At 69.6% G+C, this 112564-nt stretch carries 106 protein-coding genes and 1 pseudogene (2 of these 107 only partly in view); 62 read left to right on the forward strand and 45 right to left on the reverse strand.

Annotated elements, in window-relative coordinates; translation table 11 throughout:
- From OH802_RS15345 to OH802_RS15355, 3 genes are all read right to left on the reverse strand, one after another.
- Positions 1 to 1378, reverse strand: the 5' portion of a protein-coding gene (locus OH802_RS15345) for a GH92 family glycosyl hydrolase (RefSeq protein WP_406019794.1). It extends 1040 nt beyond the left edge of the window; 1378 of the gene's 2418 nt are visible here — the first part of the coding sequence; it begins with the start codon at positions 1376 to 1378; the stop codon falls past the left edge of the window.
- Positions 1379 to 1441: 63 nt separating this feature from the next.
- Positions 1442 to 2533 carry an N-ethylmaleimide reductase gene (gene nemA, locus OH802_RS15350; protein ID WP_406019796.1) on the reverse strand — a complete coding sequence of 364 codons (1092 nt, stop codon included), beginning with the start codon at positions 2531 to 2533 and terminating at the stop codon, positions 1442 to 1444.
- Positions 2534 to 2556: 23 nt separating this feature from the next.
- A complete protein-coding gene (locus OH802_RS15355) occupies positions 2557 to 3729 on the reverse strand; it encodes an ROK family transcriptional regulator (RefSeq protein ID WP_406019798.1) in 1173 nt (390 codons plus the stop codon).
- Between the two features lie 169 nt (positions 3730 to 3898).
- On the opposite strand from OH802_RS15355, the gene OH802_RS15360 reads away from it, so the two are divergent.
- The 4 genes from OH802_RS15360 (at position 3899) to OH802_RS15375 (ending at position 8256) form a co-directional block, all read left to right on the forward strand.
- Positions 3899 to 5170, forward strand: coding sequence for an ABC transporter substrate-binding protein (locus tag OH802_RS15360; protein WP_406019800.1), 1272 nt, complete (start codon positions 3899 to 3901; stop codon positions 5168 to 5170).
- 100 nt (positions 5171 to 5270) lie between these two features.
- Positions 5271 to 6209 (forward strand): carbohydrate ABC transporter permease, encoded by a 939-nt coding sequence (locus tag OH802_RS15365; protein WP_406019802.1) that lies wholly within the window; start codon positions 5271 to 5273, stop codon positions 6207 to 6209.
- Complete coding sequence (locus tag OH802_RS15370) at positions 6206 to 7075, forward strand: carbohydrate ABC transporter permease (RefSeq protein ID WP_406019804.1); 870 nt, start codon at positions 6206 to 6208, stop codon at positions 7073 to 7075. The genes OH802_RS15365 and OH802_RS15370 overlap by 4 nt, the downstream gene beginning before the upstream one ends.
- A complete protein-coding gene (locus OH802_RS15375) occupies positions 7072 to 8256 on the forward strand; it encodes an AGE family epimerase/isomerase (protein WP_406019806.1) in 1185 nt (394 codons plus the stop codon). Before OH802_RS15370 ends, OH802_RS15375 begins: the two co-directional genes overlap by 4 nt.
- 16 nt (positions 8257 to 8272) lie before the next feature.
- Here OH802_RS15375 and OH802_RS15380 read toward each other — a convergent pair whose 3' ends face one another.
- Positions 8273 to 9184, reverse strand: coding sequence for a dioxygenase (locus tag OH802_RS15380; protein ID WP_406019808.1), 912 nt, complete (start codon positions 9182 to 9184; stop codon positions 8273 to 8275).
- Positions 9185 to 9281: 97 nt separating this feature from the next.
- On the opposite strand from OH802_RS15380, the gene OH802_RS15385 reads away from it, so the two are divergent.
- From OH802_RS15385 to OH802_RS15395, 3 genes are all read left to right on the forward strand, one after another.
- The gene (locus OH802_RS15385; RefSeq protein ID WP_355225136.1) at positions 9282 to 9773 is read left to right on the forward strand and encodes a MarR family transcriptional regulator; all 492 of its coding nucleotides are present in this window, start codon (positions 9282 to 9284) and stop codon (positions 9771 to 9773) included.
- Between the two features lie 3 nt (positions 9774 to 9776).
- Positions 9777 to 10529 carry an AAA family ATPase gene (locus OH802_RS15390; protein ID WP_406019810.1) on the forward strand — a complete coding sequence of 251 codons (753 nt, stop codon included), beginning with the start codon at positions 9777 to 9779 and terminating at the stop codon, positions 10527 to 10529.
- A gap of 525 nt (positions 10530 to 11054) precedes the next feature.
- Positions 11055 to 12200 carry a DUF222 domain-containing protein gene (locus OH802_RS15395; RefSeq protein ID WP_406019812.1) on the forward strand — a complete coding sequence of 382 codons (1146 nt, stop codon included), beginning with the start codon at positions 11055 to 11057 and terminating at the stop codon, positions 12198 to 12200.
- Positions 12201 to 12297: 97 nt separating this feature from the next.
- Here the strand turns inward: OH802_RS15395 and OH802_RS15400 are convergent, their stop codons facing one another.
- Both OH802_RS15400 and OH802_RS15405 read right to left on the reverse strand, forming a co-directional pair.
- Entirely contained in the window at positions 12298 to 13563 is a 1266-nt protein-coding gene (locus tag OH802_RS15400) for an alpha-L-fucosidase (RefSeq protein WP_406019814.1), read from the reverse strand.
- 5 nt (positions 13564 to 13568) lie between these two features.
- Complete coding sequence (locus OH802_RS15405; protein ID WP_406019816.1) at positions 13569 to 14165, reverse strand: TetR/AcrR family transcriptional regulator; 597 nt, start codon at positions 14163 to 14165, stop codon at positions 13569 to 13571.
- Positions 14166 to 14310: 145 nt separating this feature from the next.
- Here OH802_RS15405 and OH802_RS15410 point away from each other — a divergent pair, with 145 nt between their 5' ends.
- The 4 genes from OH802_RS15410 to OH802_RS15425 all read left to right on the forward strand — a co-directional run bounded on the left by OH802_RS15410 (position 14311) and on the right by OH802_RS15425 (position 18883).
- Positions 14311 to 15699, forward strand: a complete 1389-nt coding sequence (locus OH802_RS15410; protein ID WP_406019818.1) for an APC family permease — start codon at positions 14311 to 14313, stop codon at positions 15697 to 15699.
- A gap of 45 nt (positions 15700 to 15744) precedes the next feature.
- A complete protein-coding gene (gene speB, locus OH802_RS15415) occupies positions 15745 to 16797 on the forward strand; it encodes an agmatinase (RefSeq protein ID WP_406019820.1) in 1053 nt (350 codons plus the stop codon).
- A gap of 1 nt (position 16798) precedes the next feature.
- Entirely contained in the window at positions 16799 to 18151 is a 1353-nt protein-coding gene (locus OH802_RS15420; protein ID WP_406019822.1) for a flavin monoamine oxidase family protein, read from the forward strand.
- 135 nt (positions 18152 to 18286) lie between these two features.
- Positions 18287 to 18883 (forward strand): adenylate kinase, encoded by a 597-nt coding sequence (locus OH802_RS15425; protein WP_406019824.1) that lies wholly within the window; start codon positions 18287 to 18289, stop codon positions 18881 to 18883.
- Here OH802_RS15425 and OH802_RS15430 read toward each other — a convergent pair.
- Positions 18856 to 19746 carry a LysR family transcriptional regulator gene (locus tag OH802_RS15430; RefSeq protein WP_406029305.1) on the reverse strand — a complete coding sequence of 297 codons (891 nt, stop codon included), beginning with the start codon at positions 19744 to 19746 and terminating at the stop codon, positions 18856 to 18858. The genes OH802_RS15425 and OH802_RS15430 overlap by 28 nt on opposite strands.
- A gap of 71 nt (positions 19747 to 19817) precedes the next feature.
- On the opposite strand from OH802_RS15430, the gene gabT reads away from it, so the two are divergent.
- The 3 genes from gabT to OH802_RS15445 all read left to right on the forward strand — a co-directional run bounded on the left by gabT (position 19818) and on the right by OH802_RS15445 (position 26244).
- Positions 19818 to 21155, forward strand: a complete 1338-nt coding sequence (gabT, locus tag OH802_RS15435) for a 4-aminobutyrate--2-oxoglutarate transaminase (RefSeq protein ID WP_406019826.1) — start codon at positions 19818 to 19820, stop codon at positions 21153 to 21155.
- Positions 21152 to 22627 carry an NAD-dependent succinate-semialdehyde dehydrogenase gene (locus tag OH802_RS15440; RefSeq protein ID WP_406019828.1) on the forward strand — a complete coding sequence of 492 codons (1476 nt, stop codon included), beginning with the start codon at positions 21152 to 21154 and terminating at the stop codon, positions 22625 to 22627. Before gabT ends, OH802_RS15440 begins: the two co-directional genes overlap by 4 nt.
- Positions 22628 to 22791: 164 nt before the next feature.
- Positions 22792 to 26244, forward strand: coding sequence for an indolepyruvate ferredoxin oxidoreductase family protein (locus OH802_RS15445; RefSeq protein ID WP_406019830.1), 3453 nt, complete (start codon positions 22792 to 22794; stop codon positions 26242 to 26244).
- Here OH802_RS15445 and OH802_RS15450 read toward each other — a convergent pair.
- The 3 genes from OH802_RS15450 to OH802_RS15460 all read right to left on the reverse strand — a co-directional run bounded on the left by OH802_RS15450 (position 26241) and on the right by OH802_RS15460 (position 30250).
- Positions 26241 to 26762, reverse strand: a complete 522-nt coding sequence (locus tag OH802_RS15450) for a hypothetical protein (RefSeq protein ID WP_406019831.1) — start codon at positions 26760 to 26762, stop codon at positions 26241 to 26243. The genes OH802_RS15445 and OH802_RS15450 overlap by 4 nt on opposite strands.
- Before the next feature lie 112 nt (positions 26763 to 26874).
- Positions 26875 to 28998: an acetate--CoA ligase family protein gene (locus OH802_RS15455; RefSeq protein WP_406019833.1), complete on the reverse strand. Its 2124-nt coding sequence runs from the start codon at positions 28996 to 28998 to the stop codon at positions 26875 to 26877.
- 79 nt (positions 28999 to 29077) lie between these two features.
- Positions 29078 to 30250 (reverse strand): acyl-CoA dehydrogenase family protein, encoded by a 1173-nt coding sequence (locus tag OH802_RS15460; protein ID WP_355225165.1) that lies wholly within the window; start codon positions 30248 to 30250, stop codon positions 29078 to 29080.
- 141 nt (positions 30251 to 30391) lie between these two features.
- On the opposite strand from OH802_RS15460, the gene OH802_RS15465 reads away from it, so the two are divergent.
- Positions 30392 to 31036, forward strand: a complete 645-nt coding sequence (locus OH802_RS15465; RefSeq protein WP_406019835.1) for a TetR/AcrR family transcriptional regulator — start codon at positions 30392 to 30394, stop codon at positions 31034 to 31036.
- 21 nt (positions 31037 to 31057) lie between these two features.
- On the opposite strand, the gene OH802_RS15470 is transcribed toward OH802_RS15465, so the two are convergent.
- Genes OH802_RS15470 through OH802_RS15515 form a run of 10 tightly spaced genes read right to left on the reverse strand, consistent with a single transcriptional unit; the run spans position 31058 to position 40786 of the window.
- A complete protein-coding gene (locus OH802_RS15470; protein WP_406019837.1) occupies positions 31058 to 31918 on the reverse strand; it encodes a MaoC/PaaZ C-terminal domain-containing protein in 861 nt (286 codons plus the stop codon).
- On the reverse strand, positions 31915 to 32829 hold the full coding sequence (locus tag OH802_RS15475) for an SDR family oxidoreductase (RefSeq protein ID WP_406019839.1): 915 nt from the start codon (positions 32827 to 32829) through the stop codon (positions 31915 to 31917). The genes OH802_RS15470 and OH802_RS15475 overlap by 4 nt, the downstream gene beginning before the upstream one ends.
- Positions 32830 to 32854: 25 nt before the next feature.
- Positions 32855 to 33997: a thiolase C-terminal domain-containing protein gene (locus OH802_RS15480; protein ID WP_406019841.1), complete on the reverse strand. Its 1143-nt coding sequence runs from the start codon at positions 33995 to 33997 to the stop codon at positions 32855 to 32857.
- Entirely contained in the window at positions 33994 to 34419 is a 426-nt protein-coding gene (locus tag OH802_RS15485) for a Zn-ribbon domain-containing OB-fold protein (protein WP_406019843.1), read from the reverse strand. Before OH802_RS15485 ends, OH802_RS15480 begins: the two co-directional genes overlap by 4 nt.
- A 2-nt stretch (positions 34420 to 34421) precedes the next feature.
- Positions 34422 to 35303 (reverse strand): MBL fold metallo-hydrolase, encoded by an 882-nt coding sequence (locus OH802_RS15490; RefSeq protein WP_406019845.1) that lies wholly within the window; start codon positions 35301 to 35303, stop codon positions 34422 to 34424.
- The gene (locus tag OH802_RS15495) at positions 35300 to 36946 is read right to left on the reverse strand and encodes an ABC transporter substrate-binding protein (protein WP_406019847.1); all 1647 of its coding nucleotides are present in this window, start codon (positions 36944 to 36946) and stop codon (positions 35300 to 35302) included. Before OH802_RS15495 ends, OH802_RS15490 begins: the two co-directional genes overlap by 4 nt.
- Positions 36947 to 36971: 25 nt before the next feature.
- Complete coding sequence (locus OH802_RS15500; protein WP_406019848.1) at positions 36972 to 37859, reverse strand: ABC transporter permease; 888 nt, start codon at positions 37857 to 37859, stop codon at positions 36972 to 36974.
- Complete coding sequence (locus OH802_RS15505) at positions 37856 to 38818, reverse strand: ABC transporter permease (protein ID WP_406019850.1); 963 nt, start codon at positions 38816 to 38818, stop codon at positions 37856 to 37858. Before OH802_RS15505 ends, OH802_RS15500 begins: the two co-directional genes overlap by 4 nt.
- 4 nt (positions 38819 to 38822) lie before the next feature.
- Positions 38823 to 39824, reverse strand: coding sequence for an ABC transporter ATP-binding protein (locus tag OH802_RS15510; RefSeq protein ID WP_406019852.1), 1002 nt, complete (start codon positions 39822 to 39824; stop codon positions 38823 to 38825).
- A complete protein-coding gene (locus tag OH802_RS15515; RefSeq protein ID WP_406019855.1) occupies positions 39821 to 40786 on the reverse strand; it encodes an ABC transporter ATP-binding protein in 966 nt (321 codons plus the stop codon). The genes OH802_RS15510 and OH802_RS15515 overlap by 4 nt, the downstream gene beginning before the upstream one ends.
- Positions 40787 to 41146: 360 nt before the next feature.
- Between OH802_RS15515 and OH802_RS15520 the strand changes: the two are divergent.
- A pseudogene (locus OH802_RS15520) lies at positions 41147 to 42235 on the forward strand (MFS transporter); the annotation flags it as partial.
- 267 nt (positions 42236 to 42502) lie between these two features.
- Here the strand turns inward: OH802_RS15520 and OH802_RS15525 are convergent.
- From OH802_RS15525 to OH802_RS15535, 3 genes are all read right to left on the reverse strand, one after another.
- Positions 42503 to 43336 carry a bile acid:sodium symporter family protein gene (locus OH802_RS15525; RefSeq protein ID WP_406029307.1) on the reverse strand — a complete coding sequence of 278 codons (834 nt, stop codon included), beginning with the start codon at positions 43334 to 43336 and terminating at the stop codon, positions 42503 to 42505.
- A gap of 239 nt (positions 43337 to 43575) precedes the next feature.
- Positions 43576 to 43911, reverse strand: coding sequence for a DUF1048 domain-containing protein (locus OH802_RS15530; RefSeq protein ID WP_406019857.1), 336 nt, complete (start codon positions 43909 to 43911; stop codon positions 43576 to 43578).
- A gap of 114 nt (positions 43912 to 44025) precedes the next feature.
- Complete coding sequence (locus tag OH802_RS15535) at positions 44026 to 45318, reverse strand: DUF222 domain-containing protein (protein ID WP_406019859.1); 1293 nt, start codon at positions 45316 to 45318, stop codon at positions 44026 to 44028.
- 460 nt (positions 45319 to 45778) lie between these two features.
- On the opposite strand from OH802_RS15535, the gene OH802_RS15540 reads away from it, so the two are divergent.
- Both OH802_RS15540 and OH802_RS15545 read left to right on the forward strand, forming a co-directional pair.
- Entirely contained in the window at positions 45779 to 46675 is an 897-nt protein-coding gene (locus tag OH802_RS15540; protein WP_406019861.1) for a sulfite exporter TauE/SafE family protein, read from the forward strand.
- A gap of 132 nt (positions 46676 to 46807) precedes the next feature.
- Complete coding sequence (locus OH802_RS15545; RefSeq protein WP_406019863.1) at positions 46808 to 47167, forward strand: YciI family protein; 360 nt, start codon at positions 46808 to 46810, stop codon at positions 47165 to 47167.
- Positions 47168 to 47178: 11 nt separating this feature from the next.
- Here OH802_RS15545 and OH802_RS15550 read toward each other — a convergent pair whose 3' ends face one another.
- Positions 47179 to 47847 (reverse strand): alpha/beta fold hydrolase, encoded by a 669-nt coding sequence (locus tag OH802_RS15550; RefSeq protein ID WP_406019865.1) that lies wholly within the window; start codon positions 47845 to 47847, stop codon positions 47179 to 47181.
- A gap of 123 nt (positions 47848 to 47970) precedes the next feature.
- On the opposite strand from OH802_RS15550, the gene OH802_RS15555 reads away from it, so the two are divergent.
- Complete coding sequence (locus tag OH802_RS15555; protein ID WP_406019867.1) at positions 47971 to 48726, forward strand: AraC family transcriptional regulator; 756 nt, start codon at positions 47971 to 47973, stop codon at positions 48724 to 48726.
- Between the two features lie 23 nt (positions 48727 to 48749).
- Here the strand turns inward: OH802_RS15555 and OH802_RS15560 are convergent, their stop codons facing one another.
- A complete protein-coding gene (locus OH802_RS15560) occupies positions 48750 to 49697 on the reverse strand; it encodes an Lrp/AsnC family transcriptional regulator (protein WP_406019869.1) in 948 nt (315 codons plus the stop codon).
- Between the two features lie 193 nt (positions 49698 to 49890).
- Here OH802_RS15560 and OH802_RS15565 point away from each other — a divergent pair, with 193 nt between their 5' ends.
- The 6 genes from OH802_RS15565 to OH802_RS15590 are packed head-to-tail and all read left to right on the forward strand — an operon-like array spanning position 49891 to position 56009.
- On the forward strand, positions 49891 to 50319 hold the full coding sequence (locus OH802_RS15565) for a nuclear transport factor 2 family protein (RefSeq protein WP_406019871.1): 429 nt from the start codon (positions 49891 to 49893) through the stop codon (positions 50317 to 50319).
- Positions 50316 to 51881: a purine-cytosine permease family protein gene (locus tag OH802_RS15570; protein ID WP_406019872.1), complete on the forward strand. Its 1566-nt coding sequence runs from the start codon at positions 50316 to 50318 to the stop codon at positions 51879 to 51881. The genes OH802_RS15565 and OH802_RS15570 overlap by 4 nt, the downstream gene beginning before the upstream one ends.
- A gap of 51 nt (positions 51882 to 51932) precedes the next feature.
- Positions 51933 to 52880 (forward strand): agmatinase, encoded by a 948-nt coding sequence (gene speB, locus OH802_RS15575; RefSeq protein ID WP_406019874.1) that lies wholly within the window; start codon positions 51933 to 51935, stop codon positions 52878 to 52880.
- Positions 52877 to 54502 (forward strand): thiamine pyrophosphate-binding protein, encoded by a 1626-nt coding sequence (locus OH802_RS15580; RefSeq protein ID WP_406019876.1) that lies wholly within the window; start codon positions 52877 to 52879, stop codon positions 54500 to 54502. The genes speB (OH802_RS15575) and OH802_RS15580 overlap by 4 nt, the downstream gene beginning before the upstream one ends.
- Before the next feature lie 11 nt (positions 54503 to 54513).
- A complete protein-coding gene (locus OH802_RS15585) occupies positions 54514 to 54969 on the forward strand; it encodes a sodium:solute symporter family transporter (RefSeq protein WP_406019878.1) in 456 nt (151 codons plus the stop codon).
- A gap of 17 nt (positions 54970 to 54986) precedes the next feature.
- Positions 54987 to 56009: a sodium:solute symporter family transporter gene (locus OH802_RS15590; RefSeq protein WP_406029309.1), complete on the forward strand. Its 1023-nt coding sequence runs from the start codon at positions 54987 to 54989 to the stop codon at positions 56007 to 56009.
- 49 nt (positions 56010 to 56058) lie between these two features.
- On the opposite strand, the gene OH802_RS15595 is transcribed toward OH802_RS15590, so the two are convergent.
- Together OH802_RS15595 and OH802_RS15600 are read right to left on the reverse strand one after the other, a co-directional pair.
- Positions 56059 to 56841, reverse strand: coding sequence for an NAD(P)H-binding protein (locus tag OH802_RS15595; RefSeq protein ID WP_406019880.1), 783 nt, complete (start codon positions 56839 to 56841; stop codon positions 56059 to 56061).
- Between the two features lie 26 nt (positions 56842 to 56867).
- Positions 56868 to 57590, reverse strand: a complete 723-nt coding sequence (locus OH802_RS15600) for a succinate dehydrogenase cytochrome b subunit (RefSeq protein ID WP_406019882.1) — start codon at positions 57588 to 57590, stop codon at positions 56868 to 56870.
- Positions 57591 to 57695: 105 nt separating this feature from the next.
- Between OH802_RS15600 and OH802_RS15605 the strand changes: the two genes are divergently transcribed.
- The 5 genes from OH802_RS15605 (at position 57696) to OH802_RS15625 (ending at position 60288) form a co-directional block, all read left to right on the forward strand.
- On the forward strand, positions 57696 to 58550 hold the full coding sequence (locus OH802_RS15605) for an esterase/lipase family protein (protein WP_406019884.1): 855 nt from the start codon (positions 57696 to 57698) through the stop codon (positions 58548 to 58550).
- The gene (locus OH802_RS15610) at positions 58550 to 59185 is read left to right on the forward strand and encodes a TetR/AcrR family transcriptional regulator (protein WP_406019886.1); all 636 of its coding nucleotides are present in this window, start codon (positions 58550 to 58552) and stop codon (positions 59183 to 59185) included. The genes OH802_RS15605 and OH802_RS15610 overlap by 1 nt, the downstream gene beginning before the upstream one ends.
- 64 nt (positions 59186 to 59249) lie before the next feature.
- Complete coding sequence (locus OH802_RS15615) at positions 59250 to 59576, forward strand: hypothetical protein (protein WP_406019888.1); 327 nt, start codon at positions 59250 to 59252, stop codon at positions 59574 to 59576.
- Entirely contained in the window at positions 59573 to 59998 is a 426-nt protein-coding gene (locus tag OH802_RS15620) for a phage holin family protein (protein WP_406019890.1), read from the forward strand. The genes OH802_RS15615 and OH802_RS15620 overlap by 4 nt, the downstream gene beginning before the upstream one ends.
- Entirely contained in the window at positions 59995 to 60288 is a 294-nt protein-coding gene (locus tag OH802_RS15625) for a DUF3618 domain-containing protein (protein ID WP_406019892.1), read from the forward strand. Before OH802_RS15620 ends, OH802_RS15625 begins: the two co-directional genes overlap by 4 nt.
- Here OH802_RS15625 and OH802_RS15630 read toward each other — a convergent pair.
- Genes OH802_RS15630 through OH802_RS15640 form a run of 3 tightly spaced genes read right to left on the reverse strand, consistent with a single transcriptional unit; the run spans position 60272 to position 64082 of the window.
- Positions 60272 to 61705, reverse strand: coding sequence for a pyridoxal phosphate-dependent decarboxylase family protein (locus tag OH802_RS15630; RefSeq protein ID WP_406019894.1), 1434 nt, complete (start codon positions 61703 to 61705; stop codon positions 60272 to 60274). The two genes, OH802_RS15625 and OH802_RS15630, sit on opposite strands and share 17 nt — an antisense overlap.
- Complete coding sequence (locus tag OH802_RS15635) at positions 61702 to 63033, reverse strand: MFS transporter (protein WP_406019896.1); 1332 nt, start codon at positions 63031 to 63033, stop codon at positions 61702 to 61704. The genes OH802_RS15630 and OH802_RS15635 overlap by 4 nt, the downstream gene beginning before the upstream one ends.
- Before the next feature lie 53 nt (positions 63034 to 63086).
- A complete protein-coding gene (locus tag OH802_RS15640; RefSeq protein WP_406019898.1) occupies positions 63087 to 64082 on the reverse strand; it encodes a PGN_0703 family putative restriction endonuclease in 996 nt (331 codons plus the stop codon).
- A gap of 172 nt (positions 64083 to 64254) precedes the next feature.
- Here OH802_RS15640 and OH802_RS15645 point away from each other — a divergent pair, with 172 nt between their 5' ends.
- Together OH802_RS15645 and OH802_RS15650 are read left to right on the forward strand one after the other, a co-directional pair.
- A complete protein-coding gene (locus tag OH802_RS15645; RefSeq protein WP_355019840.1) occupies positions 64255 to 64722 on the forward strand; it encodes a peroxiredoxin in 468 nt (155 codons plus the stop codon).
- Positions 64719 to 65555 (forward strand): SDR family oxidoreductase, encoded by an 837-nt coding sequence (locus OH802_RS15650; protein ID WP_406019900.1) that lies wholly within the window; start codon positions 64719 to 64721, stop codon positions 65553 to 65555. The genes OH802_RS15645 and OH802_RS15650 overlap by 4 nt, the downstream gene beginning before the upstream one ends.
- 9 nt (positions 65556 to 65564) lie before the next feature.
- On the opposite strand, the gene OH802_RS15655 is transcribed toward OH802_RS15650, so the two are convergent.
- The gene (locus tag OH802_RS15655; protein ID WP_406019902.1) at positions 65565 to 66095 is read right to left on the reverse strand and encodes an AAA family ATPase; all 531 of its coding nucleotides are present in this window, start codon (positions 66093 to 66095) and stop codon (positions 65565 to 65567) included.
- 92 nt (positions 66096 to 66187) lie between these two features.
- Between OH802_RS15655 and OH802_RS15660 the strand changes: the two genes are divergently transcribed.
- The 3 genes from OH802_RS15660 to OH802_RS15670 are packed head-to-tail and all read left to right on the forward strand — an operon-like array spanning position 66188 to position 69176.
- Positions 66188 to 66520, forward strand: coding sequence for a CU044_2847 family protein (locus OH802_RS15660; RefSeq protein ID WP_406019904.1), 333 nt, complete (start codon positions 66188 to 66190; stop codon positions 66518 to 66520).
- Positions 66520 to 68142 (forward strand): STING domain-containing protein, encoded by a 1623-nt coding sequence (locus tag OH802_RS15665; protein ID WP_406019906.1) that lies wholly within the window; start codon positions 66520 to 66522, stop codon positions 68140 to 68142. The genes OH802_RS15660 and OH802_RS15665 overlap by 1 nt, the downstream gene beginning before the upstream one ends.
- 41 nt (positions 68143 to 68183) lie before the next feature.
- Complete coding sequence (locus OH802_RS15670) at positions 68184 to 69176, forward strand: TIGR03557 family F420-dependent LLM class oxidoreductase (RefSeq protein ID WP_406019908.1); 993 nt, start codon at positions 68184 to 68186, stop codon at positions 69174 to 69176.
- A 34-nt stretch (positions 69177 to 69210) separates the two neighbouring features.
- Here the strand turns inward: OH802_RS15670 and OH802_RS15675 are convergent, their stop codons facing one another.
- Genes OH802_RS15675 through OH802_RS15690 form a run of 4 tightly spaced genes read right to left on the reverse strand, consistent with a single transcriptional unit; the run spans position 69211 to position 74616 of the window.
- Positions 69211 to 70575 (reverse strand): flavin monoamine oxidase family protein, encoded by a 1365-nt coding sequence (locus tag OH802_RS15675; protein WP_406019910.1) that lies wholly within the window; start codon positions 70573 to 70575, stop codon positions 69211 to 69213.
- A gap of 4 nt (positions 70576 to 70579) precedes the next feature.
- On the reverse strand, positions 70580 to 71641 hold the full coding sequence (locus OH802_RS15680; protein ID WP_406019912.1) for an alpha/beta hydrolase: 1062 nt from the start codon (positions 71639 to 71641) through the stop codon (positions 70580 to 70582).
- Positions 71638 to 73158 (reverse strand): flavin-containing monooxygenase, encoded by a 1521-nt coding sequence (locus OH802_RS15685; RefSeq protein WP_406019914.1) that lies wholly within the window; start codon positions 73156 to 73158, stop codon positions 71638 to 71640. The genes OH802_RS15680 and OH802_RS15685 overlap by 4 nt, the downstream gene beginning before the upstream one ends.
- A gap of 15 nt (positions 73159 to 73173) precedes the next feature.
- Positions 73174 to 74616: an APC family permease gene (locus tag OH802_RS15690; protein ID WP_406019916.1), complete on the reverse strand. Its 1443-nt coding sequence runs from the start codon at positions 74614 to 74616 to the stop codon at positions 73174 to 73176.
- 226 nt (positions 74617 to 74842) lie between these two features.
- Between OH802_RS15690 and OH802_RS15695 the strand changes: the two genes are divergently transcribed.
- The 7 genes from OH802_RS15695 to OH802_RS15725 are packed head-to-tail and all read left to right on the forward strand — an operon-like array spanning position 74843 to position 82610.
- Positions 74843 to 75502, forward strand: coding sequence for a hypothetical protein (locus OH802_RS15695; protein ID WP_406019918.1), 660 nt, complete (start codon positions 74843 to 74845; stop codon positions 75500 to 75502).
- Positions 75495 to 76838 carry a glutamine synthetase family protein gene (locus OH802_RS15700; RefSeq protein WP_406019920.1) on the forward strand — a complete coding sequence of 448 codons (1344 nt, stop codon included), beginning with the start codon at positions 75495 to 75497 and terminating at the stop codon, positions 76836 to 76838. Before OH802_RS15695 ends, OH802_RS15700 begins: the two co-directional genes overlap by 8 nt.
- The gene (locus OH802_RS15705; RefSeq protein ID WP_406019922.1) at positions 76835 to 77647 is read left to right on the forward strand and encodes a gamma-glutamyl-gamma-aminobutyrate hydrolase family protein; all 813 of its coding nucleotides are present in this window, start codon (positions 76835 to 76837) and stop codon (positions 77645 to 77647) included. Before OH802_RS15700 ends, OH802_RS15705 begins: the two co-directional genes overlap by 4 nt.
- Positions 77644 to 79251: a class I adenylate-forming enzyme family protein gene (locus OH802_RS15710; RefSeq protein ID WP_406019924.1), complete on the forward strand. Its 1608-nt coding sequence runs from the start codon at positions 77644 to 77646 to the stop codon at positions 79249 to 79251. Before OH802_RS15705 ends, OH802_RS15710 begins: the two co-directional genes overlap by 4 nt.
- A gap of 2 nt (positions 79252 to 79253) precedes the next feature.
- Positions 79254 to 80027: an enoyl-CoA hydratase/isomerase family protein gene (locus tag OH802_RS15715; RefSeq protein WP_406019925.1), complete on the forward strand. Its 774-nt coding sequence runs from the start codon at positions 79254 to 79256 to the stop codon at positions 80025 to 80027.
- Complete coding sequence (locus OH802_RS15720; protein WP_406019927.1) at positions 80024 to 81136, forward strand: Zn-dependent alcohol dehydrogenase; 1113 nt, start codon at positions 80024 to 80026, stop codon at positions 81134 to 81136. Before OH802_RS15715 ends, OH802_RS15720 begins: the two co-directional genes overlap by 4 nt.
- A gap of 10 nt (positions 81137 to 81146) precedes the next feature.
- Positions 81147 to 82610 carry an aldehyde dehydrogenase family protein gene (locus tag OH802_RS15725; protein ID WP_406019929.1) on the forward strand — a complete coding sequence of 488 codons (1464 nt, stop codon included), beginning with the start codon at positions 81147 to 81149 and terminating at the stop codon, positions 82608 to 82610.
- A 21-nt stretch (positions 82611 to 82631) separates the two neighbouring features.
- Here the strand turns inward: OH802_RS15725 and OH802_RS15730 are convergent, their stop codons facing one another.
- Positions 82632 to 83240, reverse strand: a complete 609-nt coding sequence (locus OH802_RS15730) for a TetR/AcrR family transcriptional regulator (RefSeq protein ID WP_406019931.1) — start codon at positions 83238 to 83240, stop codon at positions 82632 to 82634.
- Between the two features lie 195 nt (positions 83241 to 83435).
- On the opposite strand from OH802_RS15730, the gene OH802_RS15735 reads away from it, so the two are divergent.
- From OH802_RS15735 to OH802_RS15745, 3 genes are read left to right on the forward strand one after another with little or no spacing between them, the layout of a single operon-like run.
- The gene (locus OH802_RS15735) at positions 83436 to 84905 is read left to right on the forward strand and encodes an MFS transporter (RefSeq protein WP_406019933.1); all 1470 of its coding nucleotides are present in this window, start codon (positions 83436 to 83438) and stop codon (positions 84903 to 84905) included.
- 33 nt (positions 84906 to 84938) lie between these two features.
- Entirely contained in the window at positions 84939 to 85631 is a 693-nt protein-coding gene (locus OH802_RS15740) for a hypothetical protein (protein WP_406019935.1), read from the forward strand.
- Entirely contained in the window at positions 85628 to 86962 is a 1335-nt protein-coding gene (locus OH802_RS15745; RefSeq protein ID WP_406019937.1) for an NAD(P)/FAD-dependent oxidoreductase, read from the forward strand. The genes OH802_RS15740 and OH802_RS15745 overlap by 4 nt, the downstream gene beginning before the upstream one ends.
- Here the strand turns inward: OH802_RS15745 and OH802_RS15750 are convergent.
- Positions 86952 to 88130: an alcohol dehydrogenase catalytic domain-containing protein gene (locus OH802_RS15750; protein WP_406019939.1), complete on the reverse strand. Its 1179-nt coding sequence runs from the start codon at positions 88128 to 88130 to the stop codon at positions 86952 to 86954. The genes OH802_RS15745 and OH802_RS15750 overlap by 11 nt on opposite strands.
- Positions 88131 to 88229: 99 nt before the next feature.
- Here OH802_RS15750 and OH802_RS15755 point away from each other — a divergent pair, with 99 nt between their 5' ends.
- Genes OH802_RS15755 through OH802_RS15765 form a run of 3 tightly spaced genes read left to right on the forward strand, consistent with a single transcriptional unit; the run spans position 88230 to position 90111 of the window.
- Positions 88230 to 89276: an NAD-dependent epimerase/dehydratase family protein gene (locus tag OH802_RS15755; protein ID WP_406019942.1), complete on the forward strand. Its 1047-nt coding sequence runs from the start codon at positions 88230 to 88232 to the stop codon at positions 89274 to 89276.
- A 20-nt stretch (positions 89277 to 89296) separates the two neighbouring features.
- Positions 89297 to 89779, forward strand: coding sequence for a hypothetical protein (locus tag OH802_RS15760; protein ID WP_406019944.1), 483 nt, complete (start codon positions 89297 to 89299; stop codon positions 89777 to 89779).
- Positions 89776 to 90111 carry a hypothetical protein gene (locus OH802_RS15765; RefSeq protein ID WP_406019946.1) on the forward strand — a complete coding sequence of 112 codons (336 nt, stop codon included), beginning with the start codon at positions 89776 to 89778 and terminating at the stop codon, positions 90109 to 90111. The genes OH802_RS15760 and OH802_RS15765 overlap by 4 nt, the downstream gene beginning before the upstream one ends.
- Positions 90112 to 90245: 134 nt before the next feature.
- On the opposite strand, the gene OH802_RS15770 is transcribed toward OH802_RS15765, so the two are convergent.
- Positions 90246 to 90383 (reverse strand): DUF6112 family protein, encoded by a 138-nt coding sequence (locus OH802_RS15770; protein ID WP_406029311.1) that lies wholly within the window; start codon positions 90381 to 90383, stop codon positions 90246 to 90248.
- 112 nt (positions 90384 to 90495) lie between these two features.
- On the opposite strand from OH802_RS15770, the gene OH802_RS15775 reads away from it, so the two are divergent.
- Entirely contained in the window at positions 90496 to 91062 is a 567-nt protein-coding gene (locus OH802_RS15775; protein ID WP_406019948.1) for a hypothetical protein, read from the forward strand.
- Between the two features lie 444 nt (positions 91063 to 91506).
- On the forward strand, positions 91507 to 94155 hold the full coding sequence (locus tag OH802_RS15780) for a BTAD domain-containing putative transcriptional regulator (RefSeq protein WP_406029313.1): 2649 nt from the start codon (positions 91507 to 91509) through the stop codon (positions 94153 to 94155).
- A gap of 17 nt (positions 94156 to 94172) precedes the next feature.
- Here the strand turns inward: OH802_RS15780 and OH802_RS15785 are convergent, their stop codons facing one another.
- Positions 94173 to 94583 (reverse strand): hypothetical protein, encoded by a 411-nt coding sequence (locus tag OH802_RS15785; protein ID WP_406019950.1) that lies wholly within the window; start codon positions 94581 to 94583, stop codon positions 94173 to 94175.
- Between the two features lie 186 nt (positions 94584 to 94769).
- Complete coding sequence (glnA, locus tag OH802_RS15790; protein WP_406019952.1) at positions 94770 to 96191, reverse strand: type I glutamate--ammonia ligase; 1422 nt, start codon at positions 96189 to 96191, stop codon at positions 94770 to 94772.
- A gap of 213 nt (positions 96192 to 96404) precedes the next feature.
- Here glnA and OH802_RS15795 point away from each other — a divergent pair, with 213 nt between their 5' ends.
- From OH802_RS15795 to OH802_RS15805, 3 genes are all read left to right on the forward strand, one after another.
- Positions 96405 to 96878 carry an RDD family protein gene (locus tag OH802_RS15795; protein ID WP_355225297.1) on the forward strand — a complete coding sequence of 158 codons (474 nt, stop codon included), beginning with the start codon at positions 96405 to 96407 and terminating at the stop codon, positions 96876 to 96878.
- 64 nt (positions 96879 to 96942) lie between these two features.
- On the forward strand, positions 96943 to 97725 hold the full coding sequence (locus tag OH802_RS15800; RefSeq protein ID WP_406019954.1) for a DUF6612 family protein: 783 nt from the start codon (positions 96943 to 96945) through the stop codon (positions 97723 to 97725).
- 74 nt (positions 97726 to 97799) lie between these two features.
- Positions 97800 to 98639, forward strand: coding sequence for a class I SAM-dependent methyltransferase (locus tag OH802_RS15805; RefSeq protein ID WP_406019956.1), 840 nt, complete (start codon positions 97800 to 97802; stop codon positions 98637 to 98639).
- Positions 98640 to 98644: 5 nt separating this feature from the next.
- On the opposite strand, the gene OH802_RS15810 is transcribed toward OH802_RS15805, so the two are convergent.
- The 3 genes from OH802_RS15810 to lipB form a co-directional block, all read right to left on the reverse strand.
- Positions 98645 to 99355 carry a DUF4191 domain-containing protein gene (locus tag OH802_RS15810; RefSeq protein WP_160022402.1) on the reverse strand — a complete coding sequence of 237 codons (711 nt, stop codon included), beginning with the start codon at positions 99353 to 99355 and terminating at the stop codon, positions 98645 to 98647.
- A 35-nt stretch (positions 99356 to 99390) separates the two neighbouring features.
- Positions 99391 to 100338 (reverse strand): lipoyl synthase, encoded by a 948-nt coding sequence (gene lipA / locus OH802_RS15815; RefSeq protein ID WP_406019959.1) that lies wholly within the window; start codon positions 100336 to 100338, stop codon positions 99391 to 99393.
- An 81-nt stretch (positions 100339 to 100419) separates the two neighbouring features.
- Positions 100420 to 101157, reverse strand: coding sequence for a lipoyl(octanoyl) transferase LipB (gene lipB, locus OH802_RS15820; protein ID WP_406019960.1), 738 nt, complete (start codon positions 101155 to 101157; stop codon positions 100420 to 100422).
- 186 nt (positions 101158 to 101343) lie between these two features.
- Between lipB and OH802_RS15825 the strand changes: the two genes are divergently transcribed.
- Positions 101344 to 102093 carry a hypothetical protein gene (locus OH802_RS15825; protein WP_406019962.1) on the forward strand — a complete coding sequence of 250 codons (750 nt, stop codon included), beginning with the start codon at positions 101344 to 101346 and terminating at the stop codon, positions 102091 to 102093.
- 70 nt (positions 102094 to 102163) lie between these two features.
- Here OH802_RS15825 and sucB read toward each other — a convergent pair whose 3' ends face one another.
- Together sucB and OH802_RS15835 are read right to left on the reverse strand one after the other, a co-directional pair.
- Positions 102164 to 103942: a 2-oxoglutarate dehydrogenase, E2 component, dihydrolipoamide succinyltransferase gene (gene sucB, locus OH802_RS15830; protein WP_406019964.1), complete on the reverse strand. Its 1779-nt coding sequence runs from the start codon at positions 103940 to 103942 to the stop codon at positions 102164 to 102166.
- A gap of 216 nt (positions 103943 to 104158) precedes the next feature.
- Positions 104159 to 105685 carry a leucyl aminopeptidase gene (locus tag OH802_RS15835; protein ID WP_406019966.1) on the reverse strand — a complete coding sequence of 509 codons (1527 nt, stop codon included), beginning with the start codon at positions 105683 to 105685 and terminating at the stop codon, positions 104159 to 104161.
- A 77-nt stretch (positions 105686 to 105762) separates the two neighbouring features.
- Between OH802_RS15835 and gcvT the strand changes: the two genes are divergently transcribed.
- The 8 genes from gcvT to OH802_RS15875 all read left to right on the forward strand — a co-directional run.
- Positions 105763 to 106905: a glycine cleavage system aminomethyltransferase GcvT gene (gene gcvT, locus OH802_RS15840; protein WP_357360038.1), complete on the forward strand. Its 1143-nt coding sequence runs from the start codon at positions 105763 to 105765 to the stop codon at positions 106903 to 106905.
- A gap of 82 nt (positions 106906 to 106987) precedes the next feature.
- Complete coding sequence (locus OH802_RS15845; protein WP_176883497.1) at positions 106988 to 107245, forward strand: hypothetical protein; 258 nt, start codon at positions 106988 to 106990, stop codon at positions 107243 to 107245.
- Positions 107246 to 107275: 30 nt separating this feature from the next.
- Positions 107276 to 108106, forward strand: a complete 831-nt coding sequence (locus OH802_RS15850) for a PhzF family phenazine biosynthesis protein (RefSeq protein WP_406019969.1) — start codon at positions 107276 to 107278, stop codon at positions 108104 to 108106.
- Between the two features lie 14 nt (positions 108107 to 108120).
- Positions 108121 to 108915: a thymidylate synthase gene (locus tag OH802_RS15855; protein ID WP_406019971.1), complete on the forward strand. Its 795-nt coding sequence runs from the start codon at positions 108121 to 108123 to the stop codon at positions 108913 to 108915.
- The gene (locus OH802_RS15860; RefSeq protein WP_406019973.1) at positions 108905 to 109396 is read left to right on the forward strand and encodes a dihydrofolate reductase; all 492 of its coding nucleotides are present in this window, start codon (positions 108905 to 108907) and stop codon (positions 109394 to 109396) included. The genes OH802_RS15855 and OH802_RS15860 overlap by 11 nt, the downstream gene beginning before the upstream one ends.
- A gap of 38 nt (positions 109397 to 109434) precedes the next feature.
- On the forward strand, positions 109435 to 110373 hold the full coding sequence (locus tag OH802_RS15865) for an LLM class F420-dependent oxidoreductase (protein ID WP_406019974.1): 939 nt from the start codon (positions 109435 to 109437) through the stop codon (positions 110371 to 110373).
- Positions 110374 to 110389: 16 nt separating this feature from the next.
- On the forward strand, positions 110390 to 111277 hold the full coding sequence (gene dapA / locus OH802_RS15870) for a 4-hydroxy-tetrahydrodipicolinate synthase (protein ID WP_406019976.1): 888 nt from the start codon (positions 110390 to 110392) through the stop codon (positions 111275 to 111277).
- A gap of 11 nt (positions 111278 to 111288) precedes the next feature.
- On the forward strand, positions 111289 to 112564 hold the 5' portion of the coding sequence (locus OH802_RS15875; protein WP_406019978.1) for a ribonuclease J. 410 nt of this gene lie beyond the right edge of the window; 1276 of the gene's 1686 nt are visible here — the first part of the coding sequence; it begins with the start codon at positions 111289 to 111291; its stop codon lies off the right edge, out of view.

A 112564-nucleotide genomic window follows, 5' to 3' on the forward strand; every position in this document is an offset into this window, starting at 1 on the left:
CGAGCGAGTAGAAGCCGGCCAGCGTGGGCGCACTCGGGTCTCCGGTCATCACGTGGGTCCAGCCGCTGAGGTGGACCCAGCGGTCCCAGACGCCGCCGTGCTGGCGGGAGTAGGCGTGCAGGGACCGGGCGAAGTCACCGGCGACGCGCGGTTCCAGGAGCGCGAGCAGCTGGGTGTGGGCCCGGTACTGGTCCCAGCCGGAGAAGTTGCCGTACTGCGCCTGCTGGCCGCGCTCGATCCGGTGGACCTCCTGGTCGCTGCCCCAGTAGGTGCCGGCCACGTCGGAGATCACGTTGGGCTGCAGGTAGGAGTGGTAGAGGCCGGTGTAGAAGGCGGTCTGCTCCTCGTCGGTGCCGCCGGAGACCTCGATCGAGGAGAGCGCCCGGCGCCACTCGGCCTTGGCGTCCGAGGCGACGGCCGAGACGGTGTCGCGCCGCCCGATCTCGGCGGCCAGGTTGGCTTCGGCCGCGGACTGGCTGGTGTAGGAGATCCCGATCCGCATCCGGACGCTCTGGTCGCGGCTGGGGTCGAAGGCGACGTAGCCGCCCGAGCCCTGCCCCTGGCGGGCCGCGCCGGTCTCGTAGCCCTCGCCGCCGCGCGCCTCGGTGCTGCCCGGCTGGAGCTCGCCATTGACCCAGGTGCCGTGGCCGGAGAAGCCGCGGTCGAACTGTGCGGTGAAGTAGAGCCGGTAGTAGGAGCGCTTGTTGCTCCCGCCGCCGTTGCCGCGCCGGCCGCAGAAGGCGCCGGTGAGCACCGAGCCGCTGACGGTCCGCTTCGCCTCGTCGATCCGGGTCACCGCGGTCTCGCTGCCGTTGAGCGAGTTGGAGGTGCGGAAGAGCAGGTTGGCCGGCTTGTCGGCCGGGAAGGTCAGGTCGCTGACCGACGCGCGGGTGGTCACCGCGGTGTCTACCTCGGCGCCGTTGGCCAGACCCAGCCGGTAGCGTCCCGGCTCGGCCAGCTCGTCGGCGTGGCTGAAGTTCGAGGCGTACGTCCCATCGGTCACGTCCGCGGTGGGCGAGCCGGTCATCTCGCCGGTGTGCGGGAAGATCGGCACGTCCCCGGCGGCGCCGGGGTGGCAGCCAGCGCCGTTGACATGGGTCAGCGAGAAGCCGCGCAGCCGTGTGGTGTCGTAGGAGTAGCCGTTCGACGCGGCGGTGTTGGTCTGGTCGCCCGCCGTGGAGGTCGGGCTGAAGGAGAGCATCCCGAAGGGGCGTACGGCTCCGGGGTAGGTGTTGCCGCCGTTCGACGACCCGATCAGCGGGTCGACGAGCGCCACCGGGTCACCGGCGGGCGGCGCAGCGGCCCGGGCCGCCGAGAACGGAGTGAAAGCGCCGCCCAGCAGCGCGAGGGACAAGGCACACGTCGCGAGAACCCGCATGGCGGAGAACGATTCCAGAGGAACGTCCTCCGCCGTGCGGGTTCAGGTGAGAGCGAGTTGAACTCAGGCGGTCCACTCGGGGTAGTCGGTGTAGCCGGCCTCGCCGCCGCCGTAGAACGTCGACAGGTCGGGCTCGTTGAGCGGAAGGCTCTCCGCCAGGCGCCGGGGCAGGTCCGGGTTGGCGATGAACGTACGTCCGAACGCGGCTCCGTCGATCAGGTCGGCCTCGAGCAGGCGGGAGGCCTTCTTCGGGGTGTAGGAGCCGGCGGCCACGATCGGGCCGGTGTGGGCGGCGCGCAGCTGCTTGCGGTAGTCGTCGGTCAGCTCCGGACCGCCGGCCCAGTCGGGCTCGGACAGGTGCAGGAAGGCGATGCCGCGCTTGCCGATCTCGGCGGCCAGGTAGAGCCCCATCTCGGCGCCCTCGGGGTCCTCGAGTCCGTTGAAGGAGCCGATCGGGGAGATCCGGATGGCGACGTGCTCGGCGTCCCACTCGGCGATGACCGCGTCCAGCACCTCGAGGGTGAGGCGGGCGCGGTTGGCCAGCGAGCCGCCGTAGGAGTCGGTGCGCTCATTGCTGCTCGAGCTGGAGAACTGGTGCAGCAGGTAGCCGTGGGCGGCGTGGATCTCGACGAGGTCGAAGCCGGCCTCGCGGGCGTTGCGGGTGGCGCGGCGGTAGTCGTCGATCAGATCCGCGATCTCGGAGGTCTCCAGGGCGCGGGGCGTGGGGCAGTTGACCCGGATCGGGGTGCCGTCCTCGCCTCGTACGGTCGTGCGGTTGCGGTAGGGGATCGCGGAGGCGCTGACCGGGAGGTCGCCGTCGTGGAAGGACTCGTGGGAGACCCGGCCCGTGTGCCACAGCTGCGCCGCGATCCGGCCGCCGGCCTCGTGGACGGTGTCGGTGACGTGCCGCCAGCCCTCGACCTGCTCGGCCGAGTAGATGCCCGGGGTGTCCATGTAGCCCTTGCCCTGCGGCGAGATCTGGGTGCCCTCGGAGATGATCAGCCCCGCCGAGGCACGCTGGCGGTAGTAGTCGGCCATCAGCGGGTTGGGTACGTCGCCGGGCCGGCTGGCGCGCATCCGGGTCAGTGGCGCCATCAGGACGCGGTTGGGGAGGGTTGTCGAACCCAGGCTCAGCTGCGAGAAGAGTGAAGTCACATCGCGCCTAACTGAGCGGTTGCTCATATTGTTCCCGGCGACGCCGGAGCAGCCGACCCGGCGATCACCAGCGCGCCCATGACGCCCGCGTTGTCGCCGAGCTCGCTGGGGACCACGTCGAGCGCCGCGGCGGTGTCGGGCTGGGTGAAGCGGTCGATCGAGTCCTTGATGCCGAGGACGAAGGACTCCGACTGGCGCATCGTGTCGCCCACCACGATCAGCGCCGGGTTGAGGTGGTTGCAGAGGTCGGCCAGCACCCGGCCGACCGCGCGGCCGGCGTCGTCGAGGATCCGGTTGACCCGGATGTCGCCCTCCTGGGCGAGCTCGAGCAGGCGCTCGACGGTGAGGGTCTCGTCGTAGGCGGGCTGCAGCAGCTCGACCAGCCGGGACCCGCCGAAGGCCTTCTCCAGGCAGCCGCGGTTGCCGCACCGGCAGATCGGGCCGTTGTCCTCGAAACGTACGTGGCCGATCTCGCCGGCGATCCCGGTGATCCCTCGGTAGAGCTTGCCGGCGAGGACCAGGCCGGCGCCGATGCCGCTGGACGCCTTGACGTAGATGACGTCGTCGACGTCGCGCGCGGCGCCGTACTCGATCTCGGCGAGCGCGCCGAGGTTGGCGTCGTTCTCGATCTGGACCGGCAGGCCGATGCGGCGGGCGAGCTCCTCGCCCGGGGCCAGGTCCATCCAGTTCCCGAGGATGGGGGAGACGACGATGCCGCTGTGCGGGTCGACGGGGCCGGGAATCCCCATGCCGACGCCGAGGACGCGGTCGGTCCTCGGGTCGATGCCCACCTCGGCCAGGCACTCGCGCACGAGGGCCGCGGCCCGGTCGATGGTCTCGACCGCGGAGTTGTCGACATCGAGCCGGATCTCGTGATCGATGAGCGGCTTCGCGGCTAGGTCGGCGACCGCGACCCGGACGTGGCGGTGGCCGATGTCGACGCCGATGAGCGTGCCGGGAGAGCCACTGATGGTGAGGAGCGAGGGCGGTCGCCCGCCGCCCCGGGCCAGCGCGGCGCCGGTGGTCTCGACGATCTGCTCGGAGGCGAGCAGCTCCTGGACGATGCTCGACACCGTGCTGCGGGACAGCCCGGTGCGCTGGGCGAGCTCGGCGCGGCTGACCGGCGCCGACCGTCCCAGCAGGTCAAGAACCTGCGAACGGTTGGCGACGCGCAGCCGCGACTCCGGAGTGGTCATGGGCGTGACTGTAGGTGATTCTGTCGATTTGCGACAGATCTCAGGTTGAAAACGTCCTGCGTTATGCGTTGACTGGACAGAACGGAGGGGCGTACGTTTGCCCGGCACGCGACCGCGAGTAACCCAGATCACACACCGACGTGGCGGTCGCGCAACCGGAGGATCAAAGATGAACGCAACGCGTAAGGCCCTGGCCGCCGGCCTGGCCGCCCTGAGCCTGCTGGCGGTTTCCGCCTGCGGGAGCGACAGCGAGAGCGGCAGCACCGACGAGGTGGAGGTCTTCACCTGGTGGGCCGAGGGCAGTGAGAAGGCCGGGCTCGACGCCTTGGTCAAGGTGTTCGACGAGCAGAACCCCGACCTGAAGTTCGTCAACGGTGCCGTCGCCGGTGGCGCCGGCAGCGACGCGAAGAACGTGCTCCAGTCGCGCCTGCAGAACGGTGAGCCGCCGGCCACCTTCCAGGCGCACGCGGGCGCCGAGCTGACCGACTACATCAACGCCGGCCAGATCGAGGACCTCACCGACCTCTACAAGGAGAAGGGCTGGAACGAGCGCTTCCCCGAGGGTCTCCTCGACCGCCTGACCCAGGACGGCGGCATCTACTCCGTCCCCTCGAACATCCACCGCGCCAACGTGCTCTGGGCCAACCCGGCCGTCCTGAAGAAGGCCGGCATCGAGGCGAACAAGAGCTACGACTCGATCGACGCATGGATCGCCGACCTGGAGAAGATCAAGGCCAAGGGCATCATCCCGCTCTCGATCGCGACCGACTGGACGCAGGTCAACCTGCTCGAGACCGTGCTCCTCGCCGATCTGGGCGCCGAGGCGTACAACGGTCTCTGGGACGGCACCACCGACTGGGGCGGCAGCGAGGTCAAGGCCGCGCTCGAGGACTACAGCAAGCTCCTCTCGCTGACCAACACCGACCGCCAGGGTCTCGACTGGCCGGACGCGACCCAGCTGGTCATCGACGGTGAAGCCGCGTTCAACGTCATGGGCGACTGGGCCGAGGCTGCGTTCCAGGAGCAGAAGAAGACCTTCGGCACCGACTACACCGCGGTCCCGGTCCCCGGCACCGACGGCGTCTTCGACTTCCTGGCCGACTCGTTCACCAAGCCGGTCGACGGCCCCAACCCCAAGGGCACCGAGGCCTGGCTCGACACCATCGCCAGCGACGAGGGCCAGGTGGCCTTCAACAAGGCGAAGGGCTCGATCCCGGCCAGCACCACGGCCGACACCGCCGACTTCGGTGAGTACCAGCAGACCGCGATCAAGTCGTGGGGTGAGGACGAGATCGTGTCCTCGCTCGCCCACGGCGCCGCGACCTCGGTCAACTGGCTGACCGACATCACCGCCGCGGTCGCGAAGTTCGGCAGCAACAAGGATGTCGCCGAGCTCCAGGAGGGCCTCGTCGAGGCCGCCGAGGACAACAAGCCCGAGTGACCGGGGCTCTCCCGAGCCTGACGAGATCATCTGGTCCGAGGGGCTGCGGCCGCACCATCTGCCGTGGCCCCTCGGCCGCCCTTTGTGAAAGGACGGACACATGTCCTCCACGGTGCCCAGCGCCGTAAAGCGGCCACGACGGCCCAAGGGCCGCATCGGCGGCCACGGGTGGGTCGCACCCGTACTCCTGATCCTGCCGACCGTCATCGTCATCGGTGTCTTCGTCTACGGCCTGATCGGGTCCAACATCAACACGTCCCTGCAGGACCGCCACAACATCGGGCCGTCCCAGGGGTTCGCCGGTCTGGACAACTACCGCGACCTGTTCGCCGACGACGACTTCATCTACTCGCTGCGCAACCTGCTTCTCTACACCGCGGCGTTCCTCGTCGGCACCCTGTGCCTGGGGTTCCTGTGGGCGTGGCTGCTCGAGCGCAAGGCTCGCGGCGAGTCGCTGTTCCGGGCCATCTACCTGTTCCCGATGGCGGTCTCGTTCGTCGCCTCCGGTGTGGTCTGGCGCTGGCTGCTCAACAACGCCGAGGGTGACCGTGCCTCCGGCCTGAACCGGCTCTTCGAGACCCTCCATCTCGACTTCCTGCAGAACCCGTGGTGGACCCACGAGCGGTGGGGCATCCTCGCGATCGCGGTCCCCGCGATCTGGCAGCTCAGCGGCTACGTGATGGCGCTCTTCCTGGCCGGCTTCCGCGGCATTCCCGAGGAGCTGCGCGAGGCGGCCCGGATGGACGGCGCCTCGGAGTGGCAGCTCTACCGCCACGTCATCTTCCCGCAGCTGAGCCCGGTCGCGCTCTCGGCGATCATCATCATCGGCCACATGTCGCTGAAGGTCTTCGACCTGATCATGGCCATCGCGGGCCAGACCAACTACACGACCCAGGTGCCGGCCACCCAGATGTGGATCGAGTTCACCCGCGGCGACTATGCCAAGTCGGCCGCCATCGGCACCGTCCTGCTGTTGATCGTGGCCATCCTGATCGTTCCCTACCTCGTCTCGACCTACCGTCAGGAGCGCCGCCGATGACTACTGATGCCATCCCGGCAGCCGTCGCGACCAGGATCCCGGGCGAGCGCTCGCGCGGGATCTGGCGCGCCGTCAAGTACGTCCTGCTGATCACCTTCGCGCTGATCGTCCTGCTCCCGGCGTACGTGCTGCTCGTCACCAGCTTCAAGGGGCTCGGCGACGCGACCCCCGCCAACGCCTGGAAGCTCCCCGAGTCCTGGGAGACGGCCGGCTGGGCGCGCGCCTGGGAGCAGCTCGGGCCGGCCCTGGGACGTACCTTCGCCATGGTCATCCCGGCCTCGATCATCTCCTCGGTGCTCGGCTCGATGAACGGGTTCGTGCTCTCGAAGTGGCGCTTCCCGGGCGCCGACGTGGTGTTCACGCTGATCCTGTTCGGGATGTTCATCCCCTACCAGGCCGTGATGGTTCCGCTGGTCCAGCTGATGAGCAACCTCGGCGTCCCCTCGGGCGTCCCGAGCCTGATCGTGCTGCACGTGGTCTACGGCCTGCCGATCACCACGCTGATCTTCCGCAACTACTACGCGGGGGTCCCGGTCGAGCTCGTCGAGGCCGCTCGGGTCGACGGCGCCGGCATGCTCCGGACGTACGCCTCGATCATCCTGCCGATCTCCGCGCCGGCGTTCGTGGTGGTGCTGATGTGGCAGTTCACCTCGGCGTGGAACGACTATCTGTTCGCGCTCTTCTTCTCCACCTCGCAGAACGGGCCGGTCACGATCGCGCTCAACTTCCTGGCGAGCGGTCAGCTGCAGGACTACTCCGCCAGCATGGCGGGCGCGCTGATCGCGTCCGTCCCGACCCTGATCATCTACATCCTGCTCGGCCGCTACTTCGTGGGCGGGCTGATGGCAGGCTCGGTCAAGGGATGATCGAAGCGGACTCCGAGTGCCGCCGACTGGCCGGGTTCGCCCGGCCGTCGGCGGCCTCGCCGGCCGGCTTCTGGTGGCTGGACGAGTCGGGTCGCCCGGACCCGGCCGAGCCGGTGCACACCTGGATCACCGCCCGGATGACCCACGTCTTCGCCCTTGCCCATATGCGCGGGGACGTCGACGACGCCGCCGACCTCGCCGCCCACGGCATCCGGGCGCTGTCGGGTGCGCTGCGCGACGACGAGCTCGGTGGCTGGTACGCCTCGGTCTCGGCCGAGGGCGAGCCGGTCGACACCCTCAAGGAGGCCTACGCCCACGCGTTCGTGATCCTGGCCGCGAGCAGCGGCGTCGCGGCCGGTGTGCCCGGTGCGGACGCGCTGCTCGACGAGGCGCTCGGGGTGATGCAGCAGCACTTCCTCGACGAGTCCGGCCGGGTGGTCGACAGCCTCGAGCGCGACCTTCGTTCGGGGGAGGCCTACCGGGGCGCCAATTCCAGCATGCACACCGTGGAGGCGTTCCTGGCCGTGGGTGACGTCACCGGCGACGCGACCTGGCACCTGCGGGCGCTCGCGATCGCCGAGCACCTGATCCACCGGGTCGCCCGCGCCCACGGCTACGACCTGCCCGAGCACTTCGACCTCTCCTGGTCGCCGCTGCCGGACTACAACGCCGACCGTCCCGGCGACCCGTTCCGCCCCTACGGCTGCACGCCCGGGCATCTGCTGGAGTGGTCCCGGCTGCTCCTGCACCTGGACGCGAGCCTGCCGGACGCGCCGTCGTGGCTGGTCGAGGATGCGCGAGCACTCTTCGCGCGCGCGGTCGAGGTCGGCTGGGTCGATTCCGGCGACGGCCCCGGCTTCGTCTACACGACCTCATGGGACGGAACGCCGGTCACCCGGCTACGGCTGCACTGGGTGGCCGCGGAGGCGCTCGCCGCCGCCGGCGCCCTGCACACCCGCACCGGCGAGGCCGGCTATGACGAGTGGCGCCTGCGGTTCGAGGCGTACATCGAGACCCACCTGATCGACCACGAGCTCGGCAGCTGGCACCACGAGCTGGACGAGCACAACCGTCCTTCCCACGTGATCTGGCACGGCAAGCCCGACGTCTACCACGCCTACCAGGCCCTGCTGCTCGCCCGGATGCCGCTGGCGCCGGTGCTGTCGGTGCAGCTGCGTTAGGAGCGCAAGCCGGAGCTCAGGCCGCCTGGAACGATCGCCGGGAGAGCCCGAGGCCGTAGCCGTCCAGGGTCGTGGTGACCGGGGCCGCCGGGTCCGTGGCCGCGCCCAGGGTGACGAAGAGCGGGGTGAAGTGCTCGACGGTCGGGTGGGCGTACGGCATGCCGGGGGCGGCGGTGCGGAACCTGGCCAGCTCGGCGACGTTGCCGCGGTCCAGGGCGTCGGCGGCCCAGGAGTCGAAGTCGGAGGACCAGCCGGCGGGCTTGTTCTCGGTCATCATCTCGCGGGTGATGAAGGGCAGCCCGTGGGTCATGTGGCCCGAGCCGACCACGAGCACACCCTCCTCGCGCAGCGGCCGGAGGCGCTCGCCGAGGGCGAGCAGCTTGTCGGGGTCCTCGGTGGGCAGCGAGAGCTGCACGACCGGGATGTCGGCGGCCGGGTACATGATCTTCAGCGGCACCCAGGCGCCGTGGTCGAGGCCGCGGCGGGTGTGCTGGTGAGCGGTCTCGGCGTCCGGCATCAGCGCCGCGGTGGTGCGGGCGAGCTCGCTCGCGTCCGGGGTGTCGTAGCGCACCGAGTGGTAGATCGGGTCGAAGCCGCCGAAGTCGTAGACCAGCTCGTCGGGGCGGGTCGCGCTGATCGAGAGCGGCGCCGACTCCCAGTGGGCGGAGATGACCAGGATGGCCTTCGGCCGGGGCAGCGACCGCGCCCAGGCGTGCAGCGGGTCGAGCCACTCCGGGCTCTGCAGCGGCAGCGGGCCACCGCCGTGGGACAGGTAGAGGCTCGGCAGCGGCCCGTCGGCCGGCGTCCAGACGCGATGCGGGTCGGCCGCCTCACGCTTCTGGACCGCACGCAGGTGCTGGGCGAACGGATGAGTCTGCGGAAGGCGGGCGTCCGCGACGGCGGTCGTGCTCTCGGGTGCGGTGGTCATGGCGGTCTCCTGCGGCTCGGCCCAATAGTTGTTGCTTGAACTAACTCTAGGGGAGCGTTGTTTGTTCCGGGCAACTTTCTGCGGCACACTCCCTGGCGTGGAGGGCAACTGGCTGTCGCCGGCGGAGCGGGTGGCATGGGTACGCCTCATCGCCGTGCTCGAGCTGCTCCCGGGGGCTCTCGACTCCCAGCTGCGCCGCGATGCCGGCCTGACCCATTTCGACTACGGCGTGCTGGCCATGCTCTCCGAGGTGCCCGACCGGACCCTGCGGATGACCGAGCTGGCCGGCTACACCAACTCGACGCTGCCGCGGCTCTCCAACGTCGTCAAGCGCCTGGTCGACCGCGGCCTCATCGAGCGCCACACCTGTCCGGGCGACCGCCGCGCGACCAACGTACGTCTCACCGAGGCCGGCCACGAGAAGATGGTCGCCTCCGCCCCCGGTCACGTGGACGCGGTGCGCGAGTACGTCTTCGACTCGCTGAGTCCTGAGCAGGTGGGCCAGCTGGCCGAGATCGCCGGGACCATCCTCGATCGGCTGGACCCGACCGGCGCGAGGAGACCGCCCATCGACCCCGAGGCGGGTTGAGGCGTGAGGTTCGACGAACGCTACATCGCCCGGGTCGCCCTCGATCCCCGCCATGACACCGGTCGATACCCGTTCACCCTGCCGGTGGTCCGCGAGCTGGCCGGCGGGGACGGAATCGACTTCGACGAGCGGGTCACGTTCCTGGTCGGCGACAACGGCACCGGGAAGTCCACGATCATCGAGGCGATCGCGGTCGCGTCCGGGTTCAACGCCGAGGGCGGCTCCACCTCGTTCCGGTTCGCCACCCGCGCGACCGAGTCGTCCCTCGCCGACTACATCATGATCCAGCGGGGGCTCAAGCGACCGCGCACCGGCTACTTCCTGCGCGCGGAGTCGTTCTACAACGTCGCCACCGAGATCGAGCGCCTCGACCTGGCCTCCCCGGAGCCGCTCATGCCCGCGTACGGCGGCGCCTCGCTGCACGAGCGCTCCCACGGGGAGTCGTTCCTCGACCTGGTGATGCACCGGTTCGGGCCCGGCGGGCTCTACATCCTCGACGAACCCGAGGCCGCGCTCTCCGTCAAGGGCTGCCTGGCGCTGGTCGCGCGCATCATCGAGCTCGCCGACGAGAGATCACAGTTCATCATCGCCACCCACTCCCCGGTGCTGCTCTCGGTGCCCGGAGCCCGGATCCTGCAGTTCGACGAGGACGGGCGGATCGGGCAGGTCTCCTACGACGACGCCGAACCCGTCAACCTGACCAGGCGGTTCCTGGCGGACCCGGCTCGGTATCTGCGGTACGTCCTGGAGGACTAACGGCATGGCCACGGTTTCTGGTGCTGGCGCCTTGTGCCTGGGTTCCAGCGTGGGTGGGGCCAATACGTTGTTTGGTTGGGAGATTTAGAAGCAGGGTGCCTGGGTGGGTGCCATTTACCTGTCTTGCGGGCTTCCAGCAGCGGTCCGGGTTTTGGTTGGGATACCTGTCCCTGACTGGGTTCGATTGTTTTGCGTTGTGTGGTAGGCTCGGCGCAGGCGTAAACGTGAAGGCCGACCACCTCTCAAGAGGCGTGCCTTAGTCATCCGAGACACAACGGGTGTGGGGTAATCCAGGGGAACCAGGGGCGTGAACGCTGAGCTGCGAGGGTAAGTAATAGCCCGTACTGCCGGGCCTCCGAGACCAGCGAACCAACACACATCCGCATCAGCGGGTGTGGAGAGTTCGTACGTCGGGAGATGACCGGTTCGATGACCACGCTGCAACAGCCCCAGCACCCTGTGCTCGGGGCCGTGGTTTCGGTTACCGCCTCGCTTGGCGAGGTTGCGGAAGCAAACCCCTCGTTCATGGCCACCGACCAGAAGGCCGCCACCCTGCTCGAGATCGCCAGGGCCAAGGCGCAACTGGCTGAGCTCGAACTGCGGGTGCTCGCCGTTGCTGACGACGTCGCGGCCGAGAGTGCTGCGCGGGATGTGGCGGCGTGGTTGCATCACCACACCCGCCAGCGCCCCGAGACCCTGCGCGCCGACCTCCGCCTGGCCGAGGCCGTGGACCGGACCTATCACCAGGTCGCGGCCGCGATGCGCGCCGGTGCCTGCAACCCGGCCCAAGCTCACGTCATCGTGAATGCCCTCGACGACCTCCCTGCCGACCTCGACCTCGAGATCAAGACCAAGGCCGAGGAGACCCTGGTCGCCTACGCGACCCGGTTCGACCCCACCCAGCTGCGCCGCCTGGGCCGCCGGATCCTCGATCTGATCGCCCCCGAGATCGCCGAGGCCGAGGAAGCCCGACGCCTCGCCGCGGAGGAGGCCCACGCCCGGAAGAAGACCCGGCTCAGTATGCGGCGCCTCGGGGACGGCACCACCCGGATCTCGGCGGTGGTTCCGGATGCGGCCGCGGACCGGCTGGCCACCAACCTGGAAGCCTTCGCCTCACCCCGCCGCGACGACGGCACCCGCACCGAGACCGGCGAATACCTGCCCTACGACCGCAGGCTGGGTCGGGCGTTCTGCCAGATGCTGGAGACCCTCGACCCGGCCCGGCTGCCCATCCATGGCGGGGATGCCACCACGGTGATCGTGACCATCGATATCGATCAGCTCCGCAAAGAGGCTGGCGTCGGTGACATCGTTGGCGGCAGTCCGATCACCGCGGCCGAGGCCCGGCGCCTGGCCTGCACCGCAGGCATCATCCCCGCCGTCCTCGGCGGCGACTCCGAGGTCCTCGATCTCGGGCGCAAGGAACGCTTCTTCACCGCCGCCCAACGCCGTGCCCTCCTGCTGCGTTCGGCGACCTGTGAGGCCGAGGGCTGCGACATCCCCGGCACCTGGGCCGAAGCCCACCACTGGATCGAATGGGCCCAAGGCGGGGCGACCGACCTCGACAACGCCGCCCTGCTCTGCTCCCATCACCACCACCGCGCCCACGACGCCGCGTACCTCCACGAACGCCTACCCAACGGCGACATCCGCTTCACCCGACGCACATGAGCCGAGGTCGTGCTGAACTCCGTGTTCACCGTGTGGTTCTCCTGGTCATGCTCCTGTCAGGGCGAGGACTGACGAAGGCGGTTCCCGGACATCACTCCTAGTGGGCCTCGTGCTCGCGGTGGACCGAGACCTCGCCGTCGAGCTCGAGGACGATCACGGTGCACAGCGGGTCGAGGTCGTCGTCGGTGGTGAAGACGTACTCCCAGCCGGGGACCTCGTGGAGGCCGCCGATGCGCTGATGGTCGAGCTCGGTGCCGGTCCCGAGGACGTACGCCTTGAGGACCTGGTTGCGCAGGCCGCGGACCACGACGTAGTCGTTGGGCCGGTCGAGGACGTAGAGGAACAGGGTCCGGCCGTCGGCCGAGACCGCAGTGGGGCCGTAGAAGTGGCCGTGGGGAAGACCGCGGCGGATGCCGCGGACCGCGGGGGAGTGGCGGGAGACCCAGTCGCCGATCGCCCCGAGCCGCTCGGTCTGCTCGGGCGTGATGGTGCCGTCCTCGCGCGGCCCGACGTCGAGCAGCAGGTTGCCGCCACCGCCGATGGTCTCCACGAAGGTGCGCACGAGCTGGCGCGGTGACTTGTGGTTGTCGTCCTGCGGCTGCCAGCCCCAGGAGTCGTTGATGGTCAGGCACAGCTCCCACGGGCCGTCCGGCGGCACGATCGGAACGCCCTGTTCCGGGGTCACGTAGTCGCCGTGGCCGTGCATCCTGCCGTTGACGACCATCTCGGGCGCGAGCTCGCGCAGCTCCGCACGCAGCTCGCGCATCCGCCACTGCCGCTCGTCGCGCTCCCACTCGCCGTCGAACCAGAGCAGATCCGGTTGGTAGCGGGTCACCACCTCCCGGATCTGGGCGCGGTGGAACTCCAGGTAGCGCTCCCAGCGCTCAGGCGCCTCGGCGCCCGGCCGTGGCACGGCGTACGGGTTGTCCTGGACCACGGGATGCTGGACGACCGGCCGCACCGTCGCGTAGTCGGGGTGGGACCAGTCGAGGTGGGAGAAGTAGAGGCCGACCTTGAGCCCCCGGCGGCGTACGGCCTCGACGAACTCGGCGACGAGGTCGCGGCCCGCCGGGGTCCTGCTCGCCACGGAGAGGTCGTTGGCGTCGGTGTCGTAGAGCGCGACCCCGTCGTGGTGCTTGGCGGTGAGCACGGCGTACGTCGCCCCCGCCCGCTCGAAGAGTTCCGCCCAGGCATCGGCGTCGAACCTGGAGGCGGTGAAGCCGTCGAGCTGGGCCATGTAGTCGGCGTAAGGCACCCGGCCGTCGTAGAACGACCAGGACTCGGCGACGCCGTCGACGCTGTAGATGCCCCAGTGGACGAAGATGCCCAGCCGGGCCTCGGGGAACCAGGACGCGATCGACATGCCCGCTACCCCTCGTGTCCGGCGACGATGGCGCGGGTGTGCGCGAGGGCGTGCTCGCGCAGGGTGGTGCCGCCTCCGGTGACGATGCCGATGCTGAAGCCGTCCCACATCGCCCGCAGCCGCTCGGAGACGGCTTCACGATCTGGCACCTCGGGGAGCGCCGCGGCGAACAGGCGGACCAGGTCGGCGTGCCATTCGTCGTCCATCGCGCGCTGCGCGGCGGCGAGCTCGGAGTCGTACGGAGCCCGTGCCCACAGCTCGAGCCAGAGGAGCCAGCGCGGGTCGCGCTCGTCGAGGGCGAGGTAGACGTCGGTGAAGGACACCAGCGCGTCGACGCCTCCGGTGCCGTCCTTCTCGGCCTTCTCCAGGATGGGCGCCCGCTGTGCTGCGTACTCGTTCTCGCTCCATCGCAGGGTCTCCAGAAGCAGACCGTTGCGGGTGCCGAAGTAGTAGAGGAGGTGGCCGCCGCTGGTGCCGAGCCGGGCGGCGAGGGAGGCCATCGTCACCTTGGCGAGCCCCTGCTCGGCCACCATCTCCAGGGTGGTCGCGAGCACCTGCTCGCGCGGTCGTTCCAGGCGTCTGTTGGAGCGTGTGCGCGTCACCTCGACAGTGTCTCCTTGTGCTCGCGGGGTGAAATCTTCGGTCCCACCCCTTGACTCTAGCGGTGATCTGGGTCACTTTGAATGCCGTTCAAAGTTTTGTACAGCGTTCAAAACACGCTGTACCCTCATCACAAGGAGACCCGCGATGATCGAATCCATGCAGGTGAGCCCGGACGGGGTGAAGCCGGCGCACGAGCGGCGGCGGCTCGCGCGGGTCCTCGGACCCGGCGCCGCGGTCCTGCTGGTGCTGTCGTGCATCACGCCGGCCTCGAGCCTGTTCATCATCGTCCCGGAGCTGTTCGCGACGCAGGGGAGCGGCGCGGTGCTCGCCGTCGTCGCCGGCTTCGCGGTCTCGATCGCGATCGCCGCGTGCTACGCCGAGCTCGGCACCCGCACCGCCAGCTCCGGCGGTGAGTACGCGATGGTCACCCAGACTCTCGGCAAGTCGATGGGCTGGCTGACGTTCTCCCTGGCAGGCGTGCTGCTCTGGCTCATCCCGCCGATCTTCGCCCTCGGCACCGCCGACTACCTGGCCGACCTCGTGGAGCTGCCGCGGGCCGCGACCGGCGCGATCGTCATGCTCCTCTCGACCGCCACGGCGATCCTCAACATCAAGGCCAACGCCGTCGTCACCGGCACCTTCCTCGCGCTCGAGATGATCGCCGCCGCCGTCGTCGTCGTTCTCGGGCTCGGCCACGTCCAGCGCGGCCCTGGCGAGCTGGTCTCGCCGCACGTCATCGGCGAGAACGGCCTGGAGCCCTTCACCCTGGCGATCCTCATCTCCGGTCTCGCCGTGAGCACGTTCCTGGTCAGCGGCTTCGGCACCACCGTCTACCTCTCCGAGGAGATCGTCGACCCGCGTCGCAACGTCGCCCGCGTGATCTTCTGGACCCTCGGCCTGGGTGGCCTCGTCATCCTCATCCCGACCGTGACCACGGTCCTCGCGGTCGACGACCTCAGCGACCTCGCCTCGGGCAACTTCTCCCAGTGGGTCGCCGCCTGGGGCGGCCACCGCGTCGCGGTCGCCGTGAACGTCGCCATCGCCATCGCGATCCTCAACGCCGTCATCGTGATGGTGCTGCAGAACGCCCGGGTCGTCTACGCCTCCGCACGCGACCGCTCCTGGCCGGCACCGGTCAACGGCGTCCTCACCAAGCTGCACCCCCGCTACGCCACCCCGTGGCTGGCCACCCTCGTCATCGGCATCCCCGGCGCGATCCTCGCCGGCGCCGTCGAGATCGAGGCGCTGCTCGGCGTGACCTCGGTGGTCATCTCCACGATGTACGTCGTCGTGGCGATCGCCGCGCTCCGCGCCCGTCGCCAGGGGCCAGCTGCCCAGGGCTGGCGGATGCCGCTGTGGCCGCTGCCGCCGCTGGTCGTCATCGGCGCGATCGGCTACGCGCTGGCCGGCTCCGCGCGGATGGACATCCTGATCACGGCCGGCGTCGTGGTCGCCGCCCTCGCCTACTACTACGTCTACCTCGCCCGTCGTCCCGGCGAGCGGTTCCTCGTCGTCGACCCGACCGAGGAATAGAAAACATCCACCCATCACGAGAATCGAACGAGAGAGAAGAACGCCATGGCTCGCTACGGAACCCAGTTCGGCCCCGACATCACCTTCCTGGGTGTCGACCGGTGTGACTGGGCCGACCCCGCGACGTACGAGGGGGCCGATGTGGTCATCCTCGGTGCCCCCTTCGACGGAGGTACGTCGCACCGGTCGGGCACCCGGTTCGGCCCGCAGTTCATCCGGCAGACCTGCTACCTGCCCCACGACGGGTCGCGGCCCTCGCTCGCGATGCGGGTCGACGCGCTGCGGGATCTTCGCGTGCTGGACGCGGGTGACGTGGAGATGTACTCCGGCGACGCCGAGCGGTCGGTGCGCGACCTGCAGGAGGCCGTGCACGCCGTGACGAGCAACGGCGCCATCCCGCTGGTGCTGGGCGGAGACCACACGATCGCCTGGCCCGACGCCGCCGGCGTCGCCCAGCACCTCGGCCAGGGACGCGTCTCGATGATCCACTTCGACGCCCATGCCGACACCGGCGACATCGAGTTCGGCTCGCTGATCGGGCACGGCCAGCCGATGCGCCGGCTCATCGAGTCCGGCGCGCTGCGCGGTGACCGGTTCCTGCAGATGGGGCTGCGCGGCTACTGGCCCGAGCCCGAGACGCTCGACTGGATGGCCGAGCAGGGCATGCGGTCCTACGAGATGACCGAGATCGTGCACCGCGGCCTGGAGGAGTGCCTGACCGAGGCCTTCACCATCGCCACCGACGAGTGCGACGGGGTCTTCCTCTCGGTCGACATCGACGTCTGCGACCCCGGGCACGCCCCCGGCACCGGCACCCCGGAGCCGGGCGGCCTGACCGCGCGTCAGCTGCTCGACTCGGTCCGCCGGATCGCCTACGAGCTGCCGGTCGTCGGCATCGACGTCGTCGAGGTCTCCCCGCCCTACGACCACGCCGACATCACCTCGTTCCTCGCCAACCGGGTGGTCCTCGAGGCGCTCTCGGGCATCGCCCGCCGCAAGCGCGACGAGGCCGACGGGACCCGCTGGGACCCGAGCCTTCCGCTGCTCGCCCAGCGCCCTGACCAGCGGCCCACCGACACTGACAGACAGGAGAACTGACATGACCACCCACGACGTGATCGTGGTCGGCGCCGGGGTCACCGGCCTGACCGCGGCCTGGCGACTGGCCCAGGAGGGCCAGGACGTACTCGTCCTCGAGGCGCGCGACCGCGTCGGCGGCCGGCTGCGCACCGAGGCGCACGGCGCGCCCGGGGAAGAGGCCGACTTCGAGATCGGCGGCCAGTGGGTCTCGCCGGACCAGGACGCCCTGATCGGGATCCTCGACGAGCTCGGCCTGCCGACCTACCTGCGCTTCCGCGAGGGCGAGTCGCTCTACGTAGACAAGGCAGGGGTGGCGCACCGCTTCGGCGACGACCTGCCGGTCGGCGAGGCCACCGCGGCCGCCATCGCGCAGCTGACCAAGACTCTCGACGGGCTGGCCGCCGCGATGGACCCGGCCCGGCCGTGGGAGCTCGACGACGCCGACCACCTCGACAGCGTCTCGTTCCGTGCCTGGCTCGAGCAGCAGTGCGACGACCCGGTCGCGGTCGACAACGTCGCCCTCTACATCGGGCCGGCGATGCTGACGAAGCCCGCCCACTCGTTCTCCGCGCTCCAGGCCGTGCAGATGGCCGCCAGCGCGGGGTCGTTCAGCAACCTCGTCGACGCCGACGTGATCCTCGACCGCCGGGTCGTCGGAGGTCTGCAGCGGGTGCCGCTGACGCTGGCCGAGCGGCTGGGGGACCGGGTCCGCCTCGGGCAGGACGTCACGCTGGTGGAGTGGGACGAGGACGGCGCCGTCGTCCATGTCGGCTCCGAGATCCACGCCGCTCACCGGCTGGTCCTCGCCGTGCCGCCGACCCTGGTCAAGCGGATCCGGTTCAGTCCCGAGCTTCCGGCCGAGCACCGGATCGCCCGCGAGCACCAGTCGTTCGGGCTGGTCATCAAGGTGCAGGCGCAGTACGAGACACCGTTCTGGCGCGCCGACGGGCTCAGCGGCACCGGTTTCGCGCCCTGGCAGCTGGTGCACGAGGTCTACGACAACACCCCCGAGGGCGAGCAGCGCGGGACGCTGGTCGGCTTCGTCTCCGACGAGCGCGCGGACGCGGTCGGCAGGCTCTCCGACTCCGAGCGGCGGCACCAGGTGCTCGAGTCGCTGGCGGCGTACTTCGGGGAGGTGGCGCTCGAGCCGCTCACCTTCGTCGAGAGCGACTGGCAGCACCAGGAGCTCACCGGCGGTGCGTACGGGACGAGCTTCGATCTGGGTGGGCTGACCCGCTGGGGAGCGGTGCTGCGCGAGCCGCTCGGACCGATCGAGTTCGGCAGCAGCGACGTCGCCGGCCACGGCTTCCAGCACGTCGACGGCGCTGTACGTGTGGGCGAGGAGATCGCTCACCGGATCGGCGGCCGCTGACCGAGAGGTCGGGCAAAGGTCTGGCAGAGGTCTGACGGATGCAACGTGATCGCAGCGAAGCGACGCCTAGCCTCCGACCTGGCGCGCTCATCGTGGGGGTGAGCGCGCCACCCTCGAGAAAGGTCCACCCTTCGTATGCGCCTCCTCCTCATGGGACCGCCCGGTGCCGGCAAGGGCACTCAGGCCGCCGTCATCGCCGAGCGCTTCGCCGTGCCGGCGATCTCGACCGGCGACATCTTCCGGGCGAACGTCACCCAGCAGACCGCGCTGGGCGTGGCGGCACAGACGTACATGGATGCGGGTGAGTACGTCCCGGACGAGATCACCAACGCCATGGTCGCCGCCCGCCTCGCCGAGCGTGACTGCGCCGGCGGGTTCCTCCTCGACGGCTATCCGCGCACCCCGCAGCAGGTCGTCGAGCTCGACTCGCTCCTGGAGCTCACCGGCGTCGGGCTCGACGCGGTGGTGCTGCTCGATGCGGACCCCGACGAGCTGGTGAGCCGGCTCCTGGCCCGGTCCGAGGAGCAGGGCCGCGCCGACGACACCGAGTCGGTCATTCGCCGCCGGCTGGAGGTGTACGCCGCCGAGACCGGCCCGCTCGCCGACAGCTACGCCGAGCGCGACTTGCTCTCGAGGGTCGACGGCCTCGGCACGGTCGACGAGGTCACCGAGCGGATCCTGGCCGCCCTGACGTCGATGTCATCTCAGCGGACGGCGACCTCGGCGCCGTAGCGCTCGACGCAGAACGCCGAGAGCCGCTCGGCCAGGGCCGCGAGGGCCTCGGCGGCGTGATGCTGCGGGTCCCAAGCGGCGTACAGCCTGATCCGGACCCGCCCCGCCGGTGCCTCGATGTGCAGGGGCACGAGGCCGAAGCGCGGGTCGTCGGAGACGACCGCGATCCCGCGGCCCGAGGCCGCGAGCGCCTGCGCGACCTGGGCGTTGGACACCTCGAGGACGTCGCCGTAGCCCACGGCGGCGTCCTCGACCGCTGCGTCCAGGAGCGGTCGCGGCCGCAGATCCTCGGTGAGGAGCACGAGCGGTCGCGCCACCAGATCGCGTACGTCCACGGACCCCCGCTCCGCCCACGGGTCGTCAGGCCGGACATAGGCCCACACCGGCAGCACGGCGAGCGCACGCGAGGCCAGGGACCGGGCCGGCGGCCGGGTGACGATCGCCAGGTCGGCGCCGGCGCGGACGGCCGCGACCGCGCCGCGCGGGTCGAGCTCGCGGACCATCGCGACCGGGTCGTCGGGCCCGAGTGTCGCCAAGAACGGCGCGAGCACGTCGGTGAGCGTCGTGGAGGGCACGGCGAGATGGAGCTCGTCGAGCCGGCCTGAGGCGAGCACCTCGACCGCGCGCTCGAGGTCGTCGGCGTGCGCGAGCAGGTCCCGGGCACGGGGGAGGAGATCCTCGGCCGTCCGGGTCAGACGCAGCCGCCGTCCCTCTCTCGCGAACAGCGGAACACCCAGGTTCGTCTCGAGCTGGCGCAGCTGCCGCGACAGCACCGGCTGGGTCACGTGCAGGACCTCGGCGGCGCGCGTCGCGGAGCCCGCGTCCGCAGTGGCGACGAAGTAGCGCAGTAACCGCAGATCCATGCTCACGAGACATGATTGTAGTAGTCAAAAGGTCTTGGACGACATGTGTTGCCGAGGCTCATGCTGAACCCATGACCGAGCCCTCGACCCTCGAACAGTCCCGTCTCCTGCGTACGCCGCTTCCCGGTCCGCGCTCCCAGGAGCTCATGGCCCGCAAGGTAGCGGCCGTGAGCCAGGGCGTGGCCACGACCATGCCCGTCTTCGCCGCGCGCGCGGCCGGCGGGATCGTCGAGGACGTCGACGGCAACCGCTTCATCGACCTCGGCTCCGGCATCGCGGTGACCACCGTCGGCTCCAGCGCCGCGAGGGTGGTCGACGCGGTCGCCGACCAGGTGGCGGCCTTCACCCACACCTGCTTCATGGTCACTCCCTACGAGGGCTACGTGGCCGTCGCCGAGCAGCTCGCCCGGCTCACCCCCGGCGACCACGAGAAGCGCACCGCGCTGTTCAACTCCGGCTCCGAGGCCGTCGAGAACGCGGTCAAGATCGCCCGCTCGTTCACCGGCAAGGACGCGGTCGTGGTCTTCGACCACGCCTACCACGGGCGCACCAACCTCACCATGGCGATGACCGCGAAGAACATGCCCTACAAGCACGGCTTCGGGCCGTTCGCCGGTGAGGTCTACCGCGCGCCGATGTCCTACCCGTTCCGCGACGCCGCCGAGATCGACGGCAAGCTGGCCGCGGCCCGGGCGACCTCCCTCATCGAGACGCAGGTCGGCGCCGAGAACCTCGCCGCCGTCGTGATCGAGCCGGTGCAGGGCGAGGGCGGCTTCATCGTCCCGGCGCCGGGCTTCCTCTCCGCGCTGGCGGAGTGGTGCCGCGCCAACGACGTGATCTTCGTGGCCGACGAGGTGCAGTCCGGCTTCGGCCGCACCGGCACCTGGTTCGCCGTCGAGCACGACGACGTCGTCCCGGACCTGGTGGTCAGCGCCAAGGGCATCGCCGGTGGCCTGCCGCTCTCCGCGGTGACCGGCCGCGCCGACGTCATGGACGCCGTCCACCCCGGCGGTCTGGGCGGCACCTACGGCGGCAACCCGCTCGCCTGTGCCGCCGCGCTGGCCGTGATCGAGACCATCGAGGCCGAGGACCTGCTCACCCGGGCCCGTGCGATCGAGGAGCGACTCCTCGGCCGGCTCCGTGACCTGCAGGCGAGCGACCCGCGCATCGGTGACGTACGCGGCCGGGGCGCGATGATCGCCGCCGAGTTCGTCGACCCGGCGACCGGCGACCCGGACGGCGCCGTGGCCAAGGCCGTCGCCGCCTACGCTCACAGCCAGGGTGTCATCACCCTGACCTGTGGCACCTGGGGCAACGTCATCCGCTTCCTGCCCCCGCTGAGCATCTCCGACGAGCTGCTCGACGAGGCCCTGGACGTACTCACGACCGCACTGGAGGAGACCAAGTGACCGCGAGCACCCAGCCCATGAACACCCAGCCCAGCTACCTCGACGCCCTCGAGCCCGGCAGCGGGGTCCTCGTCGGCGGGCGGTGGCGTCCGGGCACCGCCGGCGTCTTCGCGGTCGAGAACCCTGCCACCCGCGAGCTCGTCGCCGACGTCGCCGACGGCACCACCGAGGACGCGACCGCGGCTGTCGACGCGGCCGCAGAGGCGCTGCCCGCATGGTCGGCGCTGCCGCCGCGGACCCGCAGCGACCTGCTCAGCCGCGTACGCGACCTGATGCTGCGCGACGCCGACGAGCTCGCCGCCCTGATCGCGCTCGAGAACGGCAAGTCCCTCGCCGACGCTCGCGGCGAGGTCGTCTACGCCGCCGAGTTCTTCCGCTGGTACGCCGAGGAGGCCGTGCGTCCGCACGGCGACTTCGGTTCCTCGCCGGCAGGCGGCACCCGCACCATCGTCACCCACAAGCCGGTGGGCGTGGCCGCCCTCGTGACGCCGTGGAACTTCCCGGCAGCGATGGCCACCCGCAAGATCGCCCCGGCGCTCGCGGCCGGCTGCACGGTCGTGCTCAAGCCCGCCGCCGAGACGCCCCTGACGGCGCTCGCGGTCGCCCGGCTGATCGCCGAGGCCGGCGTGCCGGACGGCGTCGTCAACGTCGTTCCCGGCCTGGACGCTCCCGCCATCGTCAGCACCTGGCTCGCCGACGCACGCGTCCGCAAGATCTCCTTCACCGGCTCGACCGGCGTCGGCCGCATCCTGCTTCGCCAGGCTGCCGACCGGGTCGTGAACACCTCGATGGAGCTCGGCGGCAACGCGCCGTTCGTGGTGACCGCCTCGGCGGACGTCGAAGCAGCGGTCGAGGGCGCGATGGTCGCCAAGTTCCGCAACGGGGGACAGGCCTGCACCGCGGCCAACCGGCTCTACGTCCACGCCGACGTCGCCGAGGAGTTCACCGCCCGCCTCGGTGCCGCCGTGGAGGCGCTCCGCGTCGGCCCCGCCGAGCAGGGCAGCGACATCGGCCCGCTCATCTCCGCGAAGGCGTACGCCACCGTCACCGGCCTCGTCGACGCCGCCGTGGCCGCGGGCGCCGTGATCGCCCACCGCGCCGAGGTCCCCGCCTCGGAGGGCTACTTCTACGCGCCCACGGTCCTGACCGGCGTACCGGCCGACTCGCCGCTGCTGCGCGAGGAGATCTTCGGGCCGGTGGCCCCGATCGTGGTCTGGAACGACACCGAGGAGTTGCTGGCCTCCGTCAACGACACCGAGTTCGGCCTGGCGGCGTACGTCTTCGGCGAGCTGGACGAGGCGCTGCACGTCGCCGAGCGGATCGACGCCGGGATGGTGGGGGTCAACCGTGGCTTGGTCTCTGACCCGTCGGCGCCGTTCGGTGGGGTCAAGCAGAGCGGCATCGGGCGCGAGGGTGCGCGGGCCGGGCTGGAGGAGTACCTCGAGACGCAGTACCTCAGCGTCGCCTGGTGATTGCGCCCCAGGGATTGGCACAGCGCTGCCTCCATCCATGATGATGTGACTCAGACCACCTGCACACCCTGCGGGTGGTTCCTCGGGACAGCCTCACCCGACCGTCCCGGCAAACACTCCAGACGGACCACCAGCGCCGCCCGGCAGATTGAGGAGTCACCCCTATGACCGCAGTGTTCGAGCCCGGGACCTCGTTCGAGGCCTATGACCTGGCAGACCGCTATCGAGTCGGAGCCGGCCCGGTGTTGCTCACCGGGATCCAGGCGATCGCGCGGATGCTCGTGGAGCAGCGGGCCCTTGACCAGCGCCGCGGCCTGCGGACCGGCACCTTCATCTCCGGCTACCCGGGCAGCCCTCTCGGCGGTCTGGACCAGCTGCTGCTGGGTCTGCCGAAGGAGATGGCCGACGCCGACATCACCGTGGTCCCCGGCCTCAACGAGGAGCTCGCCGCCACCGCGGTGTGGGGTTCGCAGTCCGCGGTCACCCTCGACACCGAGCGCTACGACGGCGTGACCGGCGTCTGGTACGGCAAGGGTCCCGGTGTCGACCGCGCGCTCGACGCGATGCGTCACGCCAACATGTACGGCGCCCACCCCACCGGCGGGATGCTGATGCTGGTCGGCGACGACCCGGCCGCCAAGTCGTCCACCGTGCCCGCGGTCAGCGAGCGCACCCTGGCCTCGCTCGGCATCCCGGTGCTGTTCCCGCGCAACGCCTCCGAGATCGTCGAGTACGGCATGGAGGGCATCGCCCTCTCCCGCGCCTCGGGCTGTGTCGTCGCGCTCAAGATCGTCGCCGACGTCGCTGACGGCGCCTGGGTGGTCAACCCGGAGATCGGCGTCCTCGACCCGGTCACGCCCAAGACCCAGTGGGAGGGCGTCCCCTACACCTACGAGCCGACCAAGATCGAGCTCTTCCCCGACCGGATCGTCGGCGCCGAGGCGAAGCTCTACGGCCCCCGGATGGGCGTCGTGAAGGCGTACGCCGCCGAGAACCGGCTCAACCGGATCGAGGTCAAGGCACCGAACGCCAAGGTCGGCATCGTCGCCTCCGGCTCGTGCTACGACTCGATGCGCCAGGGTCTGAAGGACCTCGGCCTCGGCCACGACGACCTGATGGCCGCCGGGATCCGAGTGCTGCGCCTGGGCATGATGTGGCCGGTCGAGCCGACCATCGTCTCGGAGTTCGCCGACGGGCTCGAGGAGATCATCGTCGTCGAGGACAAGACCTCCTTCATCGAGCAGGGCATCCGCGAGATCCTCTACGGCGCGCCCTCCGCTCCCGTCATCATCGGCAAGAAGGACCGCAACGGTGTCCCGCTGGTCCCGCTCGACGGCGAGCTGACCGCCGGCCGCCTGCTCGCGCCGCTGCGTCGTGCGCTGAAGGGCCACGCCCAGCTGAAGGCCGCCGGGCCCGCCCGGATCGACCTGCCGCTGCTCTCGACCTCGCGCACCCCCTACTTCTGCAGCGGCTGCCCGCACAACCGCTCCACCGCGCTGCCCGACGGCTCGCTGGGCGGCGGCGGCATCGGCTGCCACACCCTGGTCACCGCATCCCAGCGCGAGGACAGCGCGGTCGTCGGCATCACCCAGATGGGCGGCGAGGGCTCGCAGTGGATCGGGCAGGCGCCCTACAGCCACGCCGGCCACACGTTCCAGAACGTCGGTGACGGCACCTTCTTCCACTCCGCGCAGCTCGCCATCCAGGCGTGCGTCGCGGCCGGGGTCAACATCACCTACAAGCTGCTCCACAACGACGTCGTCGCGATGACCGGTGCCCAGAAGCGGCAGGGCGAGGTCGCGATGGCGCAGCTGACCCACAAGCTGATGAACGAGGGCGTCAAGGCGATCATCGTCGTCGCCGACGAGCCGAAGCGCTACCGCCGCGCCCACTTCCCCGCAGGCGTACGTCTCTGGCACCGCGACCGCCTCGACGACGCCCAGCGGGAGCTGCGTGAGGTCGAGGGCGTGACCGTCCTGATCTACGACCAGCACTGCGCCGCCGACGCCCGGCGTCAGCGCAAGCGGGGCACCATCGAGGCCCGCAACACCAAGATCGTGATCAACGAGGCCGTGTGCGAGGGCTGCGGCGACTGCGGCGTGAAGTCCAACTGCCTCTCCGTGCAGCCGGTCGAGACCGAGCTGGGCCGCAAGACCCGCATCGACCAGACCTCGTGCAACACCGACTACACCTGCGTCGAGGGGGAGTGCCCCTCCTTCATGGCCGTCGAGACCGACCCGACCGTCAAGAAGGCGAAGAAGTCGACCCCCGAGCCGCCGACGGTGGCCGACCCGGGCTACGGCGAGCTGGAGCGGACGTACGGCGTCTTCATGGCCGGCATCGGCGGCACCGGCATCGTCACGGTCAACCAGGTGCTCGCGACCGCCGCGCTGCGCGCCGGCTTCGGCGTGGAGTCGCTCGACCAGGTCGGGATGAGCCAGAAGGCGGGCCCGGTGACGGCGCACCTGCGGTTCGGCCCGGGCGCGATCGACCCCTCCAACCGGGTCACCCCGGGGTCGGCCGACGCGCTGCTCGGCTTCGACCTGCTCACCCTGGCCGAGGGCAAGAACCTCGCCTACGGTGACCCGGCGCGCACCCGCGCGGTCGTGTCGACCAGCAAGACGCCGACCGGGCCGATGGTCTATGACAAGGACATCGCCTACCCGGCCGACGACGAGCTGCTCACCCGTGTGAACAGCGCGACGTCCTCGCTGCGTGCCTTCGACGCGCTGGCGGCGGCGGAGACCCTCTTCGGCAACACCGCCGCGGCCAACTTCCTGCTGGTCGGCGCCGCGTACCAGACCGGCGCCCTGCCGATCCCCGCCGAGGCGATCGAGGAGGCCATCGGCATCAACGGTGTCGCTGTCAGCGCCAACGTTGCCGCCTTCCGCTGGGGCCGCGCCTCGGTCGCCGCGCCGGAGGAGTTCGCCAAGGTCACCGGCACCGCTACCGCTCCTGTCGAGGAGATCGCCGTGCCGGCTCTGGACGCCGCGACGTTCGACGGCGAGGTACGCCGCCTCGCCGAGGTCCGCGCCCCGAAGCTCGTCGCCTTCCAGAACCAGGCGATCGCCCGTGACTACGTCGAGACCGTCGACCGGATCTGGAACGCCGAGCGCGCGGTCACCGAGGACACCCGCTTCTCCGAGGCGGTCGCCCGCTACCTGTTCAAGCTCACCGCCTACAAGGACGAGTACGAGGTCGCCCGGCTGCTCACCGCTCCGGCCGCCCTGGACGGTGTCCGTGCCGAGGTGCAGGGCAGGATCAGCTTCAAGCTCTCGCCGCCGGTGTTCGGGGCGTTCCTGAAGGGCCGCAAGATGACCTTCGGGCCGCGCACCCACTTCATGCTCCGCCTGCTGGCGACCATGAAGTTCCTCCGCGGCACGTTCCTCGACCCGTTCGGTCAGGCCCACGTACGCCGCACCGAGCGGGCCCTCCTCGCGCACTACTCCGCGCTGGTCACCGGCCTCGCCGCTGACCTCACCGAGGAGTCCTACGCCCGGGCAGTCCACCTCGCGGAGCTCCCGGACATGGTGCGCGGCTATGAGAACGTGAAGATGCGCAACGTCGAGGCCTACCGCGAGGCGCTCGCCGCCGAGGGGATCGACCTGACGGTCTAGAGCACCTTGTGGGTGCTGGACGGACCGTCACCCACGCCGAACGCCTCTGCCAGCCTCGACGGCGCACCAGCGCTGTCGAGGCTGGCCTCCACCTTGCGGATGTTGCGCGCCGACGGGTAGGCGAAGTAGGCCATCAGCGCCAGCGAGATAGCGCCACCGATGACGTACGTCATCAGCTGTCCCTCGGTGAGGACGAAGGCCAGGGCGAGGGAGACGAGCGCGACGACCTCACTGAGGACGAGCCGCAGGATCACCGACGTCTGGTGCTTCTGCAGACCCTCGCTGGTTGCCTTCTCCGGCGGGGTCCCGGGCGTGACCGGAGCGGCGCGGAAGCCGATCGCCGAGCACAGCACGGCCATGACGACGCCGGCCGCGACCTGCCCGCCGATGACGTACGCCGAGGGCAGCTGCAGGTCGGCGTCGGGGATGCTGAGCGCAACGATGACCCCCAGGCCCACGACCATGGTCATGAACGCGAGCGCCATCATCTGTGCCGTACGTGCCAGTGGTGCGGTCATCTGAGCTCCTCCTCGGGCTTGCGGTGACGGCAATCTAGCTGACGCCGGGACCGGTCGGCGCGAGGCCACTCCGGCCCGGGGCGCTGTCCGCGCCCCGGGCCTCGTGAGCTGGTCAGCTCCGCCAGGTGATGAGCGCGTCGAGCGCCTCGATCCGGTCTCCGGAGACCAGCAGCGGGTTGACCTCGAGCGACTCGAGCTCGTCGCCGAGAGCCACGGCGATCGCGCCGATCCTGGCCACCACGCCGGCGAGCGCGTCCAGGTCGACCGGAGCCTGGCCACGGGCGCCCCGGAGAACGGCGGCGCTGCGCAGCGACTCGACCGCCTGCCGAGCCTCGGCCTCCGAGACCGGTAGCAGGCGTAGCTGGGAGTCGCCGAGGATCTCGACCCAGACGCCGCCCATCGCGACCGCCAGCGTGAGACCCCACGACGGGTCGCGGACGACACCGACGAGCAGCTCCGTGCCGCCCGATCGCATCGGCTGGACGACGGTCGTGGTGCCGTCGTGGCCCGCCTTCGCGAGCGAGCCGGCGATCCGCGCTGCCGCGGTGCGCACCGACTCCGCGTCGTTCAGGCCGAGCTCCACGCCACCGAGGTCGCTCTTGTGCTCCAGGTCGTCGGCAGCCGCCTTCAGCACCACCGGGAAGCCGACCTCCTCGGCGTGGCGCGCGGCCTCGTCGGGGGAGGTGGCCACCCGGGACGGCACCATCGGGATGCCGTTGGCGGCCAGGAACGCGGACGCATGACGCTCGGTCCACGTCCCGGCGCGTGGTGGCAGCCCGTCCGCGACCGTCACCTCGACCGCGACGGGTGCATCCGCGCCGCCCTGATGGCGCCGGTAGGTCTGCGACCAGCGGACCGCGTTGCCCAACGCCGTCATCCCGTGCTCGATGCCACCCGCGATCTGCGGGTAGCCGGCCGCCTCCCGAAGGGCCCGCCCGGTCTCGCTCACGTCGATCAGGACGTTGCCCACGATCACCACCGGCTTCGGTGAGGAGCGGATCACCCCGGCCGTGTGCCGGTAGGTCTCCACCGCGAGGTCGAAGTCGGGTGTCGTCCGGGGCATGTCCTGCAGCAGCATGATGACGTCGACACCAGGATCGGCGGCGACGACGTCGAGCGCCTTCGACATGAGCTGGCGGTCGAGCAGCACGTAGCCGGTGACGTCGAGCGGGTTGTTCGGCGTGGCGAAGGGCGGGAGTACCTCCCGGAGGGCTGTCGTGGTCGCCTCGGCGAACTCCGGGAGCTCGAGCCCCTCGTCCTCGGCACGGTCGGAGATGATCTCGGAGGCGCCGCCCGAGGGGGTGACGACGCCGATCCGGTTGCCCGGGAGCGGGCCGGTCTCGGCGAGCATGCCGGCGGTGACCATCAGGTCCTCCAACGAGCCCACGCGGATCACGCCGAGCTGACGGAAGGCGGCGTCGACGGTCTTGTCGTCGCCCACCAACGCACCCGTGTGGGCCTGGGCGGTCCGGGATGCCTTGACGCTGCGGCCGATCTTGAGAGCCACGATCGGCTTGCCCGCCGCCAGCGCCCGCCGGGCGATCTCGGCGAACTCCTCCGGGTGCCGGATGCTCTCCAGGAAGAGCGCGATCACCTTGGTGTTCGGCGCCTCGACCAGCGCGTTCATCACGTCGGTCACCGACATCGCGGTCTCGTTGCCCATCGAGACCAGGAGCGAGATCCCGATGTTGCGGGCCTGGGCGAAGGCCAGCACGTTGCTGGCCAGCGCACCGCTCTGCAGCACGACCCCGACGGACCCGCCCAGGAGCGGCGGGGGAATCGGCAGCCCGTACGGCGTGATCGAGTCTGCCGCGTTGATGAACCCGTTGCCGTTGGGGCCGAGGACGGTCAGGTCGTGCCTGCGGGCGAGGTCGGCGACCTCCTGCTCGCGGACCGCGCCCTCCTCACCGACCTCGCCGTAGCCGGCGGTGAGGATGACGTAGTTCCGGATGCCGCGGGCAGCGCCCTCCTCGAGGACCAGCGGTACGACCTCGATCGGCGTCATGACGTAGACGAGGTCGACCGGTCCCGGGATGGCGGAGAGGCTGCGGTGGGTCTCGACACCGTGGACGACAGGCGTCTTGGGGTTCACCAGGTGCACGTCACCGGAGAAGCCGTGCTGGAGAAGGTTGTTGTAGGTGCTCAGTGACCAGCCCGACTTGTCGGTCGCCCCCACCAGGGCGACCGACTTCGGGCGGAAGAACTCCTGCAGCCGGTCGGCGTCGAGGGTGCTCATGGCGCCACCTCCGTAGCGCAGGCGCCAGAATACGGACGCGGCGCCATGAAGTATCCGATGTTCGCTCGCTTGCGCTCGCTCATGCCAACGACGCTCCCACCTTGACGTTGCCCTTGAGGAGGTTTCGGGCGATGGTACGGCGCTGGATCTCGTCGGTGCCCTCGAAGATGCGGAGCAGGCGCAGCTCGCGGTACCAGCGCTCCAGCGGGAGCTCCTTGGTGTAGCCCATCCCGCCGTGGATCTGGAGGACGCGGTCGACGACGCGGTTGGCCATGTTGGTGCCGTACAGCTTCGCGATGGAGGAGGTGTGACGGGCGTCCATCTTGTTCTCGACCTGCCAGGCGGCGTGCAGGGTCAGCCAGCGGGCGGCCTCCAGCTCGACGGCGCTGTCGGCGATGTGGCCCTGGATGAACTGGTAGTTGGCGATCGCCTGCCCCATCGAGTGACGGTTGTTGGCGTGCTCGATGGCCATCTCGAGCATCCGCTCCGCGGCGCCGATGGCCCCGGCCGGGATCATGAAGCGACCGTTGCCGATCCACTGCATCGCCAGCTCGAAGCCCTTGCCCTCCTCACCGAGGATGTGGTCGTTCGGGACGCGTACGTCCTGGAAGCTCAGCGCCGCCGGACCCCATTCGCCCATGGTCGGGATCGGCGTGGACTCCCAGCCCATCGCCCGGTCGACCAGGAAGCAGGTGACGCCGCCGTCGGCGCCCTTTTCCGGGTCCGTGACGGCGAAGACCATCACGAAGTCGGCCTCGTTGCCGTTGGTGATGAAGACCTTCTCGCCGTTGATCACCCAGTCGTCGCCGTCACGGACCGCCCTGGACCGGATGCTGCGGGCGTCGGAGCCGGCGCCGGGCTCGGTGATCGCGAAGCAGCTGCGGCGCTCGCCCTCGATGGTCGGGATGAGGTACTCCTGCTTCTGCGCCTCGGTGCCGGCGTAGAGGATGTTGTCCGCGCTACCGCCGAAGCGGAACGGCACGAAGGTGCGGCCGGCCTCGCCCGCGATGATCGCGGACATCACGGCTCCCGCGGCCATGCCGCCGTACTCCTCCGGGGTGTTGATGCCCCAGTAGCCGTACTTGCGGGCCTTGGCCTGCAGGTCCTTGAGCTGTCCCGGCTCGAGCGCAGGACGGCCGTTGCGCTCGTTGAGGAGGACCTGGTCCTCCAGTGGCATCACCTCCTTGGTGACGAACTGGCGCACGGCCTCCTTGACTGCTCGATGCTCTTCTCCCAGCGCGAAGTCGATCATTGCCCGCTCCTTCGGTTAGAGTGAGTTTCTAGAATCGTTTTCTAGAATGGACTATGAGAAGCGTCACGCAGTAGCGGTTCGTCGTCAAGAGGAATTGCGCATATTGTGAGAAGATCCCGGCACCACGACGAGGAGTGAACGATGGCCCTAGAGGTCGAATCGCAGCGCCCGGGAGGGCGTCGCTGGGCGAAGACCGAGGAGACGCGCCGTCAGCTCTTGGACGCCTCGCGCGAGGTCTTCGCGGAGAAGGGCTACGCGGTGGCCAGCGTCTCCGACGTCGTCGCCCGTGCCGGCTCCAGCGTCGGGAGCGTCTACCACCACTTCGGTGGCAAGGAGCAGCTCTACCTCGCCCTGTGGGAGGAGTACGTCGACAGGCTGGCCGCGGCGGCGGCCGCCAGCGTCGCGAAGGCGCGCAAGAGCGGCGTCGAGGCGCCGCTCGACCAGTTCGAGGCAGGTGCCCTGGCCTACCTCGACGCGGTCTGGGAGGACCGCGAGCTGCTGCCCGTCTTCTACGCCGGCGACGGCCCGCCGGGGTTCGAGATGATGCGCCGCCGCCGCAACATCGAGTGGATCCGCCGCAACCTGCAGGTGCTCGGCCTGGGCGTCAGCGACGAGAACCAGCTGCTCGGCGCGATCCTGACCGCACTCATCGGTGAGGCGGCCCGGATGACGGCCGCGTGCGAGACCAAGCGCCAGGCGCGGCGGGTGTCTCGGCACGCGATCGCGTTGGCCCAGCGGCTGTTCGTCGGGGAGGTCGCCGAGCCCGCGGCTCAGGTGGCCGAGTAGCTCTCGGGGAGCGGCGGAGGATCAGCGCCATGTGGCCAGCCCGCGGTCGATGACCACGGTGCCGTCCTCCTTCCTGGTCCGGAAGGCGGTCGTCACCTCGTCGACCCGCCACATCGCGACCCGCAGGGCCTCGCCGGGAAGGACCGGCGAGGAGAACCGGCCGGCCATCGAGGCCATCGCATCCCCGTCGCCTCCACTGATCGTGCGGATCAGCGCTCTGCCGGTGACCCCGTAGGTGCACAGCCCGTGCAGGATCGGGCGCTCGAAGCCGCCCCGCGCGGCGAAGCGCGAGTCCGAGTGCAGCGGGTTGCGGTCGCCGCTGAGCCGGTAGAGCAGGGCCTGGCCGGGCCAGGTCGGCATCGTCACCAGCTCGTCGGGATCGCGGTCGGGGATCGGCGAGGCGACCCTGGGCCCGGGGTCGCCGCCGAACCCGCCCTCGCCCCGGATGAACACGGAGCTGCGCGTGGTCACGACGGGTTCGCCCGTCGCCGGGTCGACCGCCTCGGCCTCGCTCGCGACCAGGGCTCCCGAGCCCTTGTCGTACATGCCGGTCACCTGGGACGTCAGTGAGACGGTCCCTTCCGCGGTCAGGGGCCGGTGCAGGACGACCTCCTGTTCGGCATGGACCAGCATGGCCGGGTTGAAGTCGCCCATCCTCCGTCCGCCGCGCCTGGCGCCCCAGGTGACCATCACCCCGAACGTGGGCAGCACCTTCTGCTCCGGGCAGGCGTCGTCGCCGTGCTCACTGGTGTAGCTCAGGTCGGTCAGCGGGTCGTCGTGGCCGGCGCCGACACCGAGGGCGTACAGCAGTGTCTCGGCACTGGTCCAGGACCGCTCCTCGGGATCGGAGCGTACGCCGATGACGGACTGGTCCAGACTCATGCCTCCGGGGTCCTTCCGCTGGTGAGCGAGTTCGCCCGTGCCTCCGCGATCATGCTGGGCAGCACCACATCGAGCTCCTCGACGGTCCAAGGGCCGTCCTTCTCCTCGGTCGGTCCGGCGACCCAGCCCTCGGCCACGCTCACGTGCCCGCCGCGTACGTTGAAGACGCGACCGGTCACCTCGCGCGCGGACTTCGAGGCCAGCCAGGCGACCACGGGGGAGACGTTCTCCGGTGCGCCCGGGTTCCACTCACCCTCGGCCACCTGAGGCCGGTTGGGGTTGAGGTTCTCGGTCATCCGGGTCAGCGCCGCCGGAGCGATCGCGTTGACGGTGATGCCGTAGCGGCGAAGCTCCTGGGCGGCGATCACGGTCATCGCCGCGATGCCAGCCTTGGCGGCGCCGTAGTTGAGCTGCCCCGGGTTGCCGTAGATCCCGGAGGAGGAGGTGGTGTTGATGATCCGGGCGTCCACGTCCTCGCCCTGCTTGGAGAGCTCGCGCCAGTGCTGGGCGGCCACGCTCATCGGCGCGAAGGTGCCACGCAGGTGGACCTTGATGACCGCGTCCCACTCGTCGATGGACATGTTGACCAGCATCCGGTCGCGCAGGATCCCGGCGTTGTTGACCAGTACGTCGACCCTGCCCCACTCGTTGAGGGCGTCCTGGAACAGCTTCTGGGCGCCCTCGGGATCGCTGATGTCGCTGCCGTTGGCGATCGCCTCGCCGCCGAGGGCGCGTACCTCCTCGACGACCTGCTGCGCGGGGTCGTCGGCCTTGCCGGTGCCGTCGAGGCCGGCGCCGAGGTCGTTGACCACGACCGCCGCGCCGCGGCGTGCGAACTCGAGGGCGTGCGCGCGGCCGAGGCCGCGGCCGGCGCCTGTGATGATGACGACCTGTCGGTCGGTGCTTGCCATGGGTCTGCTCCTTCGGGTGGTGGGGTCAGCGCTGGTTGGCGAGGATCAGGGTCGCCGCGCTCATGAACATGCCGCCGTTGCCGAGCACCAGGCTGGTGCCGACCCCGTCGACCTGCGCGGCGGCCTCGCCGCGCAGCTGGCGTACGGACTCCTGGATCGCGAACATCCCGTACATGCCGGTGTGGGTGTAGGACAGGCCGCCGCCGTTGGTGTTCATGGGCAGTCGTCCGCCGGGGGAGGTGTGCCCGTCGGCGACGAACGCCCCCGACTCCCCGCGGCCGACGAAGCCCATGTCCTCCAAGCCGTAGAGCGGGACGTGCGCGAAGGCGTCGTAGATCATCAGGTGGTCGATGTCGGAGGGGGACGTGCCCGACTCCTTGAACGCCGCCTGGCTGGACAGCGTGAACTGCTTGCAGCGGGTCATGTCCTCCATCTGCGAGATCAGCGGCGTGGTGGCCGCCTCGCCGGTGCCGAGGATGTGGACCAGCGGCTTGTCGCTCCCGTGCGCCTCGGCGAACTCGCGGGAGGCGACGACCAGCGCGCCACCACCGTCGGTCACCAGGCAGCACATCAGCAGGGTGAACGGGTCGGCGATCATCTTGGCGCCGAGGACGTCGTCGACGCTGACCTCCTCCCGGAACATGGCGCGAGGGTTGCGGGAGGCCCAGCGCCGCTGGGCGACCGCGACCTCGGCGAGGTGCTCGAGGGTGTTGTCGGTCTCGTGCAGGAACCGTCGGGCAGGCACGGTGAAGCTGGTCGGCGGTCCGGTGATCCCGTACGGCATCTCGAACTGCGCCATCACCGAGTCGTTGGCGCGCGGATGCATCGGCGCGCCTACCCGGGACCGGCCGGACTCGCCGTGGGTCACCAGCACCACGTCGGCGTAGCCCGCCTTGATCGCCGCCGTCGCGTGACGTACGTGGAAGAGGAACGAGGAGCCGCCGACGCCGGTGCCGTCGACATATGTCGGGGTGATCCCCAGGCTGTGGGCGACCTGGATCGGGCCGGGGATCGAGACCGAGGCGATGCCGTCGACCTGGTCCTTGGTCAGGTTCGCGTCCGCGAGGGCCCGACGGGCGCCCTCGACGTGCAGCTCGAGGGTCGAGGTGGTGGGCAGCTTGCCGATGTCTGTCTCGGCGGCACCCATGATGACGATGTCGCGGCTCATCGGGCGTTCTCCTTCGCCGGGGCGAAGACGGGCACGGCGACGCCGGTGCGCTGCTCGAAGCGCACCTCCACCGGCATGTCGAGCTCGAGCGCGTCCGGGTCGGCCTCGACCAGGTTGGTCATCATCCGTGGGCCCTCGTCGAGCTCGACCACGGCGATCACGGTCGGCACCGAGAAGCCTGGCGCGGGACGGTGGGAGACGACGTACGTGTGCAGCCGGCCCTTGCCGGAGCAGGTGACCCACTCGAGGTCGGTGGAGCCGCACCGTGGGCACGAGGAGCGGGGGTAGAAGAAGACCTGGTCGCAGGGGCGGCACCTCGGCAGGTCGAGCCTGCCGGCCGCGGTGGCGTCCCAGTAGGGCTGGGTCTCCGGGGTGGCCCGCGGCGCGAACCGCGCCTGCGGGGACACCTCCGAGGTAGTCATACTCATACGGTGCTGCCTTTCTCCCGCTTCCCGAGGGCGCGAGTGTCGAGGTAATGGAGGATGGCCTCGACCGAGGCCCGGGCGGCCGGACGACGCTGGTCGTCGACCTTGGCGTAGACGTGGTCGGTCACCTGATCGCGGGCGACGCCATCGGCCAGCAGGCCGGCGACCTGGTCGATCCGGCGCTGCCTGTCGGCGATCCGCGCCCGCAGGTAGGTGGTGGGCTCGCGTACCGCCGGCCCGTGTCCCGGCAGCAGGATCCAGTCGTCGTCGACCAGGCCGGCTATCCGGGCCATCGAGCCGAGCATGTCCGCGATGGTGCCGTCGGGGTGCGAGATGTAGGGGTTGAACCGGGCCAGCACGGTGTCCCCGGTGAGCATCACGCGGCGGTCGCCCAGCGAGAAGCTCACCCCGTCAGAGGTGTGACCGGGAGTGGTGAGGGTGCGGATCTCGGTGCGCCGGCCCAGGTCGATCCGGGTCCCGTCCGGGATGGTCCCGTGCTGGACCCGTGGCCTGATCGCCGCCTGCCAGCGTTCGGCCACCGCATGAGCGGCCTGGGAGTGGTCGCCGTGATGGTGGCTGAGGAGGATCGTCTCGACGCGGGCGCCGGCCCCGCGCACCACCTCGTCGATCCGGTCCAGGTGGTCGGGGTCGGTCGGGCCGGGGTCGATGACGACGGCCCGCCGCTCCCCGATGACGATCCAGGTGTTGGTGCCCTCGTACGTCCAGTGGTTGGCGTTCGGCGCGAGCAGCAGATGGACGCCATCGGTGACCTCCACCGGCTGCTCAGGTCGCGGCGGTGCCCCGCCGACGTCCCAGATCGCGTCGATGCGGCAGGAGTCGTCCCGACGGTACTCGTTCTGGACGGGAGGGCCGCTGCTCACTCCTGCTCCATCCAGACGTTCTGGAGCTCGCGGGAGCTGTAGTCCGGGTGCGGGTGGTAGTCGTGGACCTTGCCCGAGTACAGCGTCTGGGTGTCGTAGGCGTACAGCGGCAGCGGGGTGGAGATGTTCTCCATGATGTAGCGCTCGATGTCCTGCAGCGCCTTCTCCCGCTGCGCCTCGTCGGTGATGACTCGCTGGGCGGCGACCATCTTGTCGAGCTCCGGGTCGTCGACCTTCGACCAGTTGCGGGTGCCGGTGCTGGTGTACTCCGAGGTGAGGTACTCGTCGGCCGTCAGCATCGGGGTCTGCAGGCCGTACATGATGTCGTACTTGGTCTCCGGCCAGGTCGAGCTGACGTAGGTGGCGTAGTCCTGCTGGTCGATGGTCAGCTTGATGCCGATCTTGGCCAGGTCCTCCTGGACCCACTGTGCCTCGCGCAGGATGGTCTCGCCGTAGCCGTCGGTGGCGACCAGGTCTGCCGAGAAGCCGTTGGGGTAGCCGGCGTCGGCCAGGAGCTTCTTGGCCTTCTCGGGGTCGTACTCCAGCAGCCCGTCGACCTCGTCCTGGGGCAGCGCCCCGAAGAGGGTCGGCGAGATGGGACCGGTGAGCGACCCGCCCGAGCGCAGAGCCTTGATCATCCCCTCCTTGTCGATCGCGTGGGCGACCGCGCGGCGGACCTCGAGCTTGCTGAACGGCCCCTTCTGGGCGTTCATGAAGACCCGGGTCTGGGTGATCCCCTTCTCCGTACGCAGCTGCAGCCCGTCGATCTGGCTGAGGAGCTGGTCGACCTGGCGCTTCTCGGTGGAGAGCGAGGAGATCATGTCGAGCTTGCCGCTGCGCAGCGCGGCGATCTGCGCCTGCGCGTCGGGGAGCACGGTGGTCTGGATGCCGTCGAGGTGGGGAAGACCCTCGATGAAGTAGTCGGGGTTCTTCTCCATCACCCGCTCCTGGTCGCGATTCCAGCTCTTCAGCACGAATGGGCCGGTGCCGATCGCCTCCTCGGCCAGGTTGAACTCGCCCTTGGTGCCCTCGCAGGGGAGGATCGCCATGAACGGGTTGGCCATGGTCTGGTCGAAGGCGGTGTTCGCCGACCCGAGCGTGAAGACCACGGTGTAGGGGTCCGGGGTCGCCACCTTGGTGACGCCGGCGACCAGGCCGAGCTGGTGGCCGGGCAGGGTCTTGATCCGGTCGACCGTGCACTTGACGTCGGCCGAAGTGAACTCGCGCCCGTCGACCGGCGGCTTGTCATGGAACTTGACGCCCTGGCGGAGGTTGAAGGTCCAGGTCTTCAGGTCCTCCGACTTCGACCACTCCTCGGCGAGGTCGCCCTCGAGCTCGCTCGAGCCGTACTCGACGTCCTTGCCGGTCTTCGGTGCGACCAGCCGGCTGTAGACCGTTCCGACGGCGACGTGGGTCATGTAGGACGCCTCCTTGTGGATGTCCAGCGAAGGCGCGTCGGCGGTGGCCGCGGTGTGCAGGATGCCGCCGTCCTGGGGCGGTCCGGCGTCCTCGACGATCTTGCCTTTCCCAGCGGCGGTTCCGCCCGTTCCGCAGGCGGCGGTCAGGGCGAGGCAGGCAGCGGCCGCGACCGCACCGGCTGTCCGGACCTGTGATCTCGTGAGGCGAAGCATGGGGTGGGACATCACGGACTCCTTGGGTGGGATGGGGCTAGCGGCGCTGTTTGGGGTCGAGGAAGTCGCGCATGGCGTCGCCGAGCAGGTTGAACGCCAGGACGGACACGGAGAGGATCAGGCCGGGAACGACGGTCATCCACGGGGCGATCTCGAGCTGGCTGCGGCCTTCGCTCAGCATCCGGCCCCACGAGGGTGTCGGTGGCGGGGTGCCGATGCCCAGGAAGCTGAGCGCGGACTCGGCGATGAGGATGACCGCGAAGAGCAGCGAGCCCATCACGAAGAGCGGGGCCATCAGGTTGGGCAGGCCATAGCGGAGCAGGATCCTCGGGGTGCCGCAGCCGACCGAGCGGGCGGCCTCGAGGTACGGCTCCTCGCGGATGCGGAGCATCTCGCCGCGGGCGACGCGGTTGATCGACGGGATCACCAGCAGGCTGAGGGCGATCACGGTGTTGCGTACGCTCGGGCCGAGCAGGGCGGCCACGAACAGCAGCAGCACGATGGAGGGGATCGCCATCAGCGCGTCCATGATGCGCTGCAGCACGGAGTCGATCCAGGTGCCACCGAAGTAGCCCGACACGACACCGACGATCAGGCCGATCGCACCGCCGAGAGCGAGCGTGGCGACCGCGATCAGCAGGGAGGTCCGGGCCCCGTAGAGCGACCGGCTCAAGACGTCCCGGCCGAGCTCGTCGGTGCCGGCGAGGTGGCCGCCGACCCCCGGAGCGGTCAGGATGTTGACCCGGTCCTGGGCGAGCGGGTCGTACGGGGCGATCCAGGGCGCCAGGACGGCGACCACGACGAAGAGCGTGATCAGGAACAGCGCGATGGCGCCGAGGGGCTGCTCCCTGGTGAACCGGACCAGACCGCTGCGGGATCGTGGTCGGCGGGCCGCGCGCGCGGTTCCGGAGATGGCGATGCTCATGCGGAGGCTCCTTCGTAACGGATCCGCGGGTCGATGACCGCGTAGAGCAGGTCGACCACGACGTTGACGAGGATGAAGATGGCGCCGTAGAAGATGACGCAGCCGAGGATGACCGGGTAGTCGCGCTGCCCGACCGCCTCGAAGATCAGCGATCCCATCCCCGGGATGGCGAAGATCCGTTCGAGGATGACGGTGCCGCCCAGGATGTGACCGACCTGCAGGCCGAGCACGGTGAAGACCGGGATCAGCGAGCTGCGGCCGGCGTGCTTGAGCACGACCACGCGCTCGGAGGCGCCGCGGGAGCGGATCGTGCGGATGAAGTTGGAGCCGAGCACCTCCAGCAGCGAGGACCGCAGCATCCGGGCGATGCTGGCCATGGTCGCGGCACCCAGGGCGATCGCCGGGAGGGCCATGTGGACGAGGTTCTGGCCGAGATCCTCGGTGGGGGAGGCGTACACCAGTGGTGGGGACCAGCCGAACCAGAGAGCCAGGAAGGTGATCAGGAGGAGCGCCAGCCAGAAGTTCGGCAGCGACATGCCGATGACCGCCAGGAAGCGCATGATGTTGTCGACGACGCTGTGATGGCGGATCGCCGAGAGCATGCCGAACGGCACCCCGAGCAGGATCCCGAAGAGGATGGCCAGCAGACCGAGCTCGAGGGTGGCGGGAAGGCGCTCGAGGATCTTGGTCGTGACGGGCCGCTCGTCGTCGAACGAGTCGCCCAGGTCGCCTTGGACCAGCCCGCCCACGAAGTGGCCGAACTGGGTCAGGATCGGCTCGTCCAGGCCGAGCTCGGCGGTGCGCTGGTCGATCTGGGCCTGGGTGACGCCGGGGGCGTCGGCCAGCTGGAGCCGGACGGCGTCGCCGGGGATCAGTCGGATGATGAGGAAGACCAGAGTGGCGACGAGGGCGAGCACGAGCAGGCCGTAGGTCAGGCGTCGTCCGGCGTAGAGAAGCATGCGATCACCTCGCGGAAGTGGGGTCGAAGAGGTGGCAGGCGACGCTGCGTGCGTCGCTCGAGCTGCCGATGGTCAGCAGCTCCGGCTCGTCGCGGTCGCAGCCGTCGACGCTCTGGCTGCAGCGTGGGTGGAACCGGCAGCCTGACGGGGGCCGACGCGGGCTGGGGATCTCGCCGGCGAGTGGCGTACGCAGCTGGTGGTGGGCGTCGGGGGAGGGGATCGACGCCATCAGGGCCTGTGAGTAGGGATGTCTCGGCCGCTCGCTGATGTCATCGGCGTGGGCCACCTCGGCGAGCTTGCCGAGGTACATCACGCAGACGCGGTCGGAGATGTAGCGCACCACGTTGAGGTCGTGCGCGATGAAGAGATAGGAGAGCCCGAGCTCGCGCTGGACCTCCTTGAGCAGGTTGAGCACCTGCGCCTGGACGGAGACGTCGAGTGCGCTGACCGCCTCGTCGCAGACGATGAGGTCGGGGTCGGTGGCGAGCGCTCGAGCGATTCCGATGCGCTGCGCCTGGCCGCCGGAGAACTGGTGGGGGTAGCGCTCCAGCGCGAACGACGGGAGACCGACCAGGTCGAGCAGCTCCTTGGCGCGGTTGATCCGGCCTGCCCTGTCACCCATGCCGTGGACCACCATCGGCTCGGTCAGCACCTGCGCGATGGTCATTCGGGGGTTGAACGAGCTGAACGGATCCTGGAAGACGAGCTGCATCCGCTTGCGGAGCTGCGTGAGCCTGCTCTTCGAGAGCGTGGCGATGTCTTGACCGTCGAAGGTGACCGAGCCGCTGGTCGGCTCGATCAGCCGGAGGATCAACCGCCCGAGCGTCGACTTGCCGGAGCCCGACTCTCCGACCAGACCGAGGGTCTCGCCGCGCTTGATGGTCAGGGAGACGCCGTCGACGGCGCGTACGGGTGGGCGGTTCGGGGTGAACAGGCCCTTGCCGTCGCCGAAGTGCTTGACGAGACCGTGCGCTTCGACGAGGGGAGCGGCGCCGGGGACGATCATCGGGCCACCTCCGCCATCGGCGCGAGGGCATCGCGCTCCTCGTCCGGACGCCAGCAGCGGACCTGTCGGCCGACGACGTCGCGCAGCGGCTGGGGCGCATCGCACTCGGGGCCGGCCTCGGAGCAGCGGGTGACGAAGCGGCAGCCGCTGGGCATCTCGTTGAGGGCAGGCACGGCGCCAGGGATCGCCGGCATCTCCTGATCGCGCGGGGTGTCGCGTCGCGGGATCGCATCGAGCAGCGCCTGGGTGTAGGGGTGCTGCGGTCGGTCGAGGATCTCGTCGGCAGTGCCGGTCTCGACGACCTGCCCGGCGTAGAAGACGACCACCCGGTCGGCCATCTCGGCGACCACACCCATGTCGTGGGTGATCAGCATCAGCCCGACCCCGGTCCGGTCCTGGAGATCGCGGATCAGCGCCAGGACCTGGGCCTCGACGGTGACGTCGAGGGCGGTGGTCGGCTCGTCGGCGATGAGCAGGCGCGGGTCGCAGGCCAGTGCGCCGGCGATCATGACCCGCTGCCGCTGACCGCCCGAGAGCTGGTGGGGGTACGCCTTGAACTTGGTCTCGGGCTCGGGGATGCCGACAAGGTCCAGCAGTTCGACCGCGCGCTCGCGTGCCTTCCGCTTCGAGACGTCGTGGTGGATCCGGTAGGCCTCGACGAGCTGGTGCCCGATCGTGAAGAGGGGATCGAGGGAGGTCATCGGGTCCTGGAAGATCACCGAGATGTCCTTGCCCCGCACGGCGCGCATGTCGTGGTTGTCGGCTCCGGTGATGTCCCTGCCGTCCCAGGTGATCCGGCCGCCGCTGACCCGCCCGTTGCCCAGCAGGCCGAGCACGGCGAGCGCCGTGACGCTCTTGCCGGAGCCGGACTCACCGACGACGGCGACGGTCTCGCCCGCATCGATCCAGAGGTCGACGGCGTTGAGCGCCTCGACCGTGCCGCCCCCGGTCCGAAACTCCACGTGGAGGTCCTCGATACGCAGAAGTGGCTCATTCGCGGACCCAGTTGGTGCTCTCATATCGGACCCTCCCGTTCGTGTCCGCGACCGGCTGTCGGTCGCCGATGTTGGTGGCTCAATCTAGAATCACGCTCTAGGATGAGATTCATCATTGGGTCGCCAAACGAGTGTGTCAAGGGTCACAATCCGGATATCGGACTTTCTTCTCGCGACACCCGTTCGGCGCAGGGTCGTGCCGTGGCGTACGACGCAGGTGGCGCCGTCTCGCGCGGCGCAGGAGGTGGAATGAGCGAGTCCGAACCCACCGAAGTGACGGGCGCTGCGCGTTCCACCCTGATCGTGGTCTGCCTGGTCAGCGCGGTGATGGCGCTCAACGCGAGCTCTCTCAACGTCGCGCTGCCGACGCTGAGCCGTGAGTTCGAGGTGAGCTCGGCCGAGGGCAGCTGGCTCCTGCTCTCCTACATGGTCGCCAACACCGCCTGCCTGCTCCTCTTCGGCCGCCTCAGTGACGTCTGGGGACAGCGGAGTCTCTATCTGGGCGGGCTGGTCCTCTTCTCGCTGGCGAGCCTGCTGGCCGGCTTCGCTCCGAACGTCGAGGTGCTCATCGGGCTCCGGGTGGTCGCCGCCATCGGCGGCGCGGTGCTCATCGGCAACGGCGCCACCCTCATCCATCAGGCCTTCCCGCGCTCCTCCCTCGGAGGCGCGATGGGCCTGTACGCCGCCTCGTTCCCCACCGCCAACCTGGTCGGGCCGACGGTCGGCGGGCTGATCGTCGACCACGTCGGCTGGCAGTGGGTGTTCTGGTTCAACGTGCCGGTCTGCCTGATCGCCCTGGTGGCGGGACACGTGCTGCTGCCGCGCCCCGTGGTGGTCAAGCGCGCCGGCGGACTCGACCTCCCCGGCAACCTGGTGATCATGGTCGGCGTGGTCATGCTGACCCTCGGGATCACGTCGCTGACCGACCTCGGGTGGCTGCATCCCGTGGTGATCGGATGCGTCCTCGGAGCGGTCGTCCTGGTCCCGGTCCTGCTGTTCGTCGAACGGCGGGCGACGGCGCCGGTGCTCGACATCGCCGTCATGCGCCGCGTCGGGAAGCTCTTCCTCGCGGGCTTCTTCACGGGCGCCGGAAGGTTCCCGCTGATCGTGCTGGCCAGCCTCTACTTCCAGAGCGTCGTCGGCGTCGCCCCGGGGACGGCGGGGATGATGCTGCTGCCGATGCCGGTCGGAATGATCAGTGCCTCACTGACCCTCGGTTGGCTCTCGCGCCGCTGGACGCCGCATCAGATCATGTCCGGAGGATCGGTGGTGGGGACGTGTGGCGTCGCCCTGGTGGCGCTCGCCATCCATCTCGAGCTGACCTGGATGGTGATGGGGACGCTCGCGATCGTCGGCCTGGCGACCGGCCTGTTCATCGGGACCAATGCCACCGTCCTCCTGGAGCGCGCACCCGAGGACGCGCTGGGTGTCGTCAACGCGACGCGGCTGATGCTGCAGAACACCGGCAACGTCCTCAGCCTCGCCGTCGCCCTCACGCTCCTCACCGCGATCCTGCCGCCCGGGCTCGGTGAGGCGGTGCTCGCTGCCAAAGTCCCGGCCGACGGTGTCGATGCGGTCAACGCGGCCTTCACGCTGGTCTGCCTGTTCCTGCTCGCCCTCGGCGCGGTCGGAGCCTGGTACTCGTTCCCGCGCCGAGGCGATGTCGAGGATGCGATGCGGGGGTCAGGTGGTGACGTCGTGCGGCGCGGCGGGCCGCGCCACTCGCGACCGGGTGATGAGGAAGCCGAAGGCGGTGGCGAGGACGTACATCACGATGCTGTAGACCGCGGCCGGGATTGCGACGGTGGTGTTGTCGAGCACGCTGAGCGCGATGGTGAGGGCCACGGTGGTGTTGTGGATCCCGACCTCCATCGAGGTGGCGATCGCCTGCGCCTGACCGAGCTTGAACACTCGAGCGCCGAGGTAGCCGAGGCAGAGGCTCGCGCAGCAGAACAGCGTCACGACCACGCCGACCTCGCGGAGGTAGTCGGCGATGTTCTCCCGCTCCCCGAGGATCGCGCCGACCGAGACCATGACCAGTACGACGATCGAGAAGATCCGTACCGGACGATCCGCCCGTGCGGCGAACGTCGCTGACCGGCTCCGCACCAGCATCCCGATGCCGACCGGAACCAGCACGATCGCGATGACCTGGAGGACCTTGCCGAACTGCAGCCCCAGGGTGTCGCCGGCGTCGAAATAGCTGATCGCGGCGTTGGTGATCAATGGGATCGAGACCGCCGCGAGCACCGAGTTGACCGCCGTCAGCGTCACATTGAGCGCGACGTCGCCTCGGAACAGATGGCTGAACAGATTCGCCGTGGTCCCGCCCGGCGAGGCGGCCAGCAGCATCACCCCGACAGCGACCAGCGGATCCAAGTCCGCGACCACGACGAGTCCGAACGCGATCATCGGCAGAACCACGATCTGGAGCGTGAGCGCGACGAAGACGGCTCGCGGAGTGCGTACGACCCGGCGGAAGTCTCCCGGGGTCAGGCTCAGGCCCAGCCCGAACATGATGATGGCCAAGGCGATGGGGAGGCCGACCGAGAGTAGGGCCGAGTCGTTCACTGTGTTCCTCCAACATGCGGGGCCGCCGCCACGGACGGCCCGAAGAGACGTGCGTCACAGTGGACCATGCGGAAGAGCCGAACCACAGTCTTATCCCGACATTTTCGACCCCAGAAGAACGCATCCCCTGCCGCGAGCGGCCGTCTCGGCTCGCGACAGGGGAGGTGCGGGGAGCATCGCCGGGATCACGCGAGCTTCTGGGCGACCTCGTTGAGGTTCGCGCGGAGCTTGGCGCGGTAGGCGTCGTGCTGCTCGGGCAGCCGTGCGTCACAGAAGGCGGCCAGGTCGATCCCGGTGACCTCGATGACCGAGGTTCCGTTGGCGGCCTCGGTCTCGAAGAGGTCGAGGATCTCGCGCAGGATCTCGACGATGTCCATCCCGTCGCCGGCGGTGAAGCGCCACATGTAGCTCTTCATCTCGCCATAGACGGTGCGGTAGTCGGCGGGCAGTTCGGCGGCACGGGCTTCCATGCGCTTCCAGTCCTTCTTGTCACCCACGAGGCGGCTGAGCAGGTTGTTCATGGTGGTGCTCCCTTTGGATCGGTTGGTGGCTCCTGTTTGGGGCCGTGAAAGAAGCGTGCAGCCCTGACGTAGCGTCAAGGTCAAGCACCGATCCGAAGAAAGTTCTCGAAAGCCTCAGGCTGCGAGGATGTGATCGCGGAGTACGCGGCGCAGCCTGCGTTCTGCCGGCGAAAGTGGTGGTGGTTCCGGTTTCCAGGTGTCGGGTGGTGGGCTGATGTAGGTGTGGCCGGTGGGTGTGGTGGTGATGATGGTGCCGTCGGGTCCTGGTCTGGCTCGCCATCCGAGGGCTTCCTTGGCTTGGTTGCATCGTTCGCACAGCCCTTGCAGGTTGTCGGCGCTGGTTGCGCCGCCGTCGGCATGGCGTTTGACGTGGTCGATGTTGCGGATCGGGGCATCGCAGCCGTTGGTCCGACAGATCCCGCCGTCGCGAGTCGCGACGAACTCGGCCAGCCCGTCGGGGGCTTTGCGGGCACGTGACTCCATCGCCACCAACTGACCGGCCGGGTCGGTGAACAGCCGGCGGACGAAGACCTCGGCGTCGGCGAGCGCTTCGCGGGCCCAGGCGGCGGGGACGGGTCCGTAGCCCTCGACCATGGCCGGCTGATCGGCGTCGTTGGTGAGCGTGTCGGCGGTCATCACGATCTTGACCTCGATCCGAGGCTTGGCTCCCTCAGTACGGCCGGTGATCCGGTCGACGAGGGTGTCGGCCATGACCTGGCCACGGGTCCGCTCGTCGCCTGCTGCGTGGGCAGCCTTCGCCGCTTGATCGAGTGCGGCGAAGACGGCGACGCCGTCGTTGACCGGGAGCAGTGCGCCGAGCCAGGTCATCGTGTCCGGTGCCGGCCGCAGGCTGACGCGTCGGTCTTTCACTGCGTTCGCGGCGCGGGCGACGACGGAGGCTTGGTCGAGGGTGATGGCGAGTTTCTTGGCGGCGTTCTCGAGCTGCCGTAGCCCCATCGACACAGCACGAGCCGGCTCTCCGCCCGTACCGGGTGCGCAGAGCTCGTGGTCGATGACCCGCCGGTCCTCCACCGACAAGCACGCGGTCTCACGGGCAAGGATGGTGGCCTGCCATTGCGAGAACAGCCCGGCCTTCATCAGGGCGAAGGTGTGCGGCATCTCGTTGATCAGGATCTTCGCCAGCCCAAGGAGCTTGGCGCCCTTCTCGGGCGAGACCCGCCGCGCGAGCGCGACCTGGGAGGCGACCCCTTCGCCAAGCCTGCGGGCAGGAACCCCGGCCTCGGCCTGACGGGCACGGACGGCTTCGTCGAGACGTACCGCCGCTTGCGCCTGCACAGCCTCAGCGGTGCACTTCATCGCTTCGAGACGCGAGATCCAGTCGACCAGTTCAGCCTCGGACGCGCCCAGGGGCGGCCCAGCGAGGAGGTGGTCGACGGTCTCGTACATAAGCCTGATTATACGCGAGCGAGCACCATAGAACGACCTATTTAAGCAGGTCAGACCCAAGTTACGCAGTCAGCGAACAAGCAACGTGAACTCCGCGCCACTCTCTCGCCGCCGCCCCGTTATAGGCGAAATCTTTCTCGATCGGGTGCCGGGTCAAGGACCGCGAAGCGGCCGGCGAAGCCGGCGGGCGAAGCCCGTCCTTGACGCGGCGCGCGATCGAGAAACACTCAAAGACCGGGTCGGCGGCGAACCCTGAAACGAAGAACAGCCGCTATGCGAGGTTTCCCGAAGAAGAGAACCGTGTTGGTCTCGACACGCCTTCGCCTAGCGGCTCCGGCGGCTCGACCAGCAGGCAGGGCCGTCCGCCCATCGAAACGCCTCAGCGCCCCGATCCAATTATGTGTAGTAAATAGCGTTACATTACTACCTCGCCATTTTCGATCGCACAGAGGAGGTCCGCATGGAGCGGCTCATCATTTTCGCTCTCGTCGGTCTCGCGGCCCAGGCGGTCGACGGGTCACTGGGCATGGCGTACGGCGTCACCTCGAGCACGCTGCTGGTCGCGACCGGGGTCGCGCCCGCGGTGGCCTCGGCGTCGGTGCACCTTGCCGAGGTCGGTACGACGTTCGTGTCGGGAGTTTCGCACTGGCGGCTCGGCAACGTCGACTGGAAGGTCGTGGCCAAGATCGCGATCCCGGGCGGCATCGGCGCCTTCGCCGGCGCGACCGTCCTCTCCAGCATCTCCACCGAGAGCGCCACGCCCTGGGTGGCCGGCCTGCTGCTCGTCCTGGGTATCTACATCATCGCCCGCTTCGTCTTCGGCAAGCCGCCGGTCTTCATCCCGGGCCGTCGCCCGGGGCTCGGTCTGCTCGCGCCGCTGGGTCTCTTCGGCGGCTTCATCGACGCGACCGGTGGTGGCGGCTGGGGTCCGGTGACCACGCCGACGCTGATCTCCAGCGGCACGCTGCACCCGCGCAAGGTGATCGGCTCGGTCTCCACTGCCGAGTTCGTCACGACCCTCTCGGCGAGTGCCGGGTTCCTCATCGGTCTGGCTGGGGAGGCGCTCGACTGGCGCGTCATCGCCGGCCTCCTGGCCGGTGGCGTCATCGCCGCTCCGTTCGCCGCCTACCTCGTCAAGCACCTCTCGCTGCCCATCCTCGGCGGCCTGGTCGGCAGCATCATCCTGATCACCAACGGACGTACGCTGCTGCGCAACTTCGACGCCGAGTCGGTCGTCGCCTACGGCCTGCTCTTCGCCGTCGCCGCCGTCATCGTCGCCATCGCGGTGCGCAAGGCCGGCGGCAAGATCGCCCCGGCGCAGGAGCCGGCACCTGAGTCCGAGGCCGCCAACGCCTGAGCGCCGGCATGTCGGCGGCCGCGGAGGCCCGTGGAAAGTTCTTCCGATGTCCATGTCGAAGGAGAACGATGTGGTTCGACGCACATGTGTCGGCCACCGAGAAGCGGTTGGCCCCGAACTGAGGAGCACATCATGCCGCGTTTCATGGGTTTCGTGAGGATGGAAGAGGGAATCGGCCCGGTGCCGGAGGCCCTGTACAAGGCGATGGACGACTACATCGGCGAGCAGGCGGCCGCTGGCCACTTCCTCGACGGCGGCGGTCTCTTCGGCAGCGAGGACGCGGTGAACTTCGTCGTGGACAAGGGCGAGGTCACCCGGGTCGACGGTCCGTACGCCGAGGCCAAGGAGGTCGTCGGCGGCTGGGCGCTGACCCGCTACGACACCCTCGAGGAGGCGATCGCCGGGCAGCAGGAGTTCGCGCAGCTCCACGCGACGCACTGGCCGGAGTGCAAGGTCGTCGCCACCCTGCGCCAGATCTCCGAGGCTGACTAGACACCTTGGACTCACCCGCCGAGCAGGAGCGCGGCAACGGCCTCTGGGGCCTCATGCATCGCGTCGTGACCGGTGGGGAGGTCGTGGATCGTCCAGTCGGGATCGGCTTGGAGTCGGGCACGGAGCTCAGCGAACGGCGTGCGGTCTTCCCATCCCGAGCAGTAGATGAACTCCCGGCGGGCGACCTGGGCGAGCGTGCCGGTGAGCCGAATCGTCTGCAGGAACGAGGCGAGGGGATGGGGGCGGCGACGCGGATCGCCGCCGTCCGGCGGTCGGACGGTGTAGCCGGTGGTCGCCGCGCCGGCGGCGAACACTTCCCGGAAGTGCTCGTTCGTCGACGACCAGCACGACTCGCCGTCGCGCGGGACGTAGGCATCGAGCTGCACCAGCCGGGAGATCCGGCCGCCCGCGCGATCGGCCGCTGCGGCGGTCACCATCCCGCCGTAGCTGTGGCCGACGAGCGTTGCGTCGGTGATGTGGGCGCGATCGAGGAGCCGCAGCACGTCGCCGGCGTGCGCGTCGAGATTGGCGGTCGCGACGGTCGCCTCGTCGTCGTCCGGCCGCAGGCCGGTCAGGGTCAGGGCGTGAACGGTGTGGCCGGCACGTTCCAGCAGCGGAACCACCGCCTCGAACGACCAGGAGCCCTTCCACGCGCCGGGCACAAGAATGAACGTCGCCATGTGTCTCTCTCCATCTCTGAGCTGAACTCCGTATGAGGCAGTCTCGCCAGATCGAGACATGGCTTGCTACCGGTAGAATGCCAATCGATGCCTCTCAGCCGCCAGCCTCGCAGGACGGCCGGCGTGACGTCACAGGTATGGCCGTCCGGCGGGCGCCACCTGTGGCCGTCCGGCGGAACGAGCCCTGTCCAGTCGCATACGCAGGGACACCTCGTGTACGCGGCCAGCGGCGTCCTGACGGTTCACACCGAGCGCGGAACATCGATAGTCCCCGCCAACCGGGTCGCGTGGACACCTGCCGAGTTCACGCACTATCACCGCGCCCACGGCGACACCGATATGCGGATCGTCTTTCTCGCGCCGTCCCTTGCACGGCTCGTGCAGGATCGTCCGGCCGTGTTCCTGGCCTCCGGCCTCGCCCGCGAGGTCCTGCTCGCCCTGACCGGTCCACGCAACTACGACGACTCCGCGCCGGCCTACAGCCGTTCCGCGCGAGCCCGTCTCCTTCGCGTACTCGTCGAGGAGCTCCGGGAGGCAGACGAGCAGCCGCTGCAGTTGCCCGAGCCGCGGGACGACCGGCTGCAGGCGATCACCCGGATGCTGAACGAGACGCCCGCGGACAACGCCACGTTGGCCGAGCTCGGGAGGGCGATCGGCGCCAGCACTCGTACCCTCAGCCGCCTGTTCCGTGACGAGCTCGGTATGACCTTCTATGAGTGGCGTACGCAGCTACGCATCTACCACGCGCTCGTGCTCCTCGCCGAGGGCCACGATGCCACTCATACTGCCCACGCCTGTGGATGGGCCAACCCCAGCAGCTTCATCGCCGCGTTCACCAGCATCATCGGAACCACTCCGGGCCGCTACCGAACCAGCTGAGAGGCCGCCCAGGCGGGCGCATCTCATGGTCCCGGCCGGGGATCGCGGGAGCCCAGGCGCAGGGAGGCGTACGTCTCCTTGACGAAGCGGAGATGGCTCCAGGTCTGGACCTCGCGGACGCCGTCGAGCTCGCGGATGTGGTCGAGGACCCCGACGAGGTCGCCGGAGGTGGCGGTGTGGACCGTGAGCAGGGCGTCGTAGCGTCCCAGGGTGCGGGCCACGAAGGTGACCGAGGGGAGCCGCGCGAGCTGCTCGGCGATCGGACGGTGGGCGGCACCGTCGAGACGGAGGCCGATGCCGGTCGCCGTACGCCGCTCCTGACCCGAGTGGCGTACGACGGCGCCGACCCGGACGACGTTGCCGTCGAGCAGCCGGACCACGCGCCGGCGGGTGCCGGCGGGGGAGAGGCCGACGCTCGCGGCCAGGTCGACGTAGGAGGCGCGGCCGTTGGTCTGCAGGGCGCGCAGCAGGGCGTAGTCGGTCTCGTCGAGCGACCCGGCGGCGTGCGCGGGCCCGACCGGGGCGGCCACGTCGCGGATGACCTCGGTGTAGAGCAGGGTCTCGGTGGTGACGATGCCGTCGATCGCGCGCACCTCGGCGAGCGCGTCGTCGATCCGGCCGATGTCCGTCGCCCGCAGCTCCAGGACCAGCGCGTGCTGACCGCTGGTCATCGAGACCAGGGTGGTGTCCTCGCGCGCCGCGGCGGCCTGTGCGACCTGGGTCGCCGAGCCGTCCACCGTGACCGAGACGTGGGCGAGCACGTCATGCCCGAGAACGACAGGGTGGACGACACCCCGGACGTCGATGTGCCCCTCGGTCAGCAGCCGCTGGACGCGGGTGGCCGCTGCTGATCGGGAGAGGCCGACCTGGGCGGCGATCTCGCGGTGAGTGAGGCGACCGTCCTCCTCGAGCAGGACGAGGATCGCCTCATCGGTGCTGTCGAGGACGCCGGGCGTGATTTCGTTCGACATTTTTTGAGAGCGTCTCCAGGGTCGGATCGATCCTCTGGGAAGTGGATCTGATGCCATTATGACGGATCCGCCGGGTCTGACCGGCATATCGACAGCTATTACAGCCAGGTTAAGAACGAAACGATTGCGGCGGCGTTCCCGGTGCTCTTACAGTGACGCAGATCTCGGCCGACCCACAGATCCAGGAGGCCCGGTGTCCACGGAACAGATCACCGCCCCATCAGCCACGCTGACCGAGTCGCAGGTCCACGAAGCCGCCGACCGGCTCGTCGCGGCCTTCGCCGCGACCGACACCGCGGCCTACTTCAGGTGCTTCGCCACCGAGGCCAGCTTCGTCTTCCACACCGAGCCGCGGCGGCTGGACGACCGCGCTGCGTACGAGCGCCTGTGGGCCGCCTGGGTCGCGGAGGGCTGGCGGGTCGAGTCCTGCCGCAGCACCGCTCGCCTCGTCCAGGTCCACGGTGACACCGCCGTCCTCAGCCACGACGTCCTCACCACGACCTCGACGAACGGACGCGAAGAGACCACCCGTGAGCGGGAGACGATCGTCTTCCGCCTCATCGACGGCGACCTCCTCGCCGTGCACGAGCACCTGTCCGCCCAGCCGGAGGACGAGCGATGAGCACCGGTACGCAGCCCCAGCCGCCCAAGGTCACCGAGGTCGAGCAGCACGGCGTCGAGCCGATCCCCGACCTCGAGCGCAGCGCCCGTCCGCTCGACCTGTTCCGGCTCACCTTCGGCGGCGCCAACACGATCGCCACCGTGGTGCTCGGCAGCTTCCCGATCCTCTTCGGGCTCTCCTTCGCTCACGGCCTGCTGGCTACCCTGCTCGGGCTGCTGCTCGGCGCCGTCGTGCTCGCTCCGATGGCGCTGTTCGGCCCGCGCAACGGCACCAGCAACTCGGTCAGCTCCTCGGCCCACCTCGGCGTACACGGCCGGATCGTCGGCTCGTTCCTCTCCCTGCTCACCGCGCTCGCGTTCTTCTCGATCTCGGTGTGGAGCTCGGGCGACGTGCTCGTCGGCGGCGCCAACCGCGCGGTCGGGCTGCCGGAGAACGACCTGACCCTGGCACTGGCGTACGGCCTCTTCGCCGTGCTCGTCCTGGTCGTGTGCATCTACGGCTTCCGGTTCATGCTGCTGGTCAACAAGATCGCCGTGATCGCCGCGACGCTGCTCTTCCTGCTCGGCATCGTCGCGTTCGCCGGCGACTTCGACCCCGGCTACGCGGGCGCGTTCGGCTCCGGCTCGGAGGCGTTCGGCGAGCCCGGCTTCTGGGCGGCGTTCGTCGGCTCCGCACTGATCGTGATGTCCAACCCGGTCAGCTTCGGCGCCTTCCTGGGTGACTGGGCCCGCTACATCCCGCGCGAGACGTCCGGACGGTCCTCGATGGCCGCTGCGTTCCTGGCGCAGATCGCCACCCTCGTACCGTTCTGCTTCGGGCTGGTCACCATGACGATCATCGCCACCCGCGAGCCCGAGATCTTCGCCTCCGGCGCGTACGCCTCCGGCCTGCTCGCGATCGCGCCGGGCTGGTACTTCGTGCCGGTCGCGCTGATCGCCCTGATCGGTGGCATGTCGACCGGCACCACCGCGCTCTACGGCACCGGGCTGGACTTCTCCAGCGTCTTCCCGCGCTTCAGCCGCGTCCAGTCGACGGTGCTGATCGGGGTCTTCGCGATCGGGGTGATCTTCATCGGCCGGTTCGTCTTCGACGTGGTCTCCAGCATCTCCGCCTTCGCCGTCCTCATCGTCAGCTGCACGGTGCCCTGGATGATGGTGATGATGATCGGCTGGTACGTCCGGCGCGGCTGGTACGACTCCGACTCCCTGCAGGTCTTCAACCGCCGCCAGCGCGGGGGCCGCTACTGGTTCGCCCACGGCTGGAACTGGCGCGGCCTGGCCGCCTGGCTGATCGCGGCCGCCGTCGCGCTCACCTTCGTCAACCTGCCCGGCCAGTTCGTCGGTCCGGCCGCACCGCTGATCCCCGGCGGGGTCGACATCTCCATCCCGCTCGGCATGGGGCTCGGCGCGCTGCTCTACCTCGGCCTGCTCTTCGCCTTCCCTGAGCCGCGGGACGCCTACGGTCCCGAAGGAGCCCGGCTGGTGCCGACCGGACCGCCCGCGAACACCCCGGTCATCTCGGTCGACGACGGGACGGCACCGGCCGCCACCGTCGTCGGCTGACCGCTGACCCGAACCACCCCGCCACACCGCACCACGCAAGGAGAAACACCCATGCCCATCGGGCCCGTCGACGCCTCCAAGACCCCCCGCTACGCCGGCTTCGCGACGTTCGCACGACTGCCCCGCCTCGACCAGGTGGAGCACGCCGACATCGCGGTCGTCGGAGTGCCGTTCGACACCGGCGTCTCCTACCGCCCGGGGGCCCGCTTCGGCCCGTCGCACGTGCGGGAGTCGTCGCGGCTGTTGCGTCCCTACAACCCGGCGCTCGACGTCTCGCCGTTCGCCTCGGCCCAGGTGGTCGACGCGGGGGACATCGCGGCCAACCCGTTCCACATCGAGGAAGCGCTCGACACCGTGCAGGCCTCGGCGCTCGAGCTCACCGCCGGCGGCACCCGGCTGGTGACGATCGGCGGCGACCACACCATCGCGCTGCCGCTGCTGCGTGCCGCCGCCGAGCGCCACGGACCCGTCGCGCTGGTGCACTTCGACGCCCACCTGGACACCTGGGACACCTACTTCGGTGCCGAGTACACCCACGGCACGCCTTTCCGGCGGGCGGTGGAGGAGGGCATCCTCGACACCGAGGCGCTGTGCCACGTCGGCACCCGAGGACCCCTCTACGGCAAGAAGGACCTCGAGGACGACCGCCGCTTCGGCTTCGGGATCGTCACTTCCTCCGACGTCTTCCGGCAGGGCGTCGACGAGGTCGTCGAGAAGATCAAGAAGCGCGTCGGCAACCGTCCGGTCTACGTCTCGGTCGACATCGACGTCCTCGACCCGGCGCACGCCCCGGGCACCGGCACCCCCGAGGCCGGTGGGCTCACCTCCCGTGAGCTGCTGGAGATCCTGCGCGGCTTCGTCGGCCTGAACCTGATCGGCGCCGACGTGGTCGAGGTCGCCCCGGCGTACGACCACGCCGAGCTGACCGGCGTCGCGGCCTCGCACGTGGCCTACGACCTCGTCTCGCTGCTCGCGATGCGTCACTCGGGTCAGGCATGACGAGACGCAACGGCGGCGATGTCACCGTCGAGAGCCTGACCGCTCTCGGTGCGACGCACGTCTTCGGCATCCCGGGCCAGCACGCGTTGGGACTCTTCGACGCCATCCGCCGCAGCGACCTGACCTTCGTGTCGTCCCGGGTGGAGAACAACTCGGTCTTCGCCGCCGACGGATACGCCCGTACGACCGGCGAGGTCGGCGTGGTGTTCTGCTCGACCGGACCCGGAGCGCTCACCGCGCTGGGTGCGCTCCAGGAGGCGTACGCCGCGTGCGTCCCGATCCTGATGATCACCAGCCAGATCCCGCGCGACGGACTCGGCGGTGCCCGCAAGGGCTACCTGCATCAGCTCGACGACCAGCAGGCCAGCGCCCGCAACGTCACCAAGACCACGGCGGTCGTCCGGGACGCGGCCGCCATTCCCGGCGTGCTCGCCGATGCGTGGGCGACCGCCCAGGAGACACCGGCAGGGCCGGTGTGGGTCGAGATCCCGCAGGACGTGCTCCTCGAGGACGTCACGGTGCCGCCGGTGACCGGTCTGACCGCAGCTGTGCCCGCGCCGCGCCGGCCTCGTCCGGAGGTGGCTGCCGAGGCCGCCCGGTTGCTGGCCGGGTCCGAGCGCCCGGTGATCCTCGCCGGGGGAGGCGTACGCCGCTCCGCCGGAGCCCCGCAGGCGCTGGTCGCTCTCGCCGAGTCCCTGGACGCGCCGGTGGTCTCGACCTCCGGGGGCAACGGCTCGATCCCGCTCACGCACCCGCTGAGCGCGGGCGCGTGGATCGAGGACCGGTTCACCACCGACCTGCTCGACGACGCGGATGTCCTGCTCGCGGTCGGCACCTCCTTCGGAGAGGTGACCAGCAACTACGGCACCTTCGCCCCGCGCGGCCGGGTGATCCAGGTGGACGCCGAAGCTCGCGTGCTCGGCTCCAACCACGACGTGCTCGGCGTCCACGCCGACGCCGCCGCGGCTCTCGCCGACCTGGCCGCGGCGCTTTCCGGCGCCGGTTCCGAGCCGGGCCCGAGGCGGTCCGGTGCCCAGGTCGCCCAGGATCTGCGTACCCGGGTCCAGGCCCGGCTCGACGCCCAGGACCTCGCCGCCGAGCAGCGGCTGCTCGCCGACCTGCGGGCGGCCGTGCCTGAGGACACCGACACCTTCTGGGACATGACCATCGCGGCGTACTGGGCCTGGTCGGCCTGGGACCCGCGCACCGGCGGCTTCCACACCGCACAGGCGTCCGGCGGTCTCGGCCTCGCTTTCCCGGCAGCGATCGGCGCAGCGGTCGGAACCGGAAGGCGTACGTTCGCGGTCACCGGCGACGGCGGCGCGATGTACTCCATCGCCGAGCTCGCCACCGCCCGTCAGCACGACGCCGAGGTCACCTGGCTGATCATCGACGACGGCGGCTACGGCATCCTGCGCGAGTACATGACCGGGGCCTTCGGCGCCGCCACCGCCACCGAGCTCGCTCGGCCGGACTTCGTCCTCCTCGCCGAGGCGTTCGGCATCCCCGTCCACGCCGCGACCCCCGAGACCGTCGGCGAGATCGTCGCCGGCACCTTCACCACCAGCGGCCCCGCCGTGGTGGTGCTTCCGACCGTCCTCAGCATGTTCGCCCCCACCTGATCGGACCTCTCATGGATCTCGCCATCATCGTCATCTACCTCGCCGCCATGGTCGCCTTCGGCTGGTGGGGCAAGTCCCGGACCAAGGACAGCTCCGACTTCCTCGTCGCCGGCCGCCGACTGGGTCCGGTGCTCTACACCGGCACCATGGCCGCCGTCGTCCTCGGCGGTGCCTCGACCGTCGGCGGGGTCGCGCTCGGCTACGAGTACGGCATCTCCGGCGCCTGGCTGGTCGCGGCGATCGCGCTCGGCGTCCTGGCGCTGAGCCTGTTCTTCGCGGGCAGGATCCAGCGGCTGCGGATCTTCACCGTTGCCCAGATGCTGGCGCTGCGCTACGGCGTCGGAGCGACCGCGGCCTCGGGCGTGGTCATGATGGCCTACACGCTGATGCTCACGGTCACCTCCACGATGGCGTACGCGACCGTCTCAACGTCCTCTTCGGCACCGATCGGGTCGTCTCCATCCTGATCGGCGGCGTCATCGTGGTGATCTACTCCAGCATCGGAGGGATGTGGTCGATCACCCTGACCGACATGGTGCAGTTCGCGCTGAAGACCATCGGCGTCTTCTTCCTGCTCCTGCCCTTCACCTGGAACCACGCCGGAGGTGTGGACGGGATCAAGGCCCGTGCCGCGGACTCGGTCTTCGACCTCGGTGCGATCGGCACCGGGACGATCATCACCTACGTCGTCGTCTACACCTTGGGCATGCTGATCGGGCAGGACATCTGGCAGCGGGTCTTCACCGCACGCTCGCCGCAGGTGGCCCGCTGGGGCGGCACCGCGGCAGGTGTCTACTGCCTGCTCTACGGCGTGGCCGGCGCGCTGATCGGCGCCGCGGCCTCCACCTTCATCAACGTCGACAACCGCGATGACGCCTACGCCACCATCGCGGAGTCGATCCTCCCGGTCGGCATCAGCGGACTGGTGCTCGCCGCGGCGGTGGCCGCGATGATGTCGACCGCCTCGGGTGCCCTGATCGCGACGGCGACGGTGGCTCGCACCGATGTGCAGCCTCTGCTCGCCCGGATGGTCGGGCGCACGCCCGCGCGGGTCGAGGACGAGGCGGAGAACCCGGAGCACGACGTGCTCGCCAACCGGATCTACGTCGTCGTGATCGGCCTCGTCGTCGTCGTGATCTCGTCCCTCCTCAACGATGTCGTCTCGGGCCTGACGATCGCCTACGACATCCTCGTCGGCGGTCTGCTGGTGCCGATCCTGGGTGGCTTCGTGTGGCGGCGCGGGACCGGCGCCGGGGCGGTGACGGCGATGGCCGCCGGCACCGCCGCGACCCTGGCGACGATGGCGATCGTCGGCGACGTCCTCGCCAACGAGCCGGTCTACGCGGGCCTCGCGGTCAGCGCGGTGGCGTACGTCGTGGTCAGCCTGCTCACCCGCCCGACCGATCCGGCGGTGATGCGGGAGTGGACCGATCGACTCGCAGGTCGAGAGACCTCGGTCGGCTCGGGCCGGGCGGACGCCCTGGCTGCCCAGGAGCGCTCTGTCTGAAAGGCGGTGCAGAGCGGGCCGACGCCCCTGGAGAGCACGACGCTGATGCTCAGGGGCGTCGAGCCGGGACGGTGACCGTGGCTTCGAGCCACTGGTCGAAGCTCGGCCCGACCAGGTGCCCGTCCTCGCCGGGCAGCAGCACACCGTCGCGTACCAGCTCGCCGACAGGTGCGCCGTCGACCTGGACCGGGTCACCGGCCCGCTCGGCGTAGGCGGCCGACAGCCGGGCCAGCGTCTCCCGCCGAGGACCGGCGACCTCGACGAGGTCGCCCTCGATCTCGCCGGTGGCCACGGCGAGAAGCACCTCGACCATCGCGTCGACGGCCACGGGCTGCGTGACCAGGTCCGGCACGGTGGTGCGGTCACCGTCGCGGCCCCAGCCGATCGCCTGGCGGGCGATGTCGTGGAACTGGGCGGACCGGACCACGTGCGGGCCGGGCGCGTGGGCGACGCAGGCCAGCTCCTGGGCGTACTTGGCGCGGTAGTAGCCGTCGAAGCCGGTGCCCGCCTCGGTGTCGGACTCGGCGATCTTGTCCACGCCGATGATCGAGAGGACGACGGTGCGGCGTACTCCTGCCTCGTGGGCTGCCGCACCGAGGTTGGTGGCGGCAGCGGTGAAGAAGGCGGTGGCGCCCTCTTCGTCGAGCGACGGGCTCTGCACGACGTCGACGAGCGCCTCGGCGCCGGCCAGTGCGTCAGCGAGGCCGGCCGGCTGGAGCACGTCGGTGCCGGACTCCTTGGACAGCCCGACGACCTCGTGGCCGGCCGCCTGAGCGGCCTTGGCGAGTGCCGATCCGACGAGGCCGCTGACTCCGGCGATGGCGATACGCATGGTGGTTCTCCTTGTTGGTGGGACGTTCACGGCCCGATGAGGCCGAGCTGGATGGCGATGGGGGAGAGCGAGAAGCCGCCGGCGACGAGGACGGCGACGGCCATGGCGGCCGCCTTCGCTGCCTGACGCCGCTTGGCGGTCAGCGTCCAGCCGAGGGTCTGCAGGGAACTCCAGGTGCCGTGCCACAGGTGCATCCCGAGGACGAGCATCGCGGCGAGGTAGAGGGCGGTGGACCACCAGACGCTGAACGTGTCGACCACCAGGTTGAACGGGTCGTTCGTCGGGCCGCCGCGTACGTTGACCTTGCCGATCGTGAAGTTGGCCAGGTGCCACCCGAGGAAGAGGAAGATCACCAGGCCACCGGTGAGCATCGTGCGCGAGGCGAGCGACGAGGCGCGCCGCGGCGGCCGGGCGGCATAGCGGCCCCCTGCGCGGCGGGCACGTCGGGCGAGGACGATCGCGCTGGAGACATGCGCCACCAGAGCGCCGATCAGCCCGACGCGCATGATCCAGAGCAACCCGGAGCGGGGGAAGATCGGCTCGCCCAGGGTGCGCAGGTGCTCGGCGTACTCGTTGTACGCATCGTGGCCGCTGAACGCCTTCAGGTTGCCGTAGACGTGACCGAGCACGAACGCGATGAACATCAGGCCGCTGATGGCCATGACGAGCTTCAGCGTGATGGTCGAGGACCATGCCCGGCGTCGCGATATCGAAGTGTGCACACCCAGTTGACCGGGCAGGGCCGCCATCTGTGACACCTCGTCGCCGATCCATCTGAAAATGAGCATTGTCAAATTCGCTGGGTCGTCTTAGGGTCGGCGTTGTCCGGTTCGCCTGGAGAGAAGTGGTCTGTCATGGTCAAGCGTTCTGCTGTCATCCGTGCCGCCGTGGGGCTGCTCGCGGCCTCGACCCTGCTGATCGCCCCACCGGCGCAGGCGGCGGGAGGCGTCAACGACGCCGCGTGCCGGCCATCGGCCGACCACCCCAACCCGGTCGTCTTCCTGCACGGCCTGGGAGCCAACAAGGACGAGGACCTCAACTTCCTCCAGGCCGACGTGGCAGCGCAGGGCCACTGCACCTACAGCCTGACCTACGGCACCGGCGCGTACGGCCCGTTCGTCGGCGGGGTGGGGGACATCGCCAGGTCGGCGGCTCAGATCAAGGCCTTCGTCCAGGAGGTGCTGGCACAGACCGGCGCCGCGAAGGCCGACCTGGTCGGCCACTCCGAGGGAGGGTTCCAGACCCTCTACGTCACCAAGACCCAGGGGATCTCCGACCGGATCGACAAGGTCGTCGCCATCGCGCCGCCGACCCACGGCACCACCTTCGCCGGCATCTACCGGCTCGGCATGGCCCTGGGCGCAGACGAGCTGGCCGGACAGGTCCTGACCACCTTCGGCTGCATCGCCTGCACCCAGCTGGTCACCGACGGCAGCGCCGTACGCACCCTGACGAACGGCCCGATCGCGCAGCCCGGCGTGACGTACACGATCATCCAGTCCAGGTACGACGAGCTCGTCACGCCCACCGAGACCGCGTTCGTGCGCGAGCCGGGCGTCACCAACACCTACGTGCAGGACGTCTGCCCGCACGACCCGGTCGGCCACATCGGCGAGGCCTACGACACCAACGTCTGGCACCTGGTCGAGAACGCGCTCGACCCGGCCGATGCCGCCCCCTTCGCCTGCTCGGTCGGGTCGCCCGGCTGATGGCGCAGGAGGGCCGTTCGTACGGCGGGCTGACCCGCGAGGAGCGTGACGCCCAGCGCCGTCAGCGGCTTCTGGAGACCGCCAAGGAGATCATCGGCACGCAGGGCTACGCGGCGACCACGATCCCTGGTGTCTGTGCCGCCTCGAAGGTGTCGACCCGGCACTTCTACGAGATCTATCCCGGCAAGGAGGATCTCTTCGTCGACCTCTACGACCGGATCACCGCCGACTCCTACGCCCGAGTGGCCGCGTCGTTGGCGGCGACCGCCGGTGAGCCGATCTTCGAGCGGGTGCCGGCAGCGGTGCTGGCCTATCTCGACCCGATGCTCAAGGATCCGCGCGTCGCCCGGATCGCGTTCGTGGAGATCATGGGCGCGAGCCCACGCATCGAGAAGCTCCGGCTCGACTACCGCGAGACCCTGGTCGACATCGTGGGCACCGAGTGCGCCGCCTCCGTGGGCCGGGGCGAGATCCTCGATCGTGACTGGCGCTTCGCCGCGCTGGCCCTCGTGGGTGCGGTGACCGCCATCGTCTACGACTGGGCGCTGCATCAGCCGCGCTCGAGCCGCGAGGCGCTGGAGACCCAGCTGGCCGACCTCGCGCTCGTTCTGCTGACCGCCGACCCGCCGGGCTGAGGCCGCCCGTGTATCTCCTCGCCACGTGGGTACCGACAAGTTGTACAGCGATGAGGAGGAACACATGTTCAAGAAACCAGGATTGCTGGCTGCCTTCGGTATCGGCTATGTCCTCGGCGCTCGCGCTGGACGTGAGCGCTACGACGCGATGGTCGGCAAGGCACAGGAGCTGTGGCACGACCCGCGTGTCCAGGAGAAGGCGCACCGCGCTCGGATCGTGGCCGAGGAGAAGGCGGACATGGCCAAGCACACCATCCAGGACAAGATGCCTGGCGACTCCACGCCGCCGTCGGCATCCACCCCGACCACCCAGACGACGCCGAGCACCCCGCGTCCCCACACCACCACCACGGACCCGGTGACCGACATGCCGCGGGGGTGGGAGTCGTGACGCTTCATCATCAGACCGACGCATCGATGGGTGAGCTGGTCTCGCGACTCTCCACGGAGATGTCCAGCCTCATGCGAGGCGAGCTCGAGCTCGCCCGCCTCGAGCTGACCGAGAAGGCCAAGCACACCGGCAAGGGGGCCGGGGCGTTCGGTGCCGCCGGCCTGGTGGCTCTCTACGGCGTCGGGGTCCTGATCGCCGCGGCGATCCTCGCCCTGGCGCTGGTCATGGACGCCTGGCTGGCCGCGGTGCTGGTCGGAGTCGTGCTCCTGGTCATCGCCGGCGGCATCGGCCTGTTCGGGAAGAAGCAGGTCTCCGAGGGGACCCCGATGAAGCCCGAGCGCGCCACCGAGAACCTCAGGCGGGACGTGGACGCCGTCAAGCACCGCCACGCCGAGGACCACACCCCGAGGAGTACGCCATGACGAACCACCACGTCACCCGACCCGCCGGGACCGGCGACGACAGCATCGCCGCGGTCGAGGCCGATCTGGACACCACCCGACACGAGATGGCCGACACCCTCGACGAGCTCGCCGCCCGGCTGGACGTGAAGACACGGGGGAAGGAGAAGGCTCACGAGCTCAAGCAGCGTACGCAGGTGGCTGTCAGGTCTCGAGACGTACAGATCCGAAGCGGCATCATCGCCGCGATCGTGCTCAGCCTGATCCTGATGCTGGCCCGGAGGAAGCGTCGGCTCAGCGCCGCCGAGTAGGCCGGGTCAGTCGGTCGAGAAAGGCGACGAGGAGCGCCTCGCGCATCGCGGCGGAGGCCAGGTCGAGCATCGCGTTGACCTCGGCCATCCGCTGCGGTAGCGCGAGGTCGCCCTCTGCGCCAGCCGCACCGACCAGCCCGGCGGCGAGCAGCAGGCCGTCGAAGTCCTCCTCCGACAAGGAGAACGGGTCGAGGTCGCCGATGAACGTGGCGACGGCCGGGTCGACGGTGACCGGACCGGCCGCCACAGCGGCCGCGACCGCCTTGCCGAGAGCGGCGAGAAGCTCCGGTACGTGGGGGAGCGTCGCCGCGCTCACGGACAGGTGGATCGTGGCGGGGGAGCCGGCGAAGGACATCTGCGGCTGGACGTACCAGCCACGCGCCGCCATCTCGTCGCAGACCGTGAACGGGTCGCAGCTGCCGTCGGTCGTGAGCGCGAGAAGCGTCGAGTCGGGAGTGCTGACCACGGCGAGCTCGGGCATCTCGCCGACCCCGTCGCGGATCCGGTCCACCGCCTCGAAGACGTCGCGGGCGAGCCGCTCGTACCCCTCATCGCCCAACGAGCGCAGCACCGCCCAGGCGCCGGCCAGCGGTCCGCCCGACTTCGTCGACTGCATCGTGGAGTTGAGCATGGTGTAGCCCGGCCAGGCGGCCGAGGCGAAGAACTGCGGCCGCCTCAGCTCCGGGGTGCGATGCAGCAGCACCGAGGTGCCCTTCGGGGCGTAGGCGTACTTGTGCAGGTCGACCGAGATCGAGGTGACACCCTCGACCGCGAAGGTCCAGGCCGGTACGTCCCGCCCCAGCCGCGTCGCATAGGGCAGCACCCAGCCACCGATGCATGCGTCGACGTGGCAGCGGATCCCGCGCTCGGCCGCGGCGGCCGCGATCGCGGTGACCGGATCGACGACCCCGTGCGCGTAGGACGGCGCCGAGGCGACGACCAGCACGGTGCGCTCGTCCATCGCCGCGGCCATCGCGGCCGGATCCGCCCGGAAGTCGGGCCCGACCGGCACCAGCACCGGCTCGACCCCGAAGTAGTGCGCCGCCTTGTGGAAGGCGGCGTGCGCGGTCGAGGGGAGCACCATCCGCGGCCGCTCGACCCCGGGATGGGCGTCGCGCGCGGCCTGCACCGCGAGCAGCACCGACTCGGTGCCACCGGAGGTGACCGTGCCGACCACGGACTCGGGAGCGTCGAGGAGGTCGGCGGCCATGCCGACCACCTCGGTCTCCATCCGGAGCAGGCTCGGGAACGCGGTCGGGTCCAGGCCGTTCGAGCCGGCGTAGGCCGCGACCGCCTCGCGGCCGATCCGGTCGATGTCGGGCAGGCCGGAGTCGTAGACGTAGGCGAGCGTGCGGCCACCGTGCACCGGCAGGTCGGCTGCCTGCATCGAACGGAGCTGGGTCAGGGCGTCGGTCATACGGTCAAGGTCCCATCAACGTCGTCGGCAGTGAGCGAGTAGCGCCGCAGCCACAGCAGGCTGAGCAGAGCCAGGCAGGCCGGCAGCACCGAGAAGCCGAGCGTGATCGCGGTCAGTGCCGAGTCCGGCTGGGCGACGTCGGTCCCGGTCGAGGAGCGGTAGCCGCCGAGCGCGAGCACCGCGGCGTAGACACCGGGTCCGAGCGCGAGCCCGAGGGTCTCACCGGCGGTCCAGACACCGGTGTAGACGCCGATCCGGCTCGACCCGCTGCGCCGGGCGTCGACAGCGGCCGCGTCGGGGAGCATCGCCATCGGGAACACCTGGCACCCGGCGTACCCGGTCCCGACCAGCACCACCGCGGCATAGACCAGGGCCACCGGTGCGGTCTGCGCGGTCGCGGCGAGCAGCGCGCCGGCGGCGAGGACGACCGAGGCGGCGACGTACCCGTGCTTCTTGCCGATCCTGGCGCCGAGCGCCGCCCACGCGGGGGTGAGCAGCAGCGCGGGACCGACAAAGCAGACGAACAGGATGGTGGCCGCCCCGTCGCGGCCGATCACGTCGCCGGCGAGGTAGTCGACGCCGGCGAGCATCGCGCCGAACGCGACGGCCTGGATCACGAACGTGATGAGCAGCCGGCGGAAGTCGGGCGCCGCCGCGACGATCTTCAGGTGGTCGCGCAGGCTGCCCGGCCCCGGCTGGACGGTGTGGACCGGCGCCCGGCGGGTGCCGACGTACGCACTGAACACCCCGGCCAGGATGAGCACCGCCATCACCACGCCCATCACCCGGTAGCCGTCGCGGCCACCGACGGCGTCGCGGATCATCGGCGCGGTGGCGCCGGCGAGCAGGATGGTGAGCGCCAGGATCGCGACCCGCCAGGTCATCAGCCGGGTGCGTTCGTCATAGGACTCGGTCAGCTCGGCGGGCATGGCGACATAGGGCACCTGGAAGAACGCGTACGCCGTCGCGCAGGCCAGGAACAGGATCAGCACCCACAGCGCCTCGAGTCCGGTCGCCATCGACGGCGCCGCGAACAGCAGCGCGAACGTCACCGCCAGCCCGATCCCGGCCCGGCGCAGCCACGGTCGCCGCGGCCCCCTCGGGTCGACCGTCCGGTCGCTGATCCGGCCCGCGATCGGGTTCAGCACGACATCCCACGCCTTCGGCGCGAACACGATGAAGCCCGCGGCCAGGGCGGCGATGCCGAGGCTGTCGGTCAGGTAGGGGAGCAGCATCAGGCCCGGGATGGTGCCGAACGTGCCGGTCGCCACGGAGCCGGAGCCGTAGCCGATCCGTACGCAGAGCGGGAGGGTCGGGCTGGCGGGCATGCCGGACATAGTGCCGTGGGTGAGCCCCCGGCGTCCGGGATTTCGCCTCATCCTCACCACAGGTAGCGGCGTACGAAAGCCTCCTTGACCGGTCCGCCGTGGGCGAACGCGGCGTCCACGGTCTCCTCGAGCGTGAGTGCCGAGAACGAGGTGTCGCCGTCGACGAGAAGGTCCGCGTACGCCGCGGCTGCCTGCGTGAAGCTCACGTTGCGAGTCGGGTGGAGCAGGACGTAGCGGGTCTGAGGAGTCCACTGGTCGGGGTGGTTCCGCATCGTGAGCGCGAGGAGGTGATCGCGCCAGATCTGGCGCAGCCCGGTGTCGAGGACCTTGTCCTGCCAGCCCGGCTTGAACACGCCGGAGGACTCCGCGGCAGCGATCAGGAAGTCGGTCTGGTCCTGGTGGCGGGCGCCGGCATCCGGGCTGTCGGCCCGCGGCCTGGGGTCCTTGACGGAGTGCTCGTGATACTTCGTCTCGACGCCGATCACGGTCAGCGGCGCGTTCGGTCGCCCGAGCACCAGCGCGACGTCGAAGGCGGTGCGGTCACGGGTGTAGCGATCGCTGCCTCGTCCCGGAGACCATTCGAAGAGGATCGCCGGCATCTCGGCATCCGGCACGCCGAAGAGCTCCGCGAGCTGGCGCCGGGAGGCATGGTTCTCCGGCAGGGACGCCTCGCCGAAGAGGTTGAACGCCATCGGCATCGAGGACAGCAGGTCGCGATAGAGGCGTTTCGCGTCGAGGGTCTGGCGATCCTGCTTCTCCGCGACCCGCGCTCTGGCGATCCGGTGGATCTCCGGGGTGAGGAAGTTCGCGCCTGCCTCCGCGTCGCCGTCGTGGAGCCTGGTGCCGTTTGGGATGTCCTCGACCGGGGTCTCGTCGAAGGTCCGCCTCCCCGCGTGGGCGCCGAAGGAGACGATGCCGAGCTCATCGACCGCCCAGCGATGCTGCCGCCACCGGGCCTCCCGCTTGAACGCGGTCATCATCTGCCCGCCCGCCTTGTCGGCGTCGAACCAGCAGCCGGCGTCCTTCAGGTCATCTTGCGACGGCATCATCGATGTCACCGTGATCGTCCTTCCTCGGGGATGCCGTGATCATCGAGGCCCGAATCCTCCACGCGCGGCCGCACGAAACGGCTCATACCCCGCGTTGGGTACGTGGTGCCGATCCCGTCCATCGCCGGCCGGCTCTGCCTCGGGTCGTGGAGGTGCCGAGTAGGTTGGCGCCATGCCGCTCGAGACCGGTGCCGTCGCGCCCGACTTCACGCTCCCCGCCCAGGACGGTACGTCCGTCACCCTCTCGTCACTGATCGAGAAGGGCCCCGTGGTGCTCTTCTTCTACCCGGCCGCCGAGACGGCGGTGTGCACCAAGGAGGCCTGCCACTTCCGTGATCTCGCCGGCGAGTTCGAGGCGCTCGGCGCCCACCGGCTCGGGATCAGCAAGGACAGCGTGGAGAAGCAGGCCGGCTTCGCCGCCAACCACGACCTCGACTATCCCGTCCTCTCCGATCCCGCTGGGTCGGTCGCTGAGCTCTACGGCGTGAAGCCCAGCCTCCTCGGCAAGCTCGGGCCGCTGCAGCGTACGACCTTCGCCATCGGCACCGACGGACGGATCAAGACCGTCGTCGAGGCGATGCTGAAGGCCGAGATCCACGCCGACGAGGCCCTCGCCGCTCTCAGGGATGACGTGGAATGACAGCCACCATCGCCGTCACCGGGGCCACCGGCTTCGTCGGCGGTGCCGTCGCCCGCGCGCTCAGTGCCGACGCCGCACTCCGACTTCTCGTACGTGACACCGCCAGAGCCCCCGAGATCCCCGGATCCGACGCGTTCGCGGTCACCTACGGCGACAGGGAGGCCGCGGTGCGGGCGCTCGACGGCGTACAGACCGTGCTCATGGTCTCGGCCGCCGAGTCGGCCGACCGCCTGGAACAGCACCTCACCTTCGTCGACGCCGCCGCGTCGGCCGGGGTCGAACACATCGTCTACACGTCCTTCTTCGGTGCCGCGCCGGATGCCGTCTTCACGCTCGCGCGCGACCACTTCGCGACCGAGGAGCGGATCAAGGCGAGCGGGATGGGCTACACCCTGCTGCGCGACAACTTCTACCTCGACTTCCTCCCGTCGTTGGTCGGCGAGGATGGCGTCATCCGGGGTCCGGCCGGCAACGGGCGCTTCGCGGCGGTCGCACGGGCCGACGTGGCGCGCTCCGCGGTGGCGACGCTCACGGCGCCGCAGCATCACCGAGGGCTCACCTACGACCTCACTGGCCCCGAGGCGCTCACTATGAGCGAGGTCGCCGACATCCTCACCGAGCATCGTGGGAGTGAGGTGCGCTATCACGACGAGACGATCGAGGAGGCCTACGCGTCGCGCCGCCGCTGGGAGGCGCCCGACTGGCAGTACGACGCCTGGGTCTCCACCTATACCGCGATCGCCGCAGGTCAGCTCGACGGAGTCAGCAGCGCGGTAGCCACTCTCACCGGGCGGGATCCTCTGAGCCTTCGCGACCACCTCGCCGCCGGCTAGCCGGCGGCGTCATCCCCTGCGGACCAGGCTGACCGAGTCCATAGCGGGTCCGTCGACGCGATAGACCAGACCAAAGCCTTCGCCGTCGAGGTGGGCCAGCGTCCTGTCCATGTCGGCTCGCTGGCCGCGGATGGCGTCCGCGGGGATGACCCGACCCTGGCGTGAGGCGTTCCGCGCGAGACACTCCTCGAGCGAGACGTCGAGGGCGATGACGACCGTCTCGACCCCGACCCTCTCGGCCAGGTCGAGGTTGCGACGGCGGGCGCTCTGATGGACGTTGGTCGCGTCGATGACCGCGATCCTGCCGGCCTCCAGGCGTGCCTGAGCGATGTAGCGGACGAGCTCGAAGGCCTGCGGGGTGACCGACTGATCCTCTTCGGAGTCGGTGATGAGGGCACGACAGTGGTCGCTGGAGATGACCTCGTACGGCCCGAAGACTCGCTTGGCGAAGGTCGACTTCCCCGATCCCGACGGACCGACGAGGAGGACCAGGCTGGGAGCGCCGATCGTGAGGGTGCCACCGGCAGGTACGTCGATCACGCGCCAACCGTACTGGGCGCATCGTCGAAACCTCGTACGGGTCGCTTCCCGCTCCTCTACGGTTGCGGGGTTCGAATCACGAGGAGGACGCGTTGGATTACACGCCGGTTCAGATCGGTACGTCGACCATCCTGATCGAGTCGTCGGACGACGGGCCTGGCGGAGGGATCGACGGGTTCGGTGACGAGTTCGGCACCACCGAGACCGGCAGCCGGCTCGAGGACGCCTACGGATCGCTCAAGCGGATGCTTCAGGACGTCTCGGCGGATCTCGGGAGCGCGCTCGCGACGTCCCCGGACGGGCCGAGCTCGGTCTCGCTGGAGCTCGCGTTCTCGTTCACCAGCGGCGCCGACGTGTGGGTCATGAAGGCGCAGGGTCAAGGGTCAGTGAAAGCCACGTTGACCTGGGACTTCGACCGATCTTGATGGGCGTCGGCGAGCTGCTCGCGCAGGCGACCTGCGCGGTCCGGGCGAGCAAGGACGGACGTACGATCGGCACCGCCTGGCTGGGCACCGACGAGGGCCATCTCCTGACCGCGGGCCACGTGGTCGCACCCCTCGCGTCGCAGGGCGAGGTGTGGGTGAGGTTCCCCGATGCCGAGACCGACGAGCGCGCCACCTTCGTGATCCAGCCGGTCCACGACAAGCCCGCCGCGCTGGACTTCGCGGTGCTGAGGCTCGATCGGCCGAATGGCCGGCGGCCACTGCCGTTCACCCTCGTGACGCAGGCCGACGGGCTGGTGCGTGCGCGTGGCTACGGCGACAACCTCCGCAACGCGCAGAGCGGCGGCACAGGCGTGCTGACGCCCGCCGGGAACTATCTGCGCACCAGCAGCTCGTGGGCCTACTACTTCCAGTACGAGACGACGACCCTGGCGGTCACCGGGTTCAGCGGCGCCGCGGTCTACAGCGACCTCGCCGGCGCGGTGATCGGCATCCAGGTCGAGGCCGAGGGCGGCCGCCAGGCGTTCGCGATGCCGCTGGCCCGGATCGTCGACTACTGGGAGGAGCTCGTCGGCGCGGCGGTGCGACCGACCCGCGGTCGCTGCGTCCTGCTGCAGCCGAGCACCACAACCGAGGCCCAGCGCGACATCGTCCGCGAGCGGATCCTGCGTCCGGTGCTGGAGCAGCTGAACCTCGCTCTGTACGTCTCGGAGCCGTCCGGAATGCGAGGCGAGGACCTCAAGCAGCTCGAGCTCGCCGACGTCGTGATCGCCGACGTCACCAATGCCGACCCGGAGGTCGTCTATGAGCTCACCGTTGCCCAGGGCCTTGGCACCCCGGACGTCGTCATCAGGGACCGGAGCACGGACTCACTGGCCGGCCGGATCTTCGACGTCCTGAACCTGGATCTCGACGACGTCGATGCGTCGAGACGTACGGTCGAGCAGCGGCTGCTCTCGGTGAGGTCGATCTTCGAGGCGCTGGGGGAGAACCCGACGACCAACCCGATGACCACCTTCTTCAAGGCGCCGCTGACCCAGATCTCGGTCGCCAACGCCCTGGCCGCGGGCTACGCGAGGAACTTCGTGCTCCCCGTCGCCAACGCGCTGCTGGAGATCAGCACGGGACGAGGGCCGGGCGGCGTGACCGTCGACGGTGTCGAGCTGTCCGCCGAGCGGCTCCGGGACGTCACCGTCACGGTCGTGGTGCCGAAGCGGCTGGAGTGGTGCAGCGACGACTTCATCGATCTCGAGCTCGCTCAGACCGGCCTGGTCGTCCCCGCGACCGTGACCCACCCGGACTTCTCGCGACCACGGCCGCTGAAGTGCCTTCCGCTCGTCGACGGCGAACCGGTGCGACTCCTCGACGTCTTCCCGACCACCCTGTCCACCGTCGCCGAGTCCATCGACGAGCGCTTCGACGTCGACCCCCACCGGCGTACGAGCGACCACTGGATGGCGCTGGAGCAGAAGGAGATCGACCGCTTCCAGAGCAAGCTCATCAAGCGCATCCGCTCCGCTGGTGACCGCCGCGTCGGCCCCCGGTTCCTCCGCGACGTCATCCGCGTCTCCACCGCCGCGGCGGTGTTCCCGGACCTCACCTGACGTCGGGGGATGCTCGCCGCCACGTCGGGTACCGCCTCGGCATGGTTGCATTCGGATACACCCTGATGACCGAACAGGCGGGCCCGAGTGACCTCGTGCGCCACGCCGTCGCCGCCGAGGAGGCGGGCTTCGACTTCCTTGCGATGAGCGACCACTACTCGCCCTGGCTGGTCGAGCAGGGGCACGCTCCGTACGCATGGAGCGTGCTGGGCGCAGTCGCACAGGCCACGCAGCGGATCCCGTTGATGACGTACGTGACCTGCCCAACGATGCGCTACCACCCCGCTGTCGTCGCTCAGAAGGCCGCCACCGTGCAGGCGCTCTCGGAAGGACGGTTCACGCTCGGCCTCGGCAGCGGAGAGAATCTCAACGAGCACATCGTGGGCGCCGGCTGGCCGACCGTGCACACCAGGCACGAGATGCTTGCCGAGGCGATGGAGATCATCTCCGCACTCTTCGACGGCGAGCTCGTCGACTACCGAGGTGAGCACTTCGAGGTCGATGCTGCGCGGCTCTGGGACCTGCCCAGCACCCGGGTGCCCGTCGGGCTGGCGGTCGGCGGCCCCGAGGTGTCCGAGCGTTGCGCTGCCCTGGCCGACCACCTGATCGCCGTGGAGTCTGATGCGGCTCTGGTGAAGGCGTGGAACGACGTCGCAGGAGCGCCGAGTATCGGATCCGGGGGCACCCGGGCCATCGGCCAGACCCCGATCAGCTGGGACCCTGCCGACGCGGACGCAGCCATCCAACGGGCTCACCGCCAGTTTCGCTGGTTCGGCGGTGGCTGGCCGGTCAACAGCGAGCTTCCGACCACGGCGAGCTTCACCGCGGCATCGCAGTTCGTACGTCACGAGGACATCGCCTCATCGATCCCGTGCGGTCCCGACGTCGATGCGATCATCGAGGGGATCCGGCCCTTCTGGGAGGCCGGATTCACCGACGTCGCTCTCGTCCAGGTCGACGGGTCGACGAACGACCAGTTCCTGGCCGAGGCGGCCGGACCTCTGCTCGACGCGCTGCGCTCGGCGTCGGGCTGAACCTCAGCCTCCGCGGCTCCGGCGTCGGCGACCCTCACCCCCGGGAGAGGCTCGCCAGCACCTTGTGCGCGGCTTGCTCGCCCGACGCAGCGGCGTCGGCCAGCGACGGCATGTCGAGGGCATAGTCGCCGGCCAGGTGGACGGGCCCGAGGTTCTGCTTGAGGGTCTCGAGCGATGCCCAGCCGCCGGGTCCCCAGAACGGCACGACCCGCGGGTGTCGACGGAGGATGCCCGCGTCGATCTTGCCCTCGAGCTCCGGGTAGACCTCGAGAAGGTCCGCGGTGAACCGCGCGACGATCTCCTCGTCGGTGAGCTCGAAGAGCCTGTCGGCCTCGGCGCCTCCTGCGAAGCAGGCCAGTGCGCCGCCGGGCTTGCGGACGTTCCCGCGGCGTACCGCGGCCGCGTGGTTGAAGATCGCCTGGAACGAGCGCCCCGGGGTCGACACCGCGAGGAAGTCGTCCCAGCGCTGGGGCTTGCCCTCCTCGTGGGTGAAGAAGCCAACCACCACGTAGCGGCCATAGTGGATCGACTCGAACGCCGTCCGGTAGGCCGCCGGCAGCCCGGGCATGATCTTGACCGCGACGTCCGCGGGCACCGCCACGATCGCCTGGCGCGCCCTCAGGCGGGCTGGCCCGTCGGCGTCCTGGTAGTCGACGACCACGCCGTCGGCGGTCCACTCCACGGAGCTCACCGGTGAGCTGAGCCGGATCCTGTCGCCGAGATCCTCGGTGAGGATGTCGGTCAGCGTCTGATTGCCGCCATGTGGCAGCGTCAGGTTCGGCACCTTCTCGGGATCGGTGAGCAGGATGCCCATCGAGAAGACGAACTGCCGCGCTGCCGTCTCCTCGGGCTCACAGCCCATCCACTGCCCGGACCACGACCGCACCATCTCGCGTGTGAGGTCGGACGAGACGCCCTTCAGGACGAAGTCCGCGCGCCGGCGGTCGAGCTTTGCGCGGACACGGTTGGCCCACCGGTTCTTGTCGCTCATCTCGAGGAACGGCACGTTCGCCAGGATGCGAGTGCCGACCACCGCCAGGCCGAGTCGGTCGCGCCAGGTCATCTTCGACCGGAACATCAGGGCGAAGGGGTTCGAGGTGTCGACCTGCTTGCCGCCCAGGTGCAGGGCGACCGACTTGCCCTCCAGGGTTCCGAGCGGGACCCGGTGACGGTGGAGCGCCTCGATCAGCGGCCCGGTGCCTTCGGTGAACTGGGTGCCGACGTTGATCCAGTAGTCGCCCTGGCGGACGGTGTCGACGCGGCCGCCGGACCGGTTGCTCGCTTCGAGGACGACGACGTCTCGGTCGGCCAGCGTGGTCGCTGCCATCAGGCCGGCGATGCCGGCGCCGATCACGACGACCTCGTGGGTCTCGTCGCGGCGCTTGGATGGTGTGCCCATGTCGTCAGCTCGCCTTCGTAGCGGTGTGTTCGGTGCGATCGAGCGCCGCGGAGATCGAGGCGACGAGGCGCTCGGTCGCCTGCTTGCAGCTCGGGCTGACCGCGGTGTAGGAGATGTAGCCGTGGACCTGGCCAGGCTCGCGGTCCACCTGAGCGGGGACGCCGGCCTCCAGAAGCGCGGTCGCGTACGCGAGCCCGTCGTCGTGGAGCGGGTCGAACCCAGCCAGGTTGACGATCGCGGGTGGAAGTCCGGCCAGGCTGGAGGCCCGGTACGGTGAGACGCGCGAGTCCGCCGGATCGGTCCCCTCCGGCAGGTAGTTCTTGACGAACCAGGCGACCTGCTTGGCCGACAGCGCGGGGGATCCCGCGAACTCGTCCTGGGAGGGGCGGTGCTCCACCAGATCGGTCACCGGCTGGATGAGCACTTGGAGCATGGGCTGCGCGTCCTCGCCCCGCACCTGCTGGCACAGGACGGCGGCGATGTTGCCGCCGGCGCTCTCTCCGGCGACGACGATGCGATGCGGGTCCACGCCCCAGTCCGCAGCGTGCTCGACGACGTACCGCCAGGCAGCGACCGCGTCGTCCTGTGCTGCCGGGAAGGGCGCGTCCGGCGCCAAGCGGTACTCGACCGACACGACGTCTGCTCCGGTGCCGTGCGCGAACATGCGCGCCGGGGCGGTGTAGCTGGCGCGGCTGCCGATCACGAAGCCTCCACCGTGGAAGAAGAGGATCAGCCCTCGCGACGGGGTGCCGTTGCTGTAGCGGGTGAGCTGGACCTCGTCCGAGACCTCGATCTCCTCCTCGACGGCGCACGGCTCGACGCGGGACGCGAAGAGGATCAGGTCACGCTCTGTCGTGGCGCGGGCCTCAGCGGGCGGAAGGTCGCTGTAGTCCGGTCCGGACTCGCCCAGCTTCATGAGAAGGGCGACGTCGGGCGCCATGGTGTCGCCGGCCGTGTTGGTCGCGGTCCGCGCCAGCATCCGCTGCAGGCTCGCTGGCAGACGGCTCAGGAAGACGAGGAAGGCCCGCTGGAAGCGCTGGCTCAATGTGAAGTGTTCCCCGCTCATGAGGCAACCTCGACGCTGGTCAGGTGCGGGGCCGAGCGCTTCTCGGAGAACTGGATGTCCTGGTCGAGCAGCTTCCCCTTGAAGAGTCGGTTGTCCTTGACGAAGGTCGTGTGCATCTGCCAGGGCAGGCCGGTGCCCTGGCGCGGGAGCTCCGCCCGGGCCCGCTGCATGTAGCCGGCCGAGAGGTCGAAGAGGTCCTGCTTGGGCATGCCCTCCGGCGCGACGGGCAGGGCGATGTCGTAGCCCTTCCTGTCCATCTCGCGGATCAGCTCGATGGCGAGGCGGGCGACGTTGCGGATGCGGAGGGTCCAGGTCGCCTTGGTGAAGCCGAGCATCATCGCCCAGTTGGGAACGCCGGAGATCAGGGAGCCGCGGTAGAGCACCTGGTCAGCGATCTTGACCGGGGCGCCGTCCACGGTCGGCTGGATGCCGCCCAGCATCTGCATGACCAGGCCGGTCGCGGTGACGATGATGTCGGCCTCGAGCTTCTTGCCGGACTCGAGCAGGATGCCCTCGGGGACGAACCGCTCGATCTGGTCGGTCACGACGTCGGCGCTCCCGTCGCGGATCGCCTCGAAGAAGTCGCCGTCGGGGGTCGCACAGAGACGCTGCTCCCACGGGTTGTACGGCGGCGCGAAGTGGGTGTCGACGTCGAACCCCTTCGGGAGCTCCTTGGCGGTCATACTGCGCAGGAGCTTGCGCCCGAAGTTCGGGAACTTCACCAGCGTCGTCACGAGGAAGTGGTCGCGCCAGATGTTCTTGAACCGCGTGAGGCGGTACCCGAGCTTCTTGCCGAAGACCTTCAGCAGGAACTGGGCGATCTTGTCCACCTGGGGCATCGACGCGACGTAGCTCGGGGTGCGCTGGAGCATGGTGACGTGGCCGGCCGCTCCCTCGCCGGTCAGCATCGCGGGAAGCATCGTCACGGCGGTCGCACCGCTGCCGATGATGACCACGCGCTTGCCGCTGTAGTCGTAGTCCTCGGGCCAGTGCTGCGGGTGGAGGATGTCGCCCTGGAAGTCCTCGCGGCCCTCGAACCGCGGCTCGAAGCCCTCGTCGTAGTTGTAGTAGCCGGTGCCGCTGAAGACGAACCCGGCCCGGACGACCTTCTCGGACTCGTTGCCCGCCTCGTCGGTCACGGTGACGTGCAGGGTCCATTCCGCGTCCTCGCTGGACCAGTCGGCAGCGGTGACCTTGTGACCCAGGCGAAGGCTCTTGTCCAGCCCGAACTCGTCGACGGTCTCCCGGATATACCCGCGGATCAGGTCACCGCCGGCGATCGCCTCCTTGTGCAGCCACGGCTTGAAGTCGTAGCCGTAGGTGTGCACCGAGTCGTCGGAGCGGATGCCCGGGTAGCGGAACAGGTCCCAGGTGCCGCCGACCGAGGCGCGGGCCTCGAGCAGGAGGAAGTCCTTGTCGGGGAACGCCTCCGTCAGGTGCTTCGCCACGCCGATGCCGGAGAGGCCGGCGCCGATGACGACGATGTCGGCGTACTCCGTCGCGATGGTCTGGTTCATTGCTGCACTTCCTTCTCAGTGGTGGGTCTGGTGACTGGCGGTACGACGGGCGCGGGCGAGGCGGTCAACGGCGAGGAATGCCACGAACACCCCTGCCACTGCCACGACCGCGACGTACGACATCGCGTCGAGCGGTGGGGCCGGTGGGTTGACGAGGCCGTTGAGGTACATCCACGCCATCGCGGCGGCGCCGAGGCCGGCGCCGACGACGGTGAGCGGGCTGAGCCGTCCCTCGCGGCTGAGCAGTCGCAGGGCGCCGGCACAGATGAGCAGGTACGGGACGACCCAGAAGTAGACGATGAGCGTCGCGACCGAGTTGTAGACGCCGACGATGTCGTCGGGGTTGAGCGCGACCATGACCAGGATCGCTCCCAGGCCGAGGGCGCAGATCGTGAGGACGGCGACAGCGGGGCTGTGGTGGCGCGGGTGGATCCGGCCGGCGCGGGCGGGCAGCAGGCCGTCGGCAGCGAGGGTCGCGACGAATCGTGAGCCGTAGTTGACGAACCCGATGAGGGCAGCGAAGGTCGCGACCGCGAGCACCAGGTCGGTCGCGCTCGCCACCCTGCTGCCGAGCCCGCCCTCGACGGCGAGCGCGGCGGCGGGGGAGGTGCCGGCTGCAAGTGCGTCGCTCGCGGCGACGAGGGCGGGCACCTGAAGCAGGGTGGCCACGACGTACAGCGCGCCCAGGCCGACCGGCACGCACATGACCGCGAGCGATACGGATCGTCGGGCGTCCCGGGTCTCGGCGGCGAGCGCCGTGCTGCTCTCGAAGCCGACGAGGAAGACGGCGCCTGCGGCGACCCCTTGGAAGATGCCGCTCGGTGTGGCTCCCTCGAGGGACAGCTGGGCACCGAGATCGAGGCCCGCGCTGGCGGCGGCGGCCACGGTGATGACCAGCATCAGCGGCACGGAGATGACGGCCAGTGTGACCGCCGTACGCACCGAGGTGTCCAGCCCCCGGTAGGCGATCGTTCCGGCGATCAGCACGGCGGCGCTGTAGATCAGCATCTGCACGCCGACGTCGAAGCTCGCCTCGAATCCGAGGGAGAGCAGGAAGCTGCCGGAGAAGAGGCCCACCAGGAAAGCGATCGCGCCGATCTGCGCGACGTAGCCGAGGAAGAGCGCGGCGCCCGCCAAGATCCGAGCCCACGGGCCGAAGACGTGCGGCAGGTAGGAGTAGATCGATCCGGTGACTACGTAGCGTCGGGCGAAGGCGATGACCGAGAGCCCGACGAGGCTCGTGGCGACGGCCGCGATCAGAGCGCCCAGCCAGCTGCCGTTGCCGGCGGTGACGAGCACGAGGGCCGGGACCGAGGCCAGCCCGACGGGCGGGACGTACGACGCAAGCGCCAGCGCGACGAGCTGATTGCGGCTGAGATGGCCCCGGTCGAGGCGGTCGACAGGAGGAGCGTCCTCCGGTGCGACCGGCCCGCCGGGAGACGCGCTGCTGGTCGTCATGTCCTGATCCCTTCTGCCGAAGCAAAGTTAGTCATTTGATTATGTCGTATGACTAAGTGTGTGTCAGGGATCACGGTGCGTCAAGGGTTCGGGCGGCGTTGCTCGCTGATCGGTCGATCTCGCCCGGGTGGTTGACAAGGGAGTTCTTCGGGTCCACCATCTTAGCCAACCGATTGAGTCATGTGACTAAGAATGACGTCGGCCGATCAGTCAGGAAGGCCTAGAGATGACCGAGAGCACGACGATCGAGGCGCCGAGCGAGCGCTTCGACGCGATACGCATCGCGATCGAGGACGACGCGACGCCGCTGGTCCGCCTGATCGGGCGCACCCTGAGCCGAGCCTCAGGACCGGAGCGAACTGCCGAGGATCTGACTGCCGGCCTTGCCGGCACCGTCGCGATCCGATCCCACGACACCCCGCAGACGGCGACCATCGTGCTCGGCGACGGTGCCGTGGAGGTGACCAGCGGAGTCTTCGTCGAGCCTGACGCGACACTCGTGGTCGACCTCCACGCCCGGTTCGCGCCGACCCAGGATCCGGTCGGTGACGCCGACCTGGCAGCGCGTGTCCTGCGCGCACTGCGCCCACCGTTGCCGCACTGGCGCGAGGCGGCCGAGCGGTTCTGGGAGATGACCCGCGACATCGCCGGAATCCCCGACGTCCTGCTCGTGGAGGCTGCTGGGCCGGACGGCACCGAGCGGGACCGGTTCGGGGAGGGGACGACGACGTACCTGGTCGCCGGTCCCGCCGACCTCATCGCCGGCGTCTTCAGCGGCGCCGACGACTTCCTCGTCTCCCTGACCGCAGGCGTGCAGGTCCAGGGCACCTTGTCCCAGCTGTCCGTCATGACGGCCGCATCTTGGAAGGTCCGGTTCGATGTCTGAGCTCGCACAAGTCCGAGGGGCCGTACGCCTCGAGGCCACGAACCACGAGGGCAGCCTCCTCGGCAAGAACGTCTCGCCGCAGAAGTTCGAAGCCGGAAAGAACGCCGGCTTCGCCTTCGCCGACATCCTGTTCGCCATCGACCTCAACAACGAGATCGTCCTCGGCGACGCCTTCCCGGAGTGGCGAGGCAACCTCTACGACATCCAGATGGTCCCGGACATGTCGACCCTGGTGGAGTGGAAGCCCGGTCTGGACTCGGTGATCGGTGACTACTGGCTCAAGGACGGCACCCCGGTCCCGATCTGTCCGCGCAACCTCGTGCGGAAGCTGGTGGCCGGCCTCGCCGACAACGGGTACGCCGCCACCGTGGCCGTCGAGATCGAGGCGACACTCTTCGAGGAGTCCGTCCAGGAGGCCAGGGCACGCGGGTATCGGGACCTCACTCCGCTCGGCGGGAGCACCGGGGCGACGTACCACCTCGCCCGGTCCAAGGACTGGGTCGACTACATGGAGGCGGTCGTCGAGCGCCTCGACCGCGTCGGTATCGCATGGGAGGCCTGGACCGACGAGGCCGCGCCTGGCCAGACCGAGCTCAACCTCGCGCCGACCGACCCGGTCGAGCTGGGCGACAGCTGGGCGCGTACCCGCCAGGTGATGCGCGAGGTCGCCTTCGAGCGTGGCCACACGGTCTCGTTCATGGCCAAGCCGACCGCTGGCTTCGGCCAGGGGGCGCACATCAACCTCTCGCTCCAGAGCGACGGCGTGAACCGGTTCTTCGCCGAGGACGGACCGTCGGAGCTGATGCGGCATGCGGTCGGCGGGCTGCTCGCCACGATGGAGGGCAACACCTCGATCGCGCTGCCGCAGATCACCTCGTACCGACGGCTGGTCGACCTGACCGGGCCGCCGACGACGGTGAGCTGGGGCGTGAACAACAAGACCGCCGCGGTGCGGGCCATCACCGGCCACCCCAAGTACTCGCGTCTCGAGTACCGGCTCCCGGGCGCCGACGTGAACCCCTACCTGGCGCTAGCCGGCGTGCTGGCTGGAGTGCTGGCCGGGATCGAGCGACGGATCGAGCCGCCCGAGCAGGTCACGGACATGGCCTGGTGCCTCCCCGAGAGCGCTGGAGTGAGGCGGATCCCCGACACGATGTCGAAGGCCGGCGCGGCGCTGGACGCCGATCCGCTGCTTCGCGAGTACCTCGGCGACGAGTTCGTGGACTTCTGGGTCGCCTCCCGCCGATGGGAGTGGATGGAGTTCCACACCAAGGGCGGCGACCCGTTCGCCGACCTCTCCGCGTGGGAGTCCCAGCGATACTTCGAGTTTCCGTGAGCGCGCGCGACGAGGCCGGGGTGCTGCGGCCACTGATCGGCATCACCGGACGCCGGTTCCAGCTGTCCGTGCTCAACGGAGCCGACCCGCGCTACGGCGACCGCTGTATCGACACCTCGATGTCGGACTTCGCGACCCGGATCGCCGAGGCCGGTGGGCTGCCCGTGCACCTCTCCTACGACACCGACGTGGCGGCCGTCTGCGCCTGGCTCTCGGGTGTCGTGATCACCGGGGGTCAGGACGTACACCCCGCCTGCTGGGGCGGAGACACCTCCGTGGTGCGCGACATCGACCCCCGCACGAACCCGATGGTGCACGACGCCGAGCGGGACACGTACGAGATCGCGCTCGTCCGCGCGGCGATCGACCGGGGGATCCCGGTGCTCGGCGTGTGTCGTGGCCTGCAGGTGCTCAACGTCGCGCTCGGCGGCACCCTCGTGCCTCATCTTCCGGACGGTCCGGTGAGCCACCTCTCGGCCGAGATCGCGCCCACGGACGGCACCGTCGACCATGTCGTCACCTTCACGCAGGGCTCGATCGCCACCGACCTGTTCGGCAAGGACGCGATCACCAACTCCTGGCACCACCAGGCCGTCGACAGGTGCGGCGCCCGGGTCGTCGTGACCGGTCGGGCCGATGACGGCGTGGTCGAGGCGATCGAGGTCCCGGGACGCCCGGTCCTCGGCGTCCAGTGGCATCCGGAGTGGATGAAGAGCAACGACCCGGCGCTGACGTGGGTCGTCGAGCAGGCGGCGCAGCGGCTCGCGAACCACGAACTCGCCGGGCGAGAGCAGAGGAGCCCCCAGTGAACACGTACGTCACGACCGGGCCGGTCGTCGAGGCCGGCCGGATGAAGGACGATCCCGCCGTTCCGACGCTGAGCCAGTTGCTGGCGCAGCGAGCCCAGGACTCGGGAGACCGGGAGTTCCTGCGCTTCGGTGAGCGGTCGTGGAGCTTCGCCGAGATCGACGCCTGGACCTCCCGGCTGGCCCACCGGCTGATCGAGGTCGACGAGGTAAGCCCGGGCGACCGAGTCGCGATCATGCTCCCGAACATCGTGCACTGGCCGGTGGCATGGCTGGCCGTGCTGAAGGCCGGTGCGGTCGCCGTGCCGGTCAACTGCGCCTACCAGCGATCCGACCTCGCCTTCGTCCTGAAGGACTCGGGTGCCCGCGTCGTCTTCACAGACCCCGAGCGTTCTGGCCTGGTCGCCGAGGTGCTGACCGAGGAGCCCGAACTGGCCGGAGTCCGTGTCGTCGAGGTCCCCGATGACGGGTCCGAGCGCTTCCCGGTCACGGTGCCCGAGGTGCCGGTCGCCGCCGAGACACTCGCGAACCTGCAGTACACCTCGGGCACCACCGGGTTCCCGAAGGCATGCATGCTCAGCCACGACTACTGGGTCCGCCTGGGCTGGATCTGCGCCGCCGCCACCGGGCTCGGGGCCGAGGACGTACTCCTCACCTCGCAGCCGTTCTCCTACATGGACCCGCAGTGGAACACAGCACTCGCCCTGACGCTCGGTGCCCCGCTGGTCATGCTGCCGCGCTTCTCCGCCTCGACGTTCATAGCCGACGTACGCCGCCACCGGGCGACCTTCTTCTACGTCCTCGGCTCGATGCCCACCCTGCTGTTCAAGCAGCCGCCCACGGCCGAGGACCGGGAGAACGACCTTCGCATGGTGCTCTGCTCGGGCATCCCGGTCGCGCTCCACGCCCAGCTCGAGGAGCGGTGGGGTGCGCCGTGGCGCGAGGTCTACGGGATGACCGAGTCGGGGATCGACCTGGTCAGCTCGTTCGACGACGCCGCCGCCGTGGGCAGCGGCAGCCTGGGGCGGCCGGTGCCGACCAAGCAGGTGCGCGTCGAGGATCCGGTCGAGCCGGGCGAGGAGGTCCCGCCCGGTGAGCCGGGCGAGCTCGTCATCTCCGGGCAGCCGATGATGGGCGGCTACTGGAACCGTCCCGAGGCCACCGCCAACGCGCTGCGTGATGGCTGGCTCCACACCGGCGACCTTGTCGTCCGCCGTCCGGACGGCGGCATCCAGCTGGTCGGTCGGCTCAAGGACATGGTGCGGCGCGGTGGCGAGAACATCGCCTGTGCCGAGGTCGAGGCCGTCCTCGAGAGAGACGAGCGGATCGTCGCGGCGGCCGTCGTCGCCGTCCCCGACGAGGTCCTGGGCGAGGAGGTCAAGGCCTTCGTCCAGCTCAGGGAAGGGGTGCCGGGCGACCGAGCCACAGCGCAGGAGCTCCTCGAACGCGCGGGTGCCCAGCTCGCTCGGTTCAAGGTGCCCAGGTACGTCGAGTTCGTCGCCGATCTGCCGCGCACGCCGTCCGAGCGGGTCTCGAAGCCCGCGCTCAAGGCCCGGGCAGCCGCCGAGCCCGGCACCACCTATGACTTCGCCCGACCGAGGAGCTGACCATGACCATCCACGCAAACGGTGCCGATCACATCGACGTCGCCGTCGTACGCGACGTCGCGGTGCTCACCCTCGACCGCCCCGAGAAGCTCAACGCCCTCACCGTCGACATGCGGCTGCGCCTGGCAGCGCTGGTGCGTGAGCACGGAACCGGCGAGACCGTCCGTGGCATCGTCCTCACCGGGCGTGGCCGTGCCTTCTCCGCCGGAGAGGACCTGCAGCATGCGCCGACCACGGAGGCCGAGGTCCATGAGGCCTTCGAGAGCTTCCACGACGTCACCCGCGCGATCCTGCAGACACGGGTCCCCGTGGTCGCGGCGGTCAACGGCATCGCCGTCGGCGGCGCCTCCGAGATCACCCTGTGCTGCGATGCCCGGATCGGCACTCCGGTGACCGAGTACTTCCAGCCCGAGAACGCCCGCGGCCTCACCATCTCCAACGCGACCAGCCTGTTGCTCCGGCGCCTGGTCGGCAACCACGCGATGCGCATGGTCCTCGGGTCCCCTCGGGTCCCATCGGCGGAGGCGCTGCGGATCGGTCTGCTCGACGAGGTGGTCGAGCCCGACCAGCTGATCGAGCGCGCCGTCGACACCGTGCACGCCTGGACCCCCGAGGGGAACACCACGGCGCTCCACCTCGCGCTGCTGCGGCCCCTGCCCGCTGAGGTCGAGGCCGCCTTCGAGCGCGAGGACCACGCCGCCCACGAGGCCTGGGCGAGCGGACTGCTCACTGCCGGCGTCGCCGGCTTCTGGAACACGAGGGAGACCACCGCATGATCACCACCCGAGCTGCCGTGCTGAACGAGATCGGAGCACCGCTGGAGCTCACCGACATCCGCGTCGACGACCCCGAGCCGCACGAGGTCCGGGTCGCGGTCAGTCACGCGGGGCTGTGCCACAGCGACCTCCACTACATGACGGGGACCGTGCCGACGGACGTCCCGGTCGTCGTCGGACACGAGGTGGCCGGTGTGGTCGAGTCGGTCGGCTCGGCCGTGACCTCGTTGCGTCCCGGCGACCGGGTCACCGGCGCCCTTACCCCCTCCTGCGGCGGGTGCGTGAACTGCGACGCCGGTCGGTCGACCCAGTGTCTGCGCCTTGACGACGTACGCCGTCGGCAACGCTCCGCGTTCGAGACGCTCGACGGGCGGCCGATCGAGCGGCTCGCCGCCATCGGAGCGTTCTCGCAGCACATCCTGCTGCGGGAGAGCGCGCTCGTACGACTGCCGGACGACGTCCCTCTGCACGTCGGGTGCCTGCTGTCCTGCTGCATCGTCACCGGCGTCGGCGCCGTCTTCCGTGGCGCTCAGGTGCGCCCGGGCAGCACCGTCGCCGTCGTCGGCTGCGGTGGCGTCGGGTCGGCGATCATCCAGGGCGCCCGCCTCGCAGGGGCGTCGGCGATCGTCGCCATCGACCTGGATGAGGACCGGCTCAAGGCCGCCCGGACGTACGGCGCCACCCACGTCATCAACGGCGGCGACGGCGACACGGTCGCCGAGCTCCGCCGCCAGCTCGGCGACGGCGTCGACTACTCGTTCGAGGCGGTCGGCTCCGCCCGGACGGCGGAGACCGCACTCGCCCTCCTGCGGCCAATGGGCACCGCGTGCCTCGTCGGCATCGCGCCGGCAGGCACCGAGATCAGCGTGCCTGCCCTGGACTTCTTCTTCGAGGAGAAGCGGCTCATCGGCTCCTACATGGGATCGGGCCAGGCGCGAGAGGACATCGCCCAGTTCGCCCGGCTCTACCAGCAGGGACGCCTCCTCCTCGACGAGATGGTGACCCGGGTCGTCCCCTTCGCCGAGATCAACGAGGGCTTCGAGGCGATGAAGTCCGGTGATGTCACCCGCATCGTCGTCGACCTCCAGTCCCGACCCACGAATCCGTAGAGGAAGCCTGATGTCCAGCAAAGAGATCACCATCGCTCAGCCGGTCAACTACATCGCCGACGAGTGGAGCGAATGCACCACGGTCGACGACGCGTGGAACCTCGACCCCAACACGCTCGAGCCCGTCCACCGGACCGTCAGCACTCCGCTCGACGACGTCGAGCGCGCCCTGCGGCAGGCGGAACGGGCGTACGACGTCGGCCGCTGGGACGAGGAGGCCCGGCACGAGCGGGCCGAGATGCTCGAGCGCGTCGCCGAGCTCCTGGAGAGCAGGACCGAGGACATCGCGCGCACGGATGCGCTCACCAGCGGTACGCCGATCAGCGCCACCCGCACGGTGGCGTCCTTCCTGCCCTACCGCATCCGGGCCACGGCCGCTGACCTGCGGGAGATCCCGCGGGTCACCGCCCTGGCGGCCGGTGGCCGCGACGTACGCCTCTACAAGGTGCCGTGGGGGCCGGCGGCGATCCTCACCCCGTGGAACGGGCCGAGCTTCATCCCGGCCGCCAAGGTCGTCAGCGCCGTCGCGGCCGGCTGCCCGGTGATCCTCAAGCCCTCGGAGCATGCGCCGGGCAGCGCCCAGATCGTGGTCGAGTGCTTCGTGGAGGCCGGCCTCCCATCGGGTGCGCTGCAGCTGGTCCACGGCACCGGTGAGGTCGGCGCGCGACTGACCGCCGACCCACGGATCAAGGTCGTCTCGTTCACCGGCGGACCGGGAGCTGGGCGCGCCATCGCCCGCGCGGCGGCGGAGGACTTCAAGGTGCTGCAGCTGGAGCTCGGCGGCAACAACCCGGTGCTCGTGCTCGACGACGCCGATCTCGACGTCACCGCCGACGGCATCCTCGACGGCATGACCAAGCTCAACGGTCAGTGGTGCGAGGGGCCCGGCAAGATCCTCGCCCACCGCAGCCTGGTCGACCCCCTGCTGGACGCGCTGACCGAGCGGATCTCCAAGCTCACCGTCGGCCACTCACTGGACGAGGACACCCAGGTCGGACCGATCTCGAACGGGCCGCACTTCCAGACCCTGCAGAACCGCATCGCGGGGTTGCGTGAGCTCGGGGCGAGGATCCACCAGCCCGCAGCTCTCCCCGAGCTCGGCGGCTACTTCCTCTCGCCGACCGTCGCCTCTGGTGCCGATCCGCGCCGGGCGACGGCCGAGCTGTTCGGTCCGCTCGTCTCGCTGCACGCCGTGGACTCCGACGAGGAGGCGCTGCGGATCGCGAACGCCCATCCCTCGGGCCTGGACGCCTACGTGTTCGGCACCGACACCGACCGCGCCATCGAGGTCGGCTCGCGCATCGTGGCCGGTGAGGTGCGGGTCAACGGCGCCAAGATCGCCGACCTCGGCGACGACTCGGCCCAGAGCTTCTGGGGCCCGGCCGGCATCGGTGGCCATGGCCCGGCCGAGTCCGTACGCGTCTTCTGCGGCGACCGGGTCGTCGGTGTGGACTCCCCGGACCTGCCGCTGTGATCGCCGGCGCGGCGACGCCGATCAGGCCTTGGCCGGCGTCGCCGCGAGCCGGGTCGCCAGCCAGGTGTCGAGCACGGAGCAGTTGAGGTCCATCTGTGCCCGGGCGACGGAGGCGTCGCCGTACGTCAGCCAGTTGACGCCGAATCCGTCGGCGAGGGTGGCCAGGACGTAGGTGGCCTCGTCGATGACCTCCGGCGTGACCGGGTCGTCGGCGGATGCCTCCTGCAGCGCCTTGCGCACCGTGTCGAACGCCTGGTCGTAGACCGCGATGCCGCGGTCGCCGTGCTGACGCCGGGCCCAGTTGACGAGCTCGAAGGTCGCGGCGGTGAAGCTGGGCGAGTCGAGGTAGCACTCCATCACGCCGCGCAGGATCTGCCGGGCCGCGTCGGGGAGCGTGGTGTGCGGGTCGCTCCCTTCGATGACCTCGCGGTACTTGCCGGCCACGAAGGTGTAGACGTCCGCGAAGAGGTCCTCCTTCGAGTCGTAGCAGTAGTGCAGCATCGCCACGTTGGCCTTGGCCTGCTCGGCGATGCGGCGCGTCGTCGCGCCGTCGATGCCGTGGGCGGCGATGACCTCGACGGCGGCCTCGATGAAGTCGCGACGTCGCTGGGCGACGGGGATGCGTGCCATCAGTCCTCCGAGGGTGTCCGTGCGCCTCCACTGAGTTAGGCGCTTGATTAAGTCACGCCGACTATATCAGCGCGGCCTCCGGAATCCCCGCCAGGAAAAACTTAGTCAAACATCTTAGTCATAGATCTTGATCACATGACTAACTAAGCCGTAGCGTATGAGCCGGATCACACATCCCCGGATCGGAGACAACCCATGGCGCAGATCAACCAGCAAGCGGCAGCACGTCGCCGGGCGACGGCAGGACACGGGCCCGACAAGGGTCTGCTCATCGGCATCGGCGCGCTGATGGTCGTGCTGACCAACGCCGTGATCTTCATCCTTCCGCCGCTGCTGCCGGTGATCCAGGCGCAGTACGGGCTCGCCACGGTCGCCGAGACAACCTGGCTCTACACCGCCCTGACGCTCGGCGGGGGAGCGGGATTCATCCTGCTGCCGCGCCTCGCCGACCTGCATGGCGACCGGAACGCATCCGTCGCCGCGTCCGCCTTCCTCGCCGTCGGCGCGGCGGTCCCGGCGATCGGCGACTCATACCCGACGCTCTTGGCCGGTTGCACTCTGATGGGCTTCGGCTGCGCTGCGCAGCTGCTGCCGCTGGGCTTCCTGCGACGCAACCTCGGCGAGTCCGGCATCACCATCGGCGTCGCCGTCCTGGTGATCGCCACCGGCGCCGGCATCGTCGTCGGCATGATCGGCGGCGGCCTGATCGTCGAGACCCTGTCCCTGCGCAGCTTCTTCGTCATCCTCACCGCCGCCTGCGCTGCGACCACCCTCGCGACGTACCTCCTGGTCCCGCACGCCCCGCCGGCCGAGCGCACCGGCCGGATCGGTGTGGTCGGCACGGTCTGGATGATCGGCTGGGTCGCGGCGATCCTGCTGACCCTGACCCAGGGACTCGTCTGGGGCAACGCGGCCCTGATCCCGCTGGCGATCGGCATCGTCGGCGGCATCGCCTGGATGCGCGCCCAGCGCCGGTCGTCGACAGCCGTCTTCGACGTGGCCCTGATGCGTACGCCGCTGGTCACCGCCTCGTGCCTGTCCATCGCCCTGTTCGCAGCGGTGAACTCGGCCTTCCTGCTCCTGCTCAGCACCTACGCGCAGGTCATTCCCGAGGCCCTCCGCCCGGTCGACGCGTACGGCCTCGGGCTCTCGGCCCTCCAGACCGGCTGGCTGATGGTGCCCTTCGCGGTGACGTTCCTGGTCGGTGGTGCGGCGGTCGACCGTCCCGTCGCCAACGGCCGCGGCGTGCCGGTGTTCGTCGTGGGCGCCCTCATCAGCGCCGCGGGCCTCGCCTGGCTGGCGATGTTCCACGACCAGCAGTGGCACTACCTGGTCGGCGCCGCCGTCATGGGCCTGGGCTGCAGCATCGGGTACGCCGCCGGCTTCACCCTGGTGCAGTCGGCCGTGCCCGAGGAGAAGGCCGGTATGGCCGCCGGCGTCGCCGGCACCTTCATGGCCGTCGGCTTCGCCTTCGGGACGGCGCTCGTCAGTGCCGACCTCAGCGCCTCGCTGGTGCCTGTCCCCGGAACATCTCTCGAGGTCGCGGCACAAGGCCTCTACGCCGTCGGCTACTGGCTCTCGGGCGCCCTGGCCCTGGCCGTCGTGCTGACCGTGCTGGTCTCGAACGCCCGCTCGCGCCGGCGTACCGGCCGGGTCGCTGCCTGATCCGCTCCCTCCATCTCACCTGAAGGAAATGACATGAAAGAGCTGCTCTTCCTGCTGGCCGATCTGTGGATGATCGTCGTCGGCTTCACCTACGGATGGAAGTTCATCCGGCGCTACGACAACTACCTGCTCGGCCTGGAGTGGATGGTCGTCGCCACGTCGGGCTCGAACTTCCTGCTCTGGTCGCTCATCAGCGGCGACGAGGGCCACGTCCTGTACGACATCGCCTACTTCTTCGACGCCTTCTCGCGGTCGGTGGGCATCACGTTGATCGCCGTCCTCGGCCTGATGCGTGTGACCCACCGCTACAAGCCGAGCGTGACGGTCGAGGTCGGCGTCTTCGGGCTCGCGATCGCCGCGGGACTCTACCTGCAGCAGTTCCGCGGCCACGAGCTCCACGTCGGACCTGCGTCGTACTACCTGGCCGCCAACCTGCTCACGACCGCGTTCCTCGCCTACTTCTCGTGGCGTCTGTGGACCATCGGTGCCAGGGGCCACGCGGTCGCGGCCGGCCTGGCGAGCGCCGCGGCGACGGCGATCGCCCTCATGTACGACTTCTTCCCGTTCCCGGACGATGCGCACCGCACGGTCTTCTACATCCTGGCGCTCAGCACCTGGGGCTTCCAGATGTTCGTCTACTACCGCGCCTACGGTGCCTTGCACGACCACAACGTCGCCACGGGCATCGAGCCGGCCGGCGACGCTCACAAGGTGGTCCGCGCATGAACACCGACCACGTCACCTACACCGCCTTCACCGGGTGGGTCGACCCACCGACCGACGTCCAGGGCGCCCTCGACGGTGACCTCGAGTGCGAGGTCGTCGTCATCGGCGGAGGCATCAACGGGATGTCGACCGCGCTGCGGCTCGTCGAGCGCGGTCAGGACGTCGTGCTCCTGGAGGCCGAGTTCTGCGGCCACGGCGCCAGCTCGCGCAACGCGGGGCAGCTGGCGGGTGCGCCGGGCGGCGATCTCCAGCTGCTCAACCTGCTGTCGCGCAAGAAGATGCCGGGCATGATGCGGCTGGCCGAGCACGCCGCCCACCACGTCGAGGACTTCATCGCCAAGCACGACATCGACTGCGACTACGAGGCGACCGGCAACGCGTTCGCCGCGATCTCGCGCGGTCAGATGGGGCGGGTGCGCCGGGTCGCCAAGATCGTGACCCGGGCCGGCGGCCACGTGGAGGTCGGCACAGCTGCGGAGCTCGGGATCCCGCGCGGCCTGGTGGGTGGGATGCGCGAGCTCGTCGGCGGGATGATGAACCCGGGCAAGTTCGTCCTCGGCATGCGACGGGTGCTGCTCGACTCCTCCGCGCGGGTCTTCGAGCAGACCAAGGTCACCGACGTCACGCGCGACGGGGGCGAGGTCGTGCTGACGACCGCGCAGGGCAGGGTTCGGGCGAACAGGGTCGTCATCGCCACGAACGCCTACGCGGGGGAGTGGGACATCACCCCGAAGCACCTCTCCGTGCCGATCTACGTCATCGAGGTGGAGACCGAGCCGATCGCACCCGAGCGACTGGCCGCACTGGGCTGGACCAGCCGCATGGGTCTGGTCACCCAGCACGCGATCATGGAGAACTACCGCCTGACGCCCCGCAACACCATCGTGTTCGGCGTACGCCGCCTGGAGCGGGGCACGAGCTATCCGCTCCCGGAGAAGGTGCCCGACCCCGGACTGGTCGAGGAGCTGGCCGGGGCGTTCGCCACGCGCTTCCCATCGCTGGCAGACGTCGCGATCGACCGCGCATGGGGCGGATGGATCGCGATCACCTCGTCCTGGCTTCCGCTCGCCGGCCAGGTCGGCGACGACATCTACTACTCGATCGCCTGCAACGGTCACGGCCTGGCCCAGGCGCCGTACATCGGGACGCTCATCGCCGACGCGATCGTCGACGGCGAGCGGCACGAGGACCTGCAGACGCTGTGGCAGGAGAAGCCCAGCTTCCCGCGTCCGATGATGATGAGCGGCGCCGGACTCAGAGCGATCTGGGCCGTGGACCGCTTCAACGACCTGGTCAACGGCAGCCGGCGCCGCGCGCGGTTCAGGGCTTGAAGACGACCTTCACCATCCCGTCGGACTTCTCCTGGAAGGATTTGTACGCCTCCGGAGCCTCGCTCAGGGGGAGATGGTGGGTGGCGAACGAGTCCACGCCGAGCGGGTCGTCGTCGCCCTCGAGGAACGGCATCAGGTCCTCCGTCCAGGCGCGCACGTTGGCCTGGCCCATGCGGATGCTGACCTGCTTGTCGAAGAGCTGCATCATCGGGAACGGGTCCATCGCACCGCCGTAGACCCCGGCGATCGAGACGGTGCCGCCGCGACGTACGGCATCGAAGGCTGTGAAGAGCGCGGCCATCCGGTCGACGCCGGCTGCCTGCATCACCGGGCGGTTCACGGCTCCAGGCATTCGGGACAGCAGCTTGGTCATCCCCTCCACGATCGGTGAGCCGTGGGCCTCCATCCCCACGGCGTCGACCACGGCGTCGGCTCCGCGTCCATCGGTCAGGTCGCGTACCCGCTCGGCGACCTTGCCGGACTCGAGGTCGATCGTCTCGGCCCCGCGCTGACGCACCCTGGCGAGCCGCTCGGGCTCGCGGTCCACGCTGATGACCTGGTGGCCGGCGTCGAGCGCGAAGCGGCTCACCATGTCGCCGATGGGACCGGCGCCGAGGACCAGCACCGTGCTCTCCGGGTCGGGGTCGGCGTACCAGAGTGCCTGCCAGGCGGTCGGCAGGACGTCGGAGAGGAAGAGGAACCGGTCGTCGGGCGGACCGTGCGGGACCTTGATCGGCAACTGGTTGCCGAAGGGGACGCGCAGGTACTCCGCCTGGCCGCCCGGGACCTGGCCGTAGAGCGAGCTGTAGCCGAAGAGGCTGGCGCCGGTGCCCTGGTCGCGGTTCTGGGTGGCCTCGCACTGTGAGTGCAGGTCGTGACGGCACATCCAGCAGGTGCCGCAGCTGATGTTGAACGGCACCACGACGCGGTCGCCGACGCTCACCTCGCGAACCCCGGGACCGACCTCTTTCACGATCCCCATCGGCTCGTGCCCGACCACGTCGCCCGGGGTCATGAACCCGGTGAGCACCTCGTAGAGGTGCAGGTCGGAACCACACAGTCCTGTCGAGGTGATCTCGACGATGATGTCGTCGTCCTCGACGATGCGCGGATCGGGGACGTCGTCCACCCGGATGTCGCGTCGTCCTTGCCAGGTGACTGCCTTCATGGATGTGCCTCCTTCGGATCGAGTCACCTCTGCGGTACCCGGATCCGGCGATTCAAGCCTGGCGAGCGGCAGTGCTGAACCCGGTCGCGGTGGGTACCGGTGAGGCTCACACAGCAGACCGGCCGCAGGGAGGGCGTGGACAACATGAAGGTGGTCGTCATCGGTGGGTCGGGAAACCTCGGCAGCGCCACCATCCGGGCACTCACCGGGGACGGGGCCGCCGAGGTCGTGGCCGTCGCGCGCCGAGCCCCGGACGGCCCTCGGACCAGCCCCCATGCCTCCGTCGAATGGCGGGTGGCCGATGTGTCGACAGCCAACCTGGAGCCGGTGGTGGAGGGCGCCGACGCGGTCGTGCACCTCGCCTGGAAGTTCCAGCCCACACACCGCCCCGAAGAGACCTGGGCCACCAACGCGGTCGGCACCCGCCGGGTCCTCGAGGCCGTGGCCCGGGCAGGTGTCCCGGCGCTTGTGTGTGCCTCATCGGTAGCTGCCTACTCACCGGTCTACCACGACGATCCGGTCGACGAGACCTGGGAGACCGACGGGGCGTCTGCCGCCGCGTACTGCCGGGAGAAGGCGTACGTCGAACGTGCTCTGGACGCCTTCGCCTGCAACCACCCCGAGGTCCGTCTGGTCAGGGTTCGGCCCGCGTTCGTCTTCCAGCGCTCGGCGGCCAGCGAGCAACGGCGCATCTTCGGCGGCGCCCTGGCCAGACCCGCCCTCATGGACCGTCGGAGGATCCCGATGGTGCCGGTGCCCGCAGGCCTGCGCTTTCAGGCGGTCCACGCCGGCGACATCGGCCGGGCTCTGGCCACCGCGGCGACCACCGATGTGACGGGCGCGTTCAACCTGGCTGGTACGGGGGTGATCCGCCGCGACGAGATCGGTGAGCTGCTCGGTGCTCGAACGGTCGAGGTCCCCTCAGCGGCCATGCGTCACGGCCTGGATGCCGCCTGGCACGCGCGGCTGGCGCAGGTCCCCGGCAGCCTGCTGGGCGCGGTCATGCAGCTGCCCCTGATGTCGACCGCCCGCGCTGAGCTGGAGCTCGATTGGCGACCGCGCCACTCGGCCATGGACGCGCTCGAGGCTGTCCTCTCCGGGATCCCGACGAAGGCGGGCAGCCAGCTCCCGCCCCTACGTCCCTGACGTCCAGAGAAGGAGCAGCCATGAACGACGACATGTTGCACGCCTACCTGCAGCACCACTGGGCAGGGTCCAGCGCCGGGGCCGCGATGTTCGAGCGAGTCGGCCGCTCGCACTCCGACACCGACGTGGCCGCTCACGTACGACAGTTGGCGACCGAGATCAACGAGGACCGGGAGCAGCTGCGGCAGATCATCATGGCGACCGGAGCCACCCCGTCGCGCATCGCCGCCACGACGGGGCGCGCGATGGAGTTCGCCGGCCGGTTCAAGCCGAACGGACGGCTTGTGCGGCGCTCGCCGCTCTCCGACCTGTTCGAGCTGGAGGCACTGCGTGACGCGGTGACCGCGAAGCGGGCCGGATGGCAGCTGCTGCGCGCTGCCACCGAGGACGACGCACGTATCGACCCGCTGCAGCTGGATGAGCTCATCCGCCGCGCCGACGACCAGCTCGCCCGGCTCGAGGACCTGCACCTGAGGGTGGGCCGTACGGTGATCGGCGCATGACGGTGCTCGAGCGCCTCGACGCCGAGCTCAGCGAGATTGACGACACCGCCCGGATGCTGACCTACGACAAGGTCGCCGGCATCGGCGTCGTCGGCAACGAGGACGGCGCCCACCACGTCACCGCCGAGCTCTGCCAAGCCCTCAGCGACGTCGGCTTCACCATCCCCGCCAACGGCTCGACCTACTGGGTCGGTGAGGCCATGCAGGGCGTCGACTACAAGGACAAGCAGCCGACGCCCGAGAAGACCGCCGGAACGACCAAGACCATGGCTCGCAACCTCGCCCACCTCGCCGGGCTGCTGGTCGAGTCTCCGTATCCGGCAAGGGAGTGATCGGACCAGCGCCTGACTCGGAGGGATCGCTCAGCGGATCGAGCGAATCGCGTTCTCGATGAGTGCGAAGGTCTCGCGCGGGTGTGACTGGTGTGCCACATGCGACGACTTCACCCTCACGATCTTGGCGCCGCTCAAAGGCGTGTGCCGACCTTCAGCAGCCAGTACGCCCATGCGAGCGGGCCGCCGGTGGGTGCGGCTCCAGCGACGGCGACAAGGACGCCGACTTTCGCGCGGGACGCGCCGCGCCAACTGCCTGCGCCGGACGCGATCGCTCAGGAGAGTGCTGTCGGTGAGCGGACGTGACAGATCGGTGACAGCAAACTGACGCCCGCCGTACCTAGCGTTTGGTCCGACCACTACGCACAATCGGAGGGCTGAATCATGAAGTTCGATCAGTTGCCAGGCAGCATGCGCCGACCGAGACGGTTCGGCCGTCGGCGCTGGCTCGCGGCGATCGCTGTCATCGCATCGCTGACGGTTCTGGCGCCGACGTCCTCGGCCACGGCGACCGCCCAGCCCGCATCGGAGCGCGCTGCATCTGCGCCGAATCGGAGCGTGTCGGGCGTCGGTGTGGGGCCGCTGGCCTGGGAGCCGAGCATTACCCCGATCTACTACGGGCCGAAGTACGGGGAAGACAAGATCCAGAACAGGACCCGTGCCCAGCGAGATCACTACCTCTCAAACTGCGAGGAGGGGTACGCGTGCATCTCGGCGGGCGAAGGCAACGGTCTCTACACGGTTTTCAAGCTCTTCAGTTGCGTCCGGCGCGACACTCTCGCCTTCGTGAACGCGGGGAACATCGCGAACAATCAGGATGGCAGCCACCCGGCCGTGCTCTTGTATGACAAGAACCTCCACCTGATCGCGAAGTTCGGTGTCCAACCTGGGATCATCCAGGCGATCCCCGACACCATCATGTACAAGACGTGGTACGTCGACATCTGTTAGCCGCTGGCGGGTGACGGCAACCCGTGTTGGGAGTCAGCCGCACCTCGGCTCGTGCCCTTGCGAAGGTTCCTTCGCGAGGGTACGCGCGTTACGGTTCTGCGCGCCGGTGACGGGATCCGTACGCATCCCGAACGTGCTGGCTGGCGGGTGGCGACGGCGGAGACCGCGACCGCCTGAGCGCGGCGCCTTTCGAGGGATCTGAGCGACCTGGAGGGATGCCAGTCGAATGCTCTGAATTGTGGTTGCGCACGCACCTCGAGTGGCTAAAGTCGCGGTGGATCGGCTCGACTGAAAGGGAGCGTGGTGGTCGACCGCACGGCGTCCGACCTGCAGGTCAGCCTTCTCGGGGCCTTCGAGGTCACGGTCGGCGGCCGACCAGTTCTGCTTCCCCGTGGTCGTGGCCGCGTGCTGCTTGCGGCGCTCGCATTGGATCCCGGTCAGCCAATGACGGTTGAGGCACTTGCCCAGCGGGTCTGGGGTGAGAGTCCGCCACAGCACGTGCGCGCCGCGGTTCATACGGTCGTACGTCGCCTGCGCGGCCAACTGCCACCGGGGTCGATCGGTTTTCGTGCGGGCGCCTACGTGCTGAACGTAGCCGCGGAGCAGATCGACGTCGCCAGGTTCCGTAGGTTGACGGAGGCCAAGCTCGGAGACACTTGCAATGGGGAGACGTTGTGGTCCGCGATCCGCCTTTGGCGAGGCGTTTCCTTCGCCGGCGTAGACTCCGACGACCTCTACGTAGGGGAGGCACCGGCTCTGGCCGACCGCTATCTGTCCACGCTGGAACGCGTGGCTGACCTGTCCTTGGTGGGCAGCCGGTTCCCCGATCCGATCGAGATCACCGAGCTCACACAGCGGATCCGTGTCGCTCTCGAGGACCACCCCCTGCGCGAGTCGCTCTGGGTCAGGCATCTCCGGCTGTTGGATCTGGCCGGCCGCCGGGCGGAGGCACTGGCCGCGTACGAGGACGTACGCCGCTCGCTCGCCGACGAGCTCGGTATCGGCCCGGGCGCGGAGCTGAACGCCGTCTTCACCGACCTGCTCGGCGCTCCCGACGACCCCCGGGACGCCGGTCGCCGCTCCGGAGCGGCGACCAAGCCGGTCCCGCCGTCGGCACCATCGACTTTCGTGGGCCGCACCGACGCACTGGCGGGTCTCGATGAGCTGATCGCCTCAGGAGAGCAGGCGCCGGTCGTCGTGGTCTCGGGCTCCGCCGGGGTCGGCAAGACTGCGTTGGTGCTGCACTGGGCGCATCTGCACTTTGACAGGTTCCCCGATGGTGTCGTCTACGTCGATCTCCGCGGCTTCGATCCCAACCATCGGCCGATGGCGCTCGGCGAGGCGCTCCGGCTCGTGCTGGCCGAGCTCGGCGTCGATGCCCAGCAGGTGCCCAGCGACGTGCACCGACAGCTCACGCTCTACCGCTCGACTATCGCTGAGCGGCGCGTGCTCGTGGTGCTCGACAATGCGCGTGACGCCGATCAGGTTCGACCGCTGCTTCCGCCACGTACTGCCGCTGCTCTCGTGACCAGTCGGGACCAGCTCTTCGGCTTGGTCTCCCGGGAGGGCGCCTCGACGGTGCGACTGGGGCCGCTCAGCGGCGACGAGGCTCGTGATCTGCTCAGCCGCCGGCTCGGCGCGCGTCGTGTCGGGGCCGAGGACGGCGCAGTCGCTGAGATCATCGAGACCTGCGACCGGTTGCCGATGGCACTGAGTCTGGTCGCTGCCAGGGCGGCCACCAACCCGGCGTTCCAGCTGTCCGATCTGGCTGGCGAGCTGCGACCCGAGAGCGGCCGTCTCGATAATCTGAGCGGGCCGGATGAACACAGCGGCGTGCGCGCGGCCATCCGCTCCTCTTATCTCGCGCTGGGGCCCGAGGATGCCCGTGTCTTCCGGTTGCTTGGTCTGCACCGGGTGGCGGAGATCTCGCTTGCGGCCACGGCTAGCCTCGCCGGCGTGACGCTGACCGAGGCGAGCGCGACCATGGCCAGGTTGGCGGCGGCCAGCCTGGTCGAGGAGCGTCGGCCGCAGCGCTATGTCCAACACGACCTGGTCCGATTGCTCGCCGTGGACCTGCTCCGTGCCTCGGAGTCGCCGGAGGCGAAGCGGCACGCGGCGCTCGGGGTGCTCGGGCACTATCTGGCCACGGCTCGCGAGGCGGCGATGCTGATGGATCCGCAGCAGTACCCGATCTCGCTGCCGCCGATGGTCGACCAGGTGGTCGTCGAACGGGTCGCAAGCTATGACGAGGCGCTGGCCTGGTTCATCGCGATGCACGAGAGCTTGCTGGAGGTCGCCTGGCTCGCCCTGACGACGGGGTATACGGAGTACGGCTGGCGGCTGGTGTGGTGCTTGGTCGACTATGCCGACCGGCGAGCGGCCTTGTGGTGGCCGTGGGCGAATCTCGCCGAGCACGCGGTCGTCGTCCTCGCCGCCAAGGGCGACCGCGCTGGGGTGGCTCAGTGTCACCGGCTCGCAGGTCAGGCTCTCGCGCGCCTGGGGGAGTACGCCCGCGCCCATGAGCACTTCGCGCTCGCCTCCGAGGGCTTCGAGCAGATCGGCGACGACGTCGGCCGTTCGTATGTGCTGCGTAACGACACCTGGACCTGTGCCCGGGAAGGCCGGTTCGCTGAGGCGGTGGCGAGGATGGAGAAGCTTTTGGAGCTGTTCACCGGCACCGGCGACGAGGCCGGTCTGGGCCGCGCGATGAACTCCATGGGCTGGTATCTCGTCCACCTCGGTGACCTCGACCGGGCACTCACCACCTGTCTGGGCGCGCTCGAGCACGCGCAGACCAGTGGTGACCGTCCGGGCGAGGCCGACACCTGGGACAGCCTAGCCCTGGCGTACCAGCGACTGGGCCGGCTCGAGGATGCGCTTGCGGCGGCCGAGCGGGGAGCGGAGCAGTACGAAGCCCTCGGTGACCACGTCAGTGCTGCCCGCAGCGGTCTGCAAGCAGGCGACCTGTCCGAGGACCTCGGCGACCGATCGCGAGCCCGTGGAGCATGGCAGCGGGCCCTCATCGTCGTCGACAACGCCGACCCCGAGATCAGATCCACCCTCGCGCAACGACTCGGCGAGGCCAGTGGATAGCCGCACTGAGCGAACTGTCAGCAGTGGGGCACCCACTCCCAGGGGCGGCCCGTGTCGACGTAGTAGTCACTGACGTACCCGGTGGTCAGCACGCCACTGCTGTTCGCATAGACGATCCTGTCCCAGTACTGCCAGCCGTTGACGACGGTCCCCGTCGTGTAACAGGAGACCGCGACGAGCTTGCCGTTGGCCAGACGGTCTTTGGCGTCGTAGCCCGATCCGGGTCCGGTGCGGACGGTGAGGTAGCTCCCGGAGGCGATCCCGGTGACGTTCGCGCAGTCCGAGAAGGACTGATTGCGGATGGTGCACCTGCTGGTGTCGGCGGACGCAGATTCAGCGGACGCCAACGTGATGGCGGAGCCGCCGGCGGCGAGTGCCAGAGCCAGGACTGTGCTGCGGGCCTTCAGACCCATTCCTGTCGTGCCCATCTTTGACATGCTTGTTCCTCCTGAAGTCCAGATATGGTCCGCAGGCTTCGAACGCCCGCGCGGACCAACCGTAGGAAGCGGGACTGTCATCCCGCTTTCAGCGCCCTGTCACTCCCGGCTCGTACGAAATGGCCGAAGGCCCCGGGAAACCCGGGGCCTTCGGTGTCGGACAGCGGAGCGGTCGGCTCAGATGTCGTAGTAGAGCTCGAACTCGTGCGGGTGCGGGCGGAGCTGGATCGGGAGGATCTCGTCGTTGGTCTTGTAGTCGATCCAGGTCTCGATCAGGTCGGGGGTGAAGACGTCGCCCACGGTGAGGAAGTCGTGGTCGTTCTCCAGAGCCGACAGGACGGCACCGAGGGAGGTCGGCACCTGGTTGATCTCGGCCATCTCGTCCGGCGGAAGCTCGTAGATGTCCTTGTCGATCGGAGCGGGCGGCTCGATCTTGTTCTGGATACCGTCGATGCCGGCGAGGAGCAGGGCCGAGAAGGCGAGGTACGGGTTCGAGGACGGGTCCGGGAACCGGGTCTCGACGCGCTTGGCCTTCGGGTTGGTGCCGGTGATCGGGATGCGGACCGCGGCGGAGCGGTTGCGCGAGGAGTAGACCAGCGAGATCGGAGCCTCGAAGCCCGGCACCAGGCGGTGGAAGGAGTTCACCGTCGGGTTGGTGAACGCCAGCACCGACGGGGCGTGCTTCAGGATGCCGCCGATGTACCAGCGGGCCATGTCGGAGAGGCCGCCGTAGCCGGTCTCGTCGTAGAACAGCGGCTCGCCGGCGTTCCAGATCGACTGGTGGACGTGCATGCCCGAGCCGTTGTCACCGAAGACGGGCTTCGGCATGAAGGTGACCGTCTTGCCGGCCTCCCAGGCGGTGTTCTTGACGATGTACTTGAACTTCATGACATCGTCGGCAGCCTTGAGCAGCGTGTCGAACTTGTAGTTGATCTCGGCCTGGCCGGCGGTGCCGACCTCGTGGTGGGCGCGCTCGACGAGCAGGCCGGAGGCCTCGAGGTTCTTGACCATCGTGTCGCGCAGGTCGGCGAAGTGGTCGGTGGGGGAGACCGGGAAGTAGCCGCCCTTGTAGCGCGTCTTGTAGCCCAGGTTGTCCGAGCCGTCGGGGTTCTTGTCGGCACCCGAGTTCCACCAGGCCTCGACGGAGTCGATCTTGTAGAACGACTCGCCCTCGGAGGTGCTGTAGGCGACCTTGTCGAAGATGAAGAACTCGGCCTCGGGGGCGAAGAACGCGGTGTCACCGATGCCGGTCGAGGCGAGGTACGCCAGGGCCTTGCGAGCGATGTTGCGCGGGTCGCGAGAGTAGGCCTCCCCGGTGATCGGGTCGTGCACGAAGTACATCAGCGCGAGGGTCTTCGCGGCGCGGAACGGGTCGATGTACGCAGTCGTGACGTCCGGGTAGAGCGCCATGTCGGACTCGTTGATCGTCTGGAAACCACGGATCGACGAACCGTCGAAGGCCATCGGCTCCAGGTTGAACGACGACACGGGCACCGTGAAGTGCTGCTGGACGCCAGGCAGGTCGACGAAACGGATGTCGACGAACTCGACCCCCTCGTCAGAGATGAACTTCAAGAGTTCGTCGTCAGTGCTGAACATCAATCCTCCTTGGCTCACCCGGTCGGGCAGAGCCAGATAGGTCTCTCGCGATCGAGGCCGGACCCTCATGGATCCGACCGTGCCACGCAAATTACGAAGGGACGGTTGCACAGGAGTGTCGCAAATGTTTCAGGCATGTAACAGGTTGTGTGATTTGATCGGCAACCATCCCGGATCTCACCCCTCAAGACGTTGCCGCCTACCCTTACCGACGTGACCAGTTCCGCCACTCCTGCGACGCCCACTCTGCCTTATGACACCGCGAGCTGGGGCAGGCGCGTCCTGGCCCTGTTCATCGACTGGCTCGCGTCGTCGCTGGTGGCGTCGGTCTTCCTCGGCGTACGGGCGCTGCCGTTCGGGTCGCTGCTAGCCGGTGTCGACCCGCGGCCGACCGACAACCTGTGGATCCTGGTCGTCTTCATCGTGCAGACGGCGGTCTTCACCACGCTCGGCGGCGGCTCCTTCGGCAAGCTCGTCACTCGCCTGCGTACGGTGCGGGTCACGGCCGGTGAGCCGGACGTACGCCCGCTCGATCCGCTGCGGAGCATCGCCCGTCAGATCCTGGTCGTCCTCGTCGTACCGCCGCTGGTCTTCCGTCCTGACCGGCGCGGGCTCCACGATCTGGCGGCAGGTACGGCAACCGTCACGCTTCAGACCTATCGACACGTGTTTCGCCGGGTTGGTTGAGAGGCATCCGGGGGTAGGTTTGACCGGTCAGCCGCAAGCAGCGGCAAACACGAAGGGAAGCTCAATGACGCTCAACCGTACTCTCGGGCCACGTGGCCTCTGGCGCCGCGCCGCTGTGGCAGGCGTGCTGGCCGTATCGCTCTCGGGCCTGGTGGCCTGCGGTGGCGGTGGTGGGGCCGGCGGCGCCAGCGAGGGTGACTCGATCTCGGCCGAGGAGATGACCGAGGTGATGAAGAAGGCGACCGACATCGACACCGCCCACTTCACCACGAAGATGGACGCTAAGGCGTCGGGTCAGACGGTCTCGATGACCGGCGAGGGCGACATCCAGAAGGAGCCGCCGGCGCAGCACTCCACCATGAAGATGAGTGGTGGCTCGATGAACATGGATCTGGAGACGATCCTTGTCGACGAGAAGATCTACATCAAGGGCATGATGGGCGACTCGTGGGTGACCGCGAGCACCGAAGACCTCGCCAAGATGGGCGGCACCAGCCTGGAGTCGATGAGCAACCCGCTCGCGTTCTTCGAGGGTATGGAGGAGTCGATCAAGTCCTCCAAGTTCGAGGGCGAGGAGAAGGTGGACGGCACCGACACCAAGCACTACAGCTTCACCGTCGACTCCGCGGGGCTCGCCGAGAGCCTCGGCGCCGACAGCACCAAGGGCATGCCCAAGACGATCGACCAGGACATCTGGGTCGACGCCGATGGCTTGCTCCGCAAGGCCGAGGTCGGCATGGGCGACATGGGCACCGTCGAGATGCTCCTGTCCAAGCACGGTGAGGACGTGACCATCGAGGCGCCGCCGGCGGACCAGGTCACCGACATGCCGAGCATGGCCGGCTGACAGCCAGTTCGTACGCAGCAGGGCCGGTCCCCGAACGGGGACCGGCCCTGCGCCGTTCGTGGGACCGTGTCTGCATGACTCTCGACCCCGAAATCACCCGGCAGATCGAGGCCAACCGGGCCAACTGGGACGCTCGTACGCCGATCCACGTCGCCAGCGCCTTCTACGGCATCGACGGGTCGAGGCCCGCCGCGTCGTGGTTCGCCGACTACGAGTGGAGCGACCTCGGTGAGCTGTCCGGCCGCGAGGTCGTGCATCTGCAGTGTCATCTCGGCACCGAGACGGTGGCGTTCGCGCAGCGGGGAGCGGTGACGTACGGGCTGGACATCTCGGCCGAGGCGGTGGCCGCGGCGCGCCGGATCGCCGCCGAGCGCGGGCTGGCCGTCGACTACCACGAGGCCGACGTCCACGACGCCGTCGAGGTCCTGGGCGCCGGCCGGTTCGACATCGTCTACACGGGCAAGGGCGCGGTCTGCTATCTACCCGACATCGACCTGTGGGCGCGGGTCGTCCACGATCTGCTCAAGCCCGGCGGGTTCCTCTACCTGGCCGAGTTCCACCCGCTCCTCGACGCTCTCGGCGAGGTGCCGGAGCCGGGGCGGGAGGACTCCCTGGAACTGCGCCACGACTACCTCGCGGGCCGGGGCGCGATCGCGAAGGACTCGACCCACACCTACACCGACGGCCCGGCCCTGAGCACCGCCACGACGGCGTACGAGTGGCGTCACGGGGTCGGCGAGGTCGTCACCGCCCTCGCCGGCGCGGGCCTGCGGATCGAGGTCGTACGCGAGGACGAACGACTGCCGTGGCCTCGCTTCCCGTCCATGGTGGCGGGAGAGGACGGCTGGTTCAGGCTGCCCGAGCAGGCGCCCCGGATCCCGCTTCTCTACGCGATCCGGGCACGCCGGCTATAAGTGGATCAGCGGCCGCGGAGGTTGCCCCGCATGCCCTTCATCGAGGTCGGGACGGGGCCCTTCGGGATCGGCATGGTGCCGCGGGTGGCGTCGACGGCCTTGAGGCGGTTGAGGATGTCGGTGATCTCGGGGCCGGCGACCTTGCGGCCGATCTTGGTGACGTGCTTGGTCAGCTGCGGCAGCGGCACCTCGTCCTCACCGTTGCCGGCGACGACGGTCGTGATCGGCACCTCGCCCAGGACGCGGGCGTGGGTGCGCTTGGTGCTGGCCAGGAGCGAGCGCACCTTGCTCGGGCTGTTGCCCTCGCCGACGAGGACGACTCCCGGAGGACCGACCACGCGGTGGACCAGCGTCTGGCTGCGCGGCTCGACACCGACGGCCTGGGTGACGGTCCAGCCTCGGCGGAGCATGGTCAGCGCGGCGTACCCGCCACCGACCTGGCCCTCGAGCCGGGCGTACATCACCTTCTGCGCGCGCCGCGAAAAGACCACCATCGCGGCGAGGAGGCCGGCCAGCAGGGCACCGACGATCGTGAAGATCCAGGAGAAGATGCCCTCGCCGGGGAGGAACCAGAAGATCACGCCGGCGACCGCGGCGACGACCACGAAGATCGAGCCGAGGATGAGGCCGATCTTGGGGTCTGACTGCTTGGTGAGCTTGTAGGTCTCCACCATCTGCTGGCGGCGACTCATGGTGCTCGGGTCGGTCTGGGACATCTTCCTCTTTCAGTCTTCAGATTTCGTACGCTGCGTCAGGCTGTGGCAGCAGCGGTGTCTCGCGCCTCGATCGCCTGACGGTACAGCCGACCGGCGCGGTAGGACGAACGAACGAGCGGACCGGACATGACGCCGGAGAAGCCGATCTCCTCGGCCTCGGCCTGGAGCTCGATGAACTCCTCGGGCTTGACCCACCGCTCGACGGGGTGGTGGCGCACGCTCGGGCGCAGGTACTGCGTGATCGTGATCAGCTCGCAGCCGGCCGCGTGCAGGTCGCGCAGCGCCTCGGAGACCTCTTCGCGGGTCTCGCCCATGCCGAGGATCAGGTTGGACTTGGTGACCAGGCCGAAGTCGCGAGCCTGGGTGATCACGTCGAGCGAACGCTCGTAGCGGAACGCCGGACGGATCCGCTTGAAGATCCGCGGGACGGTCTCGACGTTGTGCGCGAGGACCTCGGGACGGGACTCGAAGACCTCCTGGAGAAGCTCCGGGATGCCGTTGAAGTCGGGGATGAGGTTCTCGACGCCGGTCTCGGGGTTGAGCTCGTGGATCTGCTTGACCGTCTCGGCGTAGAGCCAGGCACCGCCGTCGGCGAGGTCGTCACGGGCGACGCCGGTGATGGTGGCGTACTTCAGGCCCATGGTCTGCACGGACTCGGCCACGCGGCGCGGCTCGTCGCGGTCGAGGTCGGTCGGCTTGCCGGTGTCGATCTGGCAGAAGTCGCAGCGCCGGGTGCACTGGTCGCCGCCGATGAGGAAGGTGGCCTCGCGGTCCTCCCAGCACTCGAAGATGTTGGGGCAGCCGGCCTCCTGGCACACCGTGTGCAGGCCCTCGGACTTCACCAGCGCGGTGAGCTCCTTGTATTCCGGCCCCATCTTCGCTTTGGTCTTGATCCACTCCGGTTTGCGTTCGATCGGAGTCTGCGCGTTGCGGACCTCGAGACGGAGGAGCTTGCGACCTTCTGGGGCAGGAGCTTGAGTCACCCCACAAGGGTACGCCGCGTGGTGGTGGAACCTCGAAGGCAGGCGGCTACTGGTCGGTCACACCGACCATGGCCGGCCCGCTCAGCCCAGGCTGGGGGAGAGCAGCGGAACCCGCGGAGTCTTCGCCGGGTCCGGCTTGGCCTCGAGGCTCGGGCCCTGCTCGTAGTCGCGCCAGGAGAGCATCTCGGCGATCTGCGCGTGGAGCACCGGCATCGCCTCGGCGTTGCCGATCTGCCGTCCGGCCTCGATCGAGAGGGTGGTGACCCCGGCGTCGGAGATACCGCACGGCACGAACCGCTCGTACCAGCCCAGGTCGACGTCGCAGTTGAGCGCGATGCCGTGCATGGTCACGTGCTGGCTGACCCGCAGCCCGATCGCGCCGACCTTGCGCTCCAGGCGGCGTACGCCGTCCGGGGTCTCGCCCGCGGGCAGCCACACCCCACTGCGGCCCGGGACGCGGTAGGCGGTGACGCCGAACTCGGCGCAGGTGCGGATCATCGCCTGCTCCAGGCGGCGTACGAAGTCGACGACCTTGACCTTCTCCGGCAGCCGCACGATCGGGTAGGCGACGATCTGACCGGGGCCGTGGAAGGTCACCTCGCCACCGCGGTCGACGTCGATCACCGGGGCGCCGCCGGGATCCGCAGGCCGGTCCTCCGGCTTCGTACGCTTCCCCGCGGTGTAGGTCGGCGGGTGATCGAGCAGCAGCACCGTGTCGGGCTCTTCGCGGTCGACCACGCGCTGGTGGACCTGCTTCTGCAGCTCCCAGGCGTCCAGGTAGTCGATCGTCCCGACCTCAACGAAGCGCAGCTCAGTCACACCCGAGATCGTACGCCCCGGGCCGAGCCGCACGGGCAGCGCCCGGAACGGTGAACGCCGGCTCGACGGGATAACGGTTTGGCGATATCCCGGCGGGGGTAAAGAGATTGCGCGCAGAATGCGCGTGTTTCGACTGGCCGCGCTCGGGAGCGATCGGTCTTCGGATCAGTCTTGAAAGGCACAGACGTGCACACCATGAAGTACGGCCGCCGACTCGCGGCGGCCGCTCTCGCGCTCAGCGCGATGTCCACCCTCGCCGCCTGCGGGAGCGAGGACTCCGGAAAGGACTCGGCGGCCGAGGCGGCCGATGCGGCACCCGCCATTGACCCGGGGACCAAGCTCTCCGGCGACGAGGCGGAGAAGCTCATCGACACCGCCGTCGACGCGATGCCGACGGTCCATGTCGAGATGGGTATCAAGGCCGTCGAGGACGGAACCAGCGTCAGCGCCTCCAGCGTGGGCGACTACCAGCGTGAGCCAGTGGTCTCCCAGACGAAGCTGACGATGGACGAGGCCGACGGCCAGACCGTCATGGAGGTCATCGCCATCGGTGAGACGACCTACGTGCGGATGGACAACGACAAGGAGTGGATGAAGGACGACGGCATGTTCAGCGGGTTGGTCTCCGCGCTGGTGCCGAGCCCGTACAGCCTGTTCGAGGACCTGCGGGGAGAGGCAGCTGACGACTCGACCACCTATGTCGGGCAGGAGGATGTCGACGGGGCCGAGCTCGCCCACTACTCGTTCGCGGTCGATGAGGACGTCACTGGAGAGGGCGAGGGCACTCTCGAGGGCTGGTTCGATGCGGAAGGTCAACCGATCCGTCTGACCATGGCCATGGGGAAGGACAACGAGATCGAGATGGATCTCAGCAAGCACGGCGAGAAGCTCACCGTCATCGAGCCAAATGCCGAGGAGCTGATGGACGGCGCCTGAGGCGTACGCCTGATCCCACCCGAAATGGCAGACGCCCCGGAGCAACTGGCTCCGGGGCGTCTGTGCTCGCTCAGAGCTCGAACTGAGCAGCCTCGAGGCGCTTCTTGACGTCCTGGAGGAAGCGGCCGGCGTCGGCACCGTCGACCAGACGGTGGTCGTAGGTCAGCGCGACGTTGACCATGTAGCGCACCGCGATCGTCTCGCCGAGGTCCGGGTCGTCGATGACGACCGGACGCTTCACGACCGCACCCGGGCCGAGGATGGCGACCTGCGGCTGGTTGATGATCGGGGTGTCGAAGAGCGCACCGAACGATCCCAGGTTGGTGATCGTGAAGGTGCCGCCGGAGAGCTCGTCCGGGGTGATCTTGTTGTTGCGCGTGCGGTCAGCCACGTCCGCGATCTTCTTCGCGATACCGGCGATCGAGAGGTCGCCCGCGTCCTTGACGACGGGGGTCAGCAGGCCCTTCTCGGTGTCGACGGCGAAGGCGATGTTCTCGCGGTCGTAGTAGGTGACCGTGCCGGCCTCGATGTCGATACCGGCGTTGAGCTTCGGGTGCACCTTGAGCGCGTCGATCGCGGCCTTTGCGAAGAACGGCAGGTAGGTCAGCTTGACGCCCTCGCGCTGCAGGAACCCGGCCTTGTTGGCCTCACGGAGGCGGGCGATGTTGGTGACATCGACCTCCATGACCTGGGTCAGCTGCGCCGCGGTGTGCAGCGACTCGGTCATCCGCTCGGCGATCACCTTGCGCAGACGCGAGATCTTCTCGGTGGTGCCACGCAGCGGCGACGGGGCCGCGGGGGCGGCGGAGGAAGCGGCCGGAGCAGCCGAGGCCGCCGGAGCGGCGGCTGCCGGGGCAGCGGCCGGAGCCGACTTGGCGGCGGCCGCCTGGAGGATGTCCTCCTTGCGGATGCGGCCACCGACGCCCGAACCCTGGACGGTGTCGAGGTCGACGTTGTGCTGGGCCGCGAGCTTGCGTACGAGCGGGGTCACGTAGCCGCCAGGCTGGATGGCCTGGGAACCGTCGGTGGACGGCGCGGCGTGAGCCGGGGCGGCAGGAGCCGGAGCAGAGGGTGCGGGCGCGGCCGGAGCCGGAGCGGCAGGAGCCGGCGCGGGTGCGGGAGTGGGCTCCGGGGCAGGAGTCGGCTCGGGCTCGGGGGTGGGCTCCGGGGCCGGGGCGGCGGGCGCGGGCTCGGCGGCCGGGGCTGCGCCGGCGTCACCGACGAGCGCCAGCACGGCGCCGACCTCGACGGTCTCGTCCTCGGCGACCTTGATCTCGAGCAGGGTGCCGGCGACCGGCGAGGGGATCTCGGTGTCGACCTTGTCGGTGGAGACCTCGAGGAGCGCGTCGTCGACGGCGACCGTGTCGCCGACCTGCTTGAGCCAGCGGGTGACGGTGCCCTCGGTGACCGACTCACCCAGCGCGGGGAGAGCAACCTCGGTGGCGTTTCCGCCGGCGGCGGGCGCCGGAGCGGCAGGCGCGGCGGGCTCGGCGGGAGCCTCGGGCTCGGCCGGAGCGGCCGGAGCCTCGGGCTCGGCGGCGGGAGCGGCAGCCTCGGGCTCGGCCGCGGGCGCGGCGGGCTCCGAGGGAGCGGCATCGGCGCCGGCCTCGTCGGCAGCGCCGATGACGGCGAGCAGGCCACCGACCTCGACGGTGTCGTCCTCGGACGCCTTGATCTCGAGCAGGGTGCCCGCGATGGGCGAGGGGATCTCGGTGTCGACCTTGTCGGTGGAGACCTCCAGCAGGGCCTCGTCGACCGCAACCGTGTCGCCGACCTGCTTGAGCCAGCGGGTGACGGTGCCCTCGGTGACGGACTCGCCGAGTGCCGGGAGAGTTACTTCGGTGGCCATGGATTCCTTCGTTCTACGTCTGTTCGTTGCTCTACTTGTATGTCCGGACACGCGCGTCACCACGACCGAGCACGAGGGCTCGGCGAGGAGAGAGTCGCATCGGTCTGGGCCGACACCTGCCCGACGCACTCATGATGCCGCCAGACGGGCGGCCAAGGGCGTCGATCACGGAGCCCATCTTGTCACTACCCCCGCAGCGCTGTGTCAACCGGACCACTACTGATCGGTAGCCATCTCGCGTACGTAGTCCACCAGTGTTGCCACCGCCACACCCGTGCCTCCGGGAGTGAGATGGCCGGAGGCGCCGCCACTGTTGAAGGACGGTCCGGCGATGTCGAGGTGGGCCCAAGGGAGACCGCCGGTGAACTCGCGCAGGAAGGCGGCGGCGTACAGCCCACCGCCCCAGCGGATCCAGTCGTGCTGGTTGAGGTCGGCCACCTTGGAGGAACGGATTCGCTCGTCCATCCATTCCGGGATGGGCATCGGCCACATCTGCTCGCCGGCGACGTCGGCGGAGGCGAGAACACGGTCGACGACGTCCCCGGAGCCGAGTACGCCGCTGACCCGGTCACCCAGCGCCATCACCATGTGACCGGTGAGGGTGGCGACGTCGATGATCAGGTCCGGCGAGACCTCGGTGGCCCGCACCAGGGCGTCGGCGAGGATCATCCGGCCTTCGGCGTCCATGTTGGAGACCTCGACGGTCGTGCCGCCGTAGTGGGTGACCACGTCACCGGGGCGGTAGGACGAGCCGGAGACCATGTTCTCCGCCATCGGCACGAACGCGGAGACCTTCACCGGCAGCCCGAGGCGGGCGATCGCGAAGGTCGCCTGGGCCACCGCGGCGGCACCCGCCATGTCCGACTTCATCGTGGACATCGAGCTGCCCGGCTTGATGGTGAGGCCGCCGGAGTCGAAGGTGATGCCCTTGCCGACCAGCGCGATGTGGCCGCGCGCGTCGTCGGGGGAGTAGGTGAGCTCGACCAGGCGCGGCTTCGCCGCCGAGCCCATGCCCACCGCGAGGATGCCGCCGCAGCCGAGGTCGGCGAGCTGCTCCTCGTCGTACACGCTCGTCTCGACGCCCTCGACCAGCCCGGCCACGTGCGCGATGGCGTCGGCGAACGCCGGGGGAGTCAGGTCGGCCGGCGGGATGTTGACCCACTCGCGCGTGCCGGCGACCGCCTGGGCGAGGATCTGCGCCTCCTCGAAGGCGGTGACCGCGTCCGTACGCCGCGCGATCGCGCTCAGGATCGCGACGTCGCTCGGTCCGTTGCCCTCCCCGCCCGACTTGCCGCTGTTCGACTTGTAGGTCGTGTAGGTGTAGCCGCCGAGGACGTAGCCCTCGGTGACGGCACGCACCAGGTCGGGGGTGTCGGCGGGAAGGGATACGGCGACGGAGGTCGCGTTGGGCACGGCGCGGGCGGCGGTGCCGGCGGCGCGGCGTACGGCATCGGCCGAGTAGGCCCCGTCCGCACCGGGCTTGCCGAGCCCGACCAGCACGAGGAGCTGGGCGCCGATCTCGTTCCCTGCGGGCAGGCGGGTGACCTCGCCGGCCTTTCCGCTGACGCCGAGCGTCGCGAGCATCCCCCGCCACCGGCGACCGTAGGCGGCCTTGACGTCCTCCGCGCCGGCGGTCACCTCGACAGCCTTCGCGCCCTGGCCGATGCCGACGACGACCGCCTCGGCACGGGTCTTGGCGGGGGAGGCGGTACGCAGCGTGTAGGTGATGTCAGGCAGGGTCACGCCGTGCAGTCTAGGTGTGGCGCGCCCGGAGGGGGCGCGGACCGGGGAGTGTCGGCCTGGTGCGATAAGTTCGCGGTATGGCTGAAGAGACCTCCACGGGGGGCGGGTCGGAGCTGCTCCAGTCCCCCCTGCACGAAAACCACGTCGGGCTCGGCGCGAAGTTCGCTGAGTTCGGCGGCTGGTCGATGCCGCTGGAGTACTCCGGCGTCGTCAAGGAGCACACGGCGGTCCGTGAGGCCGTCGGGGTCTTCGACGTCAGCCACCTGGGCAAGGTCATGATCAGCGGGCCGGGTGCGGCCGACTTCGTCAACGCTTCCTTCACCAACGACCTCAACCGGATCAAGCCGGGCAAGGCTCAATACACGTTGTGCTGCGACGAGGAGACCGGCGGCATCGTCGACGACCTGATCGCCTACTACCGCGACGACGAGCACGTCCTGATCGTTCCCAACGCCGCCAACACCCCGGAGGTCGTGCGTCGGCTCCAGGAGGCCGCGCCCGAGGGGATCAACCTCGCCGACCACCACCGCGACTACGCGGTGCTCGCCGTCCAGGGGCCGAAGTCCGACGAGCTGCTCGAGGCGGTCGGGCTGCCGGCCGGTCACGAATACATGTCCTTCGTGGAGGCGGCCGCCCCCGACGTACTCGGTGACGAGATCGGCGTCGTGGTGTGCCGCTCCGGCTACTCGGGTGAGCGCGGCTACGAGCTGATCGTCGCCAACGAGGCCGCCGGCGCGCTCTGGGACGCGCTGCTGTCCCGGGGCGAGGAGCTCGGAGCCGTGCCGTGCGGCCTCGGTGCCCGCGACACCCTGCGTACGGAGATGGGCTATCCGCTCCACGGCCAGGACATCGCCCTCGACGTCACTCCCAACGAGGCCGGCCTCGGCTGGGCCGTCGGCTGGAAGAAGGATGCCTTCTGGGGCCGCGACAAGCTGGTCGCCGAGAAGGAGGCCGGCCCGAAGCGCGCCCTGCGCGGCATCGTCGCCGTCGGCCGAGGCATCCCACGTCCACACATGACCGCGTCCCTGACCGCCGACGTGCCGGTCGGCGAGGTCACCTCCGGCACCTTCTCGCCCACGCTGAAGAAGGGCGTCGGCCTGGTGCTCGTCTCGACCACGGTCAACCCCGAGGCCGAGATCGGCATCGACGTACGCGGCCGCCGCGAGATCTTCCAGCTCACCAAGCCTCCCTTCGTCCCTTCGCACGTTCGGGAGGGCTGATGAGCGAGCGCCAGCGAGCGACCATTCAGTCCTTCATGCCGCCGCGTCCGTATCCTGGCGCTTGCGCTACGGAGGTGGTGGCATGAGCATCCCGGACGTACCTTCGGTGTTCAAGCAGCCGTCTGCGGCCGACCGGCCGTGGTGGTGGCAGCTCGTCGACGCCTCGGGTGCGGAGGTGTCGGTCGACGGAGACCTCGCCGGCCAGCGCTTCGCCAACCAGAGCGACGCCGAGTCGTGGGTGGGCGAGGTCTGGCAGGACCTCCTGGACGCGGGCGTCGCCGCGGTGGTGCTCTTCGAGCACGACCGGCAGGTCTACGGCCCGATGAAGCTGACCGCCTGAGGCTCTCCGGCCACGGCTAGGCTCTCGCGCGTGAGTGCCTATGAGTTCCGCCAGGTCGACGTCTTCACCAACGAGCCGCTGCTGGGCAACCCGGTCGCCGTCGTACACGGGGCCGACGGCCTCACCGACGAGCAGATGGCTGCCTTCGCGCGGTGGACCAACCTGTCCGAGACCACGTTCCTGCTGACCCCGACGGACCCGGCTGCCGACTACCGGCTGAGGATCTTCACGGTCAGCGGCGAGCTGCCGTTCGCCGGTCACCCGACGCTCGGGTCGGCGCACGCGTGGCTGGAGGCGGGCGGGAAGCCCAAGGGCGCCAGCCTGGTGCAGGAGTGCGGCGTCGGTCTGGTCGAGCTGCGCAGTGACGAGCGGATCGCATTCGCCGCGCCGGAGCTGCGCCGGGGTGGCGAGGTCGACGAGGGCACCTTGGGTGCCATCGCCAAGGGCCTGCAGATCGAGCGCGGCGACATCAAGGACGCGCGGTGGTGCGACAACGGGCCGGGCTGGGTCGGCGTGATGCTCGCCGACGCGGGGGCCGTGCTGGCCGTGACGCCCGACCACGCCGCTCTGGGGAGTCACAAGGTCGGTCTCGTCGGGCGCTATCCCGAGGGCAGCGAGTGCGCGGTCGAGGTCCGGGCGTACTTCCCGGCCGACGGCGTCGCCTTCGAGGACCCGGTCACCGGGTCGCTCAACGCCGCGCTGGGACAGTGGCTGGCTGGGTCGAAGCTGCCGGACGCGTACGTCGCGTCTCAAGGGACCGTCATGAAGCGGCGGGGGCGTGTGTACGTCGAGCGGGTCGAGGACCAGGTGTGGGTGGGCGGAGACACACTGACCACCATCCATGGGACGGTGGAGCTCTGACCTAGGCTGGGGCTGTGCAGTCCTACCTCGATCTGTTGACCCGCATCCTCGACGAGGGCGTGGAGAAGTCCGACCGCACCGGGACGGGCACGATCAGCGTCTTCGGTCACCAGACCCGCTACGACCTCAGCGAGGGTTTCCCGCTGCTGACGACGAAGAAGGTCCACACACGCTCGGTCTTCGGGGAGCTGCTCTGGTTCCTGCGCGGCGACACCAACGTGCGCTGGCTCCAGGAGCGGGGGATCACGATCTGGGACGAGTGGGCCGACGAGAACGGCGACCTCGGGCCGGTCTACGGCTACCAGTGGCGCTCGTGGCCGACTCCGGACGGGCGCCACGTCGACCAGATCTCCAAGATCATCGACCAGATCCGCACCGACCCCGACAGCCGCCGGCACGTGATCAGCGCCTGGAACCCGGCCGACATCGACGACATGGCGCTGCCGCCGTGCCACACGCTGTGCCAGTTCTACGTCGCCGACGGCAAGCTGAGCCTGCAGCTCTACCAGCGCTCCGCCGACGTGTTCCTGGGGGTGCCGTTCAACATCGCCTCCTACGCCCTGCTCACCCACATGGTCGCTCACGTGACCGGGCTCGAGGTCGGTGACTTCGTGCACACGCTCGGCGACGCTCACCTCTACAGCAACCACCTCGAGCAGGCCCGCCTCCAGCTCACCCGCAAACCGGGACCGCTGCCGACGCTGCGGCTCAACCCGGACGTCAAGGACATCGACGCGTTCGAGCTCGAGGACATCACTGTGGAGGGCTACGACCCTGCCCCCGGCATCAAGGCCCCCGTTGCCGTCTGAGGCCGGTTCGGGGCGCATCGTGATGGTCGCGGCCGTCGCCGACAACGGCGTCATCGGCAACGGCCCCGACATCCCTTGGAAGATCCCCGGCGAGCAGGCCGAGTTCAAGGCGATCACGATGGGCCACACCCTCGTCATGGGCCGCACCACCTTCGAGTCCATCGGCCGCCCCCTGCCGGGCCGCACCACGGTCGTGCTGACCCGTGACGAAACCTGGTCGTACGACGGCGTGCTGGTCGCCCACGACATCGACTCCGCCCTCGCCCTGGCCGCGAAGGAGCAGGGCGACACGGTCATCGCCGGCGGCGCGCAGGTCTACGCAGCGGCGATGCTGTACGCCACCGAGCAGGTCATCACCCGCGTCCACCTGACTCCCGCGGGCGACGTCCTCTACCCGCCCTTCGACGAGGCGGAGTGGGTCGAGACGAAGCGGGAGCCCCACGAGGCGTACGACCGCGTCTTCCTCGTTCGCGCTCCCTGACGCGCGAGTAGGTGCCCGGCCCCTCTAAGGTAAACGGCATGGAGCTGCGCATCTTCACCGAGCCCCAGCAGGGGGCGTCCTACGCCGACATCCTCGCTGTCGCCAAGAAGGCCGAGGAGCTGGGGTTCGGGGCGTTCTTCCGCTCCGACCACTATCTGAAGATGGGCTCGGTCGCCGGACTGCCCGGACCGAGCGACGCGTGGACGACGCTCGCCGGCTTGGCTCGCGACACGAGCACGATCCGGCTCGGCACGCTGGTCACCTCGGCGACCTTTCGCCTCCCGGGTGTGCTGGCCATCCAGGCCGCCAATGTGGACGACATGTCCGAGGGCCGGGTCGAGCTCGGCCTGGGGGCGGGCTGGTTCGAGGAGGAGCACGAGGCGTACGGGATCCCGTTCCCGGCCCTGGGGGAGCGGTTCGACCGGCTGGAGGAACAGCTCGAGATCATCACCGGGCTGTGGGCGACCGAGCCGGGGGAGACCTTCGACTTCAACGGGAAGCACTACACGATCAAGGACAGCCCGGGCCTGCCGAAGCCGGTCCAGACCCGTGGCCATGCCGGCTCGATCCCGGTGATCGTGGGCGGCGGCGGCAAGAAGCGTACGCCGACGCTGGCCGCCACCTTCGCCGACGAGTTCAACGCCGCGTTCGTCTCCGTCGAGGACTCGCTGGCGCTGTTCGAGAACGTCGGTCGCTTCGTCGAGGCGGCCGGCCGGGACGACTCGATCATCTACTCCGCCGCCCAGGTGCTCTGTGTCGGCCGCGACGAGGATGAGATCGCCCGCCGTGCGCAGGCGATCGGCCGCGAGCCGGCCGAGCTGCGCGAGAACGGTCTGGCGGGCACCCCGGACGAGGTCGTCGCCAAGATCAAGCGGTTCGAGGACGTCGGCGCGACCCGCCTCTACCTCCAGGTGCTCGACCTGAGCGATCTCGACCATCTCGCACTCGTAGCCGACGAGGTCATGCCGCGCGTCTGACGATAGTCTGTACGCCATGACTGATGCTCCCTTCGGCACCGTGCTCTCCGCACTCGTCACGATGTTCAACGACGATGGCTCGGTCGACCTGGAGCAGACCCAGAAAGTCGCCAAGCACCTGGTCGATCACGGCCACGACGGCATCGTCGTCTCCGGCACCACCGGCGAGTCGCCGACCACCACTCCGGCCGAGGACGGCGAGGTCCTGGCCGCGGTCAAGGACGCCGTCGGCGACCGCGCCAAGATCGTGGCCGGCATCGGCACCAACGACACCCGCACCACCGTCGAGCTCGCCAAGCAGGCGGCGTCGATCGGCGCCGACGGCCTGCTGCTGGTGACGCCCTACTACAACAAGCCGGGCGAGCGGGGCATCCGCGAGCACTTCCGCACCGTCGTCTCCGCGACCGACACCCCGGTCATCCTCTACGACGTCCCCGGCCGCACCGGCTCCCCGATCACCCTCGACACCTACCGCGAGGCGATCACCTGGGACACCGTCGTCGCGGTCAAGGAGGCCGCCGGCGACTTCCCGCGCGGCACCAGGCTGCTCGACCTCGGCTACTCGATCTACTCGGGTGACGACGCGCTCACCCTCGCCTGGCTGGCGCACGGCGCCGTCGGCGTGATCAGCGTCGCCGCCCACGTGCTCGGCGACCAGACGCGGACGATGATCGACGCCTTCGCGGCGAGCGACATCGAGACCGCCCGCAAGACTTATGCGCGGATGCTCCCCGCGATCGACGCCATCATGGGCGTCCCGAACTACGGAGCCACCACTGCCAAGGCCGCTCTCGAGCTGACCGGCGTGATCGACAACCGCAACGTACGAGGGCCCCTGGTGGCGCTCGACGACGACGAGGTCGAAGCGCTGCGAGCCGGGCTGGAGGCCTCTGGCCTTCTTTAGAAGGAATGCCTTTGTCTCACCCACACCCGGAGCTGACCGAACCCGGCAAGCTCCCCAAGGGCGGCCTGCGCGTCACCCCTCTCGGCGGCCTCGGCGAGGTCGGCCGCAACATGACCGTCTTCGAGTACGACGGCCGGCTGCTGATCGTCGACTGCGGCGTGCTCTTCCCCGAGGAGCAGCAGCCCGGCGTCGACCTGATCCTGCCTGACTTCGGCCCGATCCGTGACCGGCTCGGCGACATCGAGGCGCTGGTCCTGACCCACGGTCACGAGGACCACATCGGCGCGACGCCCTACCTGCTCCGCGAGCGCCAGAACATCCCGCTGGTCGGTTCCGAGCTGACCCTGGCCCTGCTCGGCTCCAAGCTGCGCGAGCACCGCCTGCGCGAGACCGTCCAGCACAAGGTACGCGAGGGCGACACGATCTCGTTCGGGCCGTTCGAGCTCGAGTTCGTCGCCGTCAACCACTCCATCCCGGACGCGCTCGCGGTCGCGATCCGCACCGGCGCCGGGCTCGTGCTGCACACCGGCGACTTCAAGATGGACCAGCTGCCGCTGGACGGCCGGATCACCGACCTGCGCGCGTTCGCCCGGCTCGGCGAGGAGGGTGTGGACCTGTTCCTCACCGACTCCACCAACGCCGAGGTCCCCGGCTTCACGACCGCGGAGAAGAAGATCGCGCCCGCGATCGAGCAGGTCTTCCGCGAGTCCGACCAGCGCATCATCGTGGCCTGCTTCGCCTCCCACGTGCACCGCGTCCAGCAGGTGCTCGACAGCGCGGTCGCGCACGGCCGCAAGGTGGCGTACGTCGGTCGGTCGATGGTCCGCAACATGCAGATCGCCTCCGACCTGGGCTACCTGCACGTGCCCGAGGACGTCATCGTGGACGCCAAGGAGCTCGCCGACCTGCCGCCGGAGAAGGTCGTCATGGTCTCGACTGGCTCCCAGGGCGAGCCGATGTCGGCGCTGTCCCGCATCGCCAACGGCACCCACAACTTCGTGCACATCGAGCCGGGCGACACCGTCCTGCTGGCCAGCAGCCTGATCCCGGGCAACGAGAATTCGATCTACCGGGTGATCAACGGGCTCGCCCGCCTGGGCGCCAACGTGGTCCACAAGGGCAACGCCCTGGTGCACGTCTCCGGCCATGCGAGTGCCGGGGAGCTGCTCTACTGCTACAACATCGTCCGCCCGCGCAACGTGATGCCCGTCCACGGCGAGGTGCGTCACCTGCTCGCCAACGGTGACCTGGCCCGCCAGACCGGCGTCGAGAGCGTCGTCTACGCCG

It is taken from the genome of Nocardioides sp. NBC_00850, assembly GCF_045207335.1.
Taxonomy (GTDB): Bacteria; Actinomycetota; Actinomycetes; order Propionibacteriales; family Nocardioidaceae; genus Nocardioides.

Excerpts from the sequence above, each read along its gene's own strand:
- OH802_RS15355 (WP_406019798.1), bottom strand. The coding sequence starts at position 3,729 with ATGACCACTCCGGAGTCGCGGCTGCGCGTCGCCAACCGTTCGCAGGTT.
- OH802_RS15360 (WP_406019800.1), top strand. The coding sequence starts at position 3,899 with ATGAACGCAACGCGTAAGGCCCTGGCCGCCGGCCTGGCCGCCCTGAGC.
- OH802_RS15365 (WP_406019802.1), top strand. The coding sequence starts at position 5,271 with ATGTCCTCCACGGTGCCCAGCGCCGTAAAGCGGCCACGACGGCCCAAG.
- OH802_RS15370 (WP_406019804.1), top strand. The coding sequence starts at position 6,206 with ATGACTACTGATGCCATCCCGGCAGCCGTCGCGACCAGGATCCCGGGC.
- OH802_RS15375 (WP_406019806.1), top strand. The coding sequence starts at position 7,072 with ATGATCGAAGCGGACTCCGAGTGCCGCCGACTGGCCGGGTTCGCCCGG.
- OH802_RS15380 (WP_406019808.1), bottom strand. The coding sequence starts at position 9,184 with ATGACCACCGCACCCGAGAGCACGACCGCCGTCGCGGACGCCCGCCTT.
- OH802_RS15395 (WP_406019812.1), top strand. The coding sequence starts at position 11,055 with ATGGCCACCGACCAGAAGGCCGCCACCCTGCTCGAGATCGCCAGGGCC.
- OH802_RS15400 (WP_406019814.1), bottom strand. The coding sequence starts at position 13,563 with ATGTCGATCGCGTCCTGGTTCCCCGAGGCCCGGCTGGGCATCTTCGTC.
- OH802_RS15410 (WP_406019818.1), top strand. The coding sequence starts at position 14,311 with ATGATCGAATCCATGCAGGTGAGCCCGGACGGGGTGAAGCCGGCGCAC.
- speB (WP_406019820.1), top strand. The coding sequence starts at position 15,745 with ATGGCTCGCTACGGAACCCAGTTCGGCCCCGACATCACCTTCCTGGGT.
- OH802_RS15420 (WP_406019822.1), top strand. The coding sequence starts at position 16,799 with ATGACCACCCACGACGTGATCGTGGTCGGCGCCGGGGTCACCGGCCTG.
- OH802_RS15425 (WP_406019824.1), top strand. The coding sequence starts at position 18,287 with ATGCGCCTCCTCCTCATGGGACCGCCCGGTGCCGGCAAGGGCACTCAG.
- OH802_RS15430 (WP_406029305.1), bottom strand. The coding sequence starts at position 19,746 with ATGGATCTGCGGTTACTGCGCTACTTCGTCGCCACTGCGGACGCGGGC.
- gabT (WP_406019826.1), top strand. The coding sequence starts at position 19,818 with ATGACCGAGCCCTCGACCCTCGAACAGTCCCGTCTCCTGCGTACGCCG.
- OH802_RS15445 (WP_406019830.1), top strand. The coding sequence starts at position 22,792 with ATGACCGCAGTGTTCGAGCCCGGGACCTCGTTCGAGGCCTATGACCTG.
- OH802_RS15450 (WP_406019831.1), bottom strand. The coding sequence starts at position 26,762 with ATGACCGCACCACTGGCACGTACGGCACAGATGATGGCGCTCGCGTTC.
- OH802_RS15455 (WP_406019833.1), bottom strand. The coding sequence starts at position 28,998 with ATGAGCACCCTCGACGCCGACCGGCTGCAGGAGTTCTTCCGCCCGAAG.
- OH802_RS15460 (WP_355225165.1), bottom strand. The coding sequence starts at position 30,250 with ATGATCGACTTCGCGCTGGGAGAAGAGCATCGAGCAGTCAAGGAGGCC.
- OH802_RS15465 (WP_406019835.1), top strand. The coding sequence starts at position 30,392 with ATGGCCCTAGAGGTCGAATCGCAGCGCCCGGGAGGGCGTCGCTGGGCG.
- OH802_RS15470 (WP_406019837.1), bottom strand. The coding sequence starts at position 31,918 with ATGAGTCTGGACCAGTCCGTCATCGGCGTACGCTCCGATCCCGAGGAG.
- OH802_RS15475 (WP_406019839.1), bottom strand. The coding sequence starts at position 32,829 with ATGGCAAGCACCGACCGACAGGTCGTCATCATCACAGGCGCCGGCCGC.
- OH802_RS15480 (WP_406019841.1), bottom strand. The coding sequence starts at position 33,997 with ATGAGCCGCGACATCGTCATCATGGGTGCCGCCGAGACAGACATCGGC.
- OH802_RS15485 (WP_406019843.1), bottom strand. The coding sequence starts at position 34,419 with ATGACTACCTCGGAGGTGTCCCCGCAGGCGCGGTTCGCGCCGCGGGCC.
- OH802_RS15495 (WP_406019847.1), bottom strand. The coding sequence starts at position 36,946 with ATGTCCCACCCCATGCTTCGCCTCACGAGATCACAGGTCCGGACAGCC.
- OH802_RS15500 (WP_406019848.1), bottom strand. The coding sequence starts at position 37,859 with ATGAGCATCGCCATCTCCGGAACCGCGCGCGCGGCCCGCCGACCACGA.
- OH802_RS15505 (WP_406019850.1), bottom strand. The coding sequence starts at position 38,818 with ATGCTTCTCTACGCCGGACGACGCCTGACCTACGGCCTGCTCGTGCTC.
- OH802_RS15510 (WP_406019852.1), bottom strand. The coding sequence starts at position 39,824 with ATGATCGTCCCCGGCGCCGCTCCCCTCGTCGAAGCGCACGGTCTCGTC.
- OH802_RS15525 (WP_406029307.1), bottom strand. The coding sequence starts at position 43,336 with ATGTTCGGGCTGGGCCTGAGCCTGACCCCGGGAGACTTCCGCCGGGTC.
- OH802_RS15530 (WP_406019857.1), bottom strand. The coding sequence starts at position 43,911 with ATGAACAACCTGCTCAGCCGCCTCGTGGGTGACAAGAAGGACTGGAAG.
- OH802_RS15535 (WP_406019859.1), bottom strand. The coding sequence starts at position 45,318 with ATGTACGAGACCGTCGACCACCTCCTCGCTGGGCCGCCCCTGGGCGCG.
- OH802_RS15540 (WP_406019861.1), top strand. The coding sequence starts at position 45,779 with ATGGAGCGGCTCATCATTTTCGCTCTCGTCGGTCTCGCGGCCCAGGCG.
- OH802_RS15545 (WP_406019863.1), top strand. The coding sequence starts at position 46,808 with ATGCCGCGTTTCATGGGTTTCGTGAGGATGGAAGAGGGAATCGGCCCG.
- OH802_RS15550 (WP_406019865.1), bottom strand. The coding sequence starts at position 47,847 with ATGGCGACGTTCATTCTTGTGCCCGGCGCGTGGAAGGGCTCCTGGTCG.
- OH802_RS15560 (WP_406019869.1), bottom strand. The coding sequence starts at position 49,697 with ATGTCGAACGAAATCACGCCCGGCGTCCTCGACAGCACCGATGAGGCG.
- OH802_RS15570 (WP_406019872.1), top strand. The coding sequence starts at position 50,316 with ATGAGCACCGGTACGCAGCCCCAGCCGCCCAAGGTCACCGAGGTCGAG.
- speB (WP_406019874.1), top strand. The coding sequence starts at position 51,933 with ATGCCCATCGGGCCCGTCGACGCCTCCAAGACCCCCCGCTACGCCGGC.
- OH802_RS15580 (WP_406019876.1), top strand. The coding sequence starts at position 52,877 with ATGACGAGACGCAACGGCGGCGATGTCACCGTCGAGAGCCTGACCGCT.
- OH802_RS15585 (WP_406019878.1), top strand. The coding sequence starts at position 54,514 with ATGGATCTCGCCATCATCGTCATCTACCTCGCCGCCATGGTCGCCTTC.
- OH802_RS15595 (WP_406019880.1), bottom strand. The coding sequence starts at position 56,841 with ATGCGTATCGCCATCGCCGGAGTCAGCGGCCTCGTCGGATCGGCACTC.
- OH802_RS15600 (WP_406019882.1), bottom strand. The coding sequence starts at position 57,590 with ATGGCGGCCCTGCCCGGTCAACTGGGTGTGCACACTTCGATATCGCGA.
- OH802_RS15605 (WP_406019884.1), top strand. The coding sequence starts at position 57,696 with ATGGTCAAGCGTTCTGCTGTCATCCGTGCCGCCGTGGGGCTGCTCGCG.
- OH802_RS15610 (WP_406019886.1), top strand. The coding sequence starts at position 58,550 with ATGGCGCAGGAGGGCCGTTCGTACGGCGGGCTGACCCGCGAGGAGCGT.
- OH802_RS15615 (WP_406019888.1), top strand. The coding sequence starts at position 59,250 with ATGTTCAAGAAACCAGGATTGCTGGCTGCCTTCGGTATCGGCTATGTC.
- OH802_RS15625 (WP_406019892.1), top strand. The coding sequence starts at position 59,995 with ATGACGAACCACCACGTCACCCGACCCGCCGGGACCGGCGACGACAGC.
- OH802_RS15630 (WP_406019894.1), bottom strand. The coding sequence starts at position 61,705 with ATGACCGACGCCCTGACCCAGCTCCGTTCGATGCAGGCAGCCGACCTG.
- OH802_RS15635 (WP_406019896.1), bottom strand. The coding sequence starts at position 63,033 with ATGCCCGCCAGCCCGACCCTCCCGCTCTGCGTACGGATCGGCTACGGC.
- OH802_RS15640 (WP_406019898.1), bottom strand. The coding sequence starts at position 64,082 with ATGATGCCGTCGCAAGATGACCTGAAGGACGCCGGCTGCTGGTTCGAC.
- OH802_RS15645 (WP_355019840.1), top strand. The coding sequence starts at position 64,255 with ATGCCGCTCGAGACCGGTGCCGTCGCGCCCGACTTCACGCTCCCCGCC.
- OH802_RS15650 (WP_406019900.1), top strand. The coding sequence starts at position 64,719 with ATGACAGCCACCATCGCCGTCACCGGGGCCACCGGCTTCGTCGGCGGT.
- OH802_RS15665 (WP_406019906.1), top strand. The coding sequence starts at position 66,520 with ATGGGCGTCGGCGAGCTGCTCGCGCAGGCGACCTGCGCGGTCCGGGCG.
- OH802_RS15670 (WP_406019908.1), top strand. The coding sequence starts at position 68,184 with ATGGTTGCATTCGGATACACCCTGATGACCGAACAGGCGGGCCCGAGT.
- OH802_RS15675 (WP_406019910.1), bottom strand. The coding sequence starts at position 70,575 with ATGGGCACACCATCCAAGCGCCGCGACGAGACCCACGAGGTCGTCGTG.
- OH802_RS15680 (WP_406019912.1), bottom strand. The coding sequence starts at position 71,641 with ATGAGCGGGGAACACTTCACATTGAGCCAGCGCTTCCAGCGGGCCTTC.
- OH802_RS15685 (WP_406019914.1), bottom strand. The coding sequence starts at position 73,158 with ATGAACCAGACCATCGCGACGGAGTACGCCGACATCGTCGTCATCGGC.
- OH802_RS15690 (WP_406019916.1), bottom strand. The coding sequence starts at position 74,616 with ATGACGACCAGCAGCGCGTCTCCCGGCGGGCCGGTCGCACCGGAGGAC.
- OH802_RS15695 (WP_406019918.1), top strand. The coding sequence starts at position 74,843 with ATGACCGAGAGCACGACGATCGAGGCGCCGAGCGAGCGCTTCGACGCG.
- OH802_RS15700 (WP_406019920.1), top strand. The coding sequence starts at position 75,495 with ATGTCTGAGCTCGCACAAGTCCGAGGGGCCGTACGCCTCGAGGCCACG.
- OH802_RS15715 (WP_406019925.1), top strand. The coding sequence starts at position 79,254 with ATGACCATCCACGCAAACGGTGCCGATCACATCGACGTCGCCGTCGTA.
- OH802_RS15720 (WP_406019927.1), top strand. The coding sequence starts at position 80,024 with ATGATCACCACCCGAGCTGCCGTGCTGAACGAGATCGGAGCACCGCTG.
- OH802_RS15725 (WP_406019929.1), top strand. The coding sequence starts at position 81,147 with ATGTCCAGCAAAGAGATCACCATCGCTCAGCCGGTCAACTACATCGCC.
- OH802_RS15730 (WP_406019931.1), bottom strand. The coding sequence starts at position 83,240 with ATGGCACGCATCCCCGTCGCCCAGCGACGTCGCGACTTCATCGAGGCC.
- OH802_RS15735 (WP_406019933.1), top strand. The coding sequence starts at position 83,436 with ATGGCGCAGATCAACCAGCAAGCGGCAGCACGTCGCCGGGCGACGGCA.
- OH802_RS15740 (WP_406019935.1), top strand. The coding sequence starts at position 84,939 with ATGAAAGAGCTGCTCTTCCTGCTGGCCGATCTGTGGATGATCGTCGTC.
- OH802_RS15745 (WP_406019937.1), top strand. The coding sequence starts at position 85,628 with ATGAACACCGACCACGTCACCTACACCGCCTTCACCGGGTGGGTCGAC.
- OH802_RS15750 (WP_406019939.1), bottom strand. The coding sequence starts at position 88,130 with ATGAAGGCAGTCACCTGGCAAGGACGACGCGACATCCGGGTGGACGAC.
- OH802_RS15760 (WP_406019944.1), top strand. The coding sequence starts at position 89,297 with ATGAACGACGACATGTTGCACGCCTACCTGCAGCACCACTGGGCAGGG.
- OH802_RS15765 (WP_406019946.1), top strand. The coding sequence starts at position 89,776 with ATGACGGTGCTCGAGCGCCTCGACGCCGAGCTCAGCGAGATTGACGAC.
- OH802_RS15775 (WP_406019948.1), top strand. The coding sequence starts at position 90,496 with ATGAAGTTCGATCAGTTGCCAGGCAGCATGCGCCGACCGAGACGGTTC.
- OH802_RS15780 (WP_406029313.1), top strand. The coding sequence starts at position 91,507 with ATGACGGTTGAGGCACTTGCCCAGCGGGTCTGGGGTGAGAGTCCGCCA.
- OH802_RS15785 (WP_406019950.1), bottom strand. The coding sequence starts at position 94,583 with ATGGGCACGACAGGAATGGGTCTGAAGGCCCGCAGCACAGTCCTGGCT.
- glnA (WP_406019952.1), bottom strand. The coding sequence starts at position 96,191 with ATGTTCAGCACTGACGACGAACTCTTGAAGTTCATCTCTGACGAGGGG.
- OH802_RS15800 (WP_406019954.1), top strand. The coding sequence starts at position 96,943 with ATGACGCTCAACCGTACTCTCGGGCCACGTGGCCTCTGGCGCCGCGCC.
- OH802_RS15805 (WP_406019956.1), top strand. The coding sequence starts at position 97,800 with ATGACTCTCGACCCCGAAATCACCCGGCAGATCGAGGCCAACCGGGCC.
- OH802_RS15810 (WP_160022402.1), bottom strand. The coding sequence starts at position 99,355 with ATGTCCCAGACCGACCCGAGCACCATGAGTCGCCGCCAGCAGATGGTG.
- sucB (WP_406019964.1), bottom strand. The coding sequence starts at position 103,942 with ATGGCCACCGAAGTAACTCTCCCGGCACTCGGCGAGTCCGTCACCGAG.
- gcvT (WP_357360038.1), top strand. The coding sequence starts at position 105,763 with ATGGCTGAAGAGACCTCCACGGGGGGCGGGTCGGAGCTGCTCCAGTCC.
- OH802_RS15845 (WP_176883497.1), top strand. The coding sequence starts at position 106,988 with ATGAGCATCCCGGACGTACCTTCGGTGTTCAAGCAGCCGTCTGCGGCC.
- OH802_RS15865 (WP_406019974.1), top strand. The coding sequence starts at position 109,435 with ATGGAGCTGCGCATCTTCACCGAGCCCCAGCAGGGGGCGTCCTACGCC.
- dapA (WP_406019976.1), top strand. The coding sequence starts at position 110,390 with ATGACTGATGCTCCCTTCGGCACCGTGCTCTCCGCACTCGTCACGATG.